114 protein-coding genes (1 of these 114 only partly in view) are annotated in these 112130 nt (G+C 64.6%); 62 read left to right on the forward strand and 52 right to left on the reverse strand.

The window, feature by feature from the left end; genetic code table 11:
* Nucleotides 1–392 precede the first annotated feature (392 nt).
* Nucleotides 393–749, forward strand: coding sequence for a hypothetical protein (locus ML401_RS25810; protein WP_259217428.1), 357 nt, complete (start codon nt 393–395; stop codon nt 747–749).
* A gap of 46 nt (nt 750–795) precedes the next feature.
* Here ML401_RS25810 and ML401_RS25815 read toward each other — a convergent pair whose 3' ends face one another.
* Nucleotides 796–1371: a hypothetical protein gene (locus ML401_RS25815; RefSeq protein WP_285807405.1), complete on the reverse strand. Its 576-nt coding sequence runs from the start codon at nt 1369–1371 to the stop codon at nt 796–798.
* Nucleotides 1372–1419: 48 nt separating this feature from the next.
* Nucleotides 1420–1950 carry a GcrA family cell cycle regulator gene (locus tag ML401_RS25820; RefSeq protein ID WP_285807406.1) on the reverse strand — a complete coding sequence of 177 codons (531 nt, stop codon included), beginning with the start codon at nt 1948–1950 and terminating at the stop codon, nt 1420–1422.
* Between the two features lie 166 nt (nt 1951–2116).
* Here ML401_RS25820 and ML401_RS25825 point away from each other — a divergent pair, with 166 nt between their 5' ends.
* Both ML401_RS25825 and ML401_RS25830 read left to right on the forward strand, forming a co-directional pair.
* Nucleotides 2117–2725, forward strand: coding sequence for a S24 family peptidase (locus tag ML401_RS25825; RefSeq protein ID WP_285807407.1), 609 nt, complete (start codon nt 2117–2119; stop codon nt 2723–2725).
* Between the two features lie 99 nt (nt 2726–2824).
* Nucleotides 2825–3100, forward strand: a complete 276-nt coding sequence (locus ML401_RS25830; protein ID WP_285807408.1) for a hypothetical protein — start codon at nt 2825–2827, stop codon at nt 3098–3100.
* Between the two features lie 39 nt (nt 3101–3139).
* Here ML401_RS25830 and ML401_RS25835 read toward each other — a convergent pair whose 3' ends face one another.
* Entirely contained in the window at nt 3140–4114 is a 975-nt protein-coding gene (locus ML401_RS25835; protein WP_126255621.1) for a quinone oxidoreductase, read from the reverse strand.
* Between the two features lie 225 nt (nt 4115–4339).
* On the opposite strand from ML401_RS25835, the gene ML401_RS25840 reads away from it, so the two are divergent.
* The 3 genes from ML401_RS25840 to ML401_RS25850 all read left to right on the forward strand — a co-directional run bounded on the left by ML401_RS25840 (nt 4340) and on the right by ML401_RS25850 (nt 7015).
* Nucleotides 4340–4540, forward strand: coding sequence for a hypothetical protein (locus ML401_RS25840; RefSeq protein WP_194403530.1), 201 nt, complete (start codon nt 4340–4342; stop codon nt 4538–4540).
* A 145-nt stretch (nt 4541–4685) separates the two neighbouring features.
* On the forward strand, nt 4686–5633 hold the full coding sequence (locus ML401_RS25845) for a MoxR family ATPase (protein WP_027562443.1): 948 nt from the start codon (nt 4686–4688) through the stop codon (nt 5631–5633).
* A 5-nt stretch (nt 5634–5638) separates the two neighbouring features.
* The gene (locus ML401_RS25850; protein ID WP_285807409.1) at nt 5639–7015 is read left to right on the forward strand and encodes a VWA domain-containing protein; all 1377 of its coding nucleotides are present in this window, start codon (nt 5639–5641) and stop codon (nt 7013–7015) included.
* A 19-nt stretch (nt 7016–7034) separates the two neighbouring features.
* Here ML401_RS25850 and ML401_RS25855 read toward each other — a convergent pair whose 3' ends face one another.
* Nucleotides 7035–7217: a hypothetical protein gene (locus ML401_RS25855; RefSeq protein WP_194403532.1), complete on the reverse strand. Its 183-nt coding sequence runs from the start codon at nt 7215–7217 to the stop codon at nt 7035–7037.
* Nucleotides 7218–7565: 348 nt separating this feature from the next.
* Between ML401_RS25855 and ML401_RS25860 the strand changes: the two genes are divergently transcribed.
* Complete coding sequence (locus tag ML401_RS25860) at nt 7566–7787, forward strand: hypothetical protein (RefSeq protein ID WP_194403533.1); 222 nt, start codon at nt 7566–7568, stop codon at nt 7785–7787.
* Nucleotides 7788–7840: 53 nt separating this feature from the next.
* Here ML401_RS25860 and ML401_RS25865 read toward each other — a convergent pair whose 3' ends face one another.
* Entirely contained in the window at nt 7841–9046 is a 1206-nt protein-coding gene (locus ML401_RS25865; protein ID WP_285807410.1) for a hypothetical protein, read from the reverse strand.
* Nucleotides 9047–9390: 344 nt separating this feature from the next.
* Between ML401_RS25865 and ML401_RS25870 the strand changes: the two genes are divergently transcribed.
* Nucleotides 9391–9873: a nucleoside deaminase gene (locus ML401_RS25870; protein WP_285807411.1), complete on the forward strand. Its 483-nt coding sequence runs from the start codon at nt 9391–9393 to the stop codon at nt 9871–9873.
* Between the two features lie 155 nt (nt 9874–10028).
* On the opposite strand, the gene ML401_RS25875 is transcribed toward ML401_RS25870, so the two are convergent.
* Nucleotides 10029–11132 carry a hypothetical protein gene (locus ML401_RS25875; protein WP_285807412.1) on the reverse strand — a complete coding sequence of 368 codons (1104 nt, stop codon included), beginning with the start codon at nt 11130–11132 and terminating at the stop codon, nt 10029–10031.
* A gap of 527 nt (nt 11133–11659) precedes the next feature.
* Here ML401_RS25875 and ML401_RS25880 point away from each other — a divergent pair.
* The 4 genes from ML401_RS25880 to ML401_RS25895 all read left to right on the forward strand — a co-directional run bounded on the left by ML401_RS25880 (nt 11660) and on the right by ML401_RS25895 (nt 16380).
* Entirely contained in the window at nt 11660–13246 is a 1587-nt protein-coding gene (locus ML401_RS25880) for an ABC transporter ATP-binding protein (protein ID WP_376717310.1), read from the forward strand.
* Nucleotides 13233–14321, forward strand: coding sequence for an ABC transporter permease (locus ML401_RS25885; RefSeq protein WP_211419947.1), 1089 nt, complete (start codon nt 13233–13235; stop codon nt 14319–14321). The genes ML401_RS25880 and ML401_RS25885 overlap by 14 nt, the downstream gene beginning before the upstream one ends.
* Nucleotides 14308–15225 (forward strand): ABC transporter permease, encoded by a 918-nt coding sequence (locus ML401_RS25890; RefSeq protein ID WP_285807414.1) that lies wholly within the window; start codon nt 14308–14310, stop codon nt 15223–15225. The genes ML401_RS25885 and ML401_RS25890 overlap by 14 nt, the downstream gene beginning before the upstream one ends.
* Nucleotides 15226–15303: 78 nt before the next feature.
* Complete coding sequence (locus tag ML401_RS25895; RefSeq protein ID WP_285812746.1) at nt 15304–16380, forward strand: BMP family ABC transporter substrate-binding protein; 1077 nt, start codon at nt 15304–15306, stop codon at nt 16378–16380.
* A 106-nt stretch (nt 16381–16486) separates the two neighbouring features.
* Here the strand turns inward: ML401_RS25895 and ML401_RS25900 are convergent, their stop codons facing one another.
* Nucleotides 16487–17836, reverse strand: a complete 1350-nt coding sequence (locus ML401_RS25900) for an 8-oxoguanine deaminase (RefSeq protein WP_285807415.1) — start codon at nt 17834–17836, stop codon at nt 16487–16489.
* A gap of 165 nt (nt 17837–18001) precedes the next feature.
* Between ML401_RS25900 and ML401_RS25905 the strand changes: the two genes are divergently transcribed.
* Genes ML401_RS25905 through ML401_RS25915 form a run of 3 tightly spaced genes read left to right on the forward strand, consistent with a single transcriptional unit; the run spans nt 18002 to nt 22966 of the window.
* Nucleotides 18002–18826, forward strand: a complete 825-nt coding sequence (locus ML401_RS25905) for an FAD binding domain-containing protein (protein WP_212067740.1) — start codon at nt 18002–18004, stop codon at nt 18824–18826.
* A complete protein-coding gene (locus ML401_RS25910) occupies nt 18823–21546 on the forward strand; it encodes a molybdopterin cofactor-binding domain-containing protein (RefSeq protein ID WP_285807416.1) in 2724 nt (907 codons plus the stop codon). The genes ML401_RS25905 and ML401_RS25910 overlap by 4 nt, the downstream gene beginning before the upstream one ends.
* Before the next feature lie 22 nt (nt 21547–21568).
* Entirely contained in the window at nt 21569–22966 is a 1398-nt protein-coding gene (locus ML401_RS25915; protein WP_285807417.1) for a nucleobase:cation symporter-2 family protein, read from the forward strand.
* Here the strand turns inward: ML401_RS25915 and uraD are convergent.
* From uraD to ML401_RS25940, 5 genes are all read right to left on the reverse strand, one after another.
* Nucleotides 22963–23850 carry a 2-oxo-4-hydroxy-4-carboxy-5-ureidoimidazoline decarboxylase gene (gene uraD / locus ML401_RS25920; RefSeq protein WP_285807418.1) on the reverse strand — a complete coding sequence of 296 codons (888 nt, stop codon included), beginning with the start codon at nt 23848–23850 and terminating at the stop codon, nt 22963–22965. The two genes, ML401_RS25915 and uraD, sit on opposite strands and share 4 nt — an antisense overlap.
* 2 nt (nt 23851–23852) lie before the next feature.
* On the reverse strand, nt 23853–24788 hold the full coding sequence (gene puuE / locus ML401_RS25925; RefSeq protein ID WP_285807419.1) for an allantoinase PuuE: 936 nt from the start codon (nt 24786–24788) through the stop codon (nt 23853–23855).
* A gap of 1 nt (nt 24789) precedes the next feature.
* Nucleotides 24790–25203 (reverse strand): DUF3830 family protein, encoded by a 414-nt coding sequence (locus ML401_RS25930; protein ID WP_285807420.1) that lies wholly within the window; start codon nt 25201–25203, stop codon nt 24790–24792.
* An 87-nt stretch (nt 25204–25290) separates the two neighbouring features.
* On the reverse strand, nt 25291–25566 hold the full coding sequence (locus tag ML401_RS25935) for a hypothetical protein (RefSeq protein WP_285807421.1): 276 nt from the start codon (nt 25564–25566) through the stop codon (nt 25291–25293).
* Between the two features lie 1262 nt (nt 25567–26828).
* Nucleotides 26829–27236 (reverse strand): hypothetical protein, encoded by a 408-nt coding sequence (locus tag ML401_RS25940; RefSeq protein ID WP_194403545.1) that lies wholly within the window; start codon nt 27234–27236, stop codon nt 26829–26831.
* A 292-nt stretch (nt 27237–27528) separates the two neighbouring features.
* Between ML401_RS25940 and ML401_RS25945 the strand changes: the two genes are divergently transcribed.
* On the forward strand, nt 27529–27786 hold the full coding sequence (locus tag ML401_RS25945; RefSeq protein WP_212069170.1) for a DUF2798 domain-containing protein: 258 nt from the start codon (nt 27529–27531) through the stop codon (nt 27784–27786).
* Nucleotides 27787–27840: 54 nt separating this feature from the next.
* Here ML401_RS25945 and ML401_RS25950 read toward each other — a convergent pair whose 3' ends face one another.
* From ML401_RS25950 to ML401_RS25960, 3 genes are all read right to left on the reverse strand, one after another.
* Nucleotides 27841–29628, reverse strand: coding sequence for a chloride channel protein (locus tag ML401_RS25950; RefSeq protein ID WP_211416551.1), 1788 nt, complete (start codon nt 29626–29628; stop codon nt 27841–27843).
* Nucleotides 29629–29640: 12 nt separating this feature from the next.
* Entirely contained in the window at nt 29641–30294 is a 654-nt protein-coding gene (locus ML401_RS25955) for an L-fuculose-phosphate aldolase (protein ID WP_211416550.1), read from the reverse strand.
* Between the two features lie 156 nt (nt 30295–30450).
* Nucleotides 30451–31077, reverse strand: a complete 627-nt coding sequence (locus tag ML401_RS25960; protein WP_194403549.1) for a MarC family protein — start codon at nt 31075–31077, stop codon at nt 30451–30453.
* Between the two features lie 87 nt (nt 31078–31164).
* Here ML401_RS25960 and ML401_RS25965 point away from each other — a divergent pair, with 87 nt between their 5' ends.
* From ML401_RS25965 to ML401_RS25985, 5 genes are all read left to right on the forward strand, one after another.
* Complete coding sequence (locus ML401_RS25965) at nt 31165–31371, forward strand: hypothetical protein (RefSeq protein WP_091966675.1); 207 nt, start codon at nt 31165–31167, stop codon at nt 31369–31371.
* Between the two features lie 112 nt (nt 31372–31483).
* The gene (locus ML401_RS25970; protein WP_211416548.1) at nt 31484–32047 is read left to right on the forward strand and encodes a ferritin-like domain-containing protein; all 564 of its coding nucleotides are present in this window, start codon (nt 31484–31486) and stop codon (nt 32045–32047) included.
* A gap of 179 nt (nt 32048–32226) precedes the next feature.
* Nucleotides 32227–32610 carry an Hsp20/alpha crystallin family protein gene (locus ML401_RS25975; RefSeq protein WP_135161854.1) on the forward strand — a complete coding sequence of 128 codons (384 nt, stop codon included), beginning with the start codon at nt 32227–32229 and terminating at the stop codon, nt 32608–32610.
* Nucleotides 32611–32618: 8 nt separating this feature from the next.
* Entirely contained in the window at nt 32619–35000 is a 2382-nt protein-coding gene (gene lon, locus ML401_RS25980; RefSeq protein ID WP_285807422.1) for an endopeptidase La, read from the forward strand.
* A gap of 5 nt (nt 35001–35005) precedes the next feature.
* Complete coding sequence (locus ML401_RS25985) at nt 35006–35161, forward strand: hypothetical protein (protein WP_194403553.1); 156 nt, start codon at nt 35006–35008, stop codon at nt 35159–35161.
* Between the two features lie 71 nt (nt 35162–35232).
* On the opposite strand, the gene ML401_RS25990 is transcribed toward ML401_RS25985, so the two are convergent.
* The 4 genes from ML401_RS25990 to ML401_RS26005 all read right to left on the reverse strand — a co-directional run bounded on the left by ML401_RS25990 (nt 35233) and on the right by ML401_RS26005 (nt 39860).
* On the reverse strand, nt 35233–35535 hold the full coding sequence (locus tag ML401_RS25990; RefSeq protein WP_094891268.1) for an HU family DNA-binding protein: 303 nt from the start codon (nt 35533–35535) through the stop codon (nt 35233–35235).
* Nucleotides 35536–35815: 280 nt separating this feature from the next.
* A complete protein-coding gene (locus ML401_RS25995) occupies nt 35816–37048 on the reverse strand; it encodes an acetyl-CoA C-acetyltransferase (protein ID WP_211416546.1) in 1233 nt (410 codons plus the stop codon).
* Between the two features lie 245 nt (nt 37049–37293).
* The gene (locus tag ML401_RS26000; RefSeq protein WP_285807423.1) at nt 37294–38751 is read right to left on the reverse strand and encodes a GH1 family beta-glucosidase; all 1458 of its coding nucleotides are present in this window, start codon (nt 38749–38751) and stop codon (nt 37294–37296) included.
* Nucleotides 38752–38906: 155 nt separating this feature from the next.
* Nucleotides 38907–39860, reverse strand: coding sequence for a LysR family transcriptional regulator (locus ML401_RS26005; RefSeq protein WP_285807424.1), 954 nt, complete (start codon nt 39858–39860; stop codon nt 38907–38909).
* Nucleotides 39861–39937: 77 nt separating this feature from the next.
* On the opposite strand from ML401_RS26005, the gene ML401_RS26010 reads away from it, so the two are divergent.
* Nucleotides 39938–40510 (forward strand): DUF4440 domain-containing protein, encoded by a 573-nt coding sequence (locus ML401_RS26010; protein WP_285807425.1) that lies wholly within the window; start codon nt 39938–39940, stop codon nt 40508–40510.
* Nucleotides 40511–40577: 67 nt separating this feature from the next.
* Here the strand turns inward: ML401_RS26010 and ML401_RS26015 are convergent, their stop codons facing one another.
* The 5 genes from ML401_RS26015 to ML401_RS26035 form a co-directional block, all read right to left on the reverse strand.
* Nucleotides 40578–40988: a hypothetical protein gene (locus ML401_RS26015; protein WP_211416543.1), complete on the reverse strand. Its 411-nt coding sequence runs from the start codon at nt 40986–40988 to the stop codon at nt 40578–40580.
* A 60-nt stretch (nt 40989–41048) separates the two neighbouring features.
* Entirely contained in the window at nt 41049–41216 is a 168-nt protein-coding gene (locus ML401_RS26020; RefSeq protein ID WP_164937874.1) for a hypothetical protein, read from the reverse strand.
* A 149-nt stretch (nt 41217–41365) separates the two neighbouring features.
* Nucleotides 41366–41752: a hypothetical protein gene (locus ML401_RS26025; RefSeq protein WP_313754450.1), complete on the reverse strand. Its 387-nt coding sequence runs from the start codon at nt 41750–41752 to the stop codon at nt 41366–41368.
* 45 nt (nt 41753–41797) lie between these two features.
* A complete protein-coding gene (locus tag ML401_RS26030) occupies nt 41798–44260 on the reverse strand; it encodes a TonB-dependent receptor (RefSeq protein ID WP_285807426.1) in 2463 nt (820 codons plus the stop codon).
* A 163-nt stretch (nt 44261–44423) separates the two neighbouring features.
* Complete coding sequence (locus ML401_RS26035) at nt 44424–45782, reverse strand: histidine kinase (RefSeq protein WP_285807427.1); 1359 nt, start codon at nt 45780–45782, stop codon at nt 44424–44426.
* 216 nt (nt 45783–45998) lie between these two features.
* On the opposite strand from ML401_RS26035, the gene ML401_RS26040 reads away from it, so the two are divergent.
* Complete coding sequence (locus ML401_RS26040; RefSeq protein ID WP_018320706.1) at nt 45999–46619, forward strand: response regulator transcription factor; 621 nt, start codon at nt 45999–46001, stop codon at nt 46617–46619.
* 68 nt (nt 46620–46687) lie between these two features.
* The gene (gene fghA, locus ML401_RS26045) at nt 46688–47533 is read left to right on the forward strand and encodes an S-formylglutathione hydrolase (protein ID WP_285807428.1); all 846 of its coding nucleotides are present in this window, start codon (nt 46688–46690) and stop codon (nt 47531–47533) included.
* 175 nt (nt 47534–47708) lie between these two features.
* On the opposite strand, the gene ML401_RS26050 is transcribed toward fghA, so the two are convergent.
* On the reverse strand, nt 47709–48212 hold the full coding sequence (locus ML401_RS26050; protein ID WP_249132492.1) for a DUF3280 domain-containing protein: 504 nt from the start codon (nt 48210–48212) through the stop codon (nt 47709–47711).
* Nucleotides 48213–48341: 129 nt separating this feature from the next.
* Between ML401_RS26050 and ML401_RS26055 the strand changes: the two genes are divergently transcribed.
* From ML401_RS26055 to ML401_RS26080, 6 genes are all read left to right on the forward strand, one after another.
* A complete protein-coding gene (locus ML401_RS26055; RefSeq protein WP_285807429.1) occupies nt 48342–49523 on the forward strand; it encodes an ABC transporter substrate-binding protein in 1182 nt (393 codons plus the stop codon).
* Nucleotides 49524–49531: 8 nt separating this feature from the next.
* Nucleotides 49532–50500, forward strand: coding sequence for a YVTN family beta-propeller repeat protein (locus ML401_RS26060; protein WP_285812747.1), 969 nt, complete (start codon nt 49532–49534; stop codon nt 50498–50500).
* Nucleotides 50497–51300 carry an ABC transporter ATP-binding protein gene (locus tag ML401_RS26065; RefSeq protein ID WP_285807430.1) on the forward strand — a complete coding sequence of 268 codons (804 nt, stop codon included), beginning with the start codon at nt 50497–50499 and terminating at the stop codon, nt 51298–51300. Before ML401_RS26060 ends, ML401_RS26065 begins: the two co-directional genes overlap by 4 nt.
* Nucleotides 51297–52145 (forward strand): ABC transporter permease, encoded by an 849-nt coding sequence (locus ML401_RS26070; RefSeq protein WP_211416536.1) that lies wholly within the window; start codon nt 51297–51299, stop codon nt 52143–52145. The genes ML401_RS26065 and ML401_RS26070 overlap by 4 nt, the downstream gene beginning before the upstream one ends.
* Nucleotides 52142–52750 carry a hypothetical protein gene (locus ML401_RS26075; protein ID WP_285807431.1) on the forward strand — a complete coding sequence of 203 codons (609 nt, stop codon included), beginning with the start codon at nt 52142–52144 and terminating at the stop codon, nt 52748–52750. The genes ML401_RS26070 and ML401_RS26075 overlap by 4 nt, the downstream gene beginning before the upstream one ends.
* A gap of 128 nt (nt 52751–52878) precedes the next feature.
* A complete protein-coding gene (locus ML401_RS26080) occupies nt 52879–53178 on the forward strand; it encodes a copper-binding protein (protein ID WP_194403565.1) in 300 nt (99 codons plus the stop codon).
* Between the two features lie 211 nt (nt 53179–53389).
* On the opposite strand, the gene ML401_RS26085 is transcribed toward ML401_RS26080, so the two are convergent.
* Nucleotides 53390–53947 (reverse strand): PQQ-dependent catabolism-associated CXXCW motif protein, encoded by a 558-nt coding sequence (locus tag ML401_RS26085; protein ID WP_285807432.1) that lies wholly within the window; start codon nt 53945–53947, stop codon nt 53390–53392.
* The gene (locus ML401_RS26090) at nt 53944–54825 is read right to left on the reverse strand and encodes a substrate-binding domain-containing protein (RefSeq protein WP_285807433.1); all 882 of its coding nucleotides are present in this window, start codon (nt 54823–54825) and stop codon (nt 53944–53946) included. The genes ML401_RS26085 and ML401_RS26090 overlap by 4 nt, the downstream gene beginning before the upstream one ends.
* 140 nt (nt 54826–54965) lie before the next feature.
* On the opposite strand from ML401_RS26090, the gene ML401_RS26095 reads away from it, so the two are divergent.
* A complete protein-coding gene (locus ML401_RS26095) occupies nt 54966–55892 on the forward strand; it encodes a quinoprotein relay system zinc metallohydrolase 2 (protein ID WP_285807434.1) in 927 nt (308 codons plus the stop codon).
* Between the two features lie 97 nt (nt 55893–55989).
* Complete coding sequence (locus ML401_RS26100) at nt 55990–56808, forward strand: quinoprotein dehydrogenase-associated SoxYZ-like carrier (RefSeq protein WP_285807435.1); 819 nt, start codon at nt 55990–55992, stop codon at nt 56806–56808.
* Nucleotides 56809–56974: 166 nt separating this feature from the next.
* On the opposite strand, the gene ML401_RS26105 is transcribed toward ML401_RS26100, so the two are convergent.
* A complete protein-coding gene (locus ML401_RS26105) occupies nt 56975–57334 on the reverse strand; it encodes a hypothetical protein (protein WP_212069206.1) in 360 nt (119 codons plus the stop codon).
* An 87-nt stretch (nt 57335–57421) separates the two neighbouring features.
* Here ML401_RS26105 and ML401_RS26110 point away from each other — a divergent pair, with 87 nt between their 5' ends.
* The 4 genes from ML401_RS26110 to ML401_RS26125 are packed head-to-tail and all read left to right on the forward strand — an operon-like array spanning nt 57422 to nt 60258.
* A complete protein-coding gene (locus ML401_RS26110; RefSeq protein WP_285807436.1) occupies nt 57422–58420 on the forward strand; it encodes an ABC transporter substrate-binding protein in 999 nt (332 codons plus the stop codon).
* Nucleotide 58421: 1 nt separating this feature from the next.
* Nucleotides 58422–59159, forward strand: a complete 738-nt coding sequence (locus tag ML401_RS26115; RefSeq protein WP_194403572.1) for an ABC transporter permease — start codon at nt 58422–58424, stop codon at nt 59157–59159.
* Nucleotides 59149–59859: an ABC transporter ATP-binding protein gene (locus ML401_RS26120; protein WP_285807437.1), complete on the forward strand. Its 711-nt coding sequence runs from the start codon at nt 59149–59151 to the stop codon at nt 59857–59859. The genes ML401_RS26115 and ML401_RS26120 overlap by 11 nt, the downstream gene beginning before the upstream one ends.
* A gap of 45 nt (nt 59860–59904) precedes the next feature.
* Nucleotides 59905–60258 carry a hypothetical protein gene (locus ML401_RS26125; RefSeq protein ID WP_194403574.1) on the forward strand — a complete coding sequence of 118 codons (354 nt, stop codon included), beginning with the start codon at nt 59905–59907 and terminating at the stop codon, nt 60256–60258.
* Nucleotides 60259–60265: 7 nt separating this feature from the next.
* Here ML401_RS26125 and ML401_RS26130 read toward each other — a convergent pair whose 3' ends face one another.
* The 5 genes from ML401_RS26130 to ML401_RS26150 form a co-directional block, all read right to left on the reverse strand.
* Nucleotides 60266–60475 (reverse strand): hypothetical protein, encoded by a 210-nt coding sequence (locus ML401_RS26130; RefSeq protein ID WP_194403575.1) that lies wholly within the window; start codon nt 60473–60475, stop codon nt 60266–60268.
* Nucleotides 60476–60621: 146 nt separating this feature from the next.
* Nucleotides 60622–61527: a hypothetical protein gene (locus tag ML401_RS26135; protein ID WP_285807438.1), complete on the reverse strand. Its 906-nt coding sequence runs from the start codon at nt 61525–61527 to the stop codon at nt 60622–60624.
* A 24-nt stretch (nt 61528–61551) separates the two neighbouring features.
* On the reverse strand, nt 61552–61632 hold the full coding sequence (pqqA, locus tag ML401_RS26140; protein ID WP_008562446.1) for a pyrroloquinoline quinone precursor peptide PqqA: 81 nt from the start codon (nt 61630–61632) through the stop codon (nt 61552–61554).
* Between the two features lie 226 nt (nt 61633–61858).
* Entirely contained in the window at nt 61859–62197 is a 339-nt protein-coding gene (locus tag ML401_RS26145) for a hypothetical protein (RefSeq protein ID WP_212069211.1), read from the reverse strand.
* Nucleotides 62198–62337: 140 nt separating this feature from the next.
* Nucleotides 62338–62730, reverse strand: coding sequence for an EF-hand domain-containing protein (locus ML401_RS26150; protein WP_211416524.1), 393 nt, complete (start codon nt 62728–62730; stop codon nt 62338–62340).
* A 342-nt stretch (nt 62731–63072) separates the two neighbouring features.
* On the opposite strand from ML401_RS26150, the gene ML401_RS26155 reads away from it, so the two are divergent.
* The 5 genes from ML401_RS26155 (at nt 63073) to ML401_RS26175 (ending at nt 67771) form a co-directional block, all read left to right on the forward strand.
* On the forward strand, nt 63073–64737 hold the full coding sequence (locus ML401_RS26155) for a methanol/ethanol family PQQ-dependent dehydrogenase (RefSeq protein WP_194403579.1): 1665 nt from the start codon (nt 63073–63075) through the stop codon (nt 64735–64737).
* An 11-nt stretch (nt 64738–64748) separates the two neighbouring features.
* Entirely contained in the window at nt 64749–65105 is a 357-nt protein-coding gene (locus ML401_RS26160; protein WP_194408407.1) for a cytochrome c, read from the forward strand.
* Nucleotides 65102–66031, forward strand: coding sequence for an ABC transporter substrate-binding protein (locus ML401_RS26165; RefSeq protein WP_285807439.1), 930 nt, complete (start codon nt 65102–65104; stop codon nt 66029–66031). Before ML401_RS26160 ends, ML401_RS26165 begins: the two co-directional genes overlap by 4 nt.
* 190 nt (nt 66032–66221) lie before the next feature.
* Nucleotides 66222–67211 carry a tripartite tricarboxylate transporter substrate binding protein gene (locus ML401_RS26170; protein ID WP_285807440.1) on the forward strand — a complete coding sequence of 330 codons (990 nt, stop codon included), beginning with the start codon at nt 66222–66224 and terminating at the stop codon, nt 67209–67211.
* Between the two features lie 134 nt (nt 67212–67345).
* A complete protein-coding gene (locus tag ML401_RS26175) occupies nt 67346–67771 on the forward strand; it encodes a hypothetical protein (RefSeq protein WP_194408408.1) in 426 nt (141 codons plus the stop codon).
* Nucleotides 67772–67841: 70 nt separating this feature from the next.
* Here ML401_RS26175 and ML401_RS26180 read toward each other — a convergent pair whose 3' ends face one another.
* Nucleotides 67842–68810, reverse strand: a complete 969-nt coding sequence (locus ML401_RS26180; RefSeq protein ID WP_194403582.1) for a helix-turn-helix domain-containing protein — start codon at nt 68808–68810, stop codon at nt 67842–67844.
* A 512-nt stretch (nt 68811–69322) separates the two neighbouring features.
* Between ML401_RS26180 and xoxF5 the strand changes: the two genes are divergently transcribed.
* The 7 genes from xoxF5 to ML401_RS26215 all read left to right on the forward strand — a co-directional run bounded on the left by xoxF5 (nt 69323) and on the right by ML401_RS26215 (nt 77234).
* A complete protein-coding gene (gene xoxF5, locus ML401_RS26185; protein ID WP_194408409.1) occupies nt 69323–71128 on the forward strand; it encodes a lanthanide-dependent methanol dehydrogenase XoxF5 in 1806 nt (601 codons plus the stop codon).
* Between the two features lie 80 nt (nt 71129–71208).
* The gene (locus tag ML401_RS26190; protein ID WP_211416521.1) at nt 71209–71730 is read left to right on the forward strand and encodes a c-type cytochrome, methanol metabolism-related; all 522 of its coding nucleotides are present in this window, start codon (nt 71209–71211) and stop codon (nt 71728–71730) included.
* 60 nt (nt 71731–71790) lie between these two features.
* Nucleotides 71791–72900, forward strand: a complete 1110-nt coding sequence (locus ML401_RS26195) for an S-(hydroxymethyl)glutathione dehydrogenase/class III alcohol dehydrogenase (RefSeq protein ID WP_194403583.1) — start codon at nt 71791–71793, stop codon at nt 72898–72900.
* 32 nt (nt 72901–72932) lie between these two features.
* A complete protein-coding gene (gene gfa / locus ML401_RS26200; protein WP_194403584.1) occupies nt 72933–73496 on the forward strand; it encodes an S-(hydroxymethyl)glutathione synthase in 564 nt (187 codons plus the stop codon).
* Nucleotides 73497–74137: 641 nt separating this feature from the next.
* Nucleotides 74138–74590 carry a (2Fe-2S)-binding protein gene (locus ML401_RS26205; RefSeq protein WP_194408411.1) on the forward strand — a complete coding sequence of 151 codons (453 nt, stop codon included), beginning with the start codon at nt 74138–74140 and terminating at the stop codon, nt 74588–74590.
* Between the two features lies 1 nt (nt 74591).
* On the forward strand, nt 74592–76904 hold the full coding sequence (locus ML401_RS26210) for a molybdopterin cofactor-binding domain-containing protein (RefSeq protein ID WP_285807441.1): 2313 nt from the start codon (nt 74592–74594) through the stop codon (nt 76902–76904).
* Between the two features lie 72 nt (nt 76905–76976).
* Nucleotides 76977–77234, forward strand: a complete 258-nt coding sequence (locus ML401_RS26215) for a hypothetical protein (RefSeq protein WP_194403586.1) — start codon at nt 76977–76979, stop codon at nt 77232–77234.
* Between the two features lie 212 nt (nt 77235–77446).
* Here ML401_RS26215 and ML401_RS26220 read toward each other — a convergent pair whose 3' ends face one another.
* The 4 genes from ML401_RS26220 to ML401_RS26235 form a co-directional block, all read right to left on the reverse strand.
* Entirely contained in the window at nt 77447–79174 is a 1728-nt protein-coding gene (locus ML401_RS26220; RefSeq protein ID WP_259217512.1) for a methanol/ethanol family PQQ-dependent dehydrogenase, read from the reverse strand.
* 130 nt (nt 79175–79304) lie between these two features.
* Nucleotides 79305–79958, reverse strand: a complete 654-nt coding sequence (locus ML401_RS26225) for a ubiquinol-cytochrome c reductase iron-sulfur subunit (protein ID WP_285807442.1) — start codon at nt 79956–79958, stop codon at nt 79305–79307.
* Nucleotides 79959–80221: 263 nt separating this feature from the next.
* Nucleotides 80222–80686, reverse strand: a complete 465-nt coding sequence (locus tag ML401_RS26230) for a group III truncated hemoglobin (protein ID WP_285807443.1) — start codon at nt 80684–80686, stop codon at nt 80222–80224.
* A 243-nt stretch (nt 80687–80929) separates the two neighbouring features.
* Nucleotides 80930–81781, reverse strand: coding sequence for a 3-hydroxybutyryl-CoA dehydrogenase (locus ML401_RS26235; protein ID WP_194403590.1), 852 nt, complete (start codon nt 81779–81781; stop codon nt 80930–80932).
* A gap of 396 nt (nt 81782–82177) precedes the next feature.
* On the opposite strand from ML401_RS26235, the gene pstS reads away from it, so the two are divergent.
* Nucleotides 82178–83236: a phosphate ABC transporter substrate-binding protein PstS gene (gene pstS / locus ML401_RS26240; protein ID WP_285807444.1), complete on the forward strand. Its 1059-nt coding sequence runs from the start codon at nt 82178–82180 to the stop codon at nt 83234–83236.
* 213 nt (nt 83237–83449) lie between these two features.
* Nucleotides 83450–84148, forward strand: a complete 699-nt coding sequence (locus ML401_RS26245; protein ID WP_211416516.1) for an ABC transporter permease — start codon at nt 83450–83452, stop codon at nt 84146–84148.
* Here the strand turns inward: ML401_RS26245 and ML401_RS26250 are convergent.
* The gene (locus ML401_RS26250; RefSeq protein WP_285807445.1) at nt 84122–84931 is read right to left on the reverse strand and encodes a substrate-binding domain-containing protein; all 810 of its coding nucleotides are present in this window, start codon (nt 84929–84931) and stop codon (nt 84122–84124) included. The two genes, ML401_RS26245 and ML401_RS26250, sit on opposite strands and share 27 nt — an antisense overlap.
* Nucleotides 84932–85092: 161 nt before the next feature.
* On the opposite strand from ML401_RS26250, the gene ML401_RS26255 reads away from it, so the two are divergent.
* The gene (locus ML401_RS26255) at nt 85093–85383 is read left to right on the forward strand and encodes a hypothetical protein (RefSeq protein WP_211416514.1); all 291 of its coding nucleotides are present in this window, start codon (nt 85093–85095) and stop codon (nt 85381–85383) included.
* A gap of 62 nt (nt 85384–85445) precedes the next feature.
* Here ML401_RS26255 and ML401_RS26260 read toward each other — a convergent pair whose 3' ends face one another.
* Nucleotides 85446–85781, reverse strand: a complete 336-nt coding sequence (locus tag ML401_RS26260; protein ID WP_211416513.1) for a hypothetical protein — start codon at nt 85779–85781, stop codon at nt 85446–85448.
* A 295-nt stretch (nt 85782–86076) separates the two neighbouring features.
* Here ML401_RS26260 and ML401_RS26265 point away from each other — a divergent pair, with 295 nt between their 5' ends.
* The 4 genes from ML401_RS26265 (at nt 86077) to ML401_RS26280 (ending at nt 91055) form a co-directional block, all read left to right on the forward strand.
* On the forward strand, nt 86077–87345 hold the full coding sequence (locus ML401_RS26265; RefSeq protein ID WP_285807446.1) for a hypothetical protein: 1269 nt from the start codon (nt 86077–86079) through the stop codon (nt 87343–87345).
* A 63-nt stretch (nt 87346–87408) separates the two neighbouring features.
* Nucleotides 87409–87693: a TonB-dependent receptor plug domain-containing protein gene (locus ML401_RS26270; protein ID WP_285807447.1), complete on the forward strand. Its 285-nt coding sequence runs from the start codon at nt 87409–87411 to the stop codon at nt 87691–87693.
* 167 nt (nt 87694–87860) lie between these two features.
* Nucleotides 87861–88745 (forward strand): BJP family subclass B3 metallo-beta-lactamase, encoded by an 885-nt coding sequence (gene blaBJP / locus ML401_RS26275; protein WP_212069226.1) that lies wholly within the window; start codon nt 87861–87863, stop codon nt 88743–88745.
* A gap of 300 nt (nt 88746–89045) precedes the next feature.
* A complete protein-coding gene (locus ML401_RS26280) occupies nt 89046–91055 on the forward strand; it encodes a bifunctional diguanylate cyclase/phosphodiesterase (RefSeq protein WP_194403598.1) in 2010 nt (669 codons plus the stop codon).
* Nucleotides 91056–91150: 95 nt separating this feature from the next.
* Here ML401_RS26280 and ML401_RS26285 read toward each other — a convergent pair whose 3' ends face one another.
* Genes ML401_RS26285 through ML401_RS26320 form a run of 8 tightly spaced genes read right to left on the reverse strand, consistent with a single transcriptional unit; the run spans nt 91151 to nt 99521 of the window.
* Nucleotides 91151–91870 carry an ABC transporter ATP-binding protein gene (locus ML401_RS26285; RefSeq protein ID WP_211416508.1) on the reverse strand — a complete coding sequence of 240 codons (720 nt, stop codon included), beginning with the start codon at nt 91868–91870 and terminating at the stop codon, nt 91151–91153.
* The gene (locus ML401_RS26290) at nt 91863–92618 is read right to left on the reverse strand and encodes an ABC transporter ATP-binding protein (RefSeq protein WP_285807448.1); all 756 of its coding nucleotides are present in this window, start codon (nt 92616–92618) and stop codon (nt 91863–91865) included. The genes ML401_RS26285 and ML401_RS26290 overlap by 8 nt, the downstream gene beginning before the upstream one ends.
* Nucleotides 92615–93613, reverse strand: coding sequence for a branched-chain amino acid ABC transporter permease (locus ML401_RS26295; RefSeq protein WP_194403601.1), 999 nt, complete (start codon nt 93611–93613; stop codon nt 92615–92617). Before ML401_RS26295 ends, ML401_RS26290 begins: the two co-directional genes overlap by 4 nt.
* Nucleotides 93610–94485: a branched-chain amino acid ABC transporter permease gene (locus ML401_RS26300; protein WP_212069236.1), complete on the reverse strand. Its 876-nt coding sequence runs from the start codon at nt 94483–94485 to the stop codon at nt 93610–93612. The genes ML401_RS26295 and ML401_RS26300 overlap by 4 nt, the downstream gene beginning before the upstream one ends.
* Nucleotides 94486–94495: 10 nt before the next feature.
* Nucleotides 94496–95737 carry an ABC transporter substrate-binding protein gene (locus ML401_RS26305; RefSeq protein ID WP_285807449.1) on the reverse strand — a complete coding sequence of 414 codons (1242 nt, stop codon included), beginning with the start codon at nt 95735–95737 and terminating at the stop codon, nt 94496–94498.
* 33 nt (nt 95738–95770) lie between these two features.
* Nucleotides 95771–98143 carry a xanthine dehydrogenase family protein molybdopterin-binding subunit gene (locus ML401_RS26310; protein WP_285807450.1) on the reverse strand — a complete coding sequence of 791 codons (2373 nt, stop codon included), beginning with the start codon at nt 98141–98143 and terminating at the stop codon, nt 95771–95773.
* Nucleotides 98140–98664 carry a (2Fe-2S)-binding protein gene (locus ML401_RS26315; RefSeq protein WP_211416503.1) on the reverse strand — a complete coding sequence of 175 codons (525 nt, stop codon included), beginning with the start codon at nt 98662–98664 and terminating at the stop codon, nt 98140–98142. The genes ML401_RS26310 and ML401_RS26315 overlap by 4 nt, the downstream gene beginning before the upstream one ends.
* Complete coding sequence (locus tag ML401_RS26320; RefSeq protein WP_211416618.1) at nt 98661–99521, reverse strand: xanthine dehydrogenase family protein subunit M; 861 nt, start codon at nt 99519–99521, stop codon at nt 98661–98663. The genes ML401_RS26315 and ML401_RS26320 overlap by 4 nt, the downstream gene beginning before the upstream one ends.
* A gap of 254 nt (nt 99522–99775) precedes the next feature.
* Here ML401_RS26320 and ML401_RS26325 point away from each other — a divergent pair, with 254 nt between their 5' ends.
* Nucleotides 99776–100396 (forward strand): TetR/AcrR family transcriptional regulator, encoded by a 621-nt coding sequence (locus tag ML401_RS26325; protein ID WP_285807451.1) that lies wholly within the window; start codon nt 99776–99778, stop codon nt 100394–100396.
* On the opposite strand, the gene hutU is transcribed toward ML401_RS26325, so the two are convergent.
* Genes hutU through hutI form a run of 3 tightly spaced genes read right to left on the reverse strand, consistent with a single transcriptional unit; the run spans nt 100397 to nt 104847 of the window.
* Entirely contained in the window at nt 100397–102067 is a 1671-nt protein-coding gene (gene hutU / locus ML401_RS26330; protein WP_285807453.1) for a urocanate hydratase, read from the reverse strand. It lies immediately after the preceding gene.
* Nucleotides 102068–102076: 9 nt separating this feature from the next.
* Complete coding sequence (hutH, locus tag ML401_RS26335; protein ID WP_285807454.1) at nt 102077–103636, reverse strand: histidine ammonia-lyase; 1560 nt, start codon at nt 103634–103636, stop codon at nt 102077–102079.
* The gene (hutI, locus tag ML401_RS26340; protein ID WP_285807455.1) at nt 103633–104847 is read right to left on the reverse strand and encodes an imidazolonepropionase; all 1215 of its coding nucleotides are present in this window, start codon (nt 104845–104847) and stop codon (nt 103633–103635) included. Before hutI ends, hutH begins: the two co-directional genes overlap by 4 nt.
* 103 nt (nt 104848–104950) lie before the next feature.
* Between hutI and ML401_RS26345 the strand changes: the two genes are divergently transcribed.
* The 6 genes from ML401_RS26345 (at nt 104951) to ML401_RS26370 (ending at nt 110916) form a co-directional block, all read left to right on the forward strand.
* Complete coding sequence (locus tag ML401_RS26345) at nt 104951–106309, forward strand: formimidoylglutamate deiminase (protein WP_285807456.1); 1359 nt, start codon at nt 104951–104953, stop codon at nt 106307–106309.
* Nucleotides 106306–107034, forward strand: a complete 729-nt coding sequence (gene hutC / locus ML401_RS26350) for a histidine utilization repressor (RefSeq protein ID WP_211416497.1) — start codon at nt 106306–106308, stop codon at nt 107032–107034. Before ML401_RS26345 ends, hutC begins: the two co-directional genes overlap by 4 nt.
* 84 nt (nt 107035–107118) lie before the next feature.
* On the forward strand, nt 107119–108063 hold the full coding sequence (locus tag ML401_RS26355; RefSeq protein WP_211416496.1) for an ABC transporter substrate-binding protein: 945 nt from the start codon (nt 107119–107121) through the stop codon (nt 108061–108063).
* Between the two features lie 72 nt (nt 108064–108135).
* Complete coding sequence (locus tag ML401_RS26360) at nt 108136–108909, forward strand: ABC transporter permease (protein WP_063202669.1); 774 nt, start codon at nt 108136–108138, stop codon at nt 108907–108909.
* The gene (locus ML401_RS26365) at nt 108906–109691 is read left to right on the forward strand and encodes an ABC transporter ATP-binding protein (RefSeq protein WP_285807457.1); all 786 of its coding nucleotides are present in this window, start codon (nt 108906–108908) and stop codon (nt 109689–109691) included. The genes ML401_RS26360 and ML401_RS26365 overlap by 4 nt, the downstream gene beginning before the upstream one ends.
* Nucleotides 109684–110916 carry a Zn-dependent hydrolase gene (locus ML401_RS26370; RefSeq protein WP_285807458.1) on the forward strand — a complete coding sequence of 411 codons (1233 nt, stop codon included), beginning with the start codon at nt 109684–109686 and terminating at the stop codon, nt 110914–110916. Before ML401_RS26365 ends, ML401_RS26370 begins: the two co-directional genes overlap by 8 nt.
* 60 nt (nt 110917–110976) lie before the next feature.
* Here ML401_RS26370 and bamA read toward each other — a convergent pair whose 3' ends face one another.
* A protein-coding gene (gene bamA / locus ML401_RS26375) for an outer membrane protein assembly factor BamA (protein ID WP_376717388.1) crosses the window boundary here: on the reverse strand, nt 110977–112130 show its 3' portion. It continues 1324 nt past the right edge of the window; the window shows 1154 of its 2478 coding nt (coding positions 1325–2478); the start codon falls outside the window, past its right edge — the gene reads right to left on this strand; its stop codon occupies nt 110977–110979.

Raw genomic sequence — 112130 nt, forward strand, 5'->3', positions numbered from 1 at the left:
ACAGGAATATCGACCGCCGTCACCCACCTGCGTCAAGAAGCTGCATTAATCACGCATACTGCCCGGACCGCTGTCAATTGGCACAACGTTTCTGCTTGTTTCCGACATGAAGGGACATTGGCTGCGCATGACTTCTTCTGGAGCATACACGCATTTGTTGAGTCCGGCCCCGGCGGTTGTAGCAGCGACGAAATCAAGATCGATCTCGCAAGCTGATCTCCAGCGTCCCGATCTGTGCGCGGTCGTCGCTCGTCGGCCCGGATATGTGTCCGCCCATGAACCATTGTCCATGAGCGAGCGACCAAGCCGTTGCGACACGGCCACGCAGACACCGGGCGCCATGGCTGAAGACTCTTCGATTCGGGCGCGCGTCAGCACCAAAGGACGACGGCATGCTTTCTCGCTGCGATCTCATCAAGGGCGCCGCGGTTGCGCTTTTCACCCTCTCCATACAAGGCGCATGGGCCCAGGAGACCAAGATGAACCTGTTCAAGATCATCACCATCAAGGACGAAATCGTCGTCGGATTATCGGCGGAGGAACTTAAGGGGCTCGGCGGCAATGATGCGAGCGCGGTTGCGCACGCGCTGGCGCAGAAGGGCGATCTCACGGTCTGGCAATACAACGTGCATCGCGGCCCGAACGGCGAATTGCAGCAGGCGCCGACCGCCAAGATCGGGCTTCTGGCCAACGCCTCGCTGCGCGTCGAACCGTACACGACGCCTTACCAGATCGTGCCGCATCCATAAGCAGCCGACTGGCACGCCGGCAGCCGAGGCCGCCGGCGTGACGTCTTCAACTGCGCCGCTGCGCGCGTTGTGCCCCCGTTTCCGTCGCAAAGCTGTAGATCAGCGCCAGCCGGTCCAGACATTCGCGAAAACGCCGCGAAAAATAATCGTTCCAGCGCTGGGTTCGGACGGCGCGACGCGCGCCGATCTGGTCCATGGTCAGGCCCAGCACCAGCACGTCATGCACCAGCGCGGCGCCGTCCGTGCCGAGTTCGCGCTCGATCCGGTTCAACCGCAGCACCGCCTGGCGCTGGCTGTCGGTGACAGGCTCGCGCGTACGCGCGCCATCGACATATTCCCTCGTCGGATCCACCGCCTGAGGCCCCCGCTCCGCCCGCTCCCAATCGTTCTGGAAGGCTCGCCCACCGCGGTATTGCGCCTCGTCGATCTGATGATGAGCGTGCAGCCGCCCCAAGGGATCGCCACGGATCGACCGGATGGCCAGGATCTTCTCGCCGGAATCGAGCGCCAGCGGATTGTCGACCTCGACCTCCGCCACTTCGGCGTTGAACGGCACATCGCGGGATCGCCGGTCGTAGATCTGAGCCAATTTGTAGGACTTGTTGCGTTGGGCACGAGCCACTCGGATACTCCTTTGCGAAATTGACGACTGAACTGGGTGGCACGAAGGTCAGGCCGCAGAGACCAGCCTCAGCACGACGGGACCGGGGGCACGGGCGGACGCAACACCAAAGCGGCGCGTCAGGCGCGCATGCGGCGCGCAATAGCTGGAGCCCGGCCGGCAGGGATGACCGCAAAAGGCGATCTCCTCCCCGTCCTTGTCGCCGCCATAGGGATAGCGGCAGTCGACCGGCTCGAGTTCGACCAGCTGGATCAGGCGCGGCTGAACGCCGACGCAGCGCAACTTGATAGGCGCCGCCGGCTTCATTGCGGACTTCGGCGGCAAATTCAGGTTCGGCAACACCGCGCGGCGCGGCGAAACCGGAGTCTCACCCGGCAAATACGGCGCGACCGAAGGACTAGAAATCCATTCCGGTACGACGAGCCCCAGCCGCTTGGCGCGGCCGATCACCGCATTGCGTGTGTAAGCCGTTCCAAACCTTGCGTTAATCTGTCTGCCGATTTCCGCATAAGACATGCCCATGCGAAAATAGTCGCGAAGCGCGTCGGAATGCTCCGACGGCCAATGCCCCGGTTCCATATTGCTGTCCTGTGATCAGCCTCCTCTCATCGAACGACCAGGAGGCGAAACACATATTCCGGTATTCCGAAGATCAAGTCAAGCAATAATTCTGATATTCATAATTGCATCAATTCCGAATTTCGGATTACAAGAGGCAGGACGGTGCGCAATCGAGGGAATCATCATGTTGGACGTTGCAATGATCGAGCGGGGCCTGGAGAAGACGGGCAAGAGCAAGGGCGGCCTGGCGGCGGCCATGGGCGTGCGGCCCGGCGCGGTCTCGGAGATCCTCGGCGGCGAACGTCTGGTGAAGGCTTCGGAGATCATTCCGATCATGGAATATCTCGAACTCAATCTCGCGCCGATCATGGGCCGGGTCGGTGCCGGCGCCGTGATCGAGCCGGATTACGAGCAGGTTCCGCCGGAGGGGCTTGGCGACATCGCGCTGCCCTTCCCGATCATGGAAGAGACCGTCGCATTCGAGATCGTCGGCGATTCGATGCTGCCCAAATACGAGAGCGGTGACGTGATCGTGGTCTACAAGGACCAGCGTCATCCGCTGTCGAGCTTCTACGGCGAGGAGGCCGTGGTCCGCCTCAAGACCGGCGAGCGTTATTTGAAGACCATCGAGCGGGGGAAAAGTCCGTCAGTCGTCAATCTCACCAGCTTCAACGCCAAGCCGATCGTCGGCGTCAAGCTGGAGTGGGTAGGGGAAATCTGCCTGTCGATGCCCAAAGGGCAGCTCGAGCGGCTCCGCGCCAAGTCGGCACGCCCCCGCAGGAAGAGCAAGTGACGTCGATTTCCGTTATTCGGAAATTTCTGTTGACTTGATTCCGATTTTCGGAAATACTCTGCCGCGATCCCGGTGCTGGGACGCGGCAGGGTCGTTTTCATGCAGTATTTCGTCGTGATGATCGACTACGGACGACGCGGCCGCGAGGCCGTCGTCGATCCCGAGATCACCAGACGGGAGGTCGTCTCCCGCGTCGCCTCGGGTGAATACCAGAACGTCTCGTTCATCCACGAGATCGCGGAAAATATCGTCGAAGACGTCACCGAGGCCATCCTGAGCGAGGCCGCCCTGCCCCAGATCCCGCCCGAAGATATCGACCTGCAGGCAACCCGCCTCGATCACATACGGGACCTGCGCAAGCACGAACGGACGTGACGCAGGGCGCAATCGCCTGCGCCACGATCCGGCCGGACATTACACCGTCAGCACGGTCGATCCCGTGGTCTTGCGCGCGGCGAGATCGGCATGCGCCTTGGCGGCGTCCTTCAGCGGATAGGTCTGGTGCACCTCGATCTTGACCGCACCGGACTTGACGACGTCGAACAGCTCGCCTGCCATCGCAACGAGGTTTTCACGCTTGGCGGCGTAGGTGAACAGCGTCGGGCGGGTGACGTAGAGCGAGCCCTTCTGAGCCAGCAGGCCGAGATTGAGCGGCTCGACCGCGCCGGAGGACTGACCGAACAGCGCGGCGACGCCGAGCGGCGCGAGGCAATCCAGCGATTTCAGGAACGTGTCCTTGCCGACGGAATCATAGACCACCGGGACCTTTTTGCCGCCCGTGATCTCGTCGACCCGCTTCACGAAATCCTCGCGGGTATAGATGATGACGTGATCGCAGCCATGCGCCTTGGCAAGCTTGGCCTTCTCGTCGTTGCTGACGGTGCCGATCACGGTCGCGCCGAGGTGCTTGGCCCACTGGCTCAGGATCAGGCCGACGCCGCCGGCTGCCGCATGCAGCAGGATGGTGTCACCGGCCTTCACCCGATAGGTCTGCCGGATCAGATATTGCGTGGTGAGCCCTTTGAGCATCATCGCCGCAGCGGTCTTGTCGTCGACGCCGTCAGGCAGCTTCAGCAAACGGTCCGCAGGGATCAGCCGCGCCTCGGAATAGGCCCCGAGCGGCGAGGCGCCGTAGGCGACGCGATCGCCGGGCTTCAGATCGGTGACACCGGGCCCGACCTCCTCGACGATTCCGGCCGCTTCGCTGCCGAGCCCGCTCGGCAGTTGCGCCGGGTACAGGCCCGATCGGTTGTAGATGTCGACGAAGTTGAGGCCGACCGCGGTGTGGCGGATGCGCGCCTCGCCCGGCCCCGGCTTGCCGACGCTGACCTCCTCCCAGACCAGGACTTCCGGACCGCCGGTCTTGTGAAAACGAATGGCATGCGTCATGGGCGTTGCTCCCTTATCGTTGGGTGAGGATCCGAAAAAGCCGGATTGGCCGCAGAAATAGGCATTCGGTCTGCCCGTTACAGTACAGTGACGTAACAAGAATGTCACAGCGAGCGACAAACCTCCGCCGTTCCAGCTCCGTTCGAAAGAGTTGATGACGCGCCTGAGGCGACTGGCAGTAGCTTCTGCGCGGGGTTTGGTGGTCGCCTGCGAAGGAAAGCCGAGATGCCAGCTTATGTACAGCATCATCAGGACGTCGAAATCGCGCCCGTGAATTGTCCCACCTGCATGGGTTTCCTGCCGATGTATGTGCGCGAGGTCGAGCCGCATTGGAGCCTTGCCAAGATCGACTTTGTCTATGAATGCGCCGATTGCGGCGCCGAGGTCAGACAGACCATCCGCAAGCCGGAAGTGCTGCGGCACTGATCGCGAGCGGCGAACCGCTCAACTATTTGCGTTCAGCGGAAAAAACGCCGCTCATGCGGGTCTGATGTCTCCCAAACGAGGCTTGTTCTTTGCCGGGAACGCAGGCAGAACAAGCCCCAAGCAAGACCTTTGGGAGCGCCCTTTCGTGGCTGATCAGAAGGCCTCGACCTCGATCGAGGCAGTGGAGAGCGGCCTCGCCGCGCAGGGCTATATCGCGAGCCGGCAGATCGCGACCGCCGTCTATTTGTCGCAGCAGATCGAGAAGCCGATCCTGGTCGAGGGCCCCGCGGGCGTCGGCAAGACCGAGCTCGCCAAGGCGATCGCCGCCTGGCGCGGCATGAAGATGATCCGCCTGCAATGCTACGAAGGCCTCGACGAGGCCAAGGCGCTGTACGAGTGGAAATACGCCAAGCAGCTTCTCTACACACAGATCCTCAAGGACAAGCTCGGCGAAGTCCTGGGCGGTGCGCAGACGCTGCATGCCGCGCTCGACCAGCTCCACGATTTTGGCGACGTGTTCTTCTCCAAGGAATTCGTCGAGCCGCGTCCCCTGCTCCAGGCGCTGGAGCAGCCGGGCGGCTGCGTGCTCCTGATCGACGAGATCGACAAGTCGGACGCGGAATTCGAATCCCTGCTGCTGGAGATCCTGTCCGACTTCCAGGTCACGATCCCCGAGCTCGGCACCGTCTCGGCCATCACGCCGCCGACCGTCATCCTCACCTCCAACAGCGAGCGCGATCTCGGTGACGCCCTGAAGCGGCGCTGCCTGCATCTGCATATCGGCTTCCCCGAGCAACGGCTCGAGGAGCGCATCGTCGAAAGCCGCGTGCCCGGCATCTCGCAGGCACTGCGCCGGCAGATGGTCGGCTTCATCCACGAGATCCGCTCGCTGGATCTGAAGAAGCTGCCTTCTGTCAGCGAGACCATCGACTGGGCGCGCGTCCTGGTGCTGCTGCAGGCCACGGAGCTCGACACCGATATCGTCAAGGACACCCTCAACGTGCTCCTGAAATACGAAGCCGACATCGAGGCCGCATCGCCGCAGGTGACGACCTTCATCGCCAAGGCGGCACGGTCCAACGTCTTCGGTTGACGCCGATGCGCGAGAACCTCCATCGTTTCTTTCGGGCGGCGCGGGGCGTCGGCGTCCACGTTTCGCCTGCCGAAAGCATCGATGCGATGCGCGCAGTCGCGCAAGTCGGCATCTCCGACCGTGCCGTGCTGCGCGACGCTCTGCTTCTGACGCTCGCCAAATCGCAGGACGAGAAGCTCGCGCTCGGCGACTGTTTTGACCTCTTCTTCAGCCAGCCTGAGCCGCGGCAGGATCAGCCCGAGACGCCCGACGACGGCGCGTCGCAGGACGCAGATCAGTCGCCCTCCTCCAGCTCGGCCAGCGAGCCGGGCGAAGGTCAATCTCCCGAGGATTTGGGTCCGCTTGCGCAGATGCTGCTGTCGCAGGACCGCAATGCGATCGCGGCCGCCATCGCCAGCGCCTCCGGTACGGCCTCCCTGTCCGACATCCGCTACTCCACTCAGCGCGGCATCTTCTCCAGCCGCATCCTCGACGCCATGGGCCTGCAGCGCCTGCGCGACGATCTCGACGAGCTGACCGCGACCAATCCCGCGCTGGCCGAGCGACTGCGTACCGCCCTCGACGGCTTGCGCGAGGCGGTGCGCGATACGGTCTCGCAGGGGCTTGCGCTCTATGCCCGCGAGGAGGCCGAAAACCTCCGCAACGAGATCCTGCGCAACGCGCCGCTTGCCCGCATCGAGCGGCGCCAGATCGCCGAGATGCGCGCCCTCATCCGCCAGATCGCGCGCCGCCTGCGCGAGCGCTATTCCAAGCCGCGCAAGCGCCAGCGCCGCGGCCATCTCGATGTCCGCCGCACGTTGCGCCGTAACGCGGCGTGGGGCGGCGTGCCCTTCCTCACGGCGTGGAAGCGCAAGCACCGCGACCGCCCGAAGATCGTAGCGCTCTGCGACGTCTCCGGCTCGGTCGCGCAAGTGTCCGATTTCTTCCTGCTTCTGATCCACTCCTTGCACGAAGTGGTCGACGACGTCCGCTCCTTCGCCTTCTCCTCGCATCTGATCGAGGTCAGCGACATCCTGGAGGCGAAAGCGCCGGAAGAGGCGATGGCCGAGATCATGTCCAAGGTCGGCTTCGGCTCGTCGGACTACGGCTCGTCGCTGGTCGATTTCGAGAAGGATTTCATGAGCGCGCTGACGCCGCGCACGACGGTGATCGTGCTCGGCGACGCCCGCAGCAACAATCTCGATCCGCGCGCTGACATCCTGCGCCGCATCTCAGAGCGCTCGAAGCGGCTGGTCTGGCTCAATCCCGAAGGACGGCTTGCCTGGGGCTTCGGCGATTCCGAGATGCCACGCTATGCGACCTTCTGTACCGTCGTGCGCCAGTGCGCCACCGCGCAACAGCTCGAGCGCGCCGTGTCGGATATCGTGGCAACCTATCAGTAGGTCTCGCTCGCGACCAATCTCAGTTTCGCACAAGCTCCGCCTGGCCGACGTTGCACTCCCGGAAGTGATAAGCAATCTCGTCGAGCGCGCGCTGCTCCCATTCCTCGGCTTGCGCGAGCCAGAACAGCCGGCGATCAAGATCGAATGCCGCACGCTCCCGGCACAGGGTTTCCTGACTGCGAATTTCAACGAGCCTGTTCATGCACTCCACTCCTGCCGCGTGAAGTCATTCGCCGCGAATCAAAATAGCAGAATCCCGGATCGCCCGCTTCATGATATCTGGGCATGTCGCGACACATAATGGGACAGGGATACTTCCCGTGCACTGCGGTAGCTCGCAGCGCAACATCAACTGCGGATCATCAATTAGTGATCGAACCGCGGGACGATATTCGCGATCAGACGATCTACTTCTCGTGTCGCAACGAAGTGCGGCAATTCGTGAAGAGACGTTCTAAACAGCCCACCGAATTCCCGACTCATTGTCGTCGCATGGTCTTCATGCAGCGCCGCTAACAGAGGCGCGAACGGCACGATCTCTTGAGGCAACATGAGCAACGATTTCGATTTCGAACTTGCACCGGACCAGTGGGAAGCGCTGCGTACACTTCGTAACCCGCTGTCGAACCGTCGCCTCTCGAAGTCCTATCTCGTCGAAGGCCTCGTCGAGCTCGGCCTCGTCGCCATCAATGACGGCGTACCTGCGATAACGCCGGCGGGCCGCAAGGTGCTCGTGCGCGGATCGTGCCGGTTGCTGGATCTCGTGGCGTGAGCCGTTCGCGCTGATCCTCAGCGACCTTCCCTGCCGGCATATCGCCGCGCAGGTCAGTCGCTCCACTGCAGGAGCGGCGATCCATACGCCCTCCTCCAGACCGACAGGAAACGCGGAAACCAGGAGTGAGCCACCGCGCCCTTATAGGCCCAGGTGCGATATTTCAGACCCTGCTCGGAGATCAGCTCCTGATATCCGCCGTGCAGCTCGGTCGCGGTCCGAATGTCCTTCAATATTCCCTGAGCGCACGAACGATAGGTGTCGCTCCCCGAAAACTCATCATAGTCCAACATGCGATCCGCAAATTCGACGTTGAACGTCGGCCAGGAAGAACGTCCCTGGTAAGCAGGCGCCGCAATCTTGTGGATCATCTTGTTCCGCGGATTATCGGCAGACACCAGGAAGTGGAACGTGCTGGGGATGCGAAAGCGCGGCTCGGCGATGATCAGATCCGCCGTGGCCGCGAACAGCTTACGCTCGCTCGCATCGTTCAGATCCCAGAAGCCGCGATGCACGCTGACAAAATCCAGCGCGACCGAAGACGCCGGCGAACTCGCCGGACCGTCCAGAGAATGCCTGATGTATCCGTCTCTGCCGAACAGACGAAGCAGGTCCTTCTTGTACTGCGCGAGATCGCACCCGAGCAGCCTCTTCAGCTCGTTCTCGTCGACGATGCCGAGCTGCACGCTCCACACGAAGGTCGTGTGGACGCAGGCATTGGTCACGAAGCGCCGGCGCTCGGCGCGGGTATCCGTTGCGGCGGAGCGAGGGCGACGGGCATCACACAGCAAAGAGGCGGTGCCGTCATGACCGAACAGCTCGAGCTCGCTTGCGAGCTTGAGGATCGCGCGCTTGAGGTCACCGCCATATTCGGCCAGCAGCAGGCGGCCGGCATGCGCACATTGCGACATCGCCAAATAGGACGACGTCCTCTGATCGGCCGAGATCATCTGCTGCAGGCCGGCCAGAATGCCGAGCAGTGTATCCGACGGACGCGAGAAGTAATTCACACCGAGGTATCGACCGCGTCCGGCCGGGACGATGGTCGTCGTGACGACGTCGGCGCGAACCGCCTCCAGCAACAAACGGATGCTCCTGTCGAGCAGCCGGGCTCGCCGCACGGCATCCTGCGCATCCATGATGGTTTCGGGGTCGAGGACGTCAGAATAGAACCAGGCGAAGTCACGGGGATAGTAAGCGGATGCGTGTGGTGTGCCCGTGACGAGGAAGGCCTCGGTGACCGAAAATGCGCTGTCCATCGAGTGCCGGTACAGGTCCTCGATGGCCGATGACGAATGAGGCGATCTTCTCAGGAATCGATCCCCCAGAAAATTGACCGCCTGGAGGGCATTGGCGACAAACGTCGCAGCCGTGCCTTGGTAAAATCGGTTTCTACGTTCTGAGGGCAACGAGATATCGCTATTCCTATGCGGCCAGGGTCACTCCGATGGTGCGGCCACCATCCAGAGCATGGCTGATTCGTATTTCGCCCAGATGACCGCCGGCCTCCGGTTCCACGTTGAATTGGTGTATGAAGCACGACCAGCGACGCCGATTTTGCCGTGATCGGCGGACACGGCGCGACACTCACCGAGGAGGTTCGATGGCCGGTGTATCCGAACGCGACGAACACTTTCTGCGCCTGTCCTTCGCTGTCGCCCGCCGCGCCCTCACCCATGGCAATCATCCCTTTGGCTGTATCGTCGTCGCGGGCGGCAAGGTGCTGATCGAGGCCGAGAACGGCTACATGCCGGATCACGACGGCACCGCGCATGCCGAACGTCTCGCGGCCACCCAGGCCTGCCGCACGCTCAGCCGCGAGGTGCGGGCGACAGCGACGCTCTATTCCTCGGCGGAGCCCTGCGCGATGTGCGCCGGCGCGATCTACTGGGCCGGCATCGGCCGCGTCGTCTACGGCCTCAGCGAACATCGCCTGCGCGGCGTCACCGGCAACCATCCGGAGAATCCGACCCTCGATCTGCCATGCCGCGAGGTCTTTGCCAGCGGCCAGCGGCCGACCGAGGTCGTAGGCCCAGCGCTCGAGGACGAAGCCGAAGCCCTGCACGACGGCGTGTGGACGAAGTAGGCACAAGCTCAGATCTGTCGGGTGGGTTAGCAAAGCGACTGCGCGAAGCGCAGTCCGCTGGCGTAACCCACCACGCTTCCGCGTTCGCCGAACGAAGTTGGTGGATTACGCCTGCGGCTAATCCACCCTACTTTCTTCCCGCAAACCTCAACCGATCAGAACTTCACGGAGATCCCGGAATAGAGCGAGGATTCGGTGCAGGACCCGGTGCTCACGGTCCGGCCACCGACGGCCGTCGTACAGCCGACGGCAAGATTGTGATCGAGACCGAACTTGTTCTGCCAGTAGCGGTAAGCCACCCAGACGTCCACGAAGTGGGAGTACTTGTCGCCCCAGGCCGCCTTCGAGGCATCGAAGGTCAAGCGGATCGGCTCCGAATTCAGCTCGACTGCCGTGTTGTAGACACCGTTCGCCGGGCTGAAGGGAAGCGGTTCGGTGTCGGTGCCTTTCTTGCCGTACCAGCCGGCGCGGCCGCTGATCGAGAAATATTGCATGTTCGGCGGCAGGAAGCCGAGATCCATGTAGTAGTTGATCTCGACGGCCCAGGTCGGCTTGAACGAGGTATTCCCGTCCGCGATGCAGGTCACGCCGGGAACGCCCGGACCGAACAGTCCGCACTGGCTGAACGCGTTGTGATTGGCGAACTCCCAATACACCAGCGGTGCGACGTTGAAGTAACCCTTGTAGGGCAGATCAAACGCAAACTGCAGACCGCCGACGACGTCGCGCTTGGCGGCGCCGAAATACCTGTTCTCGGTGTTGGCATCCATGCCGACCTCGAACGAGATATTGTGCAGCGGTCCCGCGGTGAAGGCTTTCGTGTTGAACAGCTCATTCCAGCCTAATGTCGAGCGGAACAGGCCGTAGATCTCGGTCGCACCGGCGCACGATGCCGGCGCGCCGAAGATCGTGCCCGCATTGGTGCAGGGCCCGGCCGGGTCATTGTGATCGGACTTGTACATCGAGATGGTGAAGAAGTTCGTGCCGTACGCCCAGGCGTCAAAATGGGTGAACGAGTAGACCTGCTTGGTGGTCTTGCTGTCGATCGACCCATCGGGCCGGAACGACCACGCACCGGGCTGCGAGGCGTTGAAGATGTAGGAGAAGGTGACGCGGTTATCGATCACCAGGAAGAACGGAAGGTCCTGCGCTTTCTTGGCAGCCTTGACCGGCAGATCCGCCGCCTGAGCCAAGCCACCGGTGGCCAGCGTAGCAAGTGACAGCGCCGTTGCTGCCACTGCCGTGAAACGAAACGACATCCTGAATACCCCCAAGTTTGGACACGTCAACAAACGCCCTTGGGTGCGAGACTTGCGCCGATCTCCCCGAGTGAGAAGCCTCAACTTTTTCCAAGGCATGCCGCTTGTTTCGGCAAGCGGCGGCGCTCCATCCTGGAAATCAAAAGGCTTTTCACGGCATCCCGCCGAGGCGCGCGGCTGGGCGAAGCCGGCTATTGTCGGACATTCCCGTTTGATTTCGCTCTTCTTTCATGTCGGGCGAATGTTGCGGTGCGCGATGGTCAGGGAGCCGACGCGGCGTCGATCCGCAGGGCGTGAGCGTGATGGCGCAATCTTGCTCACTGCGACGTCAAGTCTGCCTAACCGGTTCCGATTTGGCTTGAACCGTCACAAATCTGCAACAGCGCGCGCGTGAGCCGCGCCCGCGGGGCGATGACAAGGCGTACGAGCACCGCCACCCGATCCCTGCCAAAGCGTTGAGCAAGGGATGACGCATTTTCACACCTTACGCCGGCGTTCAAACTGGCCCAGTATCGAGACACTTCACCATGCAAGCGCATCAGCGAATGTTGGATTCGACACCTGACGGCCTGAATTCCGGCGAGTCCCCGCTGCTGCGGACGATCGGGCTCACCAAACGGTATGGCGATTTCCTTGCCAATGATTCCATCGACATCGATATCTGGCCCGGCGAAATCCACGCGCTCCTCGGTGAAAATGGGGCAGGCAAGTCGACGCTGGTCAAAGCGATCTACGGGCTGATCCAGCCGAGTGCCGGAGAGATTCGCTGGCAAGACCAACGTATCGTGCTGTCCGGCCCCTCGGAAGCACGCGACCGCGGCATCGGCATGGTGTTTCAGCACTTCTCGCTGTTCGACAATCTTACGGTCGCCGAGAACGTCGCGCTCGGCCTCGACGGACAAGAATCCTTCGGGGGCATGTCGGCGCGGCTGGAGCAGGTGTCGAAAACCTATGGTCTGCCGCTCGATCCCAAGCGCGAGGTCTGGCAATTGTCGGTCGGCGAGCGCCAGCGAATCGAGATCGTCCGCGCGCTGATGCAGGACCCGAAATTCCTGATCCTGGACGAACCCACCGCAGTCCTGACGCCGCAGGAATCCGATCAGCTTTTCATCGTGCTGGAACGCCTCAGATCCGAAGGCCGCGCCATCCTCTACATCAGCCACAAGCTCGAGGAGGTGAAGCGGCTCTGCGATACCGCAACGATCCTGCGCGGCGGCAGGAAGGTCGAGACCTGCGATCCCCGGCACGAGACCGCAGCTTCGCTCGCCCGCATGATGGTCGGCGGCGAGATCAAGGAAGTGAAGGCTCGCGCCGGCCGACAGACGACTGTACCGCGCCTGGTGGTCAACGATCTCTCACTCGCGCCAACCGAGGCGCATGGCGTGCGTCTCGAGCACATCTCGTTCGAACTGAAGGGCGGCGAGATCCTTGGCATCGCCGGCGTCGCCGGCAACGGCCAGGACGAATTGTTCGCCGCGCTGTCCGGTGAGCGGCGGTCGAAGGATCCGGGCACCGTGGTGATCGAAGGCATTGCCGCCGGCCATCTCTCCATCACGGAGCGGCGCAAGCTGGGTGCGGCATTCGTCCCGGAAGAGCGGCTCGGCCATGGCACGGCGCCCCGCATGAAGCTCTCGGAGAACGCGCTGCTGACCGGTCACGCCGCAAGCGGCATGGTCCGTCGCGGCTTCATCAACGCGGCCGCCGCGCTGAGGATCGTCGACCGGACGACCGAAACCTTCGACGTACGCAAGGCCAAGCGCGACCCCGAAGCAGCGTCCCTCTCCGGCGGCAATTTGCAAAAGTTCATCGTGGGACGCGAGATCCTGCGCAACCCCGCGGTGCTGGTCGTGAGCCAGCCGACCTGGGGCGTCGATGCCGGCGCCGCTGCCGTCATTCGCCAGGCGCTGCTCGATCTCGCAAGCGCGGGCGCCGCCGTGCTCGTGACCAGCCAGGATCTGGACGAGCTCGGCGAGATCGCCGACCGTATCGCCGTGATGTTCCACGGCAGGTTATCGGCGCCGCTCGCCGCCAGCGAGGCGACGCGCGAAAAGCTCGGCCTTCTCATGGGCGGCAGCAGCTTGGAGCCGAAGGAGGCCGCGCATGTTGGTGCTTGAGAAGCGCGCCGAGCGCTCCGGCACGATCGCGCTGGTCTCGCCGCTGATCGCGGTCGGCCTCACGATCGTGACCATGATCATCCTGTTCGCGATCCTCGGCAAGAATCCGCTGCTCGCCTTGCACGCCTATTTCATCGCACCCCTCACCGACGGCTATTCGCTCCAGGAGATCGCGGTGAAGGCGACGCCACTGGTGATGATCGCGATCGGACTGTCGCTCTGCTATCTCGCCAATGCCTGGAACATCGGCGCCGAGGGCCAATTCCTGATCGGCGCGGTCGCCGGAAGCTGGATCGCGGTGAGGACGCAAGGCACCGACGCCGGCGCCTGGGTGTTGCCGGCGATGCTCGTGCTTGCAGCTGCCGCGGGCGCGCTCTATGCGCTGATCCCGGCCATCTGCAAGGTAACGTTCGGTGCCAGCGAGATCCTGACCAGCCTGATGCTGGTCTATGTCGCCGACCTCTTTCTCGACTATCTCGTGCGCGGACCCTGGCGCGATCCGCACGGCTTCAATTTCCCGACCACGGCCGAGTTCGACCCGGTGGCGACCGTCCCGCTGCTGATCGAGGGTGGCCGGCTGCATCTCGGCTCCATCATCGCGCTTCTAGTCGTGACGGCGGCCGCAATCCTGCTCGGACGAACCATCAAGGGCTTTGAGATCCGTGTCGTCGGCGCAGCCCCCCGCGCGGCGCGGTTCGGCGGCTTCAAGGCCGATCGGCTGATCATCCTGACCTTCGCGGTATCAGGCGCGCTCGCGGGCCTCGCCGGCATCATCGAGGTTGCAGGTCCCGTCGGCCATCTCCAGCCCGGCATCTCCCCGGGCTATGGTTTTACGGCGATCATCGTTGCCTTCCTCGGCCGTCTGAATCCGCTTGGTATATTGATTGCAGGCCTTTTCCTTGCGTTGACTTTTATCGGCGGCGAGCAGGCGCAGATCACGATGAAGATCCCATTGGACGTCACCAAGGTATTTCAAGGCATTCTGCTGTTCTACGTGCTCGCCTGCGATTCCCTGATCCTCTATCGCTTTAAACTGGTCTTGCCGAACCGTCAGGTGGCCCGTGGAACTCGTTGAAGCCATCGTCCTGGCCGTACTCGCCGCGTCGACGCCACTCCTGATCGCCGCGACCGGAGAGCTCGTGACCGAGCGCGCGGGCGTGCTCAATCTCGGCGTCGAGGGCATGATGATCGTCGGCGCGGCCTGCGGCTTTGCCGGCGCCTGGCTCACGGGATCCATCTTCATTGGCGCGCTGTTTGGCATCGTCGCGGGCACGATGATGTCGCTGATCTTCGCATTGATGGCGCTCGGGCTCGCCGTCAACCAGGTTGCGACGGGTCTCGCGCTGACCATCCTCGGTGTCGGGCTGTCCGGACTGATCGGCGCCGGCTTTGTCGGCGAGCGCATCACGCCGGCAGCTCATCTCTCCATTCCGGGCCTCACCGACATCCCGCTGGTCGGCCGCGTGCTGTTCGGCGAGGACGCCTTCGTCTATGTCTCCATTGCACTCGTCGTCGGCGTCTGGTGGTTCCTGTACCGCACGCGCGCTGGACTGATCCTGCGCGCCTGCGGCGACAATCACGTCTCCGCGCATGCACTCGGTTATCCCGTGCTGCGCATCCGCACCTTCGCCGTGATGTTCGGCGGCGCCTGCGCCGGCCTTGCCGGCGCCTATCTGCCGCTCGCCTATACACCGTTCTTCATCCCGGGCATGACCGCGGGCCGCGGCTGGATCGCGCTGGCGCTGGTGGTGTTCTCGTCCTGGCGGCCGGGCCGGCTCGTGGTCGGCGCCTATCTGTTCGGCGCCGTGACGATCCTCCAGTTACATGCGCAGGGCTGGGGCGTCGGCATTCCCTCGCAATTCATGTCGGCGCTGCCTTATCTCGCGACCATCATCGTTCTGGTTCTGCTCTCCCGCGCGCGCAGCGGCGGCTCGACGGCACCGGCCGCGCTCGGGACAGTATTCGTTCCTGACCGCTGAATTTCATTTTCGCGACGGGCGCGATGGGGCGCGCTCGCTTGCGGATCGTGGCTTACCCCTGATGTTTGGAGATCGATGATGAGGAAATCATGTCTTGCGCTGGCCGCTACGCTCCTGCTCACCGGGAGCATCGGTGCGGCCTCCGCCGCCGACAAGCTGAAGGTCGGCTTCATCTATCTGGGCCCGATCGGAGATTTGGGGTGGACCTATCAGCACGATCTCGCGCGCCAGGCTCTGGTGAAGGAATTGGGCGACAAGATCGAGACCACCTATCTCGAGAACGTGCCCGAAGGTCCCGACGCCGAGCGCTCCATCGAGCAGTTGGTCCGCGCGGGCAACAAGCTGATCTTCACGACGTCGTTCGGCTACATGGATCCGACGCTGAAGGTCGCCAAGAAATATCCGAACGTGCATTTCGAGCACGCCACCGGTTACAAGCGCAACCCGAATATGTCGACCTATTCGGCCAGATGGTATCAAGGCCGCTACATCCAGGGCCTGATCGCGGCCAAGATGTCGAAGTCGGGCGTGCTCGGCTATATCGGCTCGTTCCCGATTCCGGAGGTCGTCTCCGGCATCAACGCGACGATCCTGGCTGCGCAGACCATCAACCCGAACATCAAGGTCAAGATCATCTGGGCCAACACCTGGTTCGATCCCGGCAAGGAGGCCGACGCTGCAAAGGCATTGATCGACCAGGGCGCCGACATCATCATGCAGCACACGGATTCGCCCGCCGCCATGCAGATTGCCAGCGAACGCGGCAAGCTCGCCTTCGGTCAGGACTCCGAGATGATCAAGTTCGGGCCGAAGACCCAGCTCACCTCGATCCTCGACACCTGGGGCCCCTACTACATCGAGCGCGTCAAGGCCGAGCTTGCCGGCACCTGGAAGTCCGAGGACAGCTGGGGCGGCCTCGACAGCCACATGTTCGCGATGGCGCCCTACACCAACATGCCTGACGACGTGAAAAAAATGGCGGAGGATGCCCAGGCCGCGATCACCGCGGGCAAATTGCATCCATTCAAGTGCCCGATCATTGGGCAGGACGGCAAGCCCGTGGAGTGCAAGGGCGGCGATCACCTCGACGACGGCCAGATCCTCGGCATGAATTTCTACGTCAAGGGCATCGACGACAAGCTGCCGGGCAAGTAGCACGCTTCTTGCTTTGACTAAAACACCTGCTCCTCCCGGAGGAGGTTCGGAGGGGGTGGCCAGAAGCACCCGGCACTTGTGGTCGCCCCCTCTTTCAATTCTGTTCCTATCCTGCCTGCATGGCCCGCGCCGCGGAACTGTGGCGACGGATGAGATCGGGGACATCGAGGCCCGGAATCGCGCCATCGATCACGGCCCATTGTCCGGCGACCATCACCCGATCAGCCCGATGGGCTCCGCACAGCACCAGCGCGGCCAGGGGATCGCCATGGCCGGAGAAGCGCAATTCGTCGAGCTTGAACAGCGCGAGATCGGCCGCCTTGCCGACGGCGATCTCACCGAGCTCGGGCCGGCCGACGCAGGCCGCCGAGCCCTTGGTGGCCCAGCGCAGCGCATCCTTGTGGCTGACTTTCGTTACGCCATAGCGGGCCCGTTGCAGCAGGAACGCCGCCCGCACCTCCTGCATCAGGTTCGATCCGTCGTTCGAGGCCGAGCCGTCCACGCCGATCCCGATCCCGACGCCGGCCTCCTCCATCTCGCAGACCGGACAGCAGCCGGAGGCCAGCAGCTGGTTGCTGCACGCGCAATGGCTGATGGTCGTCTTCGCCTTGCCGAGGCGCTTCATCTCGTCCGCGTTGAAGTGGATGCCATGGGCGAGCCAAGTTCGCGCGTTGAGCCAGCCGCATTGTTCGAGATAGTCGAGCGGACGGCAGCCATACATCTGCTGGCAGAATTTGTTCTCGTCCTCGGTTTCGGCGAGATGGGTATGCAGGCGTACGTCGAGCTTGCCCGCGAGATCGGCGGTGGCGCGCATCAAGGACGTCGTCACCGAAAACGGCGAGCACGGCGCCAGCGCGATCTGCACCATCGCATCCGGACCGTGTTGGTGGTGTTTTGCGACCACGCGCGCGCTGTCGGCAAGGATCGTGTCCTGGTCCTGCACCACGCTGTCGGGCGGCAGGCCGCCGTCGCGCTGCGACAGGTTCATCGAGCCGCGCGTCAGCAGGACGCGCACGCCGAGCCGCTTTGCCACAGCCACCTCGATGTCGACGGCATCTTCGAGTCCTGCCGGGAAGACGTAGTGGTGATCGGTCGTGGTAGTGCAGCCCGACAGCAGCAGCTCCGACATCGCCACCGTGGCGCCGAGCTCGAGCGACTCCGGCGTCAACCGTGCCCACACCGGATAGAGCGCCTGGAGCCAGGGGAACAGCTCGCGGTCCATCGCCGCCGGCAGCGCCCGCGTCAGGGTCTGGTAGAAATGATGATGGGTGTTGATCAGGCCCGGCAGCACGGCGTGTTCGCTCGCATCGAACACCCCGACATCGGCGGTCGCGGGTGTGCCGCCGGCCGGCACGAGCTCGACAATCCGGCCGCCCGTCACCACAATCCCACGCTCGGCACCGTCGGCGAGGATGGCCAGGGGATCCCTGATCCAGATCGGCCTTGCATCGCTCATGATCCCGCTTCTCCTCACATTCGCTGACGACGGGACCGCGAGGCGGAGGCGGGTCCAATCACGGTCTTGCTGCGACTTGGCATTGCGACTTCTTCTTGCGACTTGGCTCCGGTCTTGCAAGACTTTCCGTTGGACGATTCACCCGACGCAAGCGTGGGCGCAGCCATGGATTTGAATACCATCACAGCGGTCGCCCATCCGCAAACGCGCGCACAGCTGCCGGTTTGGACGGCAGGGGATGCTTGGCTCGCGGGCGGCACCTGGCTGTTCTCTGAACCGCAAACCCACCTGACACGGCTGATCGACCTCACCGATCTGAAATGGCCGGCGCTGACGGTCACCGACAGCCATCTCAGCATCGCCGCGACCTGCACCGTCGCGCAGCTCGATGGTTTCGCCTGCCCGCCCGACTGGCTCGCAGCGCCGCTGATCGGCCAGTGCTGCCGGGCCTTTCTTGCCTCGTTCAAGATCTGGAAGACGGCGACTGTCGGCGGCAATCTCTGCATGTCGTTGCCGGCAGGGCCGATGATCTCGCTCACCGCGGCACTCGATGGCGTCTGCACCATCTGGAAGGCCGGTGGCGGTGAGCAGAAGATTCCGGTCGTCGACTTCGTCACCGGCAACCAGCGCAACCGCCTGACGCCGGGGGACCTGCTTCGCCAGATCGATATTCCGCTTGCCGCGTTGAAACGCCGCACGGCGTTTCGCCAGATCTCGCTGGCGCCGGTCGGCCGCTCGGCCGCCCTCCTCATCGGCAGCCTCGATGCCGATGGCACACTGCTGCTGACGATCACCGCATCGACGGTGCGGCCGATCCAGCTGTCCTTTCGCAACGCCCCGGACGCGACTGAGCTGCATGATGCGATTGCACAGCAGATCACGGATGATCTGTACCACACCGACATCCACGGACAGCCGCTCTGGCGCAAGCACATGACAGTGCGGCTTGCCGAGAAGATCCGCTGCGAGCTCTTGGGAGTAACACCGTGAGCTTCGAGATCAACGGCAAGACATTTGCGCAGGCGCCGCGCGCCGGCCAATGCCTGCGCACGTTCCTGCGCGAGCTCGGCCATTTCGGCGTGAAAAAGGGCTGCGATGCCGGTGACTGCGGCGCCTGCACCGTGTTGCTCGACGGCGAGCCGGTGCACAGCTGCCTGATCCCGGCATTCCGCGCCGAGGGACGCCCCGTGACCACGATCGAAGGTCTTGGCGGCGACCACGGCCCGCATCCCATGCAGCAGGCCTTCCTCGATGCGCAGGGCTTTCAATGCGGCTTCTGCACCGCCGGCATGATCCTGACCTGCGCCTCGCTGAACCAGGCCCAGCGCACCGATCTCGGCGCGGCACTGAAGGGCAATATCTGCCGCTGCACCGGCTACCGCGCGATCGAGGATGCATTGCTTGGCAGGATCAATGTCGAGGCGAGCGTCGAGCCCGGCGCCGCCTTCGGCCGCAGCCTGCCGGCCCCGGCAGGCCCCGACATCGTCCGTGGTGCGGCGCGCTACACGTTCGACACAGCGATCGACGGCCTGCTCCACGTCAAGCTGGTGCGGTCGCCTCATGCTCACGCCAGGATCGTCGCGATCGACAAATCGGAGGCACTGAAGGTTCCGGGCGTGCACGCGGTGCTCACGCACGACGACGCGCCCCCGGTGCTGATCTCGACCGCGCGGCACGAGATGGATTGGATGGACCCCGAGGACACCCGCATCCTCGACGACGTCGTCCGCTTCATCGGGCAGCGCGTTGCTGCAATCGTTGCCGAGACCGAAGCCGCGGCCGAGGAGGCCTGCCGGCGGCTGAAGGTCGACTACGAGATTCTGCCGGCGCTGATCGACCCCGAGCAGGCGATGGCGGCGGGCGCGCCGATCATTCATCCTGACCGCACCACCGCGAACCGCATCGCCCATCCTCAGCGTAACCTTGCGGCAGAGATTCATGGCGAGTTCGGCGATGTCGCCTCTGCGCTCGCCACGTCGGCCGTTACCTATGAGGCAACGTTCCACAGTCATCGCGTGCAGCATGCAGCGCTGGAAACCCATGGCGGGCTGGCGTGGCTGGACGACGCAGGCGTGCTTAATGTCCGCACCTCGACGCAGGTGCCGTTCCTGACCCGCCGCGCGCTGTCGGACATCTTCCAGCTTCCCATGGACAAGGTCCGCGTGTTCTGCGAGCGCGTCGGCGGTGGCTTTGGCGGCAAGCAGGAGATGTTCGTCGAGGATATTCTGGCGCTCGCCGCGCTGAAAACCGGACGGCCCGTGACGCTGGAGTTCACCCGCGAGGAGCAGTTCATCGCGACCTCGACGCGGCACCCGATGCGGGTCCACATCAAGGCCGGCGCCGATGCCGACGGCAAGCTCACCGCGCTGCAGCTCGATTTGCTCTCCAACACCGGCGCTTACGGCAATCACGCCGGGCCCGTGATGTTCCACGCCCTGGCGGAGTCCATCGCCGTCTACAATTGTCCGAACAAGCGGGTCGATGGCTTTGCGGTCTACACCAATACGGTGCCGGCGGGGGCGTTTCGCGGCTATGGCCTGCCGCAATCGCAGATCGCGATCGAGGCTGCGATCGACGAGCTAGCGAAACAGCTCGGCATCAGCCCCTACGAGATGCGCCGACGCAACATCGTCAGGCCCGGCGACCCCATGGTGTCGCCGCCGCCGTCCGAGTTTCACGACGTCGTCTACGGCTCCTACGGGCTCGATCAGTGCCTCGATCTCGTCGAGCGCGCCATGCAGGCCGATGGCACGCAGCCCGACCTATCGCCGGAATGGCTGATCGGCGACGGTATCGCGCTGACCATGATCGACTCCGCGCCGCCGGCCGGCCATCTCGCCGACGCCACGATCGCGCTCAACAAGCACGGCGGCTTCGACCTCACCGTCGGCACCGCCGAGTTCGGCAATGGCACCAGCACGGTGCATCGGCAGATCGCGGCGACCACGCTTGCGACCACCGTCGACAAAATCGGCCTGCGCCAGTCCGACACCGCCCATGGCGGCCACGACACCGGCGCCTATGGCAGCGCGGGCACTTTCGTCGCCGGCAAGGCGACGCATGCGGCCTCCATGCAGCTCGCGACCGAGCTGAAAGCGGCCGCCGCCGGCGCCTGGCTGTGCGACGTCGGGACCTGTGTGCTCGAGGACAATGCCGTCGTCAGCGGCGTGAGGCGCATGTCCTTTGCGGAGCTGGCGGAGCTCGGCCGCGAGCGCGGACACATGTTCGCGGGCAACGGCAATTCCGGCGGCACGCCGCGCTCGGTCGGCTTCAACGTGCAGGGTTTTCGCATCGCCGTGAACCGGGGCACCGGCGAGCTCAGGATTCTCAGGAGCGTGCACGCCGCCGACGCGGGGGTCGTCGCCAATCCCATGCAGTGCCGCGGCCAGGTCGAAGGCGGCGTCGCCCAAGCGCTCGGCGCCGCGCTCTACGAGGAAATGGTGATCGACGCGAACGGCCGCGTCATCAACGCGAAATTCCGCGACTACCATTTGCCCTCTTTCGCCGACGTGCCGCGCACCGAGGTGTTCTTCGCCGTGACATCCGACACCGTCGGTCCCTTGGGGGCGAAGTCGATGAGCGAGAGTCCGTACAATCCGGTCGCCGCCGCGCTCGGCAACGCCATTGCCGATGCCACCGGCATCCGCTTCACCGCGCCGCCGTTCAAGCCGGACCGGCTGTTTCCGGCGCTGCTCGACAAGTTTGGTTAGGAATGTTTCGGGGGATTCATCCATGACCAGCGAAGTCCATCCCGTCGACGAGGTCCTGCCGATCCCACGCCTCCTGGCGCTCGGGCTCCAGCACGTGCTGGTGATGTATGCCGGCGCGATCGCGGTGCCGTTGATCGTCGGACGCGCCTTGAAGCTGCCGCCGGAGGATGTCGCCTTCCTGATCAGCGCCGATTTGTTCGCCTGCGGGCTCGCGACGCTGGTGCAATGCATCGGCTTCCCCGGCGTTGGCATTCGCCTGCCCGTGATGATGGGCGTGACATTCGCTTCAGTCGGTCCGATGCTGTCGATGGCGGCAGCGCCCGACATCGGCCTGCTCGGCATCTACGGCTCCGTCATCGCCGCAGGCCTGTTCGGCATCATCGTCGCACCGTTCGTCAGCCGGCTGCTGCCGCTGTTTCCTCCTGTCGTCACCGGCAGCATCATCCTGATCATCGGCATTTCCCTGATGCGCGTCGGCATCAACTGGGCCGGTGGCGGTCTGCCGACGCTCACCAGGACGGTCGACGGCGTCGCCGGCAGCTTTCCCAATCCGGCCTATGGACAGTTGCAGGGCCTGGGCATCTCGCTATTCGTGCTGCTGTTCATTCTCGGCCTGATCAAATGGGGGACCGGCTGCCTCGCCAATGTCTCGGTGCTGCTCGGCATCATCGCCGGCGCCGTGCTCGCGAGCATTCTGGGCGTGATGCGTTTCGACAAGGTCGCCGCCGCCCCATGGGGCGCGCTCATGGTCCCGTTCCGCTTCGGCATGCCGCAATTCCATCTGGTGCCCGTTATCACCATGTGCGTCGTCATGATCGTGGTGATGATCGAATCGCTGGGGATGTTCCTCGCGCTCGGCGAAATCACCGGCAGGGCCGTCGGCCGCGAGGCGCTGAGCCGCGGCCTGCGTGCCGACGGTGTCGGCACGCTGCTCGGCGGCATCTTCAACACGTTCCCCTACACCTCGTTCTCGCAGAATGTCGGCCTCGTCTCGGTCACCGCCGTGCGCTCGCGCTGGGTGACCATCACCGGCGGCGGCATCATGCTGGTGCTCGGGCTGCTGCCGAAGCTCGCCGCACTGGTCGAGGCGGTGCCGCTGGTCGTGCTCGGCGGCGCAGGCCTCGTGATGTTCGGCATGGTGGCGGCCACAGGCGCGCGCATCCTCACCTCGGTCGATTTCCGCAACAACCGCTACAATCTCTTCATCGTCGCAATCTCGATCGGCTTCGGCCTGATCCCGCTCGCCGCCCCCGGCTTGTTCCGGAATTTGCCGCACGATCTCCAGCCGCTGCTAGAATCCGGCATTCTGCTCTGCGCGATCGTCTCGGTGTTGCTGAATGCCTTCTTCAACGGCCTGAGCGGCGGCGCGGCCGCGGAGACGGACGCCGCGGCGGTCGCCTCATCCGCGCAGCATGTTTAGCTGCCGCGATAGGTCGAATAGCTCCACGGCGTCACCAATAGCGGCACGTGATAGTGGCCTTCCGGCTCGCTGATCGCGAAGCGCAGCGGGATTTCGTCGAGGAAAGGCGGATCGGTGAGCTGCACGTTGCGCTCGGCGTAATATCCGGCAATGCTGAATCTGAGCTCGTAGCGGCCGATCGGCAACGGGCGGCCGCCGATCAGCGGCTGATCGGTGCGGCCATCCGCATTGGTGACCGCGCGCGCAATGACGCGGCTCTCCCCCAGCGTTGCGAGCTCCATGAGTTCGACCGGAATGCCGGCCGCAGGCCTGCCGATATGATTGTCCAGCACATGCGTCGACAACCGGCCATGCACCTTCAGCTTGTCATCGGCAGTGACGAGCTGATCGAGTCGCAGTGCCGAGATGCGGCCGATCTCCTCGATCGCACGGCGCGTCTCGGTCTTGACGATGTTGCGAAGCCTGATCTCGAAATCGCGCAGCACAGAATCCTTGGTGTGCCGGCGCACGCAGACGATATAGGGGAAGCCGAACTTGTCGCGGTAGGCGTTGTTGACGCGCTCGAACGCGGCATATTCGGCATCCGACAGCCGGTCGAGGCCGGCGCTGTTCTGCTCGTCGGTCGATTCCGCCGTGAGCCCTGCCGCGCGCTGGGTCTTGCTGGCGAGATCGGGATGCGCGCGGATCAGGGCCAGTTGCACGTCGGGCTGGGCGCTTTGGATCGCCCCCATCAGTGCCGTGTGCAACTGATTGATGCCGGCGAATGGCCGCCTGTCGGCGAGCTGCTCGGCGATCCACGGCGAATATTCCACGACGTTGGCAAGCGCGGCGACAAAGTCGGCCTTGGTGGCGGCATTGAGATCGGACAGAGAGATTTGCGGCATGATCAACCGATCTCAAATGCGTCGGCGGCAAGATGCGCGTGCCTGGCGTGCCAGTGCTGCGCGATCTGCAATCGCGTCGGTACCCAGACACGCTCGTGCTTGCCGATATAGTCGAGGAAGCGGATCAGGCCCGCAGCGCGGCCGGGCCGGCCGGCGAGGCGGCAGTGCAGGCCGACCGACATCATCTTCGGCGCGGTCTGCCCCTCGGCATAGAGCACGTCGAAGGCGTCCTTGAGGTAGGTAAAAAACTGCTCACCTTCGGCAAAGCCCTGCGGGTTGATGAACCGCATGTCGTTGGCGTCAAGCGTATAGGGAATGACGAGCTGCTTGCCGTTCGCGCCCTTGATCCAGTAGGGCAGATCGTCGGCGTAGGAGTCGCAGAGATAGAGGAAACCGCCCTCCTCCATCAACAGGCGGTTGGTGTTGATCGAGGAACGTCCGGTGTACCAGCCGAGCGGTCGCGTGCCGGTGGCTTCGGTATGGACGTGGATCGCCTCCGCGATCTCGGCGCGCTCCTGCGCCTCGGTCATGTCCTTGTGCTCGATCCATTTCAGGCTGTGGCTGGCGATGTCCCAACCCGCCTCGTTCATCGCAGCAACGATCTCGGGGTTGCGCTTCAGCGCAGTGGCGACGCCGAACACCGTGGTCGGCCAGTTGCGCTCGCCGAACATCCGCCACAGCCGCCAGAAGCCGGCGCGCGAGCCGTATTCGAACATCGATTCGATATTGGCGTGGCGCTGGCCGGGCCACGGCTGGGCGCCGAGCACGTCGGACAGGAAGGCTTCCGAGGCGCGGTCGCCATGCAGGATGTTGTTCTCGCCGCCCTCCTCGAAATTGACGACGAACTGCACCGCGATGCGGGCATCATCGGGCCATTCCGGGTGCGGCGGGTTGCGGCCGTAGCCGCGGAGATCGCGCGGGTAATTGCTATCGGTCAAGTCAGACTTCCTCGAAGCGGATCGGCAAGGCGCCCTTCCACAGCACGCTGTTGCCCAGTGTTGCGAGATTCTCAAGGCCAGAGGTCAGCGTGATGAAATGGTTGCCGGCGAGCTGCCCCATCTTGCTCGCGAAACGCACGCCGCCATAGGCCAGCAGGATCTCGGTCTCGCTGATGCCGCCGGGATAGAGAATGATATGGCCGGGCGCGGGATAGCTGGTGGGATTCTCGTAGCCGACGCCGAAATCGAGATCGCCGAGCGGCATCCACACGGCTTCGCCGCTCCAGCGCACGTGAATGATGTGGCTTTCGAACGGCAGCGACTTGCGAAAGGCGGCGACCGTCTTGGGTGCCAGCTGCTCCTCGAAGCGGGCGTCGAAGCTGAATTCGCCGGCGCGGATAACGAGTTTGCTCATCGCGTCTCTCTGGATCGGGCCGGGTGGCCCCGGGAAACGCTCAAGCAAGAGCACTCCCGCCCGCTTCGCGCAAGTGGCGCGGTCGCATCACCTGCGGTCGTAGGACCAGCCGAAAATGCCGCTCCGCCTGACCTCCGGCTCGGCCGCTGCCTGCGCCGGCGCCTCCTTCAGTTCCGCTTCCGGCGACGGTGCGGGCGGTGTCGGCAGGGTCTCGCATTTCATCGAATACACCAGCTTGCCATCCGCGGTCCGCCCGATCGGGGCACAGGGATCGGGATGCGCCGCATTGGTCTTCGGCGTCATCTTGACTTGCGCCGCCACCGGCGAGGCCAGCAGCAGCAGGACCAGCAGATATCTCGACATCGTTGTCGCCTGGAAGCTTAATTGATGCCATTGAACCGGATTGCGGCCGGCAAGTCCATCGGCGCTAGTGGGCATGATTGCCGAATATTTGACCGGCGTGTGCCGGCGGGCTTCGCATCGGATGACCGGGGCGGAACGAAAGAGCAGGAGGCAGCACGTCATCGCGTGTCCCGGCTCTGCAGCGCATCGCAAGGGCGCTGCGCTGCGTCCGGGGCACGCGAATGGAGTGTGAGGCACTCTTTCCACGTCATTGCGAGAAGCTCGCGACAAGATTGCCGAGCAATTTTGCGCTGATGCGACGAAGCTTCTAGAATCTCTCCGCGGATGGATTTCCGGATGCTTCGCTCCGCTCGCGATGACGGAGGATGAGGCGACGGCATCGCTCTCCCCGCCCTACGAAATCCCAGTGCGTGGCACGGTTCAGATCGCAGACATACTTTCGCAGCCTCGCGGCTGATTTCGCCCGAGCTTTGCTTCATCTTCGCACCCTCAAATCCAAGAGGGCACAGGGAAGGCCGGGTGCTGACATCGCACCCGCGGTCCGCTGCGCGAAATGCACACGCAGAGAGAACCGCACAGCAGCATACAGGTGGTGCCGATCACTCGGCCTTCCCTGCGCGATGGTCGGACGGCTTATGCCGCGCTCTCCCGGGAGCCGAACTTTCCTTTGGCCTCCCTCGCCGTTCGAATTGAATGATGCCGTCCACCCGGTTGGGCTCGCGCGCATCTTCGATCCGGCTTGACCGTAGCAACGACGGTTAGGACCACACGGTTTTGCCGTACGCACGGCCCGCCATGTCGCCGCAGTATTTCCAACCCCGTCGACGGAGCTGCGAAACTTACAGGCGAGACGAAGCCTAGCAGCGCCGCTCGTCCACACGCGGTTTCGGGCTCACAGGGACACCCCGCCCTGCCCGTCCCATCTCGTGCCGACGCTGCCGCGTCCACCGCAAGCCCGGCTCGCGATCAAGACGACCTCGAGATCGCCCCTCCTGGTGAACCGGGATGGGCAACACATACGCCATTTCCGAATTTCGGTAAAGTGGAATATCTTTAGCGAGACGGATTGACCGAGGGCGACACAGGCCAACCTCCCCCGCTCCGTCATCCTTCGAGGCCCGCCGGAGAGGCGAGCACATCCAGCGACAACGGCTCTGCCGTCACGCGGGGGTGACGGCGATGGAGTCGCTCATTGTCTCTACGGATTGCGCCGGGCGGCACTTCGCGCCGACCCGCTAACTTCATCCGGACGAAACGACCACCTAATATGGCTGGTAGCCGTAGCCCGGGTCGTAATACAGACCGCCACCGCCGCCGTAATAGCCTGGGCCGCCGTAGTATCGGCGCGGGCCGTAATAGCGGTTCTCGTAATACTCCTGACGCCGACTCTCGGCGATGGCGCCACCGATCACCCCCGCAGCAAGGCCCATGAAGGCGAGACCGGCGGCGTTCGGCCCGCGTCGATAATAATGGTGACGCCGGGCTGCGCTGAAATCGGTGACGTCGGAGGAAGCTTGGGCTGCCGCTGCAGCCTTTGCGGACACCGCCGGGGCCGACCCCTGGGATGCCGCGGCCGAGGGCGACGCAGAGGCTGCGAGCAGCGCCACGCCTGCGAGCGCGGCCAAGACCGTGTTGCGGCCGGCTGCGGATCTCTTCGGTCCATCACTCATCTTGATCTTCCTCTGTTCTGGCTCAAAAAATAGATAAGCAAACAGTGTGTAACGCGCAAACCACTGAAATGGTTTCCTGATCGCGGCAATCCGCCACGCTTCGAACGATTGTAAATCGAACGGCCGCATCCCAGCTTGCGCCCTCCAACCTGAGCGGATAATGAACAGCCGCGCCGTTTTTCCGGTCGCCGTAAGCGTTTCACGTGAACCAACGCATCAACCGACGCTGTCGGGATCGATGCCATTTGATGGGTTCAACGTGACTGACGCGTCCTTTTCCAAGAGAAATCAGATGATTGTGGTTCGCAAACTGCCGGCGCGCTATGCGCCGATCGTGATGCCATTCGTGCTGTCCATCCTCATGACGGCCGTGGTGTCGGTCATTTCGACGCTTCGGAGCCTGGGAGCAACGCCGGCGTTCCTCGCGACCTGGCCGGGCGCCTGGGCGCTATCCTGGCTGGTCGCCTTTCCGACGCTGCTCGTGGTGCTGCCGATGGTCCGGCGGATCGTGACGCTCCTTGTCGCGCCCCCGTCGCAGCCGGGGCGATAATGGCGTGGACGGCGGCGCATGGAGCCGCCGTCCCGCACCCAAGGCTCCGTGATCCTACGACAGCGCGCCCAGCACGCCGCGCGTCGCCTTGTCGATCTCCTCGACATAGCGGCGGCGGGCGAAGTTTTCGGTGAGGAAGCCGACCACCTTGCGGCTGTCGGTGGAATCGACCACCGCCAGCATCTCGGCTTCGGCCTCGTCGAACACCGCCATCGCCGACTTCACGTTCATTTCCGGGATCAGCACGATGTCGATCAGACGGGCGAGCTCGATCACCTGGATCTCGTCGGCGATGGTGTCGAGGTCGTTGGAGAACAAATCGGGCAGCAGGACGAGGCCGACATATTCGTCGGCGTTGTTGACGATAACCACGCCCGGCCGCGAGCCCAGCACGAATTCGCGGCGGACGGCGGCGATCGTGGTGGTCGAGGGCACCTTGCCGACATCGGAGCGCATCAAGCGCTCCACGGTGAGATTGCGCAGCCAGCCGACGTCATTGGCACTGCGGATGGTCTCGCCACGCAGATGCAGGCGCCAGGTCGAGAAGGAATGGCCGAACATGAAGCGGACGCAGATCGAGGTGACGATGCAGCCGGCCAGCACCACGGCGGTGACGTCGACGTTGCGGGTCATCTCGAGCACCAGGAACGACATGGTGAGCGGGCCGCCGACAATGGCGACGCCGAGTGTCGCCATGCCCGTCAGCATCGCGACCAGCGGATCGATCGCAAAGTTCGGACTGATCAGGAGCAACACCGCGGCGAAGAACTTGCCGATCAGGCTGCCGACAAACAGCGATGCGAAAAACAGACCGCCGCGGAAGCCCGAGGCGAGCGAGATCAGGCAGGCCGTCACCTTCAAGGCGATGATCAGCGCGATCATGCCGATCGCCATCTCGTGAAAGAGATCGAGCACCATGGCGCCGTGGCCGGCCGCCAGCACCTGCGGCGTGACGATCGCGAATCCGCCGACGATGAGACCGCCGGTCACCGGTCGCAACCAGACCGGCATCCATTTGAACAGCCGCTCGAACATCGGCGAGGAGCGCATCACGGCGATGCCGACGCCGCTGGTGACCAGCGCGAGCCCGATCAGAGCCAGGTATTGCTCGACGCCGACGGCGCTGACCTTTGGGATCTCCAGCGAGTACGGCGCGCCGCCGAGCCATTGCGCGGTCAGCGCGCCGGCGAGCGAGGCGGCCAGGATCGGCGCGGCGCTGCCGACCGAATAGACGCCGACGATCAGCTCGCAGGCATAGAAGGCCCCGGTGATCGGCGCGCCGAACGCCGCCGCGATCGCCGCGGCAGCCCCGCAACCGACCATCAGGCGCAGATCGTTGCGGCGCAGATTGAAGAACTTGCCGAACAGCGAGGCGATCCCCGAGCCGATCTGGGTATAGCCTGCCTCGAGGCCGACCGAGGCGCCGCAGCCGTTGGAGATCAGCGTCTGGCTCGACACCACCACGCTGTCGCGCATCGACAGATTGCCGCCGCGCAGCGCATTCGCCTCGATCGGGTCGACCGCGCTCGAGATCTTCATGCGCCGCCGCGACCATTCCATGATGCCGAGCGCCAGCCCGCCGAGCGCAGGCGCGATCAGCGCCGCCCACGGACTCACATAGGCATTGGAGGAGAGGCGCACGTCGATGGGGATGCCGTAGATCACCACATGCGCGATCTGCGCGATCTCGGCCATCAGCGTCACGATCGCCCCGGCCAGCGTGCCGATCACCAGCGCCAGCGGGATCAGGTAGAACTCGTTGCTGCGCAAGAGGGCGCGCAGCCGAACCATGGTCCGGTTCGTTCCCTTGCGATCGACGAGATGCCTGAGCCGCACGAACACTTTCTGCCTGCCCTACCCTTCCGACAGGCCGTAGCCGGCCATGCGCTGGCGGACCCGCTCGATCTCCTCACTGGGGAGCAACGGCGGTTGCCCGACCTGGAGACAGCCGTGATATTGCCGCGCCAGCGTCTCGACCTCGACGGCGAGCCACATCGCCTTGTCCAATGTCTTGCCGATCGCAATCATGCCGTGGTGGTCGAGCAGGCAAGCCAGCCGGCCCTCCAGCGCCCGCACCGCATGTTCGGACAATTCCGCGGTTCCAAACGTCGCATAGGGCGCGCAGCGGATGCTGTCGCCGCCGGCCGCTGCGATCATGTAGTGCACCGGCGGAATCTCCATGCCCATGATCGCCAGGATGGTGCAATAGGTCGGATGGGCGTGCACCACGGCGTTGACGTCGGGCCGCGACTTCAGGATGTCGCGGTGAAACCGCCATTCGCTCGACGGCTTCTGATCGGGCGCATGCGCGCCGTCCATGGTCATGAAGACGATCTGCTCGGGCGTCATGGCCTCATAGGGCACGCTGGTCGGCGTGACCAAGAGCCCGTCCACATGCCGGACGGAGATATTGCCGGAGGTGCCTTGGTTGATGCCGAGCGCATTCATGCGCCGGCAAGCGTCGATGATGGCCTGTCTCTTGGCGACCTCGTCCGTTGTCATCGACATCCCGATTCCTGACGATGGGCTTGTTAGACCGGAAGTACGTCAAAGCAATATGGCAGTGCAAGCGAAAGCGGCCCGGATCGGGTGCCGCCTCGGCGCCCTTCCGGCAAAATCACGAAATGGGCGGCAAAATCAACGGATTCACCTGACGCCGCAGCCCTATGACAGGCTGGCCCGGACGGCCGCAATCCCGTTGATCACGAACTGCACGGAATAGGCCGCGAGCAGCATGCCGAGAACGCGCGAGAGCACGGCATTTCCGGTGCGTCCGAGGGTCTTCGCGATCAGGTGGGCCGAGACGAAGCACAGCATGCAAAGCAGGCAGACCGACAGGACGACGGCGATGATGATCGCGAGCCTTGCCCCATAATCGGCGCTACCGGAAAGCAGCAGCGTGGTCGCGATCGCCCCGGGGCCGGCCATCATGGGGATGGCCAGGGGAAACACTGCGACATCGGAGGCGTGCTCCGCGGTTGCCTTGTCGGCCTCGCGGGCCTCGCGATGCGGTCGATCGCCGAAGATCATCTGGTAGGACACGCCGAACAGCAGCAGCCCGCCGGCGATCTGGAAGGCGGGGATGCCGATCCCGAGCTGGCGCAGCAGCCAGTTTCCGACCAGCGCGATCATCACCAGGATCGAGGCCGCGATCAGTGGCGCGCGCAACGCGATCGTGCGTTTGGCCGTGTCGGGCATGCTCCCGGTGGCCGCGATGAAGGCCGGCGCGAGGCCAACCGGATCGACAACCAGCAGCAGCGTCACGAAGGCGGACAGGGCGAAGTCGAGCATGGTCGGCGTGGTCCTTGGACGCAGGAACGATGGCGGCCGGGCTGACTTAGCCCAGCAAAGCCGCTTTGCAAATCACCGGAGACGACAATGAGCGACAGTGGAATCGGAATGCTCCTCGGCCAGCTCTCGGCCAACCTGCTCTGGCTCTGGTTCATCGGCGCGTTCGTGCTCGGCGGGGTCCTCGTCTATGGCGTGATGAAGGCCGGTCACCTCAAGCGCAGCGAGCGGGCGCAGCTCGATCGCAACACCGAGGCACGACAGCGCCAGGAAGATCCCTACAAGCGTCCGACCTGAGTGAGCGCCGCGCGCAATTTAGCCGTTTGGAACTTTCGTTCATGAAGCGGCTTTGATCGCCTGAGGATTGAGGAGGGCGAGGCCTTCCCGTGTCACCTCATGAGGAGGATGTATGGCTAAAGCAAAGAAGCGCACGACGAAGAAGACCGCGGCGCGCCGACCGCGTCAGGCGCCGAAGATGCTCAGCGACCTGTTTCTGGAGACGCTGAAGGACATCTATTTCGCGGAGAACAAGATCATCAAGACCTTGCCCAAGATGGCCAAGGCCGCGCAATCGAAGGAGCTGGCTGCCGCCTTCAACAAGCACCTGCGAGAGACCCAGGGTCAGGTCAAGCGGCTGGACCAGATCTTCAAGATGCTGGGCAAGCCGGCGCGCGGCAAGCCCTGCGAGGCCATCAACGGCATCACCGACGAGGGTGCCGAGATCATGAAGGACTTCAAGGGCGCCCCGGCGCTCGATGCGGGACTGCTCGCGGCCGCCCAGGCGGTCGAGCACTACGAGATCTCGCGCTATGGCACCTTGCGCACCTGGGCCGAGGAGCTCGGCATGCCGGACGCGGCAAGGCTGCTTCAGGCGACGCTGGACGAGGAAGAGGCGACCGATCACACGCTGACGGAGCTCGCAATCTCCGTGATCAACCTCGAAGCGGAAGAAGAGTATCGCGCGGCGGCCTGACCCGCGCCGCTGCCGATGACGAAACGCCGCGGCCAGTGCCGCGGCGTTTGCTCGTTTGGCCAGGGCCGCGGCGTTTGTTTTTCAATCGCACGACAACGCATGGCACGTCAGCGCCGCCGCACTGGATTTCCCGGGAACCGGCCCCATATGCAGGCTTTCCCATCCCCTTGAGCCCCAACATGCAACCAAAAAATCCCCTCGACTGGATGCTGTCCGAAGCCCTGGACTCGCTGACCCGCGCCGACCGGCTGCGCCAGCAGTTCGGCCGCCAGGAAGCCTGCTGGGAGCCGCCGATCGACGTGCTCGAGACCGAGCACGAGCTCCTGATCCTGGTCGCGCTTCCCGGCGTCAATCCGGACAATGTCGAGACGGTCATCCATGACGGCGTGCTCGTCATCTCCGGCCAGCGCACCCTGCCCCCGGAGCTCCGCAACGCCCGCATCCACCGGCTCGAACTGCCGCAAGGGCGCTTCGAGCGCCGCATTGCATTGCCCCTCGGCCGCTACGCCATCAGCCGCTTCGTGATGGACGGCTGCGTCGCGCTGCGCCTTGCCAAATCCTGAGGTCGATCATGGCCACCGAACAGATGAACAACGAACAGACTGATAACGACGTGAAGATCCCCGACGACGCGCTGATCATCGTCCCCGTACGCGAGATGGTGCTGTTCCCCGGCGCCATCGCACCGATCACGATCGGCCGTGCCAAGTCCATCGCCGCCGCGCAGCAGGCGTTGCGCGAGCAGCGGCCGATCGGCATCGTCCTGCAACGCAGCCCCGAGACCGAGGCGCCCGGAGCCGACGATCTCTACCGGGTCGCGACCATCGCCAACATCGTGCGCTACATCACCGCGCCCGACGGCACCCACCACATCGTCTGCCAGGGTGTGCAGCGCGCGCGCCTGCTCGACTTCCTGCCGGGGACGCCGTTCCCGGTCGCGCGATTCCAGCAGATTCCCGAGCCGACCACGACCTCGCCGGAGATCGAGGCGCGCGCCCTGAACCTGCAGCGCCAGGCCATCGAGGCCATCGAGCTGCTGCCGCAGGCGCCGCCCGAGCTGGCCGCGATGTTCCAGGGCACCAGTGCGCCCGGCGCGCTGGCGGACCTCGCGACCTCGTTCATGGATATCAAGCCGCAGGACAAGCAGGAGGTGCTGGAGACCATCGACCTCGCTTTGCGCGTCGAGAAGGTGTCCAAGCACCTGGCCGAGCGGCTGGAGGTGCTGCGCATCAGTAACGAGATCGGCCAGAAGACCAAGGCATCCTTCGACGAGCGGCAGCGCGAGGCGATCCTGCGCGAGCAAATGGCAACCATCCAGCGCCAGCTCGGCGAAGGCGACGGCAAGGCGGCCGAGGTCGCCGAGCTGACGTCTGCCATCGCCAAGGCCAACATGCCGCCCGAGGCTGACGCGCACGCCAGGAAGGAGCTGCGCCGCTACGAGCGCATGCCGGAGGCCGCCGGCGAGGCCGGCATGGTCCGCACCTATCTCGACTGGCTGATCGAGCTGCCCTGGGCGCTGCCCGCGGAGAAGCCGATCGACATCAAGGCGGCGCGCGCCATCCTGGATGCCGACCATTTCGGACTGGAGAAGATCAAGAGCCGGATCATCGAATATCTGGCGGTGCGCAAGCTGGCCCCGCAGGGCAAGGCCCCGATCCTGTGCTTCGTCGGCCCGCCCGGCGTCGGCAAGACCTCGCTCGGCCAATCCATCGCACGCGCGATGAATCGCCCCTTCGTGCGCGTCAGCCTCGGCGGCGTGCATGACGAGGCCGAGATCCGCGGCCACCGACGCACCTATATCGGTGCGCTGCCCGGCAACATCATCCAGGGCATCAAGAAGGCAGGCGCGAGGAACTGCGTCATGATGCTGGACGAGATCGACAAGATGGGCCGTGGCGTGCAGGGCGATCCCTCGGCCGCCATGCTGGAGGTGCTCGACCCCGAGCAGAACGGGACGTTCCGGGACAATTACCTGGGCGTGCCCTTCGACCTGTCGCGCGTGGTGTTCATCGCGACCGCCAACATGCTGGACCAGATCCCGGGTCCGCTGCTCGATCGCATGGAGCTGATCAGCCTCGCCGGTTACACCGAGGACGAGAAGCTGGAGATCGCGCGGCGCTATCTGGTGCGGCGGCAGCTGGAGGCCAACGGCCTTTCGGCCGAGCAGGCCGAGATCGAGCCGGAGGCGCTGAAGCTGGTGGTCAAGGGCTACACCCGCGAGGCCGGCGTGCGCAACCTCGAGCGCGAGATCGGCAAGCTGTTCCGGCATGCGGCGGTGCAGGTCGCCGAGGGCACGGCCGCGAAGGTCGTGATCACGGCGAAGGACATCGGCACGGTGCTCGGCCAGCCGCGCTTCGAAGGCGAGATCGCGCAGCGCACCAGCATTCCGGGCGTGGCCACCGGCCTTGCCTGGACGCCTGTTGGCGGCGACATCCTGTTCATCGAGGCGTCAAAGGTGCCCGGCAAGGGCGGCATGATCCTGACCGGCCAGCTCGGCGACGTCATGCGCGAAAGCGTGCAGGCGGCGATGACGCTGGTGAAGAGCAAAGCCTCGCAGCTCGGCATCGATCCGCAGGCGTTCGAGAAGAGCGACATCCACGTTCACGTTCCCGCGGGCGCGACCCCTAAGGACGGACCGAGCGCGGGCGTTGCGATGTTCACGGCGCTGACGTCCCTGCTCACCAATCGCACGGTGCGCAGCGACACCGCCATGACCGGCGAGATCTCGCTGCGCGGCCTGGTGCTGCCGGTCGGCGGCATCAAGGAGAAGGTGGTCGCAGCCGCGGCCGCCGGCCTGAAGCGGGTGATGCTGCCGGCGCGCAACAAGCGGGACTACGACGACATCCCGAAGAGCGCGCGGGACAACCTCGAATTCATCTGGCTGGAGCGCGTCGACGAAGCCATCGCGGCCGCGCTCGAGCCGGTCGAGGCAAAGGTCGAGGCGGCGGAGTGAATGCGATGAAGAAACTGCTCGAAGACGCGAAGCGATCTCGGAAAACGCAGCGGCTGCGCCAGCTGCTCGATCGTGCCGTTGACCGGGTGCGCGATGCGCTTGCAGGACCAGAACCGCGGCTTCAGCCGGTTCCGGTCCGGGTGAAGCGCCGCAAGGGTTGAGCCCTCCGTCTCAAGTCCTCGCGGCTGCCCCAAACAAAAGGCCCCCTCTAGCCAAGGGGGCCTTTGCGTCGTTAGCCCACGGCGTCCTTGGCCGCCTTGACCGGACGGGCGCGGACGATCTTGCGAGCCGGCTTGGCCTTGAACATCATCTCTTCGCCCGTGAACGGGTTGGTGCCCTTGCGTGCCTTGGTCGCGGGCTTCTTGATGACGACGAACTTGGCGAAGCCCGGCACCAGGAACAGGCCGTTCTTCTTGAGCTCCTTGTGACCGACGTCGGTCAGCGTCTCCATGACGCTCTTGACGTCGCGCTTGGAAAGCTCGGTAGCGGTCGCAATCTTTTCGATCAGTTGCGATTTGGACATCTGGGTTGCCATCGTGTCTCCTCTGATTCGTGACGGCTGCATATTAGACCAACCGGCGAAGGCCTATAGCCTTCTGCACAGTTTTGTCGCGGTTTTACGGGCTTTTTTGGCCCTCTATGGCAAAAAACCCTGCATTTTAGCTGCTTCCAGAGCGGGAGAAGCCTCAGGCAGCGGATTTTGCCTTGTTTCAAAGGCCCGCACGACATCTTGCTAGAACTGATTCGCCACTTTCGACAAGCGACGACCGGCCTCTTTGTCAAAGGAGGCGCGTGTTTCACCCTAGAAAATAAGGCTAGACGCGCTCGATGATGATGGCGGGCGCCATGCCGCCGGCGGCGCACATGGTGACGAGACCGCGTTTGAGGTCGCGCCGTTCGAGCTCGTCGAGCACGGTGCCGATCAGGATCGAGCCGGTGGCACCGATGGGATGGCCGAGCGCGATCGAGCCGCCATTGACGTTGACCTTGGCGCGATCGAGCTTGAGGTCGCGGATGTATTTTTCCGCCACCACCGCGAACGCCTCGTTGATCTCGAACAGGTCGATGTCGTCGATGGAGAGGCCCGCCTTTGCCAGCACCTTGCGCGTCGCCGGCACCGGCGCGTTCAGCATCAGGGTCGGCGAGTCTCCCATGTTCGCCATCGCGACGACGCGGGCGCGGGCTTTGAGGCCATGCGCTTTGGCGTAAGCGGGTGAAGCCAGGAGGATGGCGGCGGCGCCGTCGACCACGCCGGAGGAATTGCCGGCGTGGTGCACGAAGTCGATGTTCAGGTCCGGGTATTTCTGCAGGATCAGGCCGCGATAGGTCGTGCCCTTGTCGTCGAGCACGTAGTCGGCGACCGCGGGGAATGCCGGCTTCAGGCTGCTCAACCCCTCCATCGTGGTCTGCGGCCGCGGATATTCCTCATGGTCGAGCGCGAGGCTGCCGTCCTCCCGGTGAACGGGCACGAGGCTCTTCTTGAAATACCCGTTCGCCATCGCATGCGCGGCGCGCTTCTGGCTCTCTAGCCCGAGCGCGTCGACGTCCCCTCGGGTAATGCCTTCCAGCGTCGCGATGGCGTCCGCGCAGACGCCCTGATGCGACTGCGGATGCTTAGCCCGCAGACGCAGATTGCCGTTGTCCATCATCATCGGACCTGAGCCGCGGCGTCCTTCCATCGACATCATCTCGCAGCCGCCCGCGATGACGAGGTCTTCCGCGCCTGCCATGATCGAGGATGCCGCCATGTTGACGCTGGTGATGCCGCTTCCGCAAAAACGGTCCAGCGTCACGGCGCTGGCGCGCACGTCGTAGCCGGCATCGAGCGCCGACATCCGGCCGAGATCGCCGCCTTGCGTCGCGACCTGCGCGCTGCAGCCCCAGACGATGTCGTCGACGTCGGCCGTGTTGATGCCGGTGCGCTCCGCGAGCGCGCGCAGCACGGTTGCGCCGAGCTGCTGCGGATGGATGCCCGAAAGCGCTCCCTTGCCGGCCTTGCCGACGCCGCGCGGGGTGCGGCAGGCATCGATGATGAGTGCATCGGTCATGGGCGTTGTCCTCTTTGTTTTGAGCGTTGAGGACGGTTCTGAATAAGCGGAGGAGGAGAGTCAATGCGCGGGCGCCCACGCCCTCTCCCGCCCCTCACCCGGATTTTCCGCCGCACGAAAGCCTCCGCCGACATCATGGCCGGCTTGTCCCGGCCCTCCACGTCTTGCTACGCGGCGCCAAGAACGTGGATGCCCGGGACAGCCCGGGCATGACGACCTCTGGTGATTTTACGCGGGAGAAGACATCACGCCCCCGCCGCGTTCTTCGCGATCACGTTGCGATAGAAGCTGGCGCTGAGTTTTGGCGTGCGGACCAGGGTGTCGAAATTGACATGGTACAGCCCGAAACGCTTGTTCAACCCGTAGACCCACTCGAAATTGTCCATCAGGCTCCAGAGGAAATAGCCGCGCACCGGCACGCCTTCGGCCGTGGCGCGCTGCAGCTGGGCGAGATAGTTGCGCAGGTACATGATGCGGTCGGTGTCGTAGATCTTGCCGTCCGGCGTGACGACGTCGTCGCCGGAGGCGCCGTTCTCGCTGATATAGATCGCATCCGTCTTCCAGATCTTTGCCGCCAGCTTCGGCACCCAATAGAGCGTCTCCGGCCCGACGCGCAGCCAGTCCGAATTCATGTGCGGGAACGATTTCGGGATGGGCAGCGGCATGAAGCCCGCGCCCTGGTCCGAGGCCACCACGTAGTTCTGGGGCGCGTAGATGTTGAGGCCGAGGAAATCGACCGGCGAGGAGATGATCTTGAGTTCCGCGTCGGTGAATTTCGGCGCGTTGGCGCCGGCGAATTTCAGGAAAGCGTCGGTGTAGCGGCCCGTCATGATGACGTTGAGATAGCCGGCGTTCATCTCGCGCAGCGCGATCTCGGCGGCACGAACGTTCTCCGGCGTGTCGATCGCGGGCGCGCAGGCATCGATGTTCTCGGCCGGCCCGACCCTGGTGCCGCGCCGGCCGTGGGCGCGCACGGCCTGCACCGCGAGCCCGTGCGCCAGCGCGCTGTTGTGCCTGATCTGGTTGACCTCGGCTTGCGGCAGCCTCAAGCCCGGCGCGTCGATGCCGATGCCGTAGCCGAAATAGACGAAGCGCCCGCTCTCGTTCAACGTGAAGACGTTCTTGACGCGATCGGTCAGATGCTCGGCGACATAAGCCGCGTAGTCACCGAAGATCTTGCAGGTCTCCGTCGAGCGCCAGCCGCCGAAGCGATCCTGAAGCGATTGCGGCAGGTCCCAATGATAGAGCGTCAGCCACGGCTCGATGCCGTTCTTCAGGAGCTCGTCGACCAGCCTATTGTAGAAGTCGAGCCCCTTCGGGTTGGGCTTGCCGTCGCCATCCGGGAACAGCCGCGGCCAAGCCACCGAGAAGCGGTAGGCCTTGCAGCCCAGCGCCTTGATCAGCGCGATGTCCTCCTTGTAGCGGTGATAATGCTCATTGGCGCGGTCACCAGTGGTGCCGTCCTCGATCTTGCCGGGGATGCGCACGAACTTGTCCCAGATCGAGGCCCCTCGCCCGTCCTCGTCGACCGCGCCCTCGACCTGATAGGACGAGGTCGCCGTGCCCCAGACGAAGCCTGCCGGAAAGCCCGCGCGCGGCGGCGCTGCCGGCTTGGCCTCGACGGCCTCGAGAGGATTTGCAATCCCGGCTGCGGACAACCCCGCCAGCTTGGCAAACTGGCGGCGCGAGACCGTATCCGTCATCAATGATGCTCCTCTTCTCTCTTTCGGGCCGGCACAATGGACATTTCCAGGCCATTTGAGAAGCGGTGTCGGGCACTCAGAGCGGTACAAGGTGCGGCAGGCAAAATGTCGCGCCGATTCCGGGATGAACGCCTCTCGAATTCGGTGTGACGATTCTAGCGTCGGCTTGTTCCGATTGACCCGACCACAACCTGCATCAGCCACGCGATGCCGGCGTCTCTCATCGCCGCCTTGGTGGCGATGGCCCGGATCGTATCCGCCTTGCGGGCGAAAGGCAGTTCAACGAACACCAGGCCGAAGCGGCCGGCATACTGCTCGATCAGTCGGCGTGGCAATACCGCGATCAGATCGGATTCCGAAAGCTGGGCCAGCGCCATCATGAAATTCGGAACGGTCAGGGCGATGCGGCGTTCGAGGCCGCGCTTGGCCAACATCTCATCGACGAAGCCGCGTGGCTCACCACTGAGAGAGACCAGCATGTGCTGCGATTGCGCGAATGCAGCATGGCTGGGCGCTCTTGCCAAGGGATGTCCCTTGCGCATGGCCAGCACAAAGTCTTCCTCGTAAAGCCTCCGCGCCTCGAAACGAGGTGATACCGCCGGCAGCGGCAGCATCGCGATGTCGAGCTCGCGTCTTTCGAGCATGTCGAGATTCTCCTGCCAAGGCTCTCCGATCGCGCCGCCGCGCGGCGCCGGCATCAGGTGGATCAGCCCGATGTCAATGTGAGGCGCCGCAGTGGCAATCGATCGCAGGAGCGGACCGATTGCCGAGACCAGTACGGCATCGGGAGCGCCAATCGTGAACCGGCGACTGCTTGTCTTCGGGTCGAACGGTGCGGCCGAGCCGATCAATCGTTCGATGCGTGCGATGATCTCGGCTACGGGCTCCCCAAGCTCCAGGGCCCGCGCCGTCGGAACCACCCCCTTAGGTGTCCGCAGAAACAGCGGGTCATTCAGCAGAAGCCGGAGCCGGCCAAGCGCATGGCTTACAGCCGACGGCGTCAGGCTCAGCCGAGCGGCTGCCCGGCCGACATGACGTTCTTCCAGGACCACGCGGAAGAGCACGAGGAGATTCAGATCAATCCTGGATAGATCAATTTGATTCAGCATGTTGCTGAAATCATATCGCTGGATTCATCGAGATCAAGACTTCATGGATGGGCACCCATTGGACCAGGAGCTGCGAAATGACCAAGAAAACGTCCAGACAGACCCGATCGGCATCCAGGCAGCAAAAGTTGTCGCGGCGCGCGATCATGGCCGCTGCGGCTGCAGTGCCTCTGGTTCAGCTTTCGGCCGACGCGGCCGCCGGGCCCGAGGTAACAGCGAACCTCATCGAACGCGCGCGCCGAAAGAATGCCGCCTTCATGCGGGGCGACATGGATAGCTGGCTGGAGCTTGTCCGCATCGCACCGGATTTCACGTTGATGCAGCCCTTTGGCGGGCCTGCCAGTCACGGATTTGACGCCAGCCCCAAACGCTTGGCTGACCTATCGCGGTACTTCAGGGAGGGCGAAACCGACCTCGAGGTGGTGCAAACGCTTGCGTCGGACGCGCTTGTCGTTCTTGTCATGGTGGAACATCAGCGCGCCGAAGTCGGCGGATTGGCCGCTCAAGACTGGTCGCTCCGCGTCACTGAAGTCTACCGCAAGGACGGCATGGATTGGCAGCTCGTGCACCGCCATGCGGATCCGCTGGTCCGCAGCGTCACCCTGCAGCAAGCGGCGCTACTCGCCCGGGGCGGGTTGGAGAAAGAATAGTGTCCCTTCTCGCTGGTTCTTCTGGTCAGCCGTTTCAGAATGCCTCCAGCAGCCCGCCAGAGGTTTCTCAGCGCGAGCGCTTGGGCAACTTCGGCAGCTTGTCGGGATTGAACGCCGGGCGCTGCTCGGCTCGTTGTTCACCGGCCGGCGGCTGCTGTTCGGTGAGAATGAGCGTTCCCTGGAGAATCATTCCGGGCACTTGTTGTGCCGTCGCGGTGTAGGTCGCGATCTTGCCGGGGCAGTTTCCCTCGATGTCCAACGTGAGCTCGTCGTCCACGCCGAACACCGTTGCACGGCCGTCGGTATGGCGCTTCGTCGACACGGTGGCGGTGAAGCGATCTCCATCGACGTGACACGAGCCGTGATAGGTCATCAGGCTGTCGCGGCCCCAGATCTGTCCATCCGCGACATGGACGATCCCGGTACCCTGGTCGAGCGGCGTCTTGTACCACGCCGCGTATGTCCCGTCCTTCAGCATGGGAGCAGTCTCCCCTGGCATCCCTCCACGATAATCCGCATGATTAGCACTAAGAAAGCGTTAATCGCGCGGCCCGTGCCAATCCGGCCTGTCCTTGCGCAGCTCGGCTTCAAGCTCCTCGACGATGCCGTGAAGCAGACACGCCGCAAGCGGATCCGTAACCTCCCGCTCCAACCGCCGGTAACGCGCGATCCGGCATTCCTGCTCTCTCAATTGGCGCTCTGTCATGACATCGGCCCTCCGACAAACTGACGCGGAGATCGCCGGGCGGTTTCGTTAAACTTTTCGGATCATTTGACATGGTTTCTGATTGGTGAAGACAACGACGTCCCGCTCTTTGCCGGTGCCGGGACCAGATCGTCCAAAGGACCGCGCCTCTAAGATGACAGACGAAGCCAGACGTCCTTGCTTGCCAGCGTGCCATTCGGCGTGGCGATCTCCATGTCCACGACGTGCAGGGAGCCGGGCTCGTCGCCATAGATGTACTTGAGGTGCCACATCAGACCGAGGTCCGGCGAAACGACGAAATCGTCCAATCCGTCGGTAATGTCTCGAACGGCATCGCGGTGGCTCGGGGACGCGGAAAACATCGCATCGATCAAATCGGCGAGGGTCATACCCTCGACGAGCATGAGTCGCGCGATCTCATCGCCATAGACGCGCCGAAGCGCTGCAACGATCGAAGCGACGGCATCCGGATTCTTCAACGACACGGCAAAGCAGGCCTCCGAAACCATCATGCCGGAGGCGGAATATTCTGCCAAGCTCAGCGAGCGCCATCGCGGACACCAGGGGCGCGGCACCCGTACCTAGAACGTCACCCGCATCCCCGCGTAGAACGCCCGCGGCCGGGCCGGGCTGAGCGAGCGCGGGTCGGTGAATTCGGCGCCGCCATTGGTGAAGTTGGGCAAGGCCTCCCGGTCGAAGAACTGTCCATAGGTCGCGTAGCGTTTGTCGAAGACGTTGTCGACGCGACCGTAGAGCTGGATGTTCTTCGCCACCTGGTAGGAGGTGTGGAGATTGAACACGGTATAGGACGGCAGCTTGGCATATTGGTTGGACTCGTCGCCGACCAGATATTGGCTGGAGACGAACAGCGCGTTGCCGCCGACCTTCCAGACGTCGGTCACGGCGTAGTCGACGCCGACCTTGACCCGGTGACGGGGGATGGCGGGAAGCTGGTTGCCGGGAACGACATGGATGTTGTCGTTACCGTCGGCAAACGGGCTTTCCGAGCCGAGCTCGAGCGGGTCAAGATAGCGCGCGTCGACGAAGGCGTAGCTCGCCTGGAACTGCAGCGTCGGCGATTTGATGTTGACTTCGGCCTCGAGGCCCTGCCGGCGGGTCCGGCCGACGTTTGAGAAATAGCCGAAGCCGGTTCGGCCGACGACGGGTACCGCCACGATGTCGTCGTAATTCGTCGCGCGGAAGCCGCCGATCTTCCAGCCGAGGGTGCCGATGTTCAACTCCTTGGTGCCGCGCAGGCCGGCTTCCACGGTCTTGGACACCACCTGCTTGAGCGGCGGGTCGGAGACCAGAAACGCCGCGATCAGGCAGGGGCGGGCTGGATCGGAGCAGCCGAGCTCGAGCGGCGTGGGCACGCGGTTGGCCTCGGAGTAACCGGCATAGGCGGTCAACTCCGGCGTGATCTTGTAGGTGCCGCCGATCACCGGATTGAAGCGCGTGAAGGTGTGATCGCCGTTGAGATCGGCTCCGAGCTGATCCTCCAGCGAAATCCGCGCAATGTTGAAACGGCCGCCGCCGGTGATGGCGAAGGCATTCGTAACGTTGAAGGTGTCCATCGCATAGAGGCCGTTATATTGATTGACGGTCCGCAGCGAGACGGGGCCGGCAACCGTCGTCGGCTGGCCGGTCGGCCCGAGGAAGAGGCCGCTCCCGTTGACGACGTAGTTTTCCCCGATCGAACCGATCTCGGCGGTGGCGTTGTACCGCGTGACGCCTGCGTCATAGCTCGCGCCCATCACGAAGCGGTTGTCATGCCCGAACAGTTGATCGGTGTTGGTAGCCTGCCCTGACACGCCGAAACTGGTCGAACGTATCGTGCTGCGGTCGATCTCGCCGAGGATCGTTCCCGGCGCAAAGGGATTGGCAAGTTGAACGCCGCCCGCGCCATTCGCGGGCGTGGCGTCATCGCCGAAGCAGAGCAACGCCGGATCGGCGCACTCCTGCGCGTCAGTCGGATTACCGTCGACCAGCTTCTGCTCGTACCTGCGCACATGCGCAGCGCCTTCGAGGGTCCAGGTCGGCGTCGCATCGGCCTTGCCGGTCAGATTGAGATAGCCGACGCGGTTGGATGTGGTCTGCGGGGTGGTGTAGGTCGCGCCCCAATATTTGTCGAGCAGCTCGGCCGGGACGGTGGCGCTGGCGCCGAAATCGTTCTTGGCGACGCCCATATTGGCGTGGAATTCGCTGTCGCCGGCCTTGTAGCCGACATCGCCGTAGAAGCGCCGCACGGTCGATTGCGAGAAATTGCGGAAGCCGTTGTCACGCAGGCCTTCGAGCGCGGCGTAGACGCCGTAGTTCTTGTCGACCTGCTTGCCCCATTGCGCCGAGCCCTGGATGCGGCCGAACGAGCCGCCCATCACGTCGATCTCGGCGCCCTGGTAAGTGAAGCCGTCCTTCATTTGCAGATTGATGGCGCCGCCCAGCGCGTTGAGGCCGAAGGCGGGATTGTTGGTCACCAGCGTCACCGATCTGATCGCAGCGGTCGGGATCAGGTCCCAATTGACGGCATCCGAGAAGGCCTCGTTGATGCGCACGCCGTTCTGATACACCGCCAAGCCCTGCGGCGTGCCCGTTACGGGCGAGGCGACGAAGCCGCGAAATTCGACATCCGGCTGGAACGGATTGCCGGTGACCTCAGTGATGTTGACGCCGGCGATGTTGTCGCGCAGGGCGTCGGTGATGTTCAGCGAACCGGTGCGCTTGATCTGGCTCGGATCGACGGCGTTGATCGCCGACGGGACCTTGTCGACATCGAGACCCCTGCCCGTACCCGGCGCGGTCGGGTAGACGTAGATGCGTGTGCGAGGGCTCGCGGACTGCGCGGCCCCGATGCGCGCGACCGTCCTGGTCGGCGCCGTGCGCCTTGCCACCGATGGCGGCGGCGCCGCCACTTCGACCGGCGGCAAGTTCTGGACGTTGGTCTCCTCGTCCGGCGCGGCCCCGGCGGGGCCCGCGAACACCAGCCCGGACACCAGACCGGTCGACACCATCAACACATAACGCTTGAACCGAAGAACCTTGCCCATCCCCGCCTTCCCATCCGTGACCACCGGCTGTTTTGCTCTTCGCCGATTGGTCGGGACGAGTGTATTCGGCCGCAACGGGTGCGCCAGCCACAAAAGGTCGGGCAATATCCGCACCCGTTTTCCCGACGAAATCGGGAATTATTCCCGACCGCCTCGGGCGCCACTAGGCGGCCGCAGTCGGAACCAGCGCCTCCACCGTCAAGCCGCCGGCGCCGGAGACGACGTTGAGCGTGCCGCCGAGCGCCAGAATCCGCTCGCGCATGCCGACGAGGCCGAAGCCGAGCTTCTGGCCCGGCTCCATGCCGCGGCCATTGTCGCTGACCCGTACCCGGGCGCAGACGCGGCCATCGTTCGCCATCTGCTCCGCCGGCTCGATGACGACATTGACCGAGGTCGCGCCGGCGTGGCGGAACACGTTGGTGAGCGCCTCCTGCACGATGCGGTAGATGGTGAGGTCGGCGGTCTCACCCGTCGCGCCCAGCGCGGGTGAGATCACGGTCTCGATCGCGACATCGGGATGGGATTCCCGCCACAGCCGCGACAGCGATTCGAGCGCCTGCCGCAGGCCCAGTTCAGCGAGACCGACGGGCCGGAGCCGCTCCAGCACGCGGCGATTGAACTGCTGCAGCGCGTTGATCTGCTCCAGCATGGCGCTGCCGTGTTTTCGCACGGCTTCGGTGCTCGGAACGCGTCCGTCCGCCTGCTTCGCGAGCGCGCTGGCATGCGCGCGCAGCGAGAACAGATACGGGCCGAACTCGTCGTGGAGCTCGCGCGCGATCTCCTTGCGCTCGATGTCCTGGAGCGACACTGCGCGCTCGGCGAGCCGCCGCTTGTCCTCGACCGCCTCATGAAGCGTTGCGGCCAGGTGGTTGAGCTTGGTGCAGATCGCGGCGAGCTCCGGCGCGCCGCCCGGCGTGACACGGGCCTCGTAATGTCCGCCTTCGAGCTTCCCCATCGCCTCCGCCAACGACCGCAGCGGCGCCAGGGCCCGGCCGACCACGGTCATCATCAGGAAAAACAGCGCCAGCGCGATCGCGGAGCCGACCTCGAGCTGGGTGACGATGGCGTCCCAGATCTCGGCGATCTCGTCGTCGGGATGCGCGGTGATCAGGAGCGAGCCCGGCTTGCCATGGATCGAGACGGGCACGCTGACCGCGGTTTGCTCGGGATGAACCAGGCTGACGAACCAGGCCGGCGGCCCGCGCGTGTCGTCATCGGCGTCTGTCCGCGGCGTCGTCAGTGGACGACCGGCTTCGTCCCGGAGCGCGATGCTGACATGGCGCAGACGGCTGAGATCGCGTGCGATCTGGTTCAGCCTGGCATCCGGATCGGGCGCCTCGTTGAGATCGGCGACGATCATCTCGATGAACTCGCGCGCCAGGCGGATCACGCTCTGGTCCTCGGCCTGCACGCGGGGACCTGCTTCCGCGACCTGCCGGCCGATATTGACGGCGAGCCCCAGCGCCAACAGCAGCGCCAGCAACAGGTTGATGCGCCCGCGCAAGGATAGATTTTGCCACATTGGTGTCGCCCGTGCCTCGCGAAGCTCTGCCCGCCCCTGTCCGATGACGTTGACAGAGGCGAAGCGGCGGATATCTAATCGGAAGCGTACAGCAATCCCGCCCGGGTTGCATGAGGCGACCTCGGACACATCGCTCACGCGCCCGTCCCATGTCGGTATCATGCGGCGCGGAATGGGCAAATCTTGTCACGAGGAACGCTGTCGCGGGGAACGCCTATGCGCATTCTGATCGTCGATGATCATCCCATCGTCGCCTCCGGCTGCCGCGCCGTGCTGGCCGACGAGGGCGAGATCGAGATTCTGGAGGCCGCCGACGCCGAAGACGGTGAGTGCGTCTTCATCGTCGAGCGCCCGGACCTCTGCATCATCGACATCAATTTGCCGACCGTCTCCGGATTCGAGCTCGCGCGCCGCATCCTCGAGCGCGCGCCCGAGGCCCGCATCATCATGTTCAGCATGAACGACGACCCGGCCTTTGCCGCGCGGGCGATCGAATGCGGCGCGAAGGGCTACGTCTCCAAGACCGGCGATCCCGACGACCTCGTCGAGGCGATCCGCGCCGTCGGAGGCGGCGGCACGTACTTGCCGAGCGCGATCGCGCGCAGCATCGCCTTTGCAGGGCCGACGCTAGCGCAGAGCCCGCTGTCGAAGCTGAACGCGCGCGAGATGGAGATCCTGCGGCTGCTCAGCGCGGGAAAAAGCCTGTCCGAGATCGCCTGGCTGGTGCAATCGTCGTACAAGACGGTCGCCAACACCTCGTCCATCATGCGCCAGAAGCTCGGAGTGAAGACCTCGGTCGAGCTGGTGCGGCTGGCGATCGACAGCGGTGTCGCCTGACGACGCCACAAATTTCGGTCACACAAGCGTTGCAATGTTGATGTGGTGAGATGCCACGGAGTGAAGGCATGACGATTCAGACTGTCTCGACCAACAAATCCTACGGCGGTGTGCAGGGTGTTTATCGCCATGCCAGCCAGGCCACCGGAACCGACATGGTGTTCTCGGTCTATGTTCCGCCGCACGCCGAGGGCGCGAAGCTGCCCGTGGTCTGGTATCTCTCGGGGCTCACCTGCACCCATGCCAACGTCACCGAGAAGGGCGAATTCCGCAAAGCCTGCGCCGAGCTCGGCCTGATCTTCGTCGCGCCCGACACCTCACCGCGCGGCACCGACGTGCCGGGCGATGCCAACAACGCCTATGATTTCGGCCTCGGGGCCGGCTTCTATGTCGATGCGACGCAAGAGCCGTTCGCGCGCAATTACCGGATGTGGAGTTATGTCACGGACGAACTGCCCAAGCTGGTCGCGGGAAATTTTCCCGTCGACGCCAAGCGGCAGTCGGTCATGGGCCATTCGATGGGCGGTCACGGCGCGCTGACGGTGGCGCTGCGCAACCCGCATCGCTATCGCGCTGCGAGCGCGTTCGCGCCGATCGTGGCGCCCTCGCTGGTGCCCTGGGGCATCAAGGCGCTGACCGGCTATCTCGGACCAAACAAGGACGCATGGCGCAGCCACGACACGGTGGCGCTGATCGAGGACGGCGCAAAGTTTTCAAGCTTCCTGGTCGACGTCGGCGAGGCCGACAATTTCCTGAAGGAACAGCTGAGGCCCGAACTGCTCGAAGCCGCCTGCACCAAGGCGGGCATCCCGCTGACGCTGCGGCGTCAGGCGGGCTATGACCACAGCTATTACTTCATCTCGACCTTCATGGGCGATCACCTGCACTGGCATGCGGAGAAGCTAAAGGGCTGAGTGGCCCTTGCTGCCCTTCCCTTCTCCCCTTGTGGGCGAAGGTGGCGCGAAGCGCCGGATGAGGGGTATCTATCCGCAAATTCGGTAAGAGTTGGACTCTCACTCGCTTCGCTTCGCGAATCCACCCTCTCCCACAAGGGGCGAGGGTGCACCGCCATCGCGGTGAGTAAATCCCCTACTCCCGCTTGCCGTAATTCGGCGCCAGCAGCCTGTTGCGGATCAGATAGCTCATCGTGCGCGTCCAGGCTTCATCGGTGTTGCCGCGCATGTCGGCGCTCGCCGCTGTGATCATGGCGCCGGTCTTCACGTCGCGCAGATAGATATTGAGGTTGATGATCAGGTTCGAGACCTTCTGCACCATGCCGGTGATCTCGAGGTCTGCCCCGAGCTGCCCGGCGAGCTTGAGATCACAGCCGCCGCAGGCCTGTAAATTGGCGTGACGGGCCGCGTCCCTGACCGGCGCGATGTCCAGCACCTGGAACCTGCCGGACTCCGTCAATTCCTTACGCAGCTGCTCGCTGATGCGCAGGAGCCGCGCCTCTTCCGGCCTGGAGCCATAGAACTCCCCGGGCAGGCTGGTGTCGATCAGCTCGAAATCGAACACGGCCAGCTTCGGCGGATCGGCGCGTGCGACCGCAGGCGTCAACAGCAAAGCGGCGATCACCATCGATGCTCGCATGATCGTGATTCCAGTCCTCGTGCGCGCGGGGACGAAATGCGGGGTTGCATGCCCTGACAAATTGGTCATGCTTGAAGCAGAGACAATTCTCTACCGGCGGTCAAGCGGGAGAGAATACCTGGAGGAAACATGATCCGATGGTTGGCCGGTCTGATCGGCTTTGGCCTTGCTGCGACGAGCGCGCTCGCGGCGGAGCCTGCCCTGATCGGCGTCGGCTATCTCGGTGTCGCTGGGCCCCGATCGACGCTATCCCTGATCGAACTTCCTGCGGAGAATGACGGCGTCGCCGGCGCGCGCCTTGCGATCGAGGACAACAACACCACGGGTAAGTTTCTCAACCAGCGGTTCGCGCTGGAGGAGCGCCGCATTAAGGAGGGCGAAGACCCGGTACAGGCCGCAACCGCGCTTGCCGAAAAGAACAGCTTCATCATCACCGACCTGCCGGCCGATGCGCTCCTGAAAGTCTCGGATGCCCTGCGCGACCGTGGCACGCTTCTGTTCAATGCGGGGGCGATCGACGAGCGGCTGCGCGAAGCCGATTGCCGTGCCAACGTCATCCACACCGCACCGACGCGCGCGATGCTGGCCGATGCGCTCGGGCAGTATCTGGTGTGGAAGAAGTGGTCGCGCTGGCTGCTGCTGGTCGGCTCGCACGACGAGGACAAGCTGTTCGCGGACGCGCTCCGGCGCACCGCCACACGCTTTGGCGCCAAGATCGTGCAGGAGAAGACTTTCGAAGACAAAGGCGGCGCCCGCCGTACCGACAGCGGCGTGACGCTGATCCAGCGCCAGATGCCGGTGTTCACGCAAGGCGCGCCGGCCTATGACGTCCTGGTCGCGGCCGACGAGAGCGAGGTGTTCGGCGCCTACCTGCCCTATCGCACCTGGGATCCGCGGCCTGTCGCCGGCTCGGCCGGCCTCGTGCCGCGCAGCTGGGACGCATCGCAGGACCAGTGGGGCGCGATCCAGATGCAGAACCGCTTCGTCAAGCTGAACTCGCGGCGCATGACGGCCCTCGACATGCAGGCCTGGACCGCGGTGCGCATGATCGGGGAAGCCACCTCGCGCACCAACTCGGGCGACGTCAAGAAGGTCTCGGACTTCATCAAGGGCCCGGACTTCTCGGTCGCGGCCTTCAAGGGCACGCGGCTCACCTTGCGCGACTGGAACCTGCAGCTGCGCCAGCCGATCCTCTTGGTCGACGGCCGCATGGTGGTATCGGTCTCGCCGCAGGAGGGATTTCTGCACCAGGTCTCCGAGCTCGATACGCTCGGCTATGATCGTCCGGAGAGCAAATGCAAGCTGAAGTGAGGACGCGAATGCTGCGCATGGGGCGTGTTGGGCTTCTCGCCGGACTGGCGTTCGCGGCAGCGCCCGCGCACGCCTTCATCGCCTATGTCTCGAATGAGAAGAGCAACACCGTCTCGGTGATCGACACCGACAGCTGGACCGTGGCCAAGACCATCAAGGTCGGGCAGCGCCCGCGCGGCATCGATTTCACGCGTGACGGCAAGTTCGTGATGGTCGCGGTCGGCGACGACGACACCATCCAGGTGATCGATGCCAAGACGCAGAGCGTGGTGGACAGCCTGCCCTCAGGCCCCGATCCGGAATTGTTCGCCCAGGATGCCGCCGGCAAGATCCTCTATGTCGCCAACGAGAACGACAACACGGTGACGGTGATCGACCTCGAGAAGCGCTCCCGGCTCGGCGACATCCAGGTCGGCGTCGAGCCCGAAGGCATGACCATCAGCCCGGACGGCAAGACGCTGATCAATACGTCGGAAACGACCAATATGGCGCATTTCATCGACACCGCGTCGCGCCAGATCGTCGCCAACGTGCTGGTCGACGCCCGGCCGCGCTTTGCCGAGTTCAAACACGACGCTTCCGAAGTGTGGGTGTCCTCCGAGATCGGCGGCACCGTCTCGATCATCGATCCCGGAAAGCACGAGGTGATCGGCAAGGTCACCTTCGAGATCCCGGGCTTGCGGAAAGAAGCGATCCAGCCGGTCGGCATCGGCATGACCAAGGACGACAAGACCGCCTTCGTGGCGCTCGGCCCGGCCAACCGCATCGCCGTGGTCGATGTCGCCTCGCGCAAGGTGACGAAATATCTGCTGGTGGGACAGCGGGTCTGGCACATGGCGTTCACGCCGGACGAAAAATATCTGCTCACCACCAACGGCGTCTCGAACGATGTCTCCGTCATCGACGTCGCCGCGCAAAAGGTGATCAAGACCATTCAAGTGGGCGAGCTGCCCTGGGGCATCACGATCGCGCCATGACCAGCCCAGCTCCGATTCCCGACCCAGGCGAGGTGCCGGGCCCCGATCCGGCCGCGGCGCCGGCGCTCTCGATCGACGGCGTCAGCCATGCCTATGGGCCGCGCCGGGCGTTGATCGACGTCTCCTTCAATGTGCAGCCGGCGAGCTTCACCGCCCTGCTCGGCCTCAACGGCGCCGGCAAGAGCACGCTGTTCTCGCTGATCACGCGCCTGTTCGGCATCCAGTCCGGCCATGTCGGCATTTTCGGCCATGACATCAGCAAGAGCCCGGGCGAGGCGCTACGACTGTTGGGGGTCGTGTTCCAGCCGCGCACGCTCGATCTCGACCTGTCGCTGACGCAGAACCTGCTCTATCACGCCGCACTCCACGGCATCAGCCGCCGCGAGGCCGCCGCGCGCAGCGCCGAGCTGCTCGGCCGCATCGGGCTTTCCGACCGCGCCGGCAGCAAGGTGCGCGACCTCTCGGGCGGGCAGATGCGGCGGCTGGAGATCGCCCGCGCACTGCTGCACCGGCCCCGGCTGCTGTTGCTCGACGAGCCGACGGTCGGCCTCGACGTCAAGGCGCGCGCCGACATCATCAGCCAGGTCCGCCAGCTCGTGACCGAGCAAGGCATCGGCGTGCTCTGGGCGACGCATCTGTTCGACGAGATCATGCCAAGCGACGACCTCGTGGTGCTGCACCAAGGCAAGGTGCTGGCGCAGGGACCGATGAGCTGCGTCATTACCGAAGCCGGCGCGCAGGACGTCAACACCGCCTTCATGCGCCTGACCGGCGCGCAAATGCCGGGAGGCGGCGCATGAGCAGCATCACGACGCGCGAGGTCCCGCGCGGCTTCTCATTTGCCGAGTACATGACGTGTCTCACCGGCATCGTCTGGCGCGAGGGATTGCGCTTCCTGCATCAGCGCGAGCGGTTCGTCTCGGCGCTGGTGCGGCCGCTGGTGTGGCTGTTCATCTTCGCTGCCGGCTTCCGCCAGGTGCTCGGCATCTCCATCATCCCGCCCTACGAGACCTACATCCTCTACGAGGTCTATATCGCGCCCGGGCTGATGGCGATGATCCAGCTCTTCAACGGCATGCAATCCTCGCTGTCGATGGTCTACGACCGCGAGATGGGCAACATGCGCACGCTGCTTGTGAGCCCGCTGCCGCGCGGCTTCCTGCTGTTCTGCAAGCTGCTGGCGGGCACCGCAGTATCGTTGCTCCAGGTCTATGCCTTCCTGCTGATCGCCTGGTTCTGGGACATCACCCCGCCATCCTCGGGCTATCTCACCGTGCTGCCGGCGCTGATCCTGTCCGGGCTGATGCTGGGCTCGCTCGGCATGCTGATCTCCTCCGGCATCAAGCAGCTGGAAAATTTCGCCGGCGTGATGAACTTCGTCATCTTCCCGATGTTCTTCGCCTCCTCCGCGCTCTACCCGCTTTGGCGGGTGCAGGAGGGCAGTCCCTATCTGTACTATCTCTGCGAGGTCAATCCGTTCACCCATGCGGTCGAGCTGATCCGTTTTGCACTCTACGGGCAGATCAACTGGATCTCGCTGGCGGTGGTAGCAAGCTGCACAATCGTCTTCATGATCGGCGCGATTTGGGCCTATGATCCCTCGCGCGGGCTGGCGCGACGGGGGCCTGCAGGAGGCGAAGGATGAAGGTTCTGGCGATGGCTGTCCTGGTGCTCGCGCTGTCGGGTACGGCGTTGCGCGCGGCCGATCCGCGCTACCCCAACTGGCCCTGCACGCAGGCCAAGGTGCCGGAGATCTCGCTCGCCGCCGTCTGGGCCGGTCCTGCGCTCGACGATGCCGAGACCAAATGGAAGAACGACACGAAAATCACCGCGCTGGTCGCCAAACTGTCGGCGCGCAAGACGCCGATCGACGAGGCTGAGAAATCGGTGAAGGACTTTCTGGCCGCCTCCTCCACCGACAAGGCCAGCAACGCAAAGCTGCTGTTCGCCGGCCTGTTCGATACGCTCAACGCCCAGCGTTCGCAGGTCATGAACGGGCTCGAACGCGTCAGCCGCAAGCAGCGCGAGGCCGCCGAGAAGATCCGCGAGGAGGCTATCCAGCTCCAGGCCCTGCAGGGCGCCACGCCGCGTGACGAAGCCAAGGTCGAGGCGCTCGGCAATGAGCTGATCTGGAAGACCCGCATTTTCGAAGACCGTAACAAGGTGGTGCGGTTCGTCTGCGAGGTTCCCACCACGATCGACCAGCGCCTGTTCGCGCTCGGTCGCGTGATCCAGCAGGAAATGGAATAGCGTCGGCCTTGCCAGGCTGCCTCCGGGTTCCCGGAGCGGCCTGGTTAACCTTTGCCCTGCTATCTGCCGGAACCAAATCGATCTAGGATGGCTTGTCGAAGTGAACTCCAAGACGTCGGGAGGCCTCGATGGGAACCACGCGATTCATCTATGCGGGCGCTGCGGCCCTCAGCATGCTCGCAACCAGCGCTTTTGCTGACGACATGACCGGCATGGTCATGCGGATTGACCGGCTCAACGGCACGATCTCGATCCAGCAGACCCAGAAGGGCACGGTCGGCGCCAGCACCGGGAGTGCCGGTGCGTTGCAGGAGTACAAGACCAAGGACGCTGCGATGCTGGACGCCGTTCATGCCGGCGACAGGGTGAACTATTCTGCCACCGACAATAACGGCACCGGCACGCTGACGAAGTTGCAGAAGCAGTAAGTATTGGGCGTCCGCCTCGCCGCTTTTGTCCCGCCAGAATGCGTCTCTCTCCTTGTGCCCCGGACGCGGTGCAGCACCCTTCAGCGTTGCACCGCAGAGCCGGGGCCCATGTCGCAGACGAACTCGCGGCTTCTGGGTCCCGGCTCTGCGCCGCAACGCTCACGCGTTACGGCTTGTCCGGGACACGGCGTAGCGTGGCCAATCAAGTCGTTCACTGCTCCGGCCGCGGCGCCGGCTGCGCCTCCTCGGTCGGCAGCTTGGCGCGCTCCCAGCCGTCGGTGCCGTCGGGGTACCAGGCGATGTTGGAATAGCCATAGGCCAGCGCCCGCTTGGCGGCGTTCCAGGACATCCAGCAATCGGCAAGGCAATAGATCACGATCAGCGCGGCCTTGTCGCCGCCCGAAACACGCGCGAGCCCGCGCTGGAGATAATCATCCATGGCCGGCGGCAAGGAGCCGTAGCCGGTGTCAGGCAGCCAGATGCTGCCAGGAATGTTCCTTCGCGGCGCATCGCGCCACACCGTGCCTTCCGGAAGGTTCTTCGGCTTCGGCGGCCTCGGCAGCACGTCGATGAACGCACCACTCTTCGCGCGCCAGATCGTCTCGGCTTCCGCCGTGGTGAGCACGCGCGCGCCGGCCAGCGTCGCCGGCACCGGCGCGCGGTAATTGTCGGCGCGATAACCCGCGGGCTCGAACGGCTCCTGCTGCTGCGCGAACGACGGCGCCGCCAACGCGGCGACGACGAGCGCAGTGGCAAGAAGCCGTCTCATGGCGACTTCTTGGCCGTCTCCGCATTGAGCGACCGATCGCTCTCGTCGAGCAGCGGGACGCCGAAATCGATCAGGATCTTGTTGATCTCGCCCTGGTTCTCCTGGATCAGCTTGTTGAGCTGCCGCTTCCAGTTCTGGTCGGCGGGACGCACGCCCATGCCGATGCGATAGACCAGCTTCGGCCCCGTGGTTTCCTTCACCAGCGGTGTGACATGAAGCGAGCCGACTTTCTTCGCGTAGTAGCCGGCCATCGGTCCCCACAGCACGCCGGCGTCGATCTTGCCGGCGGCGAGGTCGTCGATCATGGCTTGCGCCGAATTGTCGTAGCGCGTGTCGATCATCAGCGGATAGGGCTTTGCATTGCTCATCAGCCCGGCAATGGCCATGTTGGTCGCGGGCGGCGTTCCGGCGACGATGCCGACATGCTTGCCCTTCAACTTCGGATCCTCGAGCGTGTCGACGTCCTCGAGCCCGCTGCCGGCCTTGGCGACCAGTGCATAGGTCGTGCGGTAATAGGGATTGGTGCCCTGCACGACGTCATCGCCCTGCGGAAAGCCCATGATGACGTCGCAGCGATGCGCGCCCAGCGTCATCCGCACGAAGCCGGTGGCCTGCGGGAAGAAGACATAGTCGAGCTTCTTCTTGAGCTTGTCGGCAAAGAATTCGGCGAGCTTGTTCTCGAACCCCTCGCCCTTTTCGTTCGAGAACGGCAGATTGCGCGGATCGGCACAGACGCGCAGCACGTTCGGGTCGACCAGTTCGAACGAGAGGTCGCCGCTGTCATTGGTCTGCGCCACGGCGACATCGCCGAGCGCGCAGGACGCAACCAGGACCCACATTGAAAATAACCAGCGACGATGTCGTCCGGCCTCCGTCATCCTGCTTCCTCCTCGTTTTGTTTGAATGCTATCCATGCAACGCATGACGCACCATGTCTTGCAGGAAATTGTCGCCAAACTTTGCTGGCTTCGTTTTGTTGCAGTGCAATGCGGTCAATCCTTTGAACTGAGGCGGAAAAGTGTCTCGCATCACTCGAGTGATCGCAGCCTTGTCCCTGCTGGGGATCGCAACGCTAGCACGGGCCGGGACGGCCGAATTGCCTGTGAGCGAAGTCGCAACCGGAATCTTCGTACACGCCGGGACCATCGCCCTGATGACCCGCGAGAACGAGGGCGACATCGCCAATGTCGGCTTCATCGTGGGCGACGATGCCGTGGCCGTCATCGACACCGGCGGCAGCTTGCGTGAAGGCGAGGCCCTGCTGGCCGCCGTGCGGGCCCGCACGCCCAAGCCGATCCGCTATGTCATCAACACCCATGGCCACCCCGACCATGTCTTCGGCAACGCGGCCTTTGTGGCCGGAGACACTGTTTTCGTCGGCCACAGCAAGCTGCCCCAGGCGCTCGCGACGCGCGGGCCCTATTATCTCGACAATTTTCGCCGGATCATGGGCAGCGAGTTGATCGATCCCGTGAAGATCATTGCTCCGACCCTCCTGGTTTCGGACACGATGACGCTTGATCTCGGATCGCGTCGCCTGTCCCTGCGCGCCTGGCGGACCGGGCACAGCGACAGCGACGTGAGCGTATACGACGAGACGACCAAGACCTTGTTCGCGGGCGACCTCGTTTTTCTGCGCCACATTCCGGTCATGGACGGCAGCATCCGCGGCTGGCTCGACACATTGAAGGAATTGCAGACCATTCCGGCGCAACGCGTCGTTCCCGGTCACGGACCCGTGAGCGACTGGCCTGCCGCGCTGACCGATGAACGGCGTTACCTGTCAACGCTGCTGTCCGACGTGCGCGTGCTGAACAAGAACGGCGAGCCGATCCGGGCCGCCGCCGACAAGGCAGCTGCCGAGGAACGGCCGCGCTGGGAGCTGTTCGGCGATTACAACGCCCGGAACGCAACTGCAGCATTCTCGGAAATTGAATGGGAGTAGCGGGCGCGCTAACATGTGCGGGAGATCAGCTTCGCTGACTCCGAGATCAGCTTCGCTGACTCCGAGATCAGCTTCGCTGACTCAGAGGACCACGACCATGACCCGATGGACACGCCGCCTGCCCCTGATCGCCGCACTGCTCGGCATCGCCGTCGCCGTGCCCGCGCAGGCTGAAGAGGCCTACGATCCGTGGCCAGGTCTGGTGCAGGACATCTTCAACAGCCGGCCCATGAATGACGGCAGCGCCGTCATCGGCATCGAGATGCCCTATCGCGCGGAGGACGCTGCGATCGTGCCGGTGACCTTGCGCAGCAAGCTGTCGCCCGCAGACAGCCGCCGGATCCGTTCGATCACGCTCGTGATCGACCGTAACCCCGCGCCAATGGCCGCGAAGTTCGAGCTCGGGCCCGATGCCAATGTTACCGAGATCTCGACGCGCGTGCGCGTCAACAATTACACCGACGTCCACGCGGTGGCCGAGCTCAGCGATGGGCAGCTCTATGTCTCGAAGGTCTATGTGAAGGCCTCGGGCGGCTGCTCGGCGCCGGCAGGCAAGAACGCCGAGGAGGCGCAAAACCGGCTAGGCCAGATGCGCTATCGGCAGTTCGCGCGCGAGGAGGCGCCGGCGAGCCGCATCCGCGAAGCGCAGATCATGATCGGCCATCCCAACAATTCCGGCCTGCAGATGGACCAGGTCACGCAGCTCTATATTCCCGCCTTCTTTGTCAACCAGCTGAAGCTGACGCAGGACGGCAGCCCCGTGCTGTCGATGGAAGGGGGCATCTCGATCTCGGAAGATCCCAATCTGCGCTTCACCTACGTCTCCAACGGCGCCAAGCGTTTCCGCGCGGAAGCCAAGGACACGGAGGGACACGTCTTCCGCAACGAGTGGGATGTGGAGAAGCCGGGGACTTAGGTCGTGACGCTTGCTCTGATTCCCTCTCCCCTTGCGGGAGAGGGTGGATCGCCGCGCAGCGGCGAGACGGGTGAGGGGTATCTCTCCACACATGAGTTCGCGGAGAGATCCCCCTCATCCGTCGCTTCGCGCCACCTTCTCCCACAAGGGGAGAAGGAAGAAATCTTCAAAAACACCTCACCTCGGCTTCCGCCTGCGCGCGCCGCAAATCATTCACCGCCGTGTTCGCCTGCTCCGAGGTGCGGAACTGGACGCCGAGATTGCCGCGCACCTGCGACATGCTGAGCGCGGTCTCCGCGGTAACATAGCGCTCATAGGGGACGATCGAGGCCACCACGTCGATCGAGCAGGAGCATTGCTCGATCGACTGCCGGCTCTCGCCATTGGCCTTCATGCAGCCATAGACGTACTCCGCGCGCGCCGCCGTCGGATAATCGTTGGCTTCCTCGGCCCGCGCGACGCACGCGCTCGCCGCCAGCACCGTCAATACGGCGACAATCGGTCGTAGCTGTCCGGCCAGTTTCATGCGCATCCTCCCGCGGGTTGCGAGCAAAGCTATGCTATGCGTATTGTCCTGAAAAGCACTCTGTCAGAGGAAACGGCTCACAAGGCGATGAGAGCACTTGGTGTGATATGGGCACTTGGTCGAACATTGGCGCTCGCGACGACGCTGATGCTGACACTGGCCGCACCCGGCCGCGCCGCGGAGACAATCCGCCTCGCGGTGCAGAAAACCGGGACATTCTCCTGGGAGCTGGCCGCGATCCGCGCGAGCGGGCTCGACAAGGAGGCGGACCTCGCGCTGGAGGTCACCGAGCTCGCGAGCACCGAGGCCGGCAAGATCGCGATGCGCGCGGGCAGCGCCGACATCATCCTGTCGGACTGGCTGTGGGTGTCGCGCGAACGGGCGCTCGGCGCCAAGCTCACCTTCTATCCCTACTCCAGTGCGCTCGGCGCCGTGATGGTGCCGGCATCGTCGCCGATCAAGACCCTTGCCGATTTGAAGGGCCGCAAGCTCGCCGTCGCGGGCGGAGCGATCGACAAGAGCTGGCTGCTGCTTCAGGCGCGCATGAAGCAGGACGGCATCGACCTGAAGTCGGAGGCGACCATCGCCTATGGCGCCCCGCCTTTGATCGCCGCCAAGGCACTCGACGGCGAGATGGAGGCGAGCCTGAACTTCTGGAATTTCTGTGCCCAGCTCGAAGCCAAGGGTTTCAGGCGCCTCGCCGGCATCGAAGAGATCCTGCCGAAGCTGGGCGCCAAGGGCGCCGTCTCCGCGGTCGGTTACGTCTTCGACGAAAGCTGGGCGGCAAGCCACAAGGACGCCGTGGCGCGCTTCATCGCCATGACCCGCAAGGCCAAGCAATTGCTGGTCACCTCGGATGCGGCGTGGGACAAGATCGCCCCGCTCACCGGCACCAGCGATGTCACCTTGCTCAAGACCTATCGCGAGCGCTATCGCGACGGCATTCCGCGCCGGAGCATCGCTGAAGAGGAACAGGACGCGCGCGTGCTGTATCGCGTGCTGGCCGAGACCGGTGGCCGCGACCTCGTCGGCCCCGCCGCCGAGCTCGATCCCGGCACGTTCTATCACGCCGTGCCTGGAGACTGAGGTGCTGCGCCTTCTCTCGTTCGCCCTCTTCCTCGTGACCTGGTGGATTGCCGCGCTGTTCGTCGGAGGCGCGAAGCTGCCCTCCCCGCCGGCCGTGCTCGAGGTGATGATCGCGGAAGCATCGACCGGCGCGCTGTTCCTGCATCTCGGCGCCACGCTGGCGCGCGTCACGCTCGCCTTCGTGCTGGCGATGTCGCTCGGCAGCGCCATCGGCTACCTCATGGGACGAGTCAGGCTCGCCGACCGGCTCGGCGATCCCTGGCTGATCCTGCTGCTCAATTTGCCCGCGCTGGTCGTGATCGTGCTGGCCTATATCTGGGCGGGTCTCACCGAGGCCGCCGCGATCGCGGCGATCGCCATCAACAAGCTGCCGACCGCGGTCGTCACCTTGCGCGAGGGCACCCGCGCGCTCGACCGCTCGCTCGACGAGATGGCGAGCGTGTTCGCGATGCCGCGCTGGCGCGCGTTCCGGCATGTGGTGCTGCCGCAGCTTGCGCCCTATATCGCGGCCGCCGCCCGCTCCGGACTGTCGCTGGTGTGGAAGATCGTGCTGGTCGCCGAACTGCTCGGACGTCCGAACGGCGTCGGTTTCGAGATCGGCGTCGCCTTCCAGCTGTTCGACACGCCGCGGCTGCTGGCCTATTCGCTGACATTCGCCGCGGTGGTGCTCGTGATCGAAACCTTGCTGGTGCAGCCGTTCGAAGCCCGCGCAACACGGTGGCGGCCCCGTGCGGCTTGAAGTCGACATCACAGGCAAGACATTCAGGAGTGCCGCGGGCGGGAGCCACGAGGTGCTCGCGCCGCTCAAATTCGCGCTTTGCCCCGGCGAGGTCGGCGTGCTGATCGGCCCCTCCGGCTGCGGCAAGAGCACGATGCTGCGCATCATCCTCGGTCTCGACGGCGAGTTCACCGGCCATGTCGCCCGTCCGCCGCAGGCGCGGATCGGCATGGTGTTCCAGGAGCCGCGGCTGTTGCCGTGGCGTTCGGTCGAGCAGAATGTGCGGCTGGCTGCTCCTGATGTGACCGAGGAGAAGCTGTCGGAGCTGTTCAGGTTTCTGGAGCTGGACGCGCATCGCAGCCACTTTCCCGGCGAGTTGTCGCTCGGTCTTGCCCGGCGCGTTGCGCTGGCCCGCGCTTTCGCCGTCGAACCTGATCTGCTGGTGCTCGACGAGCCCCTCGCCTCGCTCGACGACGCGCTCGCCGGCCGCCTGCGCGATGAGATCGCGACCCTGGTGGCCAGCCGCCCGATGATGACGCTGCTCGTCACCCACAGCCTCGACGATGCGATCCGGCTCGGCGACCGCCTGTTCTTTTTGTCGCCGCGGCCTGCGCGTATCGTGCAGGAAGTGCCGATCGCCATTCCGCGCGCGATGCGCAGCGAAGCCGATCTGGTGAGGATCAGGGCCGAGCTGGCGGCCTTGCCGCTTGAAGCGAAATGAACACTCGTGGTCAACTGGATCAATTCGTCGAGGGAGGGCTCACCAATGCGGCGTAGGCTGATTGCGATCGGCATCCTCTTGGTCGCGGTGCCGGGCGCGGCACTGGCGCAGGCCAAGGGCAAGGGCATCAGGCTCTGGAACCTGACGACGGAGACGATCTCCGGCTTTCAGCTTTCACCCGCCGGCAAGACCGACTGGGGCCCGAACCAGTGCTTGAACGACAAGGACAAGGAGGTCGACCACGACGAGCGGCTGCGCATCAGCGGCGTCGAGCCCGGCCGCTACGACGCCAAGGTCGGCTATCCCAACGGTCGGCAATGCGTGGTCCGCGACATCGAGATCAGGGCGGACGCGGTGTTCTCGATTGCCGACAAGGATCTGAAGGACTGCACCAAGTAGCGACGGCCTAGGCCTTGTCGTTCGGGTGCGGATATTCGCAGCGCCAGCGCACGGCCTGCCACTTCGGATGCTCACCGACCCATTGCGCGATATAGGGCGGCGCGGCCATCGCGCATTGCCGCGGCGACCCACCGTAGTTGAACATCAGATGCTGCTCCTCGCAGGTCGCAGGCGAGAGGACCGCACACACGGTTACCACCAGGTCAATCGGGTTCATGCCGGAATCCTCTGGCAGGGGACGATGGAGATTTAGCACGAAAAGATACGCTCGACGGAGGGGGAAGTTTCAACTTGCCAGGGGAATGGGCGGGATCTGCAGGAGGAAGGCTTGGATCCCGTTCCCGTTGTAGGCGGGGGAAAGACCTAAAAGTTCACCCCGAATACCATCCGGGCCTGGTGGCGCTCGAAATTGACGAGGTCGAGATTGCCGCCCGATCCGGCCGGGCGGCCCCAGGCCTGCATGCTCCAGCTCAAGGTCAGCCGTGAGCGCTCGGACAGCTGGACATAGGCGGTCGGGCCGACGAACAGGGCCTGGCCCGAGAGCTCGCCGAGTCCGATGCCTTCATATTGCCGGAAGTAGCGCAGCTCCCCGCCGAGCAGCACGTTGGGCCGCACGCGCACCAGGCCGGCCAACGCCGCCCCGATCGTCGAACTCTTCTCGGATGTGCCCGCCACCTCGAAGCGCGCCCATTCCGGCTGATAGATCAAATTGAGGGCGCCGATGGCGAAGTTCGGAATGAGCTCGCGGTCGAAGGCCAGCGTGTACTCGGTGCCGTACATCCGCCCTTTTGCGCCGCTGGTCTCGTCGATGCGGTCGCCATGAAGCTCGGCGGCGACGGTGAGGCCGAACGGCGCGCGCTCGCGGTCGAGCAGGCGATAACGCAGGTCGAGCGAAGCTCCCTGGAAGTTGAATTGGCGGCGGTCGTCGATGTCGGGGACGCCGGTGATGTCGTGCAGGCTGGCGGTGGCTCCGACCTCGATGCGGAAGTTCGGCACCGGCACGATCTCGATCTCGACCTCTTTCTCCAGCGCGCGATAGGTCCCTGCGCCCTTGCCGAAGCGGCCCGTGGTCTGGGTCTGGAATTCGCGCTCGCCGGGATTGCCGACATCGGTGCCGATCATGAAGCCGAAGATGTGCTCGGTATCGAAGCCCTCTTCGGCGCCGGCGCCTGCGGGCAGAAGCGCGACCGTGCAGGCAGCAATGGTCCAGAAGCTGTTGGCTCTCGCGCGCATTCCCGACACTACCACGGCTTCGACGGCGTTTGCCATCGAAGCCGCGGCAGGTCGTCAGTCTTACTTGCGCGAAGCGCAGGCGTACATGTTGATTTCCATGCCGACCGGCACTTCCACGATCTTCGGAGCTTTCCAAGCCATTCGGGGTCTCCCCAAGTATTGAGCGCGACATCGCGCGGCGCAAAACCTAGGGCTGCGTCAGATGCAGTTCAAGCCTCGATTCGTCTGGCGAGCGCGTCTGTGTCGATTCTTCGCGGCTGCATTTCTCTCTCGGGCAAAGCCAGTTCTCTCTTGGTCAAACACGACCTGCGAGACGCTCCTTGTGCGACGCACCGCGCGTCGAATCGACACCAACGCCACCGCGCCGTCAGCAACCCTTGTCGGCCATTGCCGTGCCGTTCGGCTTGGCACCTTCGGCTCGCTGAGCGGCCGTCGGCTGGCTCTGCATCTGTCGCTGCGCATCTTCGGACGACGCCGGCGTTTCGCCGCTCGCACGATTCATCGTGCTGGTCGGCGGATGCTGGCTGGAGTCGCCGGCTGAACCGGACGCGTGCGATTGCGCCGAGCCCACGGTGACCGGACCAGAACCGGCATCCTTGTCAGTGCTGGCGCTGCCCGTGTTGCACGGGCCGGCGATGGCAACGCCGGCGCTCAAGGTCAGGATCGCGCAGGCTGCAAGAACGGAACGTTTCGTGTTCATCTGCATCTCCTCTTCTCCCGCCGCGTTGCCCCGGCGCCGGGCAGGACATCGCGAAGAGAACAGGCCGAGCTGCCCGATGTTCCGAGTGTCGGAGCGGAAATGCTCGCAGAATGCCACCCTCGTCACGTCTGTTCCGATTGCACCGCTCACCGCAACAATCGCAACAGCGCGCGGCCGGCGCGCGAGTTGAGCTCCTTCGCATCCAGCGTTCCGTCCTTGTCGGGATTGGCCGCATTGAAACGCTGCTCGACCACGGACAGATATTCGTCGAGCGTCAGCGTGCCGTCGCGGTCGGGATCGGCGGCTGCGAGTTCTTTCGCCGAAAGACGTCCGCGCAATTCGCGCGCATCGAGCGTGCCGTCATGATCCGGATCGAGCTTTGCGAACAATGCCGCTCCCGCCTTCTTCACCTCGGCAAGATCGAGCGTGCCGTCATTGTCGGTATCGAACAATTTGACCGCATTGCCGGAGGCCGACCACGCCGGGCCGGACAACAATGCAATCGTGAGCGCAAGTGCAACTGAGCGACGCGAAATCATCAAGACCTCCCAGACGAAGAGCCCTGGTTCGGGCGGGATAAAACGACATAAGTCCACAAGAGGCCGCCGGTTCAAGTCCGAAATTGCAACTTGCGCGCGCGACAACCGGGGGAACCAGACCCTCGCCCCTCGACGATCCACGTCCGGAGCTGCCTCGCGGCGCGGAATTTTTTCAGCGTCTCCGCGCAATTTGACGCGGCTGCGTCAGGTTTCCCTAAGGTGACCATCGCCGGGGTTCAACGATATCGGCACGACACGTGCGACTTTCGTATTGACGCGTTTTGGTTTCCGACGGAGTGTTGCTCCCGCAGCGTCAAAAGGCGCGCATATTGGGAGGAACGGATGAAACGCTTTGCGATGGCCGCGAGCCTCGTCATGCTTGCATCGACTTGTGCAAGCGCACAGACCACCGAGCAGCTGGTCAAGGGCGCGACTGATACATCGAACGTTCTCAATTACGGGATGGGCTACAATCTGCAGCGCTTCTCGACCCTGAACCAGATCAACAAGGACAGCGTCAAGAACCTTGTCCCGGTCTGGAATTACTCCTTCAACGACGATCGCAGCGAGGAATCGCAGCCGCTGGTGTACCAGGGCGTAATCTACGTGACCTCGCACAATGCGACCATGGCGGTCGACGCCAAGACCGGCAAGCAGATCTGGAAAACCAAGGTCGAATATCCCGCCGAGACGCCGCGCATCGTCTGCTGCGGCATCATCAACCGCGGCGCGGCGCTGTATGACGGCAAGGTTTTCCGCACCACGCTCGATGCCAACGTGATCGCGCTCGACGCCAAGAACGGCAAGGAGCTGTGGCGGCAGAAGGCGGCCGACATCAAGGAAGGCTATTCGATGACGGTGGCTCCGCTGGTTGCCGACGGCGTCGTCATCACCGGCATCTCCGGCGCCGAATTCGGCACACGCGGCTTCATCGACGGCTGGGATCCGGCGACAGGCAAGCATCTCTGGCGTACCCATTCGATCCCCTCACCGGACGAGCCCGGCGGTGACACCTGGAAGGGCGACACCTGGAAGCTCGGCGGTGGCTCGACCTGGATCACGGGGTCTTACGACCCCGAGCTGAACACGGTGTATTGGGGCATCGGCAATCCCGGACCGTTCAATTCGGCGGTGCGTCCCGGCGACAATCTCTACACCTGCTCCGTGCTGGCGATGGATCCCAAGACCGGCAAGATCAAGTGGCACTACCAGTTCTCGCCGAACAATCCGTTCGACTATGACAGCGTGGCCGAGATGGTCCTCGCCGACATGAACGTCGAGGGCAAGCCGACCAAGGTGCTGATGGATGCCAACCGCAACGGCTTTTTCTACGTGCTCGACCGTACCAACGGCAAATTGCTCGCGGCCAACCCTTACGTGAAGGTGAACTGGGCGACCGGCGTCGACATGAAGACCGGCAAGCCGATCGAGACCGACGTTGCCAAGGATGCGCGCGAGGGCAAGAAGGTGACCGTCTATCCGTCCATCCTCGGCGGCAAGAACTGGGAGCCGATGTCGTTCAATCCGCAGACCGGATTGGCCTACGCCAACACGCTCAACTTCGGCGGCAAGTACAAGGCCGAGCCCGTCACCTTCAAGCAGGGTGAATGGTATCTCGGCATGGACCTGACCGATCCCTGGCAGTTCGACGATGGCCCGCGCGGTCATCTCAAAGCGATCGACCCCATGACCGGCAAGTCGAAATGGGAAGCGCCGAGCGACATTCCGCGCTTTTCGGGCGTGCTGTCGACCGCCGGCGGCGTCGTGTTCTCGGGCCAGCTGACCGGCGAGTTCGAGGCCTTCGACGCCGACACCGGCAAGAAGCTCTGGCAATTCCAGACCGGGTCCGGCATCGAGGGCCAGCCGGTGACCTGGCAGCAGGATGGCGTGCAATATGTCGCGGTGACATCAGGCTATGGCGGCGTCTACTCGCTGTTCTCCGGCGACGAGCGACTTGCCAAGGTGCCGCCCGGCGGCTCGCTGTGGGTCTTCGCGGTCAAGCAGTAATCCGCGGCATGATGCTGAGAGAAATGTCACACGAGACGGCGGCGGTCTTCGCCGCCGCCTTGGTGCTGACGGTCGCGCTTGCGGCGACCGTTCGCGCCTCCGACGAGCCGACCGGCAATCCCATGCAGGCGCAGATCGACCACGGCAAGTCGACCTATGCCGAGAAATGCTCGCACTGCCACGGCCCAAACCTGATGAACTCCGGCACCATCACGCCGGACCTGCGCGTCTTCCCCGACGACAAGACACGCTTCGTCACCACGGTGAAGAACGGCAAGAACAACAGGATGCCGCCCTGGGGCGACATTCTCAGCGACGACCAGATCGGCGACCTCTGGGCCTTCATCTCCAGCCGGAGGAAGCCATGAGGGGCTGGCGGGCTGCGTGGAGCGTCGCGGCGCTTCTTTCGGCGATGGCATCGGTCGCGCTCGCGGCCGACGATCCCCTGAGGATCTGCCTCGACGAGGACCGGCCGCCGCTCTCGGCGCACCACCGCGGCAAGCCGGACGCCGGCTTCGACGTGCTGCTGGCGCAGGCGGTGGCGGAGCGGCTCGGACGAACGCTGACGATCCAGTGGTTCGAGAGCAAGCTGGACGAGGATTCGAGCCCCCAGCTCGAGGCCAACGCATTGCTCTCGGACGGGCGCTGCTCGCTCGTCGGCGGCTACGCGCTGACGCAGGATTCGCTCGTCGTCCCCGGGATGAAGACGGCGCGCCTGCCCGACTTCGCCGGGGCCACACGCGACGATCGGCGGCGCCGCGTCGCGCTCGGCGTGCTCGCGCCGAGTCTGCCTTACGTTTATTCGCCGATGACGGTGGTGCTGGGGCCGAAGGCAGGCGGCCGCAAGATCAGCGACATCGGCGATCTCGCCGGGCTTCGCCTGGTCATCGAAAGCGGCTCGCTCGGCGATGCCATCCTGATGACCTTCGACAAAGGGCGGCTGATCGACAGCATCACCCATCTCGTCCCCGGTCGCGACGATCTGCTCGGCGCGCTCCAGCGCGGCGACCATGACGCGACGCTGATCGACCTCGCGCGCTTCGACGCCCATCGCGCCGCGCACCCCGATACGGCGCTCACGGCGTCCGGCTATTATTATCCGATCGGCGCCAATCGCGGCTATGTCGGGCTTGCCGGCGATGGCGCGCTGATCGAGGCCGTCAACAAGGCGCTGAGCGCCCTCGCGGCCGAAGGCAGGATCGCCGAATTCGGCAGGCAGGCCGGCCTCACCTATCTGCCGCCGCGCGAGCCCGCCATCCTGGGCGACGTCTGGACCAAGATCATCCAGCGGTAGGCTCTCGTATCCCGGACGCGGTGCGGCACGCCGTGCCGCGCGGCTGAAGGAACGCTGCGCCGCGTCCGGTGCACGAACTCTGCTCCCGCATCCCAGACCGACGCCGTAGCGAATGCGCCAATCTGTCTCGCCTGACGCCCATGGCAGCGCCGGCCTGGTGCAGTACCCTGCCCGGAACCGGGAGAGAATCATGTCCAAGAAAATCGATCGCCGCCACTTCATCGCCGCCGGAGCCGGCGCCTTCGCGATGCCTTTCGTCTCGCGCAGCGCCTCGGCACAAGGCACTTGGCCGTCGCGGCAGATTCGCATGATTTGCAGCTATCCCGCCGGCGGGCAGACCGACCTGCTCGCGCGCGCCTACGGCGAATTCATCTCCAAGCAGGTCAGCAAGACCGTGGTCGTCGAGAACAAGCCCGGCGCGTCCGGCGCGATCGGCACGGCGGAGGTCGCCCGCGCCGAGCCCGACGGCCACACCATGCTGTGCTCGATCTCGACCACTTACATCATGAACCGCGTGGTGATGAAGAATCCCGGCTACGACATGGACAAGGACCTGACGCTCGTCAGCGTCATTCCCGGCGCCGGCCTGTTGCTGGTGGCCAATCCGAAGACCGGGGTCAAGACGCTGGAGGATTTCGTCGCCTTCGCGCGCAAGAGCGGCAAGGTGAACTTCGGCACCTACAGCGCGGGCTCCGCCCCGCACATGACGGTCAACGAGCTCAACAAGCAGTACGGCCTCAACATCGAGCCGATCCATTACCGCGGCGAAGCGCCGATGTGGACCGGGATGCTCGAAGGCACGCTCGATGTCGCGATGGGAAGCTACACGGCGGCACAATCGGTCCTGCAAAGCGACCGCGGCACAGTGTTCGCGGTGCATTCGAAGAAGGTCGACGCGATCCCCGCCGTCAAGACCCTCCCGGAGCAGGGCGCAACCTCGAAATTCTTCACCGTCAGCGGCTTTTCGGGTTGGGCCGTGCCCAAGGCAACGCCGCAAGCCGTCATCGACCGCCTGGCGGAGCTCTGCGTCGCGGCCAACAACGATCCGAAAGTGAAAGAGGTACTCGCCACCTTCGTGCTCGAGCCCGCCATCGGCTTCAAGGAGACCAACGAACTGTATCAGCGCGAACTGCCGGTCTGGATCGAGAGCGCGAAATCACTCGGCCTCGAACCGGCCTGAGCCCCAAGGCCCGCGCGCCGGCCGTCCTGCCGGGCCGGCTTCCGACCAAAGCCTAGTGCCGGAAGCGCAATTTCACGTTATGATTGTGCGCCACCGCCGCAAGCCCCCAGGGGCGGACAATTAGGGCCGATCGCATGACACCGGATGCAGTCGCCGTCGCCGTTATGGTCATCCTGCTCTTTCCGATGGGCTATTTCACGCTGGCATCGCCCGCCTTCCTGCTGGTGAAGCTCGATATAAGGCCGGTCGCGCTGTTGCTGCGCGGAATGTTCAACGCCCATTTTCTGGTGATGCGCGTTGCCGGAATCGTCGCGACGCTGGCTTTGCTGCTCGACGGCCGCCCGCTCGCCGCGATCGGCGTCGGCCTGCTTGCAGCTCTTGCGATTGGCGGACGCCGCTGGTTCATGCAGCGGATGGACGAGCAGCTCAACGCCGGCGAAGCCGGCGATACCGATGCCGCGGGTCGGCTGCGGCGGCTGCATTGGAGTGGAATGCTCTGCAACGCCGTGTTGCTTGCCGCCCTGCTCGTCAGCATTCCCTACATTGCGGCATCGGCGTAACCGGCATTTGATCGCCGGAACGGTGTGGTCGCCGGAGCGGCGTGATCGCCAGGGCGACTGCGGCGGCCGCCTAATGCTCGCCCGAACTCGCGACGCCCTGCTGCGCCTTGTGGATCGAGGATGGCACCACGCCAAAGTATTTCCGGAATACCCGGCTGAAATGCGATGAGCTGGAGAAGCCCCAGGAGAACGCGACGTCGGTGATGGTCTTACCGGCGTGAGCCTCGAGCTCCTGGCGGCAGTTCTGCAAGCGCGCCTGCCAGATGTAGTCGCTCACCGTGGTGCCGCGTTCCGAGAACAACATGTGCAGATAGCGCTTGGAGCAGCCGAGCTCGGCGGAGATCTGGTCGATGCACAGATCCGGATCGCGCAGGTGCTCGCGGATGAAGAACTGCGCGCGCACATACATCGCTTCGGGCCCGACCCGGTCGAACATCGTGTCGGCTTCGCGCAGCGGCAGCAGCAGCAGGTCGATCAGCGAATCGGCGACGCCGACCGCGCTGTTCGCCGACAGCTTTGCCGCTTCGTCGAAGGTCGCGTGGACGAAATCGTGGGCGATCCGCCCCGTGCCTGTCTTCGCCGACAGCTTACATGCGGGCATCCGCTGCGACGGGAATCCGCGGTCTCGCAGCAGCGCCTTCGGCACGATCACCACGTCGTGACGGGTGAAGGCCGGGCTGATGATCGAATGCGGACAGGAGACGTCATAGGCGATGATGTCGCCGGGGTTGATCTCGATGTGGCGGCCTTCTTGTTCAAAATAGGACACGCCGTAGGTCTGGAAGTGAATCTTGATGTAGGGGTGCTCATTGGCCTTGGCGCGCGCCAGCGTGTGCGCAAGGCGATGCTGGCTCACCTCGATCTGACAGAGCTTGAGGCGCGAGACGCTCGTGTAGTCGATGCGACCTTCGAGCGACGAGGCCTCCAGCGGATCGACGTCGAAATGCCCACACAGGCTCGTCAGCCCGTCGATCCAGCTCTGGATCTGGCGCTTCGGCGTCATGCCGGTCGTCGAGAGCGTGTGAATGGTGTCGGACATTAATCCAGCCACTGGTTGATCCGGAATTCGACGCGAATCGCGACCAGCGCTGCCGGAGCCCTCGGCCGTAATTGCGTGACGTTTACCTCGAATTTGAGCGGTCTTTTGGCACGAGCGCCATCGTTCCAGTGCCACCCTTGAAAGTTAATCCTCCGCCTTAGTTGCAGCGCCGTCAAGGGGAACCTGAGCGTTGAGAGGGGCCGCGATGCCGCGCGGAAGCCGCTGAATTCGCTACTGCAAAATCAAATTCTTTTCCGCCGTGCGCTGTCGAGCAAACCGGCTTCTCTCTTGGGCAAGTTTCCCGGTGACGAAGTCGTTAGGGATTGCGGCAGGAACAACAAGAACGGGCCGCTCCTGCACGTGGACCCGTGGCTCTCATCAGGAGGAGGAAACAGCACAGCATCGTTTCTGGTCCCAATCGTGACCGCCCTGCACGAGCAGACGCCGGACGAGAAGCCCGGTGAATCGATATTGCTACGGAAACAATAAACGAGACCAACGGAGGAATGACTATGCGCAAGGTGCTACTGGCGACCTTTCTCGGCTCAGCGGCGGCGCTCGCCGTCGGGAGCGCCTCAGCCAATGATGAAGTGCTCAAGATGTCGCAGAACCCGAAAGACTGGGTGATGCCGACCGGCGATTACGCCAATACCCGCTATTCCAAGCTCAACCAGATCAACGCACAAAACGTAGGCAAGCTCCAGGTGGCCTGGACCTTCTCGACGGGCGTGCTGCGCGGCCACGAAGGCGGCCCGCTGATCATCGGCAACATGATGTACGTCCACACGCCCTTCCCGAACAAGGTCTACGCCATTGACCTTTCGCAGGAGAACAAGATCGTCTGGAAGTACGAGCCGAAGCAGGACCCGAACGTCATCCCGGTGATGTGCTGCGACACGGTTAACCGCGGTCTTGCCTATGGCGACGGCAAGATCTTCCTGCATCAGGCCGACACCACCCTCGTCGCGCTCGATGTCAAGACCGGTCAGGTCGCATGGACCGCCAAGAACGGCGATCCCAGCAAGGGCGAGACCGGCACCTCGGCCCCGATGGTCATCAAGGACAAGGTGATGATCGGCATCTCGGGCGGCGAGTTCGGCGTGCAGGCCCATATGTCGGCCTACGACATCAAGACCGGCAAGCTGGCCTGGCGCGGCTATTCGGAAGGACCGGACGACCAGATCCTGGTCGACGCGGAGAAGACCACCGCGCTCGGCAAGCCGGTCGGCAAGGATTCGAGCCTCAAGACCTGGCAAGGCGATCAGTGGAAGATCGGCGGCGGCGCGACCTGGGGCTGGATCTCCTACGATCCCGAGCTGAACCTGCTCTATTACGGCTCGGGCAACCCCTCGACCTGGAATCCGAAGCAGCGTCCCGGCGACAACAAATGGTCGATGACGATCTGGGCGCGCAACCCGGACACCGGCCAGGCCAAGTGGGTCTATCAAATGACGCCCCACGACGAGTGGGACTATGACGGCGTCAACGAGATGATCCTCTCGGATCAGTCGATCAACGGCCAGCCGCGCAAGCTGCTGACGCACTTCGATCGTAACGGCCTCGGCTATACGCTCGACCGCGCCACCGGTGAGCTGCTGGTCGCCGAAAAGTACGATCCGAAGGTGAACTGGACCTCCGGCGTCGACATGGACAAGAACTCGCCGACCTATGGTCGTCCGAAGGTGCTCGACGCAGCCTCGACCGACAAGGCGGGCGAGGACCACAACGTGAAGGGCATCTGCCCGGCCGCGCTCGGCACGAAGGACGAGCAGCCGGCAGCCTACTCGCCGGACACGCAGCTGTTCTACGTTCCGACCAACCACGTCTGCATGGACTACGAGCCGTTCAAGGTGAGCTACACCGCGGGCCAGCCCTATGTGGGTGCGACGCTCTCGATGTATCCGCCGCAGGGTGAAAGCCACATGGGCAACTTCATCGCCTGGGACGGCAAGACCGGCAAGATCGTCTGGTCGAACAAGGAGCAGTTCTCGGTCTGGTCGGGTGCGCTCGCAACCGCCGGCGGCGTGGTGTTCTACGGCACGCTCGAAGGCTACCTGAAGGCGGTCGACGCCAAGACCGGCAAGGAGCTCTACAAGTTCAAGACTCCCTCCGGCATCATCGGCAACGTCACCACCTATGAGAACGGCGGCAAGCAATACGTCGCAGTGCTCTCCGGCGTCGGCGGCTGGGCCGGCATCGGTCTGGCGGCCGGTCTGACCGATCCGACCGCAGGTCTCGGCGCAGTCGGTGGCTACGCAGCCCTCAGCAACTACACGGCACTCGGCGGCACGCTGACCGTGTTCTCGCTGCCGAACTAGGCCCATCATCATCGCTCCGGCGCGTGGATCAACTCCACGCGCCGGCTCGTCTCCCCCGGGCTCCTTCGAGGATAAATCTCTTGCGTAAAATCTGCTCTGTCATTGCTGCGACGATCTTGGTTGCGTCCGGAGGAATTGCGTTCGCGGACGGTCCGGGCGACCCGACCGCCGTGAAGAAGGAAGACGACGGAAAGTGGCTCGATAAAGAGGGAACACCGACCTACAAGATTTCGGCGGACGGCACCGTGGACTGGTTCACCTATTCCGGATACCGCCGCTATCACTCCGACTGCCACGTCTGCCACGGGCCCGACGGCATGGGCTCCACCTACGCGCCGGCGCTCAAGGATTCCGTGAAGTCGATGAGCTATGGCGACTTCCTCGGCGTGGTCGCCTCCGGTCGCAAGAACGTCTCGACCGCGCAGGAGAACGTCATGCCGGCCTTCGGCGATAACCCGAACGTCGCCTGCTACATGGACGATCTGTACGTCTATCTGCGCGCCCGCTCCACTGAAGCGTGGGGCCGGCAGCGCCCCTCCAAGAAGGAGGAGAAGACAGAGGCCTACACCAAGGCGGAAGACGCCTGCATGGGCAAGAAGTGAACGCTACTGGGATTGCCGAGACGACCTCTTGGCGCCCGATGAGAATCTGAGGAGTTTACGATGAAGACACGTGCCGCCGTCGCTTTCGAGGCCAAGAAGCCGCTCGAGATCGTCGAGCTCGATCTGGAAGGTCCGAAGGCCGGCGAAGTCCTGGTCGAGATCAAGGCGACGGGCATCTGCCATACCGACGCCTATACGCTCGACGGCTTCGACAGCGAGGGAATTTTCCCGTCGATCCTGGGACACGAGGGCGCGGGCATCATCCGCGAGATCGGCCCCGGCGTGAGCTCGGTGAAGCCGGGTGACCACGTCATCCCGCTCTACACGCCGGAATGCCGGCAGTGCAAAAGCTGCCTCAGCCGGAAGACCAATCTCTGCACCGCGATTCGCGCGACGCAGGGCAAGGGCGTGATGCCCGACGGCACCAGCCGCTTCTCCTACAAGGGCAAGCCGGTCTACCACTACATGGGCTGCTCGACCTTCTCGAACTTCACCGTGCTGCCGGAGATCGCGGTCGCCAAGATCCGCGAGGATGCGCCCTTCGACAAGAGCTGCTACATCGGCTGCGGCGTCACGACCGGCGTCGGCGCCGTCGTCAACACCGCGAAAGTCGAGCCCGGCTCCAACGTGGTCGTGTTCGGCCTCGGCGGCATCGGCCTCAACGTGATCCAGGGCGCCAAGATGGCCGGCGCCGACAAGATCATCGGCGTCGACATCAACGATGCCAAGGAGGATTGGGGCCGCAGGTTCGGCATGACCGAATTCGTCAATCCCAAGAAGGTCACCGGCGACATCGTCCAGCATCTCGTCGGCCTCACCGACGGCGGCGCCGACTACACCTTCGATTGCACCGGCAACACCACGGTGATGCGCCAGGCGCTGGAAGCCTGTCATCGCGGCTGGGGCACCTCGATCATCATCGGCGTTGCCGAGTCCGGCAAGGAGATCGCCACCCGCCCGTTCCAGCTCGTCACCGGGCGCAACTGGCGCGGCACCGCCTTCGGCGGCGCGCGCGGCCGCACCGACGTGCCGAAGATCGTCGACTGGTACATGAACGGAAAGATCCAGATCGATCCGATGATCACCCACGTGCTCAAGCTCGAGGAGATCAACAAGGGCTTTGACCTCATGCACGAGGGCAAATCCATCCGTTCAGTCGTCGTGTTCTAGCTCGAAACCGTCACCCCAAGGAGGATCGACCCATGACTGTTGCACTCCATCCCTCGATCGACAACGGCCTCAAACAGGGCAGCGGCAGCTTTGCCGGCGGCACGCTCGTCTGCAAATGCAGCGATCATCCGGTCAAGGTCGGCATCAAGGGCGACGTCGCCCACAATCATGCCTGTGGCTGCACCAAATGCTGGAAGCCGCAGGGCGCGAACTTCTCGGTCGTTGCCGTGGTTCCGCGCCAGAACGTCACCGTGCTCGAGAACGGCGACAAGCTCCAGATCGTCGATCCTTCCGCAGTGATCCAGCGCCACGCCTGCAAGGCCTGCGGCACTCACATGTACGGCCGGATCGAGAACAAGGGCCACCCGTTCTACGGTCTCGATTTCGTCCATCCCGAGCTGTTCCAGGAGCAGGGCTCGCAAGCGCCGCAATTCGCCGCCTTCGTCTCCTCCGTGATCGAATCCGGCGTGAAGCCGGAGCAGATGGCGGGCATTCGTTCGCGGCTGAAGGAAATCGGGCTCGAGCCCTATGATTGCCTGTCGCCGGCCCTGATGGACGCGATCGCGACCCACGTCGCCAAAGCCAAGGCCGCCTAGCAAGGCCCCCTGAGCTGGCCAGGCCACTGAGCTTCGGCCAGACCTCCCCGTGCTCGCTGGCGTCGACCTCCGCCAGCGAGCCGGATCGGTCCGCGCTTCAGGACCAATGCGGCGATGCCGCCGCCTCTGCAACCGACGCGTCGACGAGGGTGACGAGCTCCCTCAGTCCTGGTCTCTGAATGACTGCGCAGCGCCGCCAACTTCCCTCTCGAAGTTCCGGCCCCTGCGTTTCTCCCTCCCTCGACTGAGGCATCCTGCTTCGTCCGTGCAGTCTTTCTGGCGGACGAAGCCTTTTTCATCGCAGCCCGGTTTGCGAACGCGACTCCACGCAGCGCGCTGACGCGCCCTGCTTTTGACAAACCATCGATGCAGACTTTTCCCCGTGAGAACACTCGGCTGTGAACGCCGAGCAGGCGCGATCCCGTTACGATCGCGCCGTCACGATGCCGCGCGAATACAATCAATCAAGAACAAAGAACGGGAGGTATCGAACACATCCGATCAACGAGATTCGCCTTCCTGCCCGCTGCCGGGATCTGCCCGTGCAGGAGCGTGGGCCGGGATGCGACGCAACTGGCACTGCGCCGACAGGCGTCGGCGCGTTTTGAATTTGGCATGCTTATGAAGAGCGAGGGATGATCATGATCAAGGTGAAGATCAACGGCCAGGAACAGAGCTGGGACGGCGACCCGGATCTCCCGCTACTCTGGTTCCTGCGTGACGAGGCCGGGCTGACCGGCACCAAGTTCGGCTGCGGCCAGGCCCTGTGCGGCTCCTGCACCGTCATCGTCGACAAGGAGGCGGTGCGCTCCTGCATCACGTCGATCAACGACGTTGCCGGACGCGAGGTCACCACGATCGAGGGGCTGCATCCGAACGGCGACCATCCGGTGCAAAAGGCTTGGCGCCAGGTCAACGTGCCGCAATGCGGCTTCTGCCAGGCCGGCCAGATCATGCAGGCCGCCGCACTTCTGATGGACAACCCCAAGCCCTCGCACGACCAGATCCGCCAGGCGATGTCCGGCAACATCTGCCGGTGCGGCTGCTACCAGCGCATCGAGAACGCGGTCCATCTCGCATCGACGGGAGTGTGACATGAATTTCATCGACAATCCCCGCAAGCTTCGCGGTTTCGAGAAGCACGTCAGGGTCGAGAAGGTCTCGCGCCGCAGCATCCTGAAGGGGCTCGGCGTCACCGGCGGCTTCGTGCTCGCCGCCCCCGTGATGTCGCGCCAGGCGCTGGCCTATGAAACCGGTGCCGGCAAGATGCCGCACGGCGTCGTGGTCGATCCGCGCGTTTTCGTCTCGGTCGCCCCTGATGGTATCGTCACCATCGTCGGGCACCGCTCGGAAATGGGCACCGGCGTACGCACCAGCCTGCCGTTGATCGTGGCCGAGGAGATGGAAGCCGACTGGTCCAGGGTCAAGGTGCAGCAGGCCCATGGCGACGAGGTCAAGTTCGGCAACCAGGACACCGACGGCTCGCGCAGCACGCGTCACTATCTGATCCCGATGCGCCAGATCGGCGCCTCCGCCCGCACCATGCTGGAGCAGGCCGCGGCGAAGCGCTGGGGCGTGCCGGCGACCGAGGTCAAGGCCGTCAATCACGAGGTCGTCCACAGCGCCAGCGGTCGCAAGCTCGGTTTCGGCGAGCTCGCAACTGATGCCGCCAAGGAATCGGTGCCCGCACTCGAAGGCCTCAAGCTGAAGGACCCCAAGGATTTCCGCTACCTGACCAAAGGCCAGATCGGCATCGTCGATCTCCACGACATCACCACCGGCAAGGCGCGTTACGGCGCCGATGTGCGGCTGCCCGGCATGAAATATGCCGTGATCGCACGCCCGCCGGTGACCGGCGGCAAGCTCGTCTCGTTCGATCCGGACGCGGCGCTGAAGGTGCCGGGCGTCGAGAAGGTGATGAAGGTTCAAGGCTGGCCGTGGCCGTCCAAGTTCCAGCCGCTCGGCGGCGTCGCCGTGATCGCGCGCAACACCGGCGCGGCGATCAAGGGCCGGGATGCGCTGAAGCTGACCTGGGACGACGGCGCCAACGCCAAGTACGACTCGGTCGCCTACCGCAAGGAACTCGAGGAGGCCTCGCGCAAGCCGGGCCTCGTCGTGCGCAAGGAGGGCGATGCGGATGCCGCCCTGAAGAGCGCCGAGAAGGTGATCGTCGGCGAGTACTACATCCCGCATCTTGCCCATGTCAGCATGGAGCCGCCGGTGGCGGTCGCCGACGTCAAGGGCGACAAGGCCGAGATCTGGGCGCCGGTGCAGAGCCCCGGCGGCACCCGCGACGACGTCGCCAAGACGCTCGGCATTCCCGAGGGCAACGTCACCGTCAATGTCACCCTGCTCGGCGGCGGCTTCGGCCGCAAGTCGAAATGCGACTTTGCGCTCGAGGCTGCCCTGCTGTCGAAGGAGCTCGGCGCGCCGGTGAAGGTGCAATGGACGCGGGAGGACGACATTCGTAACGGCTTCCTGCACACGGTCTCGGCCGAGCGGATCGAGGCCGGCCTCGACAAGAACGGCAAGGTGATCGCATGGCGCCACCGCAGCGTGGCTCCCAGCATCGCCTCGACCTTCGCGGCCGGCACCGTGCACCAGGCACCGTTCGAGGTCGGCATGGGCCTCGCGGACGTGCCGTTCGAGATCGCCAACATCTCCTGCGAGAATCCGGAAGCCGCCGCGCATACCCGCATCGGCTGGTTCCGCTCGGTCTCCAACATCCCGCGCGCCTTCGCGGTGCAGTCGATGGTCGGCGAGATCGCGCAGGCGACGGGGCGCGACCAGAAAGACATGCTGCTCGAGCTGATCGGCTCGCCCCGCATCGTCAAGCCGAACGTGAAGGACCTCTGGAACTACGGCGAGCCCCAGGACAGCTACCCGATCGACACCGCGCGCCTGCGCAAGGTGGTCGAGCTGGTCGCCGAGAAGGGCGAATGGGGCCGGAAGGTGCCGAAGGGCCACGGCCTCGGCATCGCCGTGCACCGCAGCTTCGTCAGCTACATCGCGACCATCGTCGAGGTCGCCGTCGACGACAAGGGCAAGCTGTCGGTGCCAAGGGTCGACACCGCGATCGATTGCGGCACCTATGTCAATCCCGAACGCATCGCCTCGCAGATCGAGGGCGCCGCGATCATGGGGCTGAGCCTCGCCAAATACGGCGAGATCAGCTTCAAGGACGGCAAGGTACAGCAGAAGAATTTTGACGACTTCCAGGTCGTCAGGATCGACGAGTCGCCTGCGGTGACCAACGTCTACATAGTGCCGCCCGGACCTGACATGCCGCCGAGCGGCGTCGGCGAGCCCGGCGTTCCGCCATTCGCGCCGGCCCTGATCAACGCGATCTTCGCGGCGACGGGAAAACGTATCCGCTCGCTTCCGATCGGCAAGCAATTGGAGGCGTAAGACGAAAGAGAAGCGCGAGACGGAACACAAACCTTCTCGCGCCGTTTCCATCGATCTGACAGGAGCAGATCGATGACCAACATCTCAAGGGCGCTCGCAGTCTCGCTGTCGGGCGCCTTTCTTGTGACGGCCTCCGGCGCATTCGCCCAAGGCAATACAACGCCGCCGACCACGGCCACGCGCCCCACCACGCCCGACCAGAACTCGCTGCCAAACGCCAACGCCCCACCCGCCTCGACCACCCAGACCACCGGACAGCACAATCCCGATCCGAAGGTTCAGGAGATGAACCAGAAGGAAAAGGACAAGGTCGATCGTCAGGGAAAGTAGGCTGCTCACGCGCCGTCATGGCCGGGCTCGTCCCGGCCATCCACGGCCTTCTGCGCTGAAGCGGCTTCGGCCGCGCAGGCGGGACAAGCCCGGACATGGCGACGAGTACGCGCACGGGCAATCCTTCCCGAACACTAGAATGCGGCGGACGCCGCCGTCCGCCGCATTCGCCACCCCCCTGCTGCTCCGCTATCTTCGATCCGCCTGCGGAGCTACTTCTTCAGTGCGAACACCCAGATGACCCCGCCTTGCGGCACATTGGCTTCGATGCCGATGTTGTTGGTCACCAGCGCGTCCTGGATGCGTTGCGCGTCCACGCCCCATCCCGACTGAATCGCGATGTATTGGGTGCCGTCGATCTCATAGGACACCGGCATGCCCATGATGCCGGAGTTGGTCTTCTGCTCCCAGAGGAGCTCGCCGGTCTTGGCGTTGAAGGCGCGGAAGTTGCGGTCGTTGGTTCCACCGACGAAGATGAGATCGCCCGCAGTCGCCGTCACCGAGCCGAACAGCTGCGATTTCGGGAAGTTGTGCTGCCACACCTTCTTGCCCGTCGCGGGATCCCAAGCCTGCAGCTCGCCGAAATGATCCGCGCCCGGCTTCGTCTTCAGGCCGATGTCCTCCGGCTTGGTGCCGAGCCAGAGCTCGCCCGGCTTGAGCGCGACCTTCTCGCCGGTGAACCCGCCGCAGAAGTTCTCGTTGGCAGGCACATAGACGAGGCCGGTCTTCTGGCTGTAGGCCGCCGACGGCCAGTCCTTGCCGCCCCACAGCGACGGACAGAACTCGACGCGCTTGCCGATCACCGGCTTGTGCGCGGGGTCGACGATGGGCTTGCCGCTCTCGGGTTCGATACCCTTCCAGACGTCGGTGGAGACGAACGGCCACCCGGCGACATAGTTGATCTTGGTCGGTGTGCGCTCGAGCACCCAGAAGATCGCGTCGCGGCCCGGATGGACCAGGCTCTTGATGTTGCGGCCGTCGCGCTGCAGGTCGATCAGCATCGGCGCCTCGACCTCATCCCAGTCCCAGGAATCGTTCTGGTGATACTGGTGATGAGTCTTGATCTTGCCGGTGTTGGGATCGAGCGCGAGCACCGAGGAGGTGTAGAGATTGTCGCCGGGATGGGTCTCGCCGGGCCATGGCGCGGCGTTGCCGACGCCCCAATAGATCGTCTTGGTCTCCTTGTCGTAATTGCCGGTCATCCAGGCCGAACCGCCGCCGTTCTTCCAGTCGTCGCCCTGCCAGGTCTCATGGCCCGGCTCGCCTTCGCCCGGAATGGTGAAGGTCCGCCACAGCTCCTTGCCGTCCTTGGCGTCATAGGCGGCGACATAGCCGCGCACGCCGAACTCGCCGCCGGAGCCGCCGACGATCACCTTACCGTCGACGATCAACGGCATCAGGGTCATGTACTGGCCCTTCTTGTAGTCCTGCACCTTGGTGTCCCACACCACCTTGCCGGTCTTGGCATCGAGCGCGACGACGTGGTCGTCCGTGGTGGCGAGGAAGAGCTTGTCTTCCCAGAGGCCGACGCCGCGGCTGGTCGGATGCAGCTGGAACAGATCGTCGGGGAGCTGCCGCTTGTAGCGCCAATATTCGTCGCCGGTCTTGGCATTCAGCGCGATGACCTGCCCCATCGGGGTCGCCACGAACATCACGCCGTTGTTGACGATCGGCGGCGCCTCGTGGCCTTCGACGACGCCGGTGGCAAAAGTCCAAACCGGCGTGAGGTTCTTCACGTTGGACGTGTTGATCTGCTCGAGCGGGCTGTAGCCATGGCCGTCATAGGTGCGCCGGTAGAGCATCCAATTGCTCGGCTCCGGATTTTCCAGCCGCTGCGCCGTGACCGGCGAATAGCTCTCGATCGGGCCAGCCATTGCGGCGGTCGAAACGAGGCAGGTGAAGGCGACGAAGCCGGACAGGTAGAATTGCTTCCTGGTCATGGAAGTGTTCATGGACGTTCCCCTTTTTCATCCGTTTGAATTCTTGTGTTGAATTCTTGTCGTTCGTCCCGTCGTCCGCCGTCGGCGGATACGACCTCTCGTGACGCGGGCTTAAGGCCCGCATCGTCCGTCATCCTGGCTGCGCGCCACCTACCTTTCCGATGAAATTGCCGGCGACGCTGAGCGATCCGTCAGCGAGCGCGAGCGGCAGCGCCGCGAGCCGCCGCGGCGCCGGTCCGAACACGACCTGTGCGCCCGCACGAGGGTCGTATTCGGAGTTGTGGCACATGCACTTGAACACCTCCTTGTCGCCGACATCGCTCTTCACCCAGGCGGTGACGGGACAGCCGGCGTGGGCGCAGATCGCGGAATAGGCGATGATGCCGTCGACGGCGCGCGCGGCGGTCTTCTCGTCGAGCTCGGCGGGATCGAGCCGGATGATCAGGATCTCGTTGAGCCGGGAGGCGCTGCGCACCACCGATGTCTTGGGATCCTTTGGCCAGGCATGCACCGGCGGTCCGCCGGCCGGCAGGTCCGCCGCGGTGATCAGTTTTCCTTCCTTGTCGCCTTCGGAGAAGACGAGCACATCGCCCTTCTGGGGCCGTTCGTCGGAGCCGGGCGGATCCTCATCCGCGCGCGCCTGTGCGGAGCAACCGAGGCAGGCGGTGGCGGCGAGCGCGCCGAGCAGCACGGTTCGCCGCGTCTGCTCACTGCATGCGTCAGCGTTTGGTTCCGTGGAGCTCTCGGACGTTGAGGAGTCGGTCGTGAACGATGCGCGGGACATGTTCGCAAGCAGGCGCTGGAACTCTGCCAAAAACAAGGCGAAGAATTGGCGCCGCAATGCATCAATATGGCTTTGCTCGTTTTGATTGAGCAAGGCTGAATACAATCAAACGCGTTTTCGCGATTTCAACGTCACGCGGCGCGATCGGCATGATGATTTTGCAGATCAGACCGATGATGTCGGAATTGGTGCAGCGCGCTATTCGTCGCGCTGCGCAAACGCGACGCGATATGCTTGCACACTCTGCAGGCAGTCGGTCGGCGTCAGGACCTGAGCACGTGACGCGGCGCGGCGATAGAACCGGCAACGGTTGCGGACGCCATCTCGAAGCTGTCGGCGATGCGGCGCGCCTTGTCGATGAACAATGCTGCCGCCGGCGGCGGGCAGACCTCGCGCGCGGTCTGCTCGAACAGATCGAGCCAGCGGTCGAAATGGCCGCCGACCAGCCTCAGCGGCAGATGCGCCCGCATCGGCGAGCCGTGATAGCGGCCGCTCATCAGCACGACCGAGGACCAGAAATCCTTGAGCTTGGCGAGATGCTCGTCCCAGTTCTGCACGGCGGCGAACACCGGTCCCAGCTGGGCGTCTTCGCGTACCCGTCCGTAGAAGCGGGTGACGAGTTCCCCGATCATCTCCTCGGTGATCCCGGTGCGCTCGATCGCATCCTGGGTCAACAGGTTCCGCCGTGCGGCCGCCGCCTCGCGCTCGGCCTTCAGTCGATCCGACATATTTCTCTTCGCCCGTTTCGTCTTTCCCTCTCCCCCTGTGGGAGAGGGTGGCTCGCCGCATAGCGGCGAGACGGGTGAGGGGTATCTCTCCGCTCACGCCTCAAGCATTTGAGCCTGCGGAACCAACCCCTCATCCGGCGCTTCGCGCCACCTTCTCCCACAAGGGGGGAGAAGGAAGGACACCTGCGTCCATGCTGAGACAATTCGCTATGTCCGTCTTTGTCGCAGCGCAAATCACCAAGATCAGGCGCCGTAGCTGTAAAAGCCCTGCCCGGTCTTGCGGCCGAGATGGCCGGCATCGACCATTTCCTTCAGCAGCGGCGCTGGCCGATATTTAGGATCGTTGAAGCCCTTGTAAAAGACCTCCATCACCGAAAGCATGGTGTCGAGCCCGACGAGATCGGCCAGAGCCAGCGGCCCGATCGGATGGTTGCAGCCGAGCTTCATGCCGGCGTCGATCTCTTCCGCGGTCGCGATCCCCTCCTGGAGCGCGAAGATCGCCTCGTTGATCATCGGGCACAGGATGCGGTTGACGGCAAAGCCCGGGCTGTTCTTGGCGGTGATCGCCACCTTGCCGACGCGCTGGGCGAAATCGAGGGCCTTGGCGTGAGTGTCGTCCGAGGTCTGCAGGCCGCGGATCAGTTCCAGCAGTGCCATCACCGGCACCGGGTTGAAGAAGTGCATGCCGATGAAGCGGTCGGGACGGTCGGTCGCGGCAGCAAGCTTGGTGATCGAGATCGACGAGGTGTTGGTCGCGACCAGCGTGCGCGGCGACAAGCTGGCGCAGAGGTCCTTCAGGATCTTGACCTTGAGCTCTTCGTTCTCGGTCGCGGCCTCGATGACCAGGTCGCAATCCGAAAGCTTCGCCCGGTCGGTGGTGCCGGTGATGCGCTTGAGCGTGGCGTCGCGATCGGCTGCCGACATCTTCTCCTTCTTGACCAGGCGCTCGAGGCTGCCGCCAACGGTCGAAAGCCCGCGGTTCACGGCCGCATCGGAAATGTCGACCATCACGACCGAGAGCCCGGCCGCCGCGCAGATCTGCGCGATGCCGTTCCCCATGGTCCCTGCCCCGATGATGCCAACGGTCTGGATCATTGCCTCTTATCCTTCATCCTTACGAGCGTGCCAGGCCGGCCCCGCCCATTGTTCCTGCACCAGGGTCTAGCACCGCCGCCAGGCGGCAGCGACCCGATCCTGCCCCTTCCTTAAAGCATCCATGGCGGGAATAAAGCCGCCTTTCGGCCGCGAACGGGCCCGGTTTGGGCGGTTGCAGGCGGTTCGCCCCTGAATTTGCTCCGGCTCTCTGCCGGCGCCCACGACAAACGGCCGACGCCGGCGCGCTTCCGATCGCCATCGACCTACACCGATCGGACGATGCGGCCCCCCACCGACACGAAGTAATTGATGCACCCAGCCCACCGCGAATGCTTCGCAACTCTCTTGTGACATAGCCCACATCAGCCGCGGGGCTCGCCCGTTAGCATCGTGACCATGAAAAAACACATCAAGCTCCCCGTCATCCTCACCGCTCTGCTCGTCGCAACGCAAGGCCTGGCAGCAGAGATCAAGGGCGCCGGCTCGACCTTCGTTTCGCCCGTGATGGCGAAATGGACCGACGCGTACAAGGCGCAGACCGGAAACATCGTCAGCTATCAAGCGGTCGGCTCCGGCGTCGGCCTCAACCTGATCAAGAAGGAAGCCGTCGATTTCGGCACCAGCGATATGCCGCTCGAGCCGAAGGAGCTCGACAGGCTCGGACTGATGCAATTTCCGATCGTGATCGGAGGCGTCGTCCCGGTGGTCCATGTTGACGGCATCAAGCCCGGCCAGCTCCGCTTCACCGGCCAGCTGCTCGCCGACATCTACCTTGGCAAGCTCAAATCCTGGAACGATCCGGCCATTGGCGCGATCAACCCCGATATCAGCCTGCCGAACGCGCCGATCACGGTGGTTCACCGGATCGACGGCTCCGGCACGACGTTCAACTGGTCGAACTATCTGTCGAAGGTCAGCCCGCAATGGAAGGCGAGCGTGGGTGAAGGCACCTCGGTCGAGTGGCCGCTTGGCCTCGGCGGCCGGGGCAATGACGGCGTCGCCTCACTCGTCAGCCTGGTCCCCGGCGCGATCGGCTATCTCGAATACACCTACGCGCTGCAACGGCTCGACCGGATTTCCTTCGGGCTCGTGCAGAATAGTGCCGGCAATTTCGTCGTGCCCGACGGCGCATCGTTCCAGGCCGCGGCCGCGAGTGCGGACTGGAAAGCGGAGAAGGATTTCCATCTCGTGCTCACCAACGCACCCGGTCAAGACGCCTACCCGATCACGGCGACGACCTTCGTGCTGATGCCGAAGACGCCGAAATATCCGGAGCGCTCCGCAGCCGCCATCGACTTCGTCCGCTGGTCGCTCGGGAGCGGCAACTCCCAGACCGAGACGCTCAACTACGTCCCGCTCCCACGCACCCTGGTCGATCAGGTCGAACGCTACTGGCAGCAGAGTCTTAGAGTCACCCCGACGGTCTCGGCTTCGACGAGCGTCGTCAAGCGCTGAAGCCGAACGCGACCAGGCTAAATTCAGTTTTCAAACCGCTCCATGTGAGTATGTTGTGATGGGCCTGCCGGCGGGAAACCTTCCCAAGCGGCAGGCGGAGCCACAAGGTGCTTTGCACCTGAATCCTCGCAGGGAATTTTTCGTGCATAGCCTTCGCAGTCCCGACCCCGACGCTCCCGAGGCACTCCCGCTGGCGCCGACGTCCCGACGCGGATGAACGACTTCGCCCGATCCATTGGCGCCGCGTTCACGCTGATCGGCGAAGCCGACGCCGAGCTGCTCGGCATCGTCGCATTGTCGGTTCGCGTCAGCCTGACCGCGAGCGTCATTGCCCTCATGATCGGCGCACCGATCGGGGCCCTGCTCGCGATCACCCGCTTCCGCGGGCGGCAGGTGATCATCGTGCTGACCAATGCGCTGCTCGGCCTTCCGCCGGTCGTGGTCGGGCTCGCGCTCTATCTTTTCCTGTCGCGGTCGGGCCCGCTCGGGGCGGCCGGACTGCTGTTCACGCCGGCCGCCATGATCATCGCGCAGACGCTGCTCGCCACGCCGATCGTGGTGGCGCTGGTGCACCGGCCCGCGAGCCTGCTGTGGGCGGAGTATGGCGACCTCGCACGGATCGACGGCCTGTCGGCCCTGCGCAGCATGGCGCTGCTGTTCGCGCTCGGCCGCACCTCGCTGCTGACGGCCTTTCTCGCGGCCTTCGGGCGCGCCATCGCGGAAGTCGGCGCCATCATCATCGTCGGCGGCAACATCCGCGGCTTCACCCGGACGATGACGACCGCGATTGCGCTGGAGACCAGCAAGGGCGACCTGCCGCTGGCGCTCGGACTCGGCCTGATCCTGCTCGCGCTCAGCGTGGCGGTGTCGACGATCGCCTTCCTGCTAGTGGGACGCGTTGGGGAAAAATAGCTGCTCGCCGCCGACCTTGTAGCCGGCGATCGCCTCCTGCCCCTTCGACGAGACCAGCCAGTCGACGAAGGCCTGCCCGTCCTTCGCCTTCACGTTCGGGTGCTTTTCGGGATTCACCAGCATGACGCCGTATTGATTGAAAAGCCGCTTGTCCCCCTCGGTCAGGACGGCGAGCTCGCCGCGATTCTTGAACGACAGCCAGGTGCCGCGGTCCGACAGCAGATAGGCGTTCGACGACGAGGCCATGTTCAGCGCCGGGCCCATGCCCTGGCCGATCTCCCGGTACCAGCTGTCCTTGCCGGCACCGATATCGACGCTAGCATCTTTCCACAACCTCAGTTCGGCCGCGTGCGTGCCGGACTTGTCGCCGCGCGAAATGAACGGCGCCTTCGCCGCCGCGATCTTGCGCAGCGCGTCCGTGACGTCCTTGCCGCCGGCGATCTTGGCGGGATCGCTCTTTGGGCCGATGATGATGAAGTCGTTGTACATGACGTCGAAGCGCTTCACGCCCTGCCCTTCCGACATGAACTTGTCCTCGGCAGGCCTGTCATGGACGAAGACGACATCGGCATCGCCGCGCCGGCCGATGTCCAGCGCCTGGCCGGTGCCAACGGCGACGACCTTCACGCCGATGCCTTCGGCCTTCGTGAACAACGGCAGCAGATGGCCGAACAGGCCTGATTGTTCCGTCGAGGTGGTCGAAGCGACCGTGATGGTGCGATCCTGTGCGGACGCGACGGTGGACCAGAGCAGAAGCGCTCCGATGGCGATGATCTTCCTCATGCGGCATTCCCGGACAAACAATGACGGTCCTGAATAGCCCGTGGCGACGAAAACGGGAACCCCGACGTAAGGCCGCATAGAGTTGAGCGAGCGGCTACAAAGCGGCAGGAACGTCGCTGGCGCAGCCGGATTATCTGGGATGTAAAGTCAAGGAGAATCCAATGAAGAAGCTCATCTTGGCATCGGCATGCATCATGGCGCTGGCGACCGGTGGCGCCGTCGCGCAGACACAACCGGCTCCCGGCGCCTCCAGCCAAAGCGACGTCGGCCCCTCGTCGCGAGGCCCCGCCACCAAGGGCATGACGACCGGACGTTCGTCGAACATGCAGAATGAGGCCAGCGACAGCAAGGGTGCGCAGCAACCATCGGCCGGCGGCACCAACACCAACAACATGGGCAGCCAGGCCGGCGGCAGCTCAGGCTCCGGCGGTGGTGCCGGCTCCGGCAAATAGTCGGAAGGTCGAGGATCCCGGGAGGGGACCGTCGTCCCCTCCCACGGACCGGCAGGGGTCGATCAACGGCCTGGACAATATCTCATCACGCGGCGGACGCCCTGCGACTCCGGTTCCTTCATCCAATCGATCTTCCAGGCCAGCCAAAGCTTGTCGTCGTCGACGACATAGGCAAACGTCGATGTCGAAAAGCCTCTGGGATTGCGAACCGTGACCTCACCGCAGACCACCTCGATCGCGCGGCCCTCGGGATCGGATGCAGGACTGGTCCAGGAGATGTGGATCTCCGCATTGGGCGGAATGAGGTGAGCGGCGATTTTCGGCGTGAGATCGTCCGCGAGCACCGGCGCGCCCATGCTAGCGGCGAAGACCGCGGCAAGACAAATCTTGTGGATCACGTTCACTCTCCTTCCGTTTCGGAAAGAGCGTGCCTGCTTCGGCGCGGCTGCACTGTGGTGGCGGTCACGTTGGTCGGCCAAACCGTGGCCTTTGCGACGATCGCCGCCTTGCCATGACGGCTGACACGTCACTCGCCGACTTACGCGACGAATGCGCGGATGTTCTGCAATTGATCTCACCTAGATTGACAGGGATGTGACGGCCGGGGCAGTTTTTCATATTGCTGGCGAATCAGCGATTGCCTCACGCCGAGTACCTCTTGGACAACTCCTAGTGCTTTCGAGACTGATATCGTTGCTGCGCCGCATCCCCGCGGTGAAATGGGCATTCACCCGGCTTCGGCCTGAGCCGCATAGCGGCAGCATCGACGTCACGCCGGTCGCCGCAGACGTCTCGCCCATCAACGCCGAAGCCCCTGTCGCCGAAGTCGTTGTCGCCGAAGACGTCGCGGAAGCCGCTTCGACTCAACTTGCCGAAATCAGCACGACTTCGGCGCAGGACGAGGCCGGGGACGAGGTTCGCTCCACCCAGGATGATACCGCGATCTCCATCATCGCGGAGAGCCCGCCGGCAGCACCAACCGACGCCGTCGCCAGCGACAATGTCTCACGGGAGATCCCGTCCGACATCGCGCCGGTCGTCGAGGAGGCTTCGGCCGCCGAGATCGAAACTGCGGCCGAAGACACTCACGAACCCGCGATCAGCCACGATCCTGTCGTTGAGACCCCGGCGAAAGTCGAGGCCGCCGACGCGGAGCCGGTCGCCGTCGAGGTTGTCGGCGAACCGGTGGACGCCGCCGAACTCGTGGTCGGCAGCGAGCCACCTCCCGCGCCCCCGACTGACGCCGAGCCCATTGTTGCGGAGGACGCACCGCCATCGTCCACCGATGTCGAGATCACTCCGACTGACGTCCCTGCCCTCGTCGTCAGTGACAATCGCACCCCTGACGTCAGCGAGGATATTGAGCCAACCGCTGACGCGCCGCGCGTTACGTCTGCCGATGCCGAAGTTCTGGTCGAGCCTGCCTCCGAGAATGATTTCGACGGCGATCCGTTGCCGGACGACGCGGTGGTCATCGAGCCGGCAGCTGCGGATATTGCTGCGCCCGTCGCGGCGGTTGTCGTGGAGCAAGGTTCCACTGATACGGCCAGCGTCGTCACGGACATCGCGCCGATTCCGGCGCGCGTGTCGCCAGCTCCGGAAGTCCGCAGCCCGCCGAAAGTTCGCGCGAGACCCGCGGAGCCTGCCGATCGCGCGGCGCTGATCCGGCAGCGCTGGGCGGAAAGCGGGATCAGGATGTGGAATCCTCGGCTTCACGGCACTGGCGAAGCCACGCTGAACATCCAGGGCAGCGTCGGGCTGCTGCCGCCCGCGCCCGGCGAAACCATGCCGCGCTACGACAAGCTGGAATTCAAGATGCTCGGCGGACAGATCGTCTGCGAGGGCGTCATCGTCGACGCCCCCGCGCAGGCGAGCAACCGCAGTTTCACGCAGCTCGCCGAGCCCGGGAAACTCGAGCGAGTGCGCGAACCGGCGCGGGAACGCCAGGCCGCTCTCGCCTGATCCTTTCGCCTGCAGCGACCGCCGCGACGTGCTAGGTTGACATCCCGACATGGGAGATCGCCTATGCGCACGAGTTCGTTGCTTCTGGTCGTGATCGCCGCCCTCTGTGTCCCGCAAGCCGCGGTTGCGGCGCCCGGCAAGCGGTCGCGCCACCCGCACGCGACGGCCCCCGCCACCGATCCGGCCGCGCCCTACAGGGCCGACCGGCTGTCCTCCTCGCGCGGCGAGACGATCCTCAACACGCCCGGCCAGACCACCGTGCTGACGCGAGAGGTTCTCGACGACAAGAACGCGACGAGCCTCAGGGACGCCATGCGCTCGACCGCCGGCGTGACGATCGGGCGCTAGCCGTCCCCCGCGGCGCTCAGCCGACGCGCCGTTGTTCCTGCAACACACCTGAAATTTTCCGCGCGCGAAGCAGTTGCCCGTGATGGCGGCCGCGACGTAACTTGCGCACCGGCCGGTGCCACATCCGTGCCTGATCAAAACGACAAGAACAATCCGGGAGACAAACTATGAAGAAGCTGACGGCCGCGCTGTGCGCACTGGCCTTGTTCGCAACGGGCGCGCAAGCGCAGACCCTCAAGGATTTCCTGGCCACGGTCATGCAGAAGTGGACAGCGCCGTTCGAGCCGTTCCAGCTCATCGGCAACATCTACTATGTCGGGACCGAGGGTATCGCCGTCTACGTCATCAAGACATCGCAAGGCCTGATCCTGATGGACACCGCGATGCCCCAGTCCACCGGCACGATCAAGGACAGCATCACAAAGCTCGGCTTCAAGGTTGCCGACATCAAGATGATCCTGAACTCGCACGCGCATATCGATCACACCGGCGGTTTCGCCGAGCTCAAGAAGGAGACCGGCGCGCAGCTCGTGGCCGGCGAGCGCGACAAACCGCTGCTCGAAGGCGGCTACTATCCCGGCGACGAGAAAAACGAGGACCTCGCCTTCCCACCGGTGAAGGTCGACCGTGTCGTGAAGGAGGGCGACACCGTGACGCTCGGCGACACCACGCTGATTGCACATGCAACGCCCGGCCATTCGCCGGGCTGCACGAGCTGGGAGATGACCGTCAAGGACGGCGATCAGAGCCGCGAGGTGCTGTTCTTCTGCAGCGGCACGGTGGCACTGAACAGGCTGGTCGGCCAGCCGACCTATCCCGGCATCATCGAGGATTACCGCGCGACCTACGCCAAGGTGAAAGCGATGAAGGTCGACGTCCTGCTCGGGCCCCATCCTGAGGTCTATGGCATGCAGGCCAAGCGTGCGCAGATGAAGGACGGCGCGCCGAACCCGTTCGTCAAACCGGGCGAGCTCGCGACCTACGCGTCCGGCCTGTCGGAGGAGTTCGACAAGCAACTCGCCAAGCAGACCGCGGCGCTGGAAAAGAAGTAGCGACCATCGGAGGCTGTCTTTCACCTCTCCCCATTGCATCGGGGAGAGGTGCGGCATGACGCTGCGCCGACGCGCATGGTTAGCAGAACGTAGCCGAGGCTTTGCAGGACTTTGCGGTCGATGCGCCCGCTTGCGCGACAGCTTATCGTTAACGCGGCCTCACCAATGCGCGCGACCGGAGACATTTCCGGTAGCGCGCAACCTGCTCTGGCCTTCGGCGCGAGATCGATCTAACGCGCCCTTTACCCCCGCCGTGCAAGATCGCCCGCGTTTTTCAGGGGATCCGGGGCTCGTATTTCAATGCCTGTTGCCGATTTGAAGTCTCATCTTGCCGCCGCAATCCGGTTGTTTCGCGTTCCCGCAGACAACCCGGATCTGATGCGGGCGCAGTTCGACGCTTTCTCCAAGCAAGTCCCGCTGCTCTACTTCATCCTCATGAGCAACACGATCGCCGTCGCCTACACCTATGTGAACGTGGCGCCGAACTGGCTGACGATGATCGTGCCGACTGTGTTGACCGTGCTCGCAGGCTTGCGGACCTATTGGTGGCTGCGCCAGCGTCACCTCGTACGCAGCGACGCCGATATCCTGCGCAATCTGCGCGCCACCAACTGGCTGACGCTGCCGATCGGCGCCGGCTTCACCGCCTGGTCCTTCGCGCTCTACCCTTACGGCGATCCGTTCGCCAAGAGCCAGGTCGCCTTCTACATGGCGGTCACCGTGATCGGCTGCATCTTCTCGCTGATGCATCTGCGCTCGGCGGCGTTGATCGTGACACTGATCGTCGACATACCCTATGTGCTGTTCTTCTTCGCCACGGGCGAGCCGACGCTGAAGGCGATCGCCGTCAACAACCTTCTGGTTTCCGGCGCGATGGTGACAGTGCTGTTCATCTACTACCGCGATTTCGCCGATCTCGTCGCCAGCCGCAAATCGCTGCTCGCGCAACAGGCGGCGACGCAGGCGCTCTCGGACGAGAACTTCCGCCTCGCCAATCTCGATTCCCTCACCGAGCTGCCGAACCGCCGCCGCTTCTTCGCCGAGCTGTCGAGCGCCTTTGCCGACGCCGAGCGCAGGCATGTCCGCGTCGCGGTCGGAATCATCGACCTCGACGGCTTCAAGCCGATCAACGACAATTACGGCCACTCGGTCGGCGACCGGGTCCTGATCGAGGCCGGCCGGCGCATCCGCGAGGTTTGCGAGGGCTTTGGCCCGCAGCGGGTGGAATTCGCCCGGCTTGGCGGTGACGAGTTCGGCCTCGTCGTCTGCGGTGACCCCGAGGATGCGGACCTCACGCGGCTCGGCGAGCGCATCGGGAGTCAGGTCAAGCTGCCCTACCAGCTCGACACCGCCCATACCGGGCTGTCCTGCTCGATCGGTTTCGCAGTTTTCCCGGACTCCGCGACGACGTCGGAAGCGCTCTACGAATGTGCCGACTACGCGCTGTACCATGCCAAGCGTCATCAGCGCGGCCGCACCGTGACCTTCTCCAGCGAGCTCGAGGCCGAGATCCGCAGTCGCGGCGTGATCGAAAACCTGTTGCGCACCTCCGATTTCGGCGCCGAGATGGAGCTGGTCTTCCAGCCGATCGTCGATGCCATGAGCGAGCACACCTCGGGTTTCGAGACGCTGGCGCGCTGGCACAGCCCCCGCCTCGGTTGGGTCTCTCCCGCCGACTTCATTCCCGCGGCCGAGCGCATCGGCCTGATCCGCCCCTTGACCCAGGCGCTGCTGGCGCGCGCGCTCGCCACGGCCAGGACCTGGCCCGACGACATCCGCCTGTCGTTCAACCTGTCCGCTCACGACGTCTGTGCCGCCGAGGGCATATTGCCGCTGATCTCGATCATCGAGAAAAGCGGTCTGTCGCCGCACCGGATTGACTTCGAGATCACCGAGACGGCCGTCACCTTCGATTTCGTTCGCGCGCAGCAGTCGATCGCAACGCTGAAGGCGATGGGCTGCGGCATTTCGCTGGACGATTTCGGCACCGGCTATTCGTCATTGAGCCACGTGCACCGGTTGCCGCTCGACAAGATCAAGGTGGACCGCAGCTTCGTCGCCGAGATCAACGAGAATCCGGTGAGCCACAAGATCATCAAATCGCTTGCGGGCCTCTGCGACGACATGGAGATCGCCTGCGTCGCCGAGGGCGTCGAGACCCGCGCCCAGCTCGACAGCCTGCGCCGGCTCGGCTGCGATTTCATCCAGGGCTACTATTTCGCAAAGCCCATGCCGGCCGATGCGATCGCCGACTATCTGGCGGATGAACGCCAGCGCCTCGACGGCGGCGGAGCCAAGGTCGTGGCCTGAAGCGCGGCGAAATTTAGTCATCGCGCTTTAGTCTATTTTCTGCGCACGATCTTTCCGGCAAACCGCTTCGCACTTTTCGGGATCATGCTTTCGTATCACACCGCGCAGTAGCGTTCCTGGACGTCCTTGTCCGCGAGCAGCGCCGCTGCGCTGCTCTGGTGCACGACCTCGCCCTGGTCGATGATCACGGCCCGGTCGGCGAGCCGCAGCGCCCATTCGACGTTCTGCTCGACCAGCAGCAGGGTCTTGCCCTCGTCGCGCAGGCGACGGAACAGCACGCCCATCTCCTCGACGAGCACGGGCATGATGCCCTCCGAGGGCTCGTCCAGCAGGATCATCTTGGGCTTTGCGATCAGCGCCCGCGCGATCGCCAGCATCTGCTGCTCGCCGCCGGAGAGCGTGACGCCCTCCTGGTCGAGCCGCTCCTTCAGGCGCGGGAAGGTTTCGGCGATCTCGTCGATCGCGGCTCGTTCCTCGATATCGCTGCCGGCCGCGACGAGGCCGAGCCGGAGGTTCTCGCGTACGGTCAGCCCGGGAACGATGCGCCGCTCCTCGGGCACGTAAGCGAGGCCAAGGTGGAAGCGCTGATGGGCGCGCAGCGGCAGAACTTGCTTGCCGGCAAAGCGCACGCGGCCCGTCGCCTTGGGCATCAGGCCCATCACGGCCCGCAAGGTCGTGGTCTTGCCGGCGCCATTGCGGCCGACCAGGGCGACCACCTCGCCCTCCTTCACATGCAGCGAGATGCCGTGCAGGACGTGGCTCGCGCCGTACCAGGCGTGCAGGTTCTCGATGTCGAGCAATGCCGTCTCAGCCATAGCCTTCACTCTGTCCGAGATAGACCCGGCGGACGTCCGGGTTGCTCCTGATTTCCTCCGGCGCGCCGTCCGCGAGCAGCCGGCCGTGGTGCAGCACCACGACACGCTTGGACAGGCCCAGCACCATCTTCATCTTGTGCTCGACCAGCAGCACGGTGCGCTTGTCGGCGAGCCGCTCCAGCAGCGCGACCATGTCCTTGGTCTCTTCCGGCCCCATGCCGGCGGTCGGCTCGTCCAGCAGCAGCAATTCCGGCTCCGAGACCAGGGCGATCGCGATCTCCAGGGCGCGCTGCTGGCCGTGCGCCAGGAATTTTGCCAGTTCGTTCCGCCTGCCGAGCAATCCGACCGCCTCGAGCGCAGCATCGGCACGCGCATGCAGCTCGGACAGCCGCGCGCGGTTGCGCCAGATGTCGTAACTCACGGTCAGCGCCTGCGCCGCGACCCGCACGTTCTCATGCACCGACAGGTCGGGAAAGATGTTCGTGATCTGGTAGGAGCGCGAGATGCCCTGGTGCACGAAGCGGTGCTGCGGCAGGCCGTTCAGCTCCCGGCCCCTGAAATGCAGCTTGCCGGACGTCGGCGTCAGCGCGCCGGAGAGAATGTTGAAGAACGTGCTCTTGCCGGCGCCGTTCGGCCCGATGATCGAGGTGAGCTGGCCGGCCGCGAACGACACGGTGATGCCTTCGAGCGCGACGAAACCGCCAAAGCGTTTGCCGATCCCTTCGGCGCGAAGCAGTTCACTGCTCATCGCCGCGCCTTTCCGATGCCGAGCACATCGAGCAGCGTGCCCCAGATGCCCTTGGGCAGGAACAGCACGAACAGCACGAAGATCGCGCCGACGAAGATCTGCCAATGCGGCGTCCACAGCGAGATGACATCCTCCAGGATCAGGAAGCTCGCCGCGCCGACGAAGGGTCCGAAGAAGCTGCGCGCACCGCCGAGCAGCACCATCATCACGATCATGCCGGAGGTCTGGTAATGCAGGATGTCGAGCGGCACGATCGACAGATGCAGCGCCAGCATGCAGCCGCCGAGCGAGGAGATCGCGCCCGACAGCATGAACACGACCAGCTTGCTGCGCTCGACGTCGTAGCCGCAGGCCCGCGCCCGCTGCTCGTTCTCGCGGATCGCCTCGATGACGGCGCCGAACGGCGAGTTCAGGATGCGCGACTGGACCCACATCGCCAAGCCTGCGAAGGCCATCAGCACGTAGTATTTGTTGACGGGATCGAGGAAGTTGACCTGCAGGCCGAACAGGTTGACGCGGTCGACGGTGAAGCCGCGCAGGCCGTTCTCGCCGCCGGTGAACGAGGCGGCCTGGAGCGCCACGTAATAGACGAGCTGAGCCAGCGCCAGCGTCACCATGGAGAAATAGATGCCGCGGGTGCGCGTTGAGACGATACCGATCAGGGCGGCAAGACAGGTGCTGAGCAGCACGGCGATCGGCACGGCCACAAACCAGGGCACGCCGTATCGGCCGATCGCAATGCCGGTGAAGTAGGCCCCCGCGCCGAAGAACGCCGCCTGGCCGAACGACAGCAGCCCGGTGTAGCCGAACAGCAGATTGTAGCCCATCACCACGACGCCGTAGATCAGGACGTTGACCGCCAGCGCCTTGGACGGCAGCAGCCACGGCAATACAGCCAGCACGGCGATCGAGAGCAGCACGCGGTGATCGAGAATCCGGTCGAGCCCGCTCGTGGCAGGCTTGGCGAGAACCTCGCCGCTCGAAGGGCGCGTCACGCCGTCCTCCCTCTCACGCCGAACAGGCCTTGCGGGCGGATCAGCAGCACCACAGCCATCAGCGCGAACATGACGATGGTCGCCATTTCGGGCGCGAACAGCGCCACCAGGCTGATGGAAACGCCGACCATGAGCCCGGCCACAACCGCGCCGACGATCGAACCGAGGCCACCGATCACGGTGACGACGAAGGCCTCGGCGAGCACCAGCGACCCCATTTCCGGATTGACGCTGCGCATGGGCCCTGCGAGCACGCCACCCAGCGCGGCAAGGCCGACGCCGAGGCCGAAGATCGCGAGCCAGACCCGGCCGATGTCGACACCGAGCACCTGCATGATGGTGGGATCGCGCGCACCCGCACGCACGATCAGGCCGATCCGGGTCTTCTCCAGCGTCAGCCAGAGCGCCAGCAGCACCACAGCCACCAGCACGATGACGAACAGGCGGTAGCGCGGGAAGAAGCCGACGCCGAGATCCAGCACGCCGATCAGCTGCGGCGGGGTTGGAAAGGGAATGCCGTCGCTGCCGAACACGATGCGCACGCCCTCGACCAGGATGTAGCTGAGGCCGAAGGTGAGCAGCAGCGGATCGTCGATGGAACGTCCATAGAGCCTGCGGATCAGGACGAACTCGATCACCATGCCGAAGGCGCCGATCAAAATAGGCGCAAGCAGCAGGCCCCACCAGAAGCTGCCGGTGAGCGAGGCCAGATAGAGCCCTGCATAGGCCCCGATCATGAACAGCGCGCCATGAGCGAAATTCACCACCCCGAGCATGCCGAACACGATCGTGAGGCCGAGCGCAGTGATCACCAGGACCGCCCCAAGCGCGATCCCGGAGAGAAGCTGCATGATGATCAGCGACAGGTCCATCGTGCAGGTCTTAAGTGGCGTGGCCGAGCTCGCTGCAGGTCCGCAGCATGTCGTCGGAGCCGGCCTCGTTGGCGAGAATGGCGAACAGATCGTTCTCGCCAGCCATCGCCGACTTCTTCTTGGACTCCAGCACCAGCACCGACTGCACCGACTGATGGTCGCATTTGCGGTACTGCTGCGGGCCCTTGGTCAGATCGTATTGCAGCTTCTCCAGGGCATCGACGACCTTGTCGGTATCCGTGCCGCCGGCCGTCTGCATGGCGGCCAGCAGGGATCCGACGCCGGAATAGCCGTAGGCGCCGTAATCGGTCGGGATCGCGCCGCCATTGGCGGCCCTGAACGCCGCGTTGAAGGCGGCCGCCGACTTGCTCTGCGCTTCCAAGCCCCAATAGTAATTGGCGCCGCCCACTACGCCTTCGAACACGTCGGGGCCGACCGCGAGCCGCTGGTTGTGCAGGATGACGGGCACGACGATCTTCATCTGCTGCTTCACACCGAAATCCACGGCTTGCTTGATCGCGTTGGCCTGGTCGCGGCCGAAATTGGAGATGCACAGCACGTCCGGCCGCATCGACATCAGGCGCGGCATGAACGTGGAGTAGTCGGCGGCACCGAACGGATGCAGGATCTCGCCGACATTGTCAGCACCGATCGCCGCCTGCGCGCGCTTGAAGCCGCGCAGCATCTCGTGACCATAGGCATAATCCGCAACGAGATGGGCAACCTTCATGCCCTTCTTCAGGGTCTGCCGCGCCACCGCTGCGGTCGTCATGTGCGGATTGAGCGCCTCATGGAAGGTGTATTTGCTGAAATCCTTGGCTTCGTTGATGGTGTCTGACTGGCTGATCGAGACGTAGATCACGCCGCGAGCGCGGGTGACCTCGTTGACCGCGAGCTGCACGGCGCTGGAGAGCGCGCCGACCACGGCATGGACCTTGTCCTTCTCGATCAGCTCCAGCGTGCGCGTCGCGGCCTCGCCGGCATTGAGCTTGTCGTCACGTACCAGGAGCTCGATCTTGCGGCCGCCGATGCCGCCCTTGTCGTTGACGAGCTTGACCGCGAGCTCGGCGCATTTGACCTGATCGCGCGCTTCCGCGGCGAACGGACCGGTCAGCGGCGTCGGAAAGCCGATGCGGATCGTCTCGTCGGCCGCGCGGCCAATCCGGGGCATGGCGAGCAGGGCTGCGCTGGCCGAGAGGCCGGCGAGCGCGCTGCGGCGGGTTATCTTCGACGTCGAATCGGATTTGGGCATGATGTCCTCCAATCTCTTTTTCAATTGTCTCTTCTAGAAGCGCTTCAGGGCCTTCAGGACTTTTGCGGGCGTAATCGGGATCGAATTGATCGTGGCATCGAACGGCGCGAGCGCGTCGTTGACGGCGTTGAGCACGCAAGCGGACGCCGCCGCGGTGCCGGCCTCGCCGACGCCCTTGGCGCCGAGCTTGGTGTCGGCGGTCGGCGTCTCGACATGGGCGATGACGATGTCGGGCATCTCCATCGGCATCGGCACGAGGTAATCGGCGAGCGAGCCGTTGATAAGCTGACCGGTGTCGCTGTAGCGGCATTCCTCGAACAGCGCCGCACCAAGCCCCTGCACGATACCGCCGCGGAGCTGCTCGTCCACCAGCATCGGATTGATGACGCGGCCGCAATCCTCGACGATGAAATGCTTCAAGAGCTTGATGAAGCCGGTCTCGACATCGACCTCCAGCGAACAGCCCTGGATGCCGTTGGTGAAGGCAAAGGGATAGCCCTGCGGCGCGAAATGATGGCTGACGGTGAGCTGCGCCTGCGTCCCCGGCGGCAGCGTGTCGGAGCGGAAATAGGCGATGCGCGCGATCTCGGCGATCGGCAGGCGCGGCTTGCGCGTCGCGGCATCCACGACCTCGCCGTCGGCGATGTCGAGCGCGGGCGGCTGTTCCTGCAGAATGAGCGCCGCAATCTCCAGGATGTTGCGCTTGAGCGCGCGCGTGGCCTGCAGCGCGGTCTCGCCGCCGATGCCGGCGCCGCGGCAGGCCCAGGTGGCGCCGCCATGCGGGGTGACCTCGGTGTCGCCGGTGATGACCTTGACGTGGTCCTGCGCGATACCGAGTTGGTCGGCCACGATCTGGCTGATGATAGCTTCAGTACCCTGCCCCTGCTCGGTGACCGAAATCATGCAGCGAACTTCGCCGGAGGGTGTCAGGCTGAGAATCGCGCCATCCTGCGAGGAGATGCGCGCGCCGCCCACGCCGTAGAACGCCGGGCTCGGATTGGTGATCTCGACGAAAGTCGCAATGCCGATGCCGCGATAGATGCCGCGCTTGCGCAGCTCCGCCCGTTCGGCGCGCAGCGCGTCGTAATCCATCAGCTCGTGCAGGCGCTTCAGGCAGGCCTGATGCGACAACGCCTCGAAGCGGTAACCGGTCGGCGAGGTCTGAGGATAGGCATCGTCGGGGATGACGTTCTGCGCACGGATGGCAAAGGTATCGAGGCCGAGCTTGCTCGCTGCCATGTCCATCAGCCGCTCGGTAACGGCGCAGGCGATGGGATGGCCCACGGCTCGATACTGGCTGGTCTGCACCTTGTTCTGGAAGATCACCTCCAGCGTGGCGCGATAGTTCCTGAAGCGATAGGGCGCGCCGATCAGGCGGATCACCTGGTTGCCCTCGACCACGCTGGTGCGTGGATAGGTCGAGAACGCACCGATCGCGGTCATGTCAAGCACATCCATCGCCAGGATCTCACCCTTGGCATCGAGCGCCATGCGGGCGCGCACGCGATGGTCGCGGGCGTGGATATCGGAGACGAAGGACTCCATGCGATCGGCAACGTACTTCACGGGCCGGCCGAGCAGGATCGAGAGGCCGACCACCGCCATGTCCTCGTGATAGACATGCAGCTTCATCCCGAAGGAGCCGCCGATATCGGTCGCGATCACCCGGACGCGGGCCTCCGGAATGCCGTAATGGCGCGAATAGAGGTCCTGAAACTGATACGGGGTCTGCGTGGCGTGATGCACGGTGAGCGCGCCGGCGGCAGGATCGTAATCCGCGACGATCGCGCGCGGCTCGAGCGTCACCGCAGTGTGGCGGCCAAACGTGAATTCTTCTTCCACGACGTGTGCAGCATGCGCAAAGGCATCGTCCACAGTGCCGCTGTCGAGCTGACTTCGGAAGCAGGTGTTGTTGGCACTGCCGGGATTGACCAGTGGACCGCCCGCGACGCGCGCGCTGTCGATATCGACGACGACGGGGAGGTCTTCGTAATCGATCTCGACGAGCTCCAGCGCATCTTCGGCGATCGCCCGGCTCTCGGCGACGACCGCGACCACGGCCTGCCCGGTCCAGACCACGCGATCCAGCGGCAGCGGCCATTGCGGCGCGGAGGTCATGCCCTTGAAATGGTCGAGCGTTCCTGTCCACGGCGTGCAGAGCTTGGCGAGATCCTCGCCGGTGGCGACGAGGTGAACGCCTTCGACCCCGCGCGCCGGCTCAGTATTGATCGAGACGATTTTCGCATGCGCATGCGGGCTGCGCAGGAACGCGGCATGGAGCATGCGCGGCAGCTTGAGATCGCTGACATAGCGCCCCCGCCCGGCCAGCAAGCGCTTGGCGTTCGGGCGCGGCACCGAACGGCCGATATAGGAATTCGGGCGATCGAGCGAGGTCAGCGCACTCATGGCGCCCCTCCGCCTTCGCTGCGCGCTTTGGCGACGGCATCGATGGCATCGACGATCGCCTCGTAGCCGGTGCAGCGACAGTAATTGCCCGACAGCGCGTCGCGGATCTCGTCACGGCTCGGCTGCGTCATCCGCGACAGCAGCTCCTGCGCGTTGACCAGCATGCCCGGCGTGCAGAAGCCGCATTGCAGTGCATTGCGTCGGTGGAATTCGGCCTGGAGGTCGGCGAGCACACCGCTCTCGGTGAGCCCCTCGATCGTGTTGATCGTCGTGCCATCGGCCTGCACCGCGTAAACCAGGCAGGAATGCACGGCGCGGCCATCGATCTGCACCAGGCAGGCCCCGCAGGCTCCCATCTCGCAGCCGGCATGTGTGCCCGTCAGCTCGAGCTTGTCGCGCAGGCAATCGACCAGCGTGTCACGCGGCGCGACCTCGCAGGCGACCTTGCGCCCGTTGACGACGAAGCGCACCCGCACCGTCTCGTCGGCTTCGGTCAGCAGGCTATCGTCGAAGCCGCTCATGCGTCCGCCCCAAGCCGTCCAAGCAGCCGGCCAAGCAAGACGCGGGCGAGATGCAGCCGCATCGCCGGTGGCACCTCGTCGCTCTCGGGCGGCGCGAGATCACCTTCGAGCGCGCCTTGCGCGGCGGCGATACGCTCCGCATCGAGACGCGCGCCGATCAGGGCGCGCTCCGCCCCCTTCACCCGCGTCGGCGTATTGCCGACGGAGAAGAACGAGATGCGGATGTCGTCGACGCGCTCGCCCGTGCACGTCGCCATGATCCCGCAGCCGACCAGCGCGTAGTCGCCGCGCCGCCGTGCCAGTTCGTCGAAGGCAAAGCGCTGGTCGGCCTTGAGCAGTGGGACGTAGATTGCAGTGATCAGTTCACCCGGCTCCAACGCCGTCTCGAACAGGTCGATGAAAAAATCGTCGGCCTTGACGCGCCGGCGGCCTGAGGGGCCGACGATCTCGATCTCGGCATCCAGCGCCAAGGTCATCGCGGGAAATTCGGACGCCGGATCCGCCAGCGCGACGCTGCCGCCGAAGGTGCCACGGTTGCGGATCGCGGGATGGGCGACGAACGGCGCCGCGGCATGCAAGAGCGGCGCGAACTCGGCGATCAACGGCTCGCTCAGCATCTCGCAATGGCGCGTCAGGGCGCCGATGCGCAAATGGCCGCCTTCGCGCCTGACGCCGCGCAGCTCGTCGATGTGGGTGATGTCGATCAGGAGCCGCGGCGCCTGCAGCCGCAGCGACAGCGCCGGCACGAGGCTCTGGCCGCCGGCAATGAAACGCGCATCGTCCCCGGCGCGCGCATGAGCGTCCAACGCCTGGTCGATCGTCGCCGCACGAAAATAGCTGAAAGCCCTCGCCTTCACTGCCGTTTCCCCGATATCCATCGGCTCATCAGCCGGGATGCCAGATTTGTAACCATCTGGTCTCAAAATCCTGACACGCCTCCCGAGGCCGGTCAACAGGAAATGACCATTTGGTCACAAAAGCGGCTTGGGCTATGAAGGCTTGAGACGTGCGATTCAGCGACGAGATGGCCCGAAAACCGCAGAAAACTTTGAGGCGACCGGTTCGCAAGCGAACCGAGACAGGTAGCAAGTCCGCGCCAAAGCGTCGCAACATGCGCGCGGCCGACCGCGAGCGCGCAATCGTGGAGGAAGCGATCCGCTTCTTCGCCGAGCGTGGGTTCGAAGGGCAGACCCGCGAGCTGGCCAAGCGCATGGGCATCACGCATTCGGCGATCTATCGCCACTTCCCCAGCAAGGAAGCGCTGATCGAGCGCGTCTACCAGGAGGTCTATCTCAGCCGCTGGTCGCCCGATTGGGGGCCGATGATCCGCGACCGCTCGCAATCGCTGGAAGGGCGGCTGACGCGCTTCTACCTCGATTATGTCGAGCGCGTGTTCGAGTACAATTGGGTGCGGATATTCGTGTTCTCCGGCATGAAGTCTTTCGGCATCACCGGCCGCTATCTCGATATCGTCCGCCGCGAGATCATCGAGCCGGCGGCAGCCGAGCTGCGCCATGAGTTGAAGCTGCCCGACGCGAAGACACACTCATTGAGTGAGCGCGAGACCGAGCTGTTCTGGGGCCTGCACGGCCGCATCTTCTATCTCGCCATCCGCAAGTTCATCTACGAGACCCCGATCCCCGCCGATCTCGACGCCATCGTCCGCGACGCCGTCCAGACCTTCATGGACGGCGCGAAGACGACGATGCCGAAGCTCTTGGTGAGCGGCTAGTTACTTCGCAAGGCTCGGCAGATCGAGCCCCTTGTCGCGGGCGCAGTCGATCGCGATGTCGTAACCGGCATCCGCATGACGCATGACGCCGCTGGCGGGATCGTTCCAGAGCACGCGCTCGATGCGCTTCGCAGCCTCGGGCGTACCATCGGCGACGATGACCATGCCGGCATGCTGGGAATAGCCGATGCCGACGCCGCCGCCGTGATGCAGCGAGACCCAGGTCGCGCCGCTCGCGCAATTGAGCAGCGCGTTGAGCAGCGGCCAGTCCGACACCGCGTCCGATCCGTCCTTCATCGCCTCGGTCTCCCGGTTGGGGCTCGCGACCGAACCGCTGTCGAGATGATCGCGGCCGATCACGATGGGCGCCTTCAGCTCACCGCGCGCCACCATCTCGTTGAAGGCAAGGCCGAGGCGATGACGATCGCCGAGGCCGACCCAGCAGATCCGCGCGGGCAGGCCCTGGAACTTGATGCGCTCCTTGGCCATGTCGAGCCAGTTGTGCAGATGCTTGTCGTTGGGCATCAGCTCCTTGACCTTGGCGTCGGTCTTGAAGATGTCCTCGGGATCGCCCGACAGCGCAGCCCAGCGGAATGGCCCGACGCCACGGCAGAACAGGGGACGGATATAGGCGGGCACGAAGCCGGGGAAATCGAAGGCGTTCTTCAGGCCCATGTCCTGCGCCATCTGACGAATGTTGTTGCCGTAGTCGAGCGTCGGGATGCCCTGTGCGTGAAAATCCAGCATCGCCTGCACATGCTCGACCATCGACGTCTTTGAGGCGCGCTCGACCGCTTTCGGATCAGACGCGCGCTTGGCTTCCCACTCGGCGAGCGTCCAGCCCTTCGGCAAGTAACCGTTGATCGGATCATGCGCGCTGGTCTGGTCGGTGACGATGTCGGGCTTGACGCCGCGGCGCACCAGCTCCGGGAAAATCTCGGCGGCGTTGCCGAGCAGGCCGACCGAGACGGCCTTCTTCGTCTTCGGGGCCTCCGCCATGATCGCGAGCGCCTCGTCGAGCGTTGCGGCCTGGCGGTCGAGATAGCCGGTGCGTAGCCGCATCTCGATGCGGCTCGGCTGGCATTCGACCGCGAGCATCGAAGCCCCCGCCATGGTCGCCGCCAGCGGCTGCGCGCCGCCCATGCCGCCGAGCCCTGCGGTCAGAATCCATTTGCCGGCGAGGCTGCCGCCATAATGGCGCCGCCCAACCTCGCCGAAGGTCTCATAGGTGCCCTGCACGATGCCCTGGCTGCCGATATAGATCCAGGAGCCCGCCGTCATCTGGCCGAACATCATCAGGCCCTGGCGATCGAGCTCGTTGAAATGATCGAGCGTCGCCCAATGCGGCACGATGTTGGAGTTCGCGATCAGCACGCGCGGCGCATCGGCATGGGTGCGGAATACGCCGACCGGCTTGCCGGACTGCACCAGCAGCGTCTGGTCGGCTTCGAGCTTGCGCAAGGCCGCAACGATCCGGTCAAAGCTCTCCCAATCGCGCGCGGCGCGGCCGATGCCGCCATAGACCACGAGCTCGCTCGGGCGCTCGGCAACATCAGGATCGAGATTGTTCATCAGCATGCGCAAAGGCGCTTCCGTCAGCCAGCTCTTGGCGCTGATGTCGCTGCCGCGAGGGGCGCGGATGGTGCGGTCGTTGTCCAGTCGGCGGTTCATGCGGACCTCTCAATCAAGTCTCGGAAACGGATCGGATGGCAGCGCTGTGAGTGCGGCCGCCGGCAGCGCGTCGGCTTCGACCAGTGCGGCGGCCCTGGCGAGATCGCCGGCCATGTAACGGTCGGCGCCGAGTGCAGGCACCTGCTCGCGCAATGCGGCGATGACGGCAATGAGCGGCGCGCTGGTCGCATGCGGCGCGCGGAGCGTAATGCCTTGGGCGGCGACCAGCAGCTCGATGCCGAGGATGGCGGCGAGATTGTCGGCCATGTCGGAAAGGCGCCGCGCGGCGTGCGCCGCCATCGAGACGTGATCTTCCTGGTTGGCGCTGGTCGGCGTCGAGTCGATCGAGCAGGCGAGCGCCCGCTGCTTGTTCTCGGCATAGAGCGCGGCGGCCGTCACCTCGGCGATCATAAAGCCGGAATTGATGCCGGGATCGGGAGTGAGGAACGGCGGCAGGCCGAAATTGAGCGCGGGATCGACCAGCGTCGCAATGCGCCGCTCGCTGATCGCGCCGATCTCGGATAGCGCCAGCGCAATCGCATCGGCGGCAAACGCCACCGGTTCGGCGTGGAAATTGCCGCCGGAGACGATCTCGCCGGTCTCGACCAGCACCAGGGGATTGTCGGTGACGGCGTTGGCCTCGACGATCAGCGTGCGCGCAGCCTGCGTGATCAGATCGAGCGCAGCGCCTGCGACCTGCGGCTGGCAGCGCAGGCAATAAGGATCCTGCACGCGCTCGTCGCCATCGAGATGCGACAGGCGGATGTCGCTGCCCTCCAGCAACGCCGTAAGTATCGCCGCCGCGGCGATCTGACCGGCATGGCCGCGCAGCGCCTGAATTTCAGGACGGAATGGCGCCGTCGAGGCCATCGCCGCATCGACCGACAGTGCACCGGTGACGAGCGCGGCACGCGCGAGGCCAAAGGCGCGCAGCACGCCTGATATCGCGTAGGCCGTCGAGAACTGCGTACCGTTGATCAGCGCGAGGCCTTCCTTGGGACCGAGCGTCAGCGGCACGAGGCGGGCCGCGGCGAGCGCCTCCTGGCCGGATACAATCTTGCCGTCAACGATCGCCTGCCCCTCGCCGATCATCACCGCGGTCATGTGCGCAAGCGGCGCGAGATCGCCGGAGGCGCCGACCGAGCCCTGCTGAGGCACCAGCGGATACACGCCTTGCGCCAACATGCCTTGCAACTGCTCGATCACCGCGCGGCGCACGCCGGAGGCGCCACGTCCGAGCGAGACGATCTTCAATGCCATCATCAGGCGGACGATCGGCCGCGGCGTCACAGGGCCGACGCCGCAGCAATGAGACACGATCAGGTTGCGTTGAAGCAGCGCGGTCTGGTCGGGTGGGATGCGCTTCGAGGCGAGCTTCCCGAACCCGGTGTTGATGCCGTAGACCGGAGCATCGGCTTGCGCAGCCTTCGCGACAATCGCCGCGGCTGCGTCCACGCGCGGCCAGAACGAGGAATCGAGGACGACAGGCGCGCCTGCAAGCACACGCGCGAGATCGTCGAGGCTGACCGTTCCCGGCTTGACGACGATCGCTGCGCTCTTCTCCGTCACTGGCCCCTCCACACCCGGCGATGCAGCGGATTGAAGCCGATGCGGTAGACCAGCTCGGCGGGCCGTTCGATGTCCCAGATCGCGAGATCGCACCATTTGCCGGCTTCCAGCGTACCGGTCTCGTTCAGCACGCCGAGCGCCCGCGCGCCTTCACGGGTCACGCCGGCAAGGCACTCGGCCACATTCATCCGGAACAGCGTCGCGCCCATGTTCATGGTGAGCAGCAGCGAGGTCAGCGGCGAGCTGCCGGGATTGCAGTCGGTGGCGAGCGCCATGTGCACGCCATGCCTGCGAAATGCCTCGACCGGCGGCTTCTGCGTCTCGCGAATGAAGTAGAACGCGCCGGGCAGTAGCACGGCCACAGTGCCGGCCTTCGCCATCGCGGCGGCGCCGGCTTCGTCGGTATGCTCCAAGTGATCGGCCGACAGCGCCGAGAATTTTGCGGCGAGCGCGGCACCGCCGAGGTTCGAGAGCTGGTCGGCATGCAGCTTGACCGGCAGCCCAAGCCGTCTCGCCGTCTCGAACACGCGCGCCGTCTGTTCAGCCGAGAACGCGATGCCCTCCATGAAGGCGTCGACGGCATCGGCAAGGCCGGCCTTCGCGACCGCAGGCAGCATCTCTTTGCAGACGAGAACGATGTAGCGGTCCTTGTCTCCATCAGCCTCCAGCGGCAGGGCGTGGGCTCCGAGAAACGATGTGCGGATTGCAACCGGCCGCTGACGACCGATGCTTCGCGCGGCTGAAAGCTGCCGCATCTCTGTCTCGGTATCCAGGCCATAGCCGGATTTGATCTCGACGGTGGTGGCGCCCTCGCCGATCATTGCATCGAGCCGCGGCAGCGCGCTGGCGACGAGTTGGGCCTCGCTTGCCTTGCGTGTCGCGGCCACCGTCGAGACGATGCCGCCACCGGCGCGTGCGATCTCCTCGTAGCTTGCACCCTTGAGCCGCAGCTCGAATTCGTGCGCGCGGTTGCCGCCATAGACCAGATGGGTGTGGCAGTCGACGAGCCCCGGCGTGATCCAGCGCCCCTGGCAATCGATCCGCTCGACGGCGTCCGCATCCGCCGGGAAATCTGCTTCTGCTCCGGCGTGAACGATACGGCCGCCGCGCGCAGCGATCACACCCTGCTCGATCTCGCCGAGATCAGGACGATCCGCCCGCATCGTGGCGAGGCGGGCATTGTGCCAGATCCGGTCGAAGCGCTCTGCCATGCAACGGTCCCTTCGCGGATGTCCCTGCGCCCTGGGATGCTTGACTTATATGTCTAGACATATAATCGTAAGGCGGTTCTGTCCAGCCGGCGTGTCATCAATCATGTCCCGACTGCATTTCGCCTCCGCGCTCCTGCCCTCGGGCTGGGCCAATGACGTGCAGGTGGTGATCACCGCCGGCGCGATCGCGGAGGTGACTGCGGGCGTACAGCCTGCCGCCGGCGACGAGCGTCACGCCATCGCGCTTCCGGGACTTGCGAGCCTGCACAGCCACGCCTTCCAGCGCGGCATGGCGGGCCTCGCCGAGCTGCGCGGGGACAGAACCGATACGTTCTGGACCTGGCGCGAGACGATGTACCGCTTCGCGCTGGCGATGACGCCGGACGATGTCGCCGCCGTCGCCACCCTGCTTTATGTCGAGATGCTGGAGCAGGGTTTTACCCGCGTCGGCGAATTCCATTATCTGCATCACGATCGCGACGGCTCGCACTATTCCGATATCGGCGAAATGGCCGCGCGCATCGCGCAGGCGGCTGAGGCGTCCGGCATTGCGCTGACGCTGCTGCCGAGTTTCTACGCGCACGGCTCCTTTGGCGGCGCCGCGCCGCATGCCGGCCAGCGGCGCTTCATCTGCTCGGTCGATCAGTTCGCCGCGCTGATGACGGCCTCGCGCAAGGCGATCAGCACATTGCCCGGCGCGAATATCGGCATCGCGCCGCACAGCCTGCGCGCGGTGACGCCGGACGAGCTTGCGGCAATCATTCCGCTGGCGGAAGGCGGGCCGGTGCATATTCATGCCGCCGAGCAGGTCAGGGAAGTCGAGGATTGCCTGGCTTGGTCGGGACGACGGCCGGTGCAATGGCTGCTGCAGCACGCGCCGGTCGACCGGCGCTGGTGCCTCATTCACGCAACCCACATGACGGAAGCGGAAGTCGGCGCATTCGCGAAGGCCGGCGCGGTCGCCGGCCTCTGCCCCATCACCGAGGCGAGCCTCGGTGATGGCATCTTTCCCGCACGTGAATTTCTCGCGGCCGGCGGCGCGTTCGGTGTCGGCACCGATTCCAACGTATTGGTCGGCGTCGCCGACGAATTGCGCCAGCTCGAATACGGCCAGCGGCTCAAGCACCGCGAGCGCAACGTGCTCTCCGCCGGCGCAGGCCGCTCGACCGGACGCACGCTGTACGATCACGCGCTCGCGGGCGGCGCACAGGCGCTGGCGCAGGAGATGGTCGGGCTCACGCCCGGCGCACGTGCCGACATCGTCACGCTCGACGCAGCGCATCCCTCGCTGGCGGGGCGTCGGGGCGATGCCACCATCGACGGCTGGATCTTTGCCGCGGGCAGCGGCGCGATCGATTGCGTCTGGGCCGGCGGCCGCAAGGTGGTCGAGGGCGGTCAGCATGGATTGCGCCAAGCCGCACGCGAACGCTTCAACGCGGCGGTACGGAGGCTCGTTGCATGAGCCTCGTCACCGATGCCGCCGACAAGCCGACACTCTACAAGCGCATTCGCGCCGATATCGAGCGGCGCATCCTCACCGGCGAATGGCCGCCCGGGCATCGCATTCCCTTCGAGCACGAGCTGGTCGCGCGTTACGGCTGCTCGCGCATGACTGTGAACAAGGCGCTGTCCGAGCTGGCGCAGGCCGATCTGATCGAGCGGCGGCGCCGCGCCGGCTCCTTCGTGCGCCGGCCGCAGCATCAGTCCGCCGTTCTGCAGATTACCGACATCCGCGCCGAGATCACCGCGCTCGGACGCGCTTACGGTTATGAGCTGATCCACCGCAAGCTGCGCACCGCCACCTCCGCCGACCGTGACCGGCTCGGCGTCAAAAAGGCCGGCAAGGTGGTCGCGATCACCTGCCGGCACAGCGCCGACAACGTGCCGTTCGCCGTCGAGGACAGGCTGATCGATCTGTCGTCCGTACCTGATGCCGCGACCGCGGACTTCTCGCGCGAGCCGCCCGGCTCGTGGCTGCTTCATCACGTCCCATGGACGGAGGCCGAGCACACGATCAGCGCCATCGTCGCGGACGATCACACGGCGGGCGCACTCGCGATCGCCGTCGGCGCGCCCTGTCTCGTGATCGACCGTTACACCTGGCGCAGCGCGCGCACGATCACCGCCGTGCGCCTGCTCTATCCCGGTGACTCTCACCGCCTTGTCGCGCGATTCAAGGGAGGCTGAGTGGCTATGTCGGCACAAATCGTGCAACGCTTCATGAAGAGACCAACAGGACGTCAATCCATCGATCGGCAGAGGACGACAATCATGCGTAGTTCGACGATATTCGCGACAATCATTGCTCTTGCGGCCGCCACTCCCGTGCTCGCCGACGACGTCAAGGTCGGTGTCGGCATCTCCGGATGGACCGGGTTTGCGCCGCTGACGCTGGCGAAGGAGGCGGGCATCTTCAAGAAGAACGGTCTCGACGTCACCATCAAGAAGATTCCGCAGAAGGACCGCCATCTCGCCGTCGCCTCCGGCGACATCCAGTGCGCGGCGACGACGGTCGAGACCTGGATTTCCTGGAACGCCAACGGCGTTGCGACCAAGCAGATCTTCCAGCTCGACAAGAGCTTCGGCGCCGACGGCATGGCCGTGCGCAACGACGTCGCCGCGATCAAGGACCTCAAGGGCAAGACCGTCGCCGCCTCAGCGCCCGGCACCTCGCCGTATTTCGCGCTGGCCTGGATGCTCAAGAAGAACGGCCTTACCGTGAAGGACGTCACCGTCGTCAACCTGGAGCCGGCCGCGGCCGCGCAGGCCTTCGTCTCCGGCCAGAACGATGCCGCCATGACCTATGAGCCCTATCTGTCGACGGTGCGCGCCGCGCCGGACAAAGGCAAGATCATCGCGACCACGCTCGACTATCCGATGGTGATGGACACCTTCGGCTGCACGCCGAAATTCCTCACCGAGAACCCGAAAGCCGCGAAGGCCCTCGCCGACAGCTATTTCGAGGCGCTCGACATGATCGCCAAGGACCAGGCCAAGGCCTATGAGATCATGGGTGCCGACGTGAAGCAGACCGGCGAGCAGTTCGCCAACTCGGCGAAATATCTGCGCTGGCAGGACAAGGCCGCCAACCAGAAGTTCTTCGCCGGCGACTTCCTGACCTTCAACAAGGAGGCCGCCGAGCTGCTGCTCGAGATCGGCATCATCAAGGCCGCGCCGAAGGTCGAGGACCTCTTCGACGCCAGCTTCATCAAGTAAGTCACCCAGGAGCTGCCGGCCTTGTCTCGCGGCGGGGCCGGCAATTTCGTTCACTGCCCGGATAGATCGTCGATGCGTCCCCTGGACCCTGTTACATCGAAGCAGCGCTTAGCTTACGGCCTTGCGTTCTTCGTCGTGTTCGTTGCCTTGTGGTCGTGGGCGACCTTCGGCGGCCATGTGTCGAAAGTGTTCCTCGCCAACCCGCTCACCATGGTGCAGGAGGGCGTCGACCTGATCACCAAGCAGGGCTTCCTGTACGACATCGGCATGACGATCTGGCGCGTCGTCGGCGGTTTTGTGCTCGCCGCGATCATCGCGGTTCCGCTCGGACTGCTGATGGGCGCCTACAAGCCGGTCGAAGCGTTCCTCGAGCCGTTCGTCTCTTTCGCGCGCTATCTGCCCGCCTCCGCCTTCATTCCGCTTCTGATCCTGTGGGCCGGGATCGGCGAATTGCAAAAACTGCTCGTGATCTTCATCGGCTCGGTGTTCCAGGTCATTTTGATGGTCGCAGTGACCGTCGGCGCCACGCGGCGCGATCTGGTCGAGGCCGCCTATACGCTCGGCGCCAGCGACCGCGGCATCATACGCCGGGTGCTGCTGCCCTCCTCCGCGCCCGAGATCGCGGAAATCCTGCGGCTGGTGCTGGGCTGGGCCTGGACCTATGTCATCGTCGCCGAGCTGATCGGCTCGTCCTCGGGCATTGGTCACATGATCACCGACAGCCAGGCGCTGCTCAACACCGGCCAGATCATCTTCGGCATCATCGTGATCGGGCTGATCGGCCTGCTCTCGGACTTCATGTTCAAGGCCTTCAACGCCTGGCTGTTTCCGTGGAGGCTCGCATGACGATCCTCAAGGTCGAGCAGGTCTCGCGTACCTTCCCGGCGCGCCACGGCAACGCGCCGACCAACGCACTGGAGCCGACCGACCTCACCATCGGCAACAACGACTTCGTCACCATCCTCGGCCCCTCCGGCTGCGGCAAGTCCACGCTGCTGCGGATCGTCGCCGGCCTCGACCGCCCGACCAGCGGGCGCGTCACGCTCGACGGGCGCGAAGTGACGGGCCCCGGCGCCGATCGCGGCATGGTGTTCCAGTCCTACACGCTGTTTCCCTGGCTCACCGTGCGCGAGAACATCGCCTTCGGCCTGCGCGAGCGCGGCGTGTCCGAGGCGGAGCGCAACAGAATCGCGGACGCCTTCATCCGCCAGGTCGGATTGTCCGGCTTCGAGAATCATTGGCCGAAGCAGCTCTCCGGCGGCATGCAGCAGCGCACCGCGATCGCGCGCGCGCTCGCCAACGATCCAAAAATCCTGCTGCTCGACGAGCCGTTCGGCGCGCTCGACAACCAGACCCGCGCTTTGATGCAGGAGATGCTGCTCGGCATCTGGGAGCGCGACCAGAAGACCGTGCTGTTCGTGACTCACGACATCGAGGAGGCGATCTTCCTCGGCAGCCGCGTCATCGTCATGAGCGCGCGCCCAGGCCGCATCAAGGCCGAGATTACCGTGGACCTGCCGCATCCGCGCTCCTACAAGATCAAGACGACGCCCGAGTTCGTCCAGCTCAAGGAACGGCTGGTCGAGGAGATCCGCACCGAGGCGCTGAAGGTTGCCGAACATGCCTGACACCATGCCGCGCGCCGATGGAAAGCGCGTTCTCGCCGATCTCAATGCGCTGCGCGCCATCGGCGCCTACAAGACCGGCGTGCACAAGCCGACCTTCTCCGAGCCGCACAGGCTTTCGCTGGACTGGCTCGTACGCAAGCTGACCGATGCCGGTCTCTCCGCTTCGATCGACGGCATCGGCAATGTCTTTGGCGCGAGCACGAAGGCCAGGCCCAAGCTGCTGGCTGGATCGCACCTGGAGAGCCAGAATTACGCCGGCTGGCTCGATGGCCCGCTCGGCGTCGTCTATGCGCTCGAAGCCGCCCGCGTGCTCAACGCCGATCCCTCGCTGAAAGGCGCGGTCGAGGTCGCGGCGTGGTGCGACGAGGAGGGACATTTCGGTCATTTCCTCGGCTCGCGCTCCTATGTCGGGCAGGTGACTGAAGCCGACATCGACGCTGCGCGCGACCGCACCAGCGGCCGCACCATGCGCGATGCGCTCGCCGAGATGGGCCTTGCGGGCCGGCCACGCATCAGCGCCGAGCCGGGCCGCCACGTCGGATATCTCGAAGCGCATATCGAGCAGGGCGACACGCTCGAAAGCGGCAGACTCGCGATCGGTGTCGTGACCTCCATCGTCGGCATCTGGCAATACCAGATCAATTTCTCCGGCGAGCAGAACCATGCCGGCACCACGCGCATGGCCGTGCGCAAGGATGCAGGGCTGGCGCTCGCCAAATTCTGCGTCGCGATCGACGAGCGTTTTCCGGCCGCCTGCGGCCCGCGCACGGTCTGGACCACCGGGCGCATCACGCTCGACCCGGGCGCGCCGAGCATCATTCCGGGCGGCGCCGAAATGCTGTTCCAGATCCGCGACGATGATCCTTCCGTCATTGCCCGGCTGGAGCAGCTGCTGCGGGCCATGGCGAATGATGCCAGCGCGAACGGTCCCTGCACCGTCACCGTCGAAAAGCTGCGCACCGGCGCACCTGCCATGATGAACCCAGGCTTTCAGGATGCGATCGAAGCCGCAAGCCAGGCGCTGGCCGGTGGGCGATCCATTCGCATGCCCAGCGGGGCCGGCCACGATGCGCAGATGCTGGCGACCGTCATGCCCGCCGCGATGCTGTTCGTGCCGTCGATCGGCGGCATCAGCCATCACTGGACCGAGCACACCGCCGATGCCGATATCGTCACCGGCGCGGAGGTCTTCGTCGATGCCTGCCGGCGGATCCTCGGGGGCTAACGCCCATTTTCTTGAGCATGATTTTTCGGAAAACCGCTGCACACTTTTCCGGATCATGCTCTAGAACGACGTCCCCCCGCCGAACCTGAACTCCTGGACGACGTCGTATTTGCCCTTCGTGATCGGCACGGCATAGTCGAAGCGGAGCGGCCCGAACGGCGAGGCCCAGATCAGGCCGACGCCGACCGACGATCGCACCGTGCTGCCGTCGTCATATTGCAATCCGCAGGTCGGGCACGCCTTGGTGTTGACTTCGCCGGTGGCCGACCATGACGTCGGCCCCTGATAGCCCCACAGCGAGCCGGCATCGGCGTAGACCGCGCCCTTGAGGCCGACCTCCTTGGGCAGGAACCAGAACGGCATCTGCAGCTCCGCCGACGCGCCCCAATATTTCGTGCCGCCGAGCGCATCGCCGCTGGAGCCGTAGTTGTAGTAGGTGATGTCGCGCGGCCCGATGCCGTTCGAGGCGAAGCCGCGCACCAGGCTCGGCCCCATCTGGAAGTGATCCAGCATGCGCAGATCCTGGTTGCCGAGCTTGCTGAGCAGGCCGCCCTGGAGGTGGATGACGCTGACGATCTCGGAGACGAGCGGCGTGTAGTATTTGGTGTCCAGCACGGTCTTCAGATAGGTGACGTCGCCGCCGACTCCGGCGAAGTCCTGCCGGAAATCGACCAGCAACCCGTCCGTCGGGTTCTTGGTGTTGTCGAGCGTGTTGTAGTTCAGCGTGTAGCCGAGCGCCGAGGTCCAGGTCGCGCCGTTCGCCAGCTCCTTTCGAACCGGCAGACTCGACTCGCCGTCGCCGTAGCAGCCATAGCCATAGACTCCCGAGCTCGTGGAATTGGTCGGGTCCGCACCGCTCAGGACGTTCTGGATGTAGGCTGGCGTCGGATTATAGGCCAGCGAGGCGTTCGACGCGTTGTTGTTGCAATTGTTGTAGGCGCTGGCGAGCGTGATGCTCTGCTGGTAGAGCGAATAGCGAAGCTGGAGCGAGAGGTCCTCCCGCAAGGCAAGGCCGATGCGCGGGGAGAAGCCCAGCGTGGTCACGCCGTAGCTCGTATAGCTGTTCGACTTCTGCTCCTTCCAATAGGTGTCGAATCCGAGCGCCATCCGGTAGCCGAGCAGATAAGGCTCGACGAAGGACAACGATACGCCGCGTGAATATTGGCCGTAGCTGACCGATGCCTTGGCATAGAGCCCGCGGCCCAGCAGGTTGC

The organism is Bradyrhizobium sp. 62B (assembly GCF_030272265.2).
In the GTDB taxonomy this organism is placed as follows: domain Bacteria; phylum Pseudomonadota; class Alphaproteobacteria; order Rhizobiales; family Xanthobacteraceae; genus Bradyrhizobium.

What these genes read in the sequence shown, in the direction of transcription:
- ML401_RS25995 (WP_211416546.1), bottom strand. Translation starts at nt 37,048, where the DNA reads ATGACCGATGCACTCATCATCGATGCCTGCCGCACCCCGCGCGGCGTC.
- ML401_RS26040 (WP_018320706.1), top strand. Translation starts at nt 45,999, where the DNA reads ATGCGCATTCTGATCGTCGATGATCATCCCATCGTCGCCTCCGGCTGC.
- ML401_RS26125 (WP_194403574.1), top strand. Translation starts at nt 59,905, where the DNA reads ATGCGGCGTAGGCTGATTGCGATCGGCATCCTCTTGGTCGCGGTGCCG.
- ML401_RS26310 (WP_285807450.1), bottom strand. Translation starts at nt 98,143, where the DNA reads ATGAGTGCGCTGACCTCGCTCGATCGCCCGAATTCCTATATCGGCCGT.
- ML401_RS25835 (WP_126255621.1), bottom strand. Translation starts at nt 4,114, where the DNA reads ATGACGCATGCCATTCGTTTTCACAAGACCGGCGGTCCGGAAGTCCTG.
- ML401_RS25900 (WP_285807415.1), bottom strand. Translation starts at nt 17,836, where the DNA reads ATGAGCGATGCAAGGCCGATCTGGATCAGGGATCCCCTGGCCATCCTC.
- pstS (WP_285807444.1), top strand. Translation starts at nt 82,178, where the DNA reads ATGAAAAAACACATCAAGCTCCCCGTCATCCTCACCGCTCTGCTCGTC.
- ML401_RS26090 (WP_285807433.1), bottom strand. Translation starts at nt 54,825, where the DNA reads ATGACGGAGGCCGGACGACATCGTCGCTGGTTATTTTCAATGTGGGTC.
- ML401_RS25825 (WP_285807407.1), top strand. Translation starts at nt 2,117, where the DNA reads ATGTTGGACGTTGCAATGATCGAGCGGGGCCTGGAGAAGACGGGCAAG.
- ML401_RS26000 (WP_285807423.1), bottom strand. Translation starts at nt 38,751, where the DNA reads ATGACGGATACGGTCTCGCGCCGCCAGTTTGCCAAGCTGGCGGGGTTG.
- ML401_RS26100 (WP_285807435.1), top strand. Translation starts at nt 55,990, where the DNA reads ATGACCCGATGGACACGCCGCCTGCCCCTGATCGCCGCACTGCTCGGC.
- ML401_RS26345 (WP_285807456.1), top strand. Translation starts at nt 104,951, where the DNA reads ATGTCCCGACTGCATTTCGCCTCCGCGCTCCTGCCCTCGGGCTGGGCC.
- ML401_RS25955 (WP_211416550.1), bottom strand. Translation starts at nt 30,294, where the DNA reads ATGTCGATGACAACGGACGAGGTCGCCAAGAGACAGGCCATCATCGAC.
- ML401_RS26035 (WP_285807427.1), bottom strand. Translation starts at nt 45,782, where the DNA reads ATGTGGCAAAATCTATCCTTGCGCGGGCGCATCAACCTGTTGCTGGCG.
- ML401_RS26300 (WP_212069236.1), bottom strand. Translation starts at nt 94,485, where the DNA reads ATGGACCTGTCGCTGATCATCATGCAGCTTCTCTCCGGGATCGCGCTT.
- ML401_RS25860 (WP_194403533.1), top strand. Translation starts at nt 7,566, where the DNA reads ATGAGCAACGATTTCGATTTCGAACTTGCACCGGACCAGTGGGAAGCG.
- ML401_RS25840 (WP_194403530.1), top strand. Translation starts at nt 4,340, where the DNA reads ATGCCAGCTTATGTACAGCATCATCAGGACGTCGAAATCGCGCCCGTG.
- ML401_RS26070 (WP_211416536.1), top strand. Translation starts at nt 51,297, where the DNA reads ATGAGCAGCATCACGACGCGCGAGGTCCCGCGCGGCTTCTCATTTGCC.
- ML401_RS26030 (WP_285807426.1), bottom strand. Translation starts at nt 44,260, where the DNA reads ATGGGCAAGGTTCTTCGGTTCAAGCGTTATGTGTTGATGGTGTCGACC.
- ML401_RS25915 (WP_285807417.1), top strand. Translation starts at nt 21,569, where the DNA reads ATGACCAGCGAAGTCCATCCCGTCGACGAGGTCCTGCCGATCCCACGC.
- ML401_RS26080 (WP_194403565.1), top strand. Translation starts at nt 52,879, where the DNA reads ATGGGAACCACGCGATTCATCTATGCGGGCGCTGCGGCCCTCAGCATG.
- ML401_RS26215 (WP_194403586.1), top strand. Translation starts at nt 76,977, where the DNA reads ATGACCAACATCTCAAGGGCGCTCGCAGTCTCGCTGTCGGGCGCCTTT.
- ML401_RS25930 (WP_285807420.1), bottom strand. Translation starts at nt 25,203, where the DNA reads ATGAGCAAACTCGTTATCCGCGCCGGCGAATTCAGCTTCGACGCCCGC.
- hutC (WP_211416497.1), top strand. Translation starts at nt 106,306, where the DNA reads ATGAGCCTCGTCACCGATGCCGCCGACAAGCCGACACTCTACAAGCGC.
- ML401_RS25880 (WP_376717310.1), top strand. Translation starts at nt 11,660, where the DNA reads ATGCAAGCGCATCAGCGAATGTTGGATTCGACACCTGACGGCCTGAAT.
- ML401_RS26005 (WP_285807424.1), bottom strand. Translation starts at nt 39,860, where the DNA reads ATGCTGAATCAAATTGATCTATCCAGGATTGATCTGAATCTCCTCGTG.
- ML401_RS25975 (WP_135161854.1), top strand. Translation starts at nt 32,227, where the DNA reads ATGCAACCAAAAAATCCCCTCGACTGGATGCTGTCCGAAGCCCTGGAC.
- lon (WP_285807422.1), top strand. Translation starts at nt 32,619, where the DNA reads ATGGCCACCGAACAGATGAACAACGAACAGACTGATAACGACGTGAAG.
- ML401_RS26110 (WP_285807436.1), top strand. Translation starts at nt 57,422, where the DNA reads ATGAGAGCACTTGGTGTGATATGGGCACTTGGTCGAACATTGGCGCTC.
- ML401_RS26155 (WP_194403579.1), top strand. Translation starts at nt 63,073, where the DNA reads ATGAAACGCTTTGCGATGGCCGCGAGCCTCGTCATGCTTGCATCGACT.
- ML401_RS26225 (WP_285807442.1), bottom strand. Translation starts at nt 79,958, where the DNA reads ATGTCCCGCGCATCGTTCACGACCGACTCCTCAACGTCCGAGAGCTCC.
- ML401_RS26175 (WP_194408408.1), top strand. Translation starts at nt 67,346, where the DNA reads ATGACACCGGATGCAGTCGCCGTCGCCGTTATGGTCATCCTGCTCTTT.
- hutU (WP_285807453.1), bottom strand. Translation starts at nt 102,067, where the DNA reads ATGAACCGCCGACTGGACAACGACCGCACCATCCGCGCCCCTCGCGGC.
- ML401_RS25830 (WP_285807408.1), top strand. Translation starts at nt 2,825, where the DNA reads ATGCAGTATTTCGTCGTGATGATCGACTACGGACGACGCGGCCGCGAG.
- ML401_RS25895 (WP_285812746.1), top strand. Translation starts at nt 15,304, where the DNA reads ATGAGGAAATCATGTCTTGCGCTGGCCGCTACGCTCCTGCTCACCGGG.
- ML401_RS26220 (WP_259217512.1), bottom strand. Translation starts at nt 79,174, where the DNA reads ATGACCAGGAAGCAATTCTACCTGTCCGGCTTCGTCGCCTTCACCTGC.
- ML401_RS26365 (WP_285807457.1), top strand. Translation starts at nt 108,906, where the DNA reads ATGACGATCCTCAAGGTCGAGCAGGTCTCGCGTACCTTCCCGGCGCGC.
- ML401_RS26210 (WP_285807441.1), top strand. Translation starts at nt 74,592, where the DNA reads ATGAATTTCATCGACAATCCCCGCAAGCTTCGCGGTTTCGAGAAGCAC.
- gfa (WP_194403584.1), top strand. Translation starts at nt 72,933, where the DNA reads ATGACTGTTGCACTCCATCCCTCGATCGACAACGGCCTCAAACAGGGC.
- ML401_RS26150 (WP_211416524.1), bottom strand. Translation starts at nt 62,730, where the DNA reads ATGATTTCGCGTCGCTCAGTTGCACTTGCGCTCACGATTGCATTGTTG.
- ML401_RS25865 (WP_285807410.1), bottom strand. Translation starts at nt 9,046, where the DNA reads ATGGACAGCGCATTTTCGGTCACCGAGGCCTTCCTCGTCACGGGCACA.
- ML401_RS26195 (WP_194403583.1), top strand. Translation starts at nt 71,791, where the DNA reads ATGAAGACACGTGCCGCCGTCGCTTTCGAGGCCAAGAAGCCGCTCGAG.
- ML401_RS26235 (WP_194403590.1), bottom strand. Translation starts at nt 81,781, where the DNA reads ATGATCCAGACCGTTGGCATCATCGGGGCAGGGACCATGGGGAACGGC.
- ML401_RS26010 (WP_285807425.1), top strand. Translation starts at nt 39,938, where the DNA reads ATGACCAAGAAAACGTCCAGACAGACCCGATCGGCATCCAGGCAGCAA.
- ML401_RS26255 (WP_211416514.1), top strand. Translation starts at nt 85,093, where the DNA reads ATGAAGAAGCTCATCTTGGCATCGGCATGCATCATGGCGCTGGCGACC.
- ML401_RS25870 (WP_285807411.1), top strand. Translation starts at nt 9,391, where the DNA reads ATGGCCGGTGTATCCGAACGCGACGAACACTTTCTGCGCCTGTCCTTC.
- ML401_RS26325 (WP_285807451.1), top strand. Translation starts at nt 99,776, where the DNA reads ATGCGCGCGGCCGACCGCGAGCGCGCAATCGTGGAGGAAGCGATCCGC.
- ML401_RS26145 (WP_212069211.1), bottom strand. Translation starts at nt 62,197, where the DNA reads ATGCAGATGAACACGAAACGTTCCGTTCTTGCAGCCTGCGCGATCCTG.
- ML401_RS26020 (WP_164937874.1), bottom strand. Translation starts at nt 41,216, where the DNA reads ATGACAGAGCGCCAATTGAGAGAGCAGGAATGCCGGATCGCGCGTTAC.
- ML401_RS26285 (WP_211416508.1), bottom strand. Translation starts at nt 91,870, where the DNA reads ATGGCTGAGACGGCATTGCTCGACATCGAGAACCTGCACGCCTGGTAC.
- ML401_RS25810 (WP_259217428.1), top strand. Translation starts at nt 393, where the DNA reads ATGCTTTCTCGCTGCGATCTCATCAAGGGCGCCGCGGTTGCGCTTTTC.
- ML401_RS26130 (WP_194403575.1), bottom strand. Translation starts at nt 60,475, where the DNA reads ATGAACCCGATTGACCTGGTGGTAACCGTGTGTGCGGTCCTCTCGCCT.
- ML401_RS26105 (WP_212069206.1), bottom strand. Translation starts at nt 57,334, where the DNA reads ATGAAACTGGCCGGACAGCTACGACCGATTGTCGCCGTATTGACGGTG.
- ML401_RS26165 (WP_285807439.1), top strand. Translation starts at nt 65,102, where the DNA reads ATGAGGGGCTGGCGGGCTGCGTGGAGCGTCGCGGCGCTTCTTTCGGCG.
- ML401_RS26360 (WP_063202669.1), top strand. Translation starts at nt 108,136, where the DNA reads ATGCGTCCCCTGGACCCTGTTACATCGAAGCAGCGCTTAGCTTACGGC.
- ML401_RS26170 (WP_285807440.1), top strand. Translation starts at nt 66,222, where the DNA reads ATGTCCAAGAAAATCGATCGCCGCCACTTCATCGCCGCCGGAGCCGGC.
- ML401_RS25960 (WP_194403549.1), bottom strand. Translation starts at nt 31,077, where the DNA reads ATGCTCGACTTCGCCCTGTCCGCCTTCGTGACGCTGCTGCTGGTTGTC.
- ML401_RS26315 (WP_211416503.1), bottom strand. Translation starts at nt 98,664, where the DNA reads ATGAGCGGCTTCGACGATAGCCTGCTGACCGAAGCCGACGAGACGGTG.
- ML401_RS25990 (WP_094891268.1), bottom strand. Translation starts at nt 35,535, where the DNA reads ATGGCAACCCAGATGTCCAAATCGCAACTGATCGAAAAGATTGCGACC.
- ML401_RS26135 (WP_285807438.1), bottom strand. Translation starts at nt 61,527, where the DNA reads ATGGCAAACGCCGTCGAAGCCGTGGTAGTGTCGGGAATGCGCGCGAGA.
- ML401_RS26055 (WP_285807429.1), top strand. Translation starts at nt 48,342, where the DNA reads ATGATCCGATGGTTGGCCGGTCTGATCGGCTTTGGCCTTGCTGCGACG.
- ML401_RS25875 (WP_285807412.1), bottom strand. Translation starts at nt 11,132, where the DNA reads ATGTCGTTTCGTTTCACGGCAGTGGCAGCAACGGCGCTGTCACTTGCT.
- pqqA (WP_008562446.1), bottom strand. Translation starts at nt 61,632, where the DNA reads ATGGCTTGGAAAGCTCCGAAGATCGTGGAAGTGCCGGTCGGCATGGAA.
- ML401_RS25945 (WP_212069170.1), top strand. Translation starts at nt 27,529, where the DNA reads ATGATTGTGGTTCGCAAACTGCCGGCGCGCTATGCGCCGATCGTGATG.
- ML401_RS25820 (WP_285807406.1), bottom strand. Translation starts at nt 1,950, where the DNA reads ATGGAACCGGGGCATTGGCCGTCGGAGCATTCCGACGCGCTTCGCGAC.
- ML401_RS26060 (WP_285812747.1), top strand. Translation starts at nt 49,532, where the DNA reads ATGCTGCGCATGGGGCGTGTTGGGCTTCTCGCCGGACTGGCGTTCGCG.
- ML401_RS26230 (WP_285807443.1), bottom strand. Translation starts at nt 80,686, where the DNA reads ATGTCGGATCGACTGAAGGCCGAGCGCGAGGCGGCGGCCGCACGGCGG.
- ML401_RS25970 (WP_211416548.1), top strand. Translation starts at nt 31,484, where the DNA reads ATGGCTAAAGCAAAGAAGCGCACGACGAAGAAGACCGCGGCGCGCCGA.
- ML401_RS26280 (WP_194403598.1), top strand. Translation starts at nt 89,046, where the DNA reads ATGCCTGTTGCCGATTTGAAGTCTCATCTTGCCGCCGCAATCCGGTTG.
- fghA (WP_285807428.1), top strand. Translation starts at nt 46,688, where the DNA reads ATGACGATTCAGACTGTCTCGACCAACAAATCCTACGGCGGTGTGCAG.
- xoxF5 (WP_194408409.1), top strand. Translation starts at nt 69,323, where the DNA reads ATGCGCAAGGTGCTACTGGCGACCTTTCTCGGCTCAGCGGCGGCGCTC.
- ML401_RS26245 (WP_211416516.1), top strand. Translation starts at nt 83,450, where the DNA reads ATGAACGACTTCGCCCGATCCATTGGCGCCGCGTTCACGCTGATCGGC.
- ML401_RS25905 (WP_212067740.1), top strand. Translation starts at nt 18,002, where the DNA reads ATGGATTTGAATACCATCACAGCGGTCGCCCATCCGCAAACGCGCGCA.
- ML401_RS25965 (WP_091966675.1), top strand. Translation starts at nt 31,165, where the DNA reads ATGAGCGACAGTGGAATCGGAATGCTCCTCGGCCAGCTCTCGGCCAAC.
- ML401_RS26270 (WP_285807447.1), top strand. Translation starts at nt 87,409, where the DNA reads ATGCGCACGAGTTCGTTGCTTCTGGTCGTGATCGCCGCCCTCTGTGTC.
- ML401_RS26065 (WP_285807430.1), top strand. Translation starts at nt 50,497, where the DNA reads ATGACCAGCCCAGCTCCGATTCCCGACCCAGGCGAGGTGCCGGGCCCC.
- ML401_RS26355 (WP_211416496.1), top strand. Translation starts at nt 107,119, where the DNA reads ATGCGTAGTTCGACGATATTCGCGACAATCATTGCTCTTGCGGCCGCC.
- ML401_RS25855 (WP_194403532.1), bottom strand. Translation starts at nt 7,217, where the DNA reads ATGAACAGGCTCGTTGAAATTCGCAGTCAGGAAACCCTGTGCCGGGAG.
- ML401_RS25885 (WP_211419947.1), top strand. Translation starts at nt 13,233, where the DNA reads ATGTTGGTGCTTGAGAAGCGCGCCGAGCGCTCCGGCACGATCGCGCTG.
- ML401_RS26015 (WP_211416543.1), bottom strand. Translation starts at nt 40,988, where the DNA reads ATGCTGAAGGACGGGACATACGCGGCGTGGTACAAGACGCCGCTCGAC.
- hutI (WP_285807455.1), bottom strand. Translation starts at nt 104,847, where the DNA reads ATGGCAGAGCGCTTCGACCGGATCTGGCACAATGCCCGCCTCGCCACG.
- ML401_RS25850 (WP_285807409.1), top strand. Translation starts at nt 5,639, where the DNA reads ATGCGCGAGAACCTCCATCGTTTCTTTCGGGCGGCGCGGGGCGTCGGC.
- ML401_RS25940 (WP_194403545.1), bottom strand. Translation starts at nt 27,236, where the DNA reads ATGAGTGATGGACCGAAGAGATCCGCAGCCGGCCGCAACACGGTCTTG.
- ML401_RS26370 (WP_285807458.1), top strand. Translation starts at nt 109,684, where the DNA reads ATGCCTGACACCATGCCGCGCGCCGATGGAAAGCGCGTTCTCGCCGAT.
- ML401_RS26160 (WP_194408407.1), top strand. Translation starts at nt 64,749, where the DNA reads ATGCTGAGAGAAATGTCACACGAGACGGCGGCGGTCTTCGCCGCCGCC.
- blaBJP (WP_212069226.1), top strand. Translation starts at nt 87,861, where the DNA reads ATGAAGAAGCTGACGGCCGCGCTGTGCGCACTGGCCTTGTTCGCAACG.
- ML401_RS25985 (WP_194403553.1), top strand. Translation starts at nt 35,006, where the DNA reads ATGAAGAAACTGCTCGAAGACGCGAAGCGATCTCGGAAAACGCAGCGG.
- ML401_RS26050 (WP_249132492.1), bottom strand. Translation starts at nt 48,212, where the DNA reads ATGCGAGCATCGATGGTGATCGCCGCTTTGCTGTTGACGCCTGCGGTC.
- ML401_RS26180 (WP_194403582.1), bottom strand. Translation starts at nt 68,810, where the DNA reads ATGTCCGACACCATTCACACGCTCTCGACGACCGGCATGACGCCGAAG.
- ML401_RS26290 (WP_285807448.1), bottom strand. Translation starts at nt 92,618, where the DNA reads ATGAGCAGTGAACTGCTTCGCGCCGAAGGGATCGGCAAACGCTTTGGC.
- ML401_RS26250 (WP_285807445.1), bottom strand. Translation starts at nt 84,931, where the DNA reads ATGAGGAAGATCATCGCCATCGGAGCGCTTCTGCTCTGGTCCACCGTC.
- ML401_RS26205 (WP_194408411.1), top strand. Translation starts at nt 74,138, where the DNA reads ATGATCAAGGTGAAGATCAACGGCCAGGAACAGAGCTGGGACGGCGAC.
- ML401_RS26075 (WP_285807431.1), top strand. Translation starts at nt 52,142, where the DNA reads ATGAAGGTTCTGGCGATGGCTGTCCTGGTGCTCGCGCTGTCGGGTACG.
- ML401_RS26085 (WP_285807432.1), bottom strand. Translation starts at nt 53,947, where the DNA reads ATGAGACGGCTTCTTGCCACTGCGCTCGTCGTCGCCGCGTTGGCGGCG.
- uraD (WP_285807418.1), bottom strand. Translation starts at nt 23,850, where the DNA reads ATGCCGCAAATCTCTCTGTCCGATCTCAATGCCGCCACCAAGGCCGAC.
- ML401_RS26305 (WP_285807449.1), bottom strand. Translation starts at nt 95,737, where the DNA reads ATGCCCAAATCCGATTCGACGTCGAAGATAACCCGCCGCAGCGCGCTC.
- ML401_RS25935 (WP_285807421.1), bottom strand. Translation starts at nt 25,566, where the DNA reads ATGTCGAGATATCTGCTGGTCCTGCTGCTGCTGGCCTCGCCGGTGGCG.